Origin of the sequence: Pseudomonas sp. UBA3149 (genome assembly GCF_002364655.1) — a bacterium.
GTDB classification, from domain to species: domain Bacteria; phylum Pseudomonadota; class Gammaproteobacteria; order Pseudomonadales; family Pseudomonadaceae; genus Chryseomonas; species Chryseomonas luteola.
Genome location: NZ_DEYV01000010.1, coordinates 168,463 through 283,449, shown reverse-complemented (window position 1 = coordinate 283,449; position 114,987 = coordinate 168,463). Strand labels below are relative to the sequence as shown.

109 protein-coding genes and 1 other RNA gene (2 of these 110 cut by a window edge) are annotated in these 114,987 nt (G+C 55.9%); 44 read left to right on the top strand and 66 right to left on the bottom strand.

The genetic code is table 11. The features are described 5' to 3' along the window. On the bottom strand, positions 1-1,094 hold the 5' end (the start) of the coding sequence (locus B3729_RS07275; protein ID WP_286787502.1) for a TonB-dependent receptor. The gene continues 1,204 nt to the left of window position 1, outside the view; the window shows 1,094 of its 2,298 coding nt (coding positions 1-1,094); the start codon lies at positions 1,092-1,094; its stop codon lies beyond the left edge, outside the window. Positions 1,095-1,284: 190 nt separating this feature from the next. Between B3729_RS07275 and B3729_RS07270 the strand changes: the two genes are divergently transcribed. Both B3729_RS07270 and trmA read left to right on the top strand, forming a co-directional pair. Next, positions 1,285-2,580 carry an NCS2 family permease gene (locus B3729_RS07270; RefSeq protein ID WP_122044747.1) on the top strand — a complete coding sequence of 432 codons (1,296 nt, stop codon included), beginning with the start codon at positions 1,285-1,287 and terminating at the stop codon, positions 2,578-2,580. Positions 2,581-2,795: 215 nt separating this feature from the next. After that, positions 2,796-3,884 carry a tRNA (uridine(54)-C5)-methyltransferase TrmA gene (gene trmA / locus B3729_RS07265; protein WP_286787501.1) on the top strand — a complete coding sequence of 363 codons (1,089 nt, stop codon included), beginning with the start codon at positions 2,796-2,798 and terminating at the stop codon, positions 3,882-3,884. 34 nt (positions 3,885-3,918) lie between these two features. Here the strand turns inward: trmA and B3729_RS07260 are convergent, their stop codons facing one another. Next, a complete protein-coding gene (locus B3729_RS07260) occupies positions 3,919-4,848 on the bottom strand; it encodes a Gfo/Idh/MocA family protein (RefSeq protein ID WP_286787500.1) in 930 nt (309 codons plus the stop codon). Between the two features lie 93 nt (positions 4,849-4,941). Further along, positions 4,942-5,826 carry a putrescine utilization regulator PtrR gene (ptrR, locus tag B3729_RS07255; RefSeq protein ID WP_010795221.1) on the bottom strand — a complete coding sequence of 295 codons (885 nt, stop codon included), beginning with the start codon at positions 5,824-5,826 and terminating at the stop codon, positions 4,942-4,944. A 107-nt stretch (positions 5,827-5,933) separates the two neighbouring features. Between ptrR and B3729_RS07250 the strand changes: the two genes are divergently transcribed. After that, positions 5,934-7,079 carry a YbfB/YjiJ family MFS transporter gene (locus B3729_RS07250; RefSeq protein WP_074824637.1) on the top strand — a complete coding sequence of 382 codons (1,146 nt, stop codon included), beginning with the start codon at positions 5,934-5,936 and terminating at the stop codon, positions 7,077-7,079. A 3-nt stretch (positions 7,080-7,082) separates the two neighbouring features. Here B3729_RS07250 and B3729_RS07245 read toward each other — a convergent pair whose 3' ends face one another. Continuing rightward, positions 7,083-7,520 (bottom strand): DUF4345 family protein, encoded by a 438-nt coding sequence (locus B3729_RS07245; RefSeq protein WP_010795223.1) that lies wholly within the window; start codon positions 7,518-7,520, stop codon positions 7,083-7,085. Between the two features lie 195 nt (positions 7,521-7,715). Here B3729_RS07245 and B3729_RS07240 point away from each other — a divergent pair, with 195 nt between their 5' ends. Together B3729_RS07240 and pdxY are read left to right on the top strand one after the other, a co-directional pair. After that, complete coding sequence (locus B3729_RS07240) at positions 7,716-8,141, top strand: DUF411 domain-containing protein (RefSeq protein ID WP_150346900.1); 426 nt, start codon at positions 7,716-7,718, stop codon at positions 8,139-8,141. Between the two features lie 63 nt (positions 8,142-8,204). Further along, the gene (gene pdxY / locus B3729_RS07235) at positions 8,205-9,101 is read left to right on the top strand and encodes a pyridoxal kinase PdxY (RefSeq protein WP_286787499.1); all 897 of its coding nucleotides are present in this window, start codon (positions 8,205-8,207) and stop codon (positions 9,099-9,101) included. Positions 9,102-9,155: 54 nt separating this feature from the next. Here the strand turns inward: pdxY and B3729_RS07230 are convergent, their stop codons facing one another. After that, complete coding sequence (locus B3729_RS07230; protein WP_219652620.1) at positions 9,156-9,539, bottom strand: hypothetical protein; 384 nt, start codon at positions 9,537-9,539, stop codon at positions 9,156-9,158. A gap of 82 nt (positions 9,540-9,621) precedes the next feature. Next, positions 9,622-10,680, bottom strand: coding sequence for an SDR family oxidoreductase (locus tag B3729_RS07225; protein WP_286787701.1), 1,059 nt, complete (start codon positions 10,678-10,680; stop codon positions 9,622-9,624). 133 nt (positions 10,681-10,813) lie between these two features. Between B3729_RS07225 and B3729_RS07220 the strand changes: the two genes are divergently transcribed. Beyond that, complete coding sequence (locus B3729_RS07220) at positions 10,814-11,719, top strand: PhzF family phenazine biosynthesis protein (RefSeq protein ID WP_286787498.1); 906 nt, start codon at positions 10,814-10,816, stop codon at positions 11,717-11,719. A gap of 65 nt (positions 11,720-11,784) precedes the next feature. After that, positions 11,785-12,651 (top strand): KPN_02809 family neutral zinc metallopeptidase, encoded by an 867-nt coding sequence (locus B3729_RS07215; protein ID WP_073449416.1) that lies wholly within the window; start codon positions 11,785-11,787, stop codon positions 12,649-12,651. A 44-nt stretch (positions 12,652-12,695) separates the two neighbouring features. Here B3729_RS07215 and B3729_RS07210 read toward each other — a convergent pair whose 3' ends face one another. After that, the gene (locus B3729_RS07210) at positions 12,696-13,292 is read right to left on the bottom strand and encodes an HAD family hydrolase (protein ID WP_286787497.1); all 597 of its coding nucleotides are present in this window, start codon (positions 13,290-13,292) and stop codon (positions 12,696-12,698) included. 88 nt (positions 13,293-13,380) lie between these two features. Between B3729_RS07210 and B3729_RS07205 the strand changes: the two genes are divergently transcribed. Together B3729_RS07205 and B3729_RS07200 are read left to right on the top strand one after the other, a co-directional pair. Further along, complete coding sequence (locus B3729_RS07205; RefSeq protein ID WP_286787496.1) at positions 13,381-14,118, top strand: haloacid dehalogenase type II; 738 nt, start codon at positions 13,381-13,383, stop codon at positions 14,116-14,118. After that, positions 14,115-14,954 (top strand): NAD(P)-dependent oxidoreductase, encoded by an 840-nt coding sequence (locus tag B3729_RS07200; RefSeq protein ID WP_122041995.1) that lies wholly within the window; start codon positions 14,115-14,117, stop codon positions 14,952-14,954. The genes B3729_RS07205 and B3729_RS07200 overlap by 4 nt, the downstream gene beginning before the upstream one ends. A 31-nt stretch (positions 14,955-14,985) precedes the next feature. On the opposite strand, the gene B3729_RS07195 is transcribed toward B3729_RS07200, so the two are convergent. The 8 genes from B3729_RS07195 to B3729_RS07160 form a co-directional block, all read right to left on the bottom strand. Then, positions 14,986-15,423 carry a S24 family peptidase gene (locus B3729_RS07195; protein WP_286787495.1) on the bottom strand — a complete coding sequence of 146 codons (438 nt, stop codon included), beginning with the start codon at positions 15,421-15,423 and terminating at the stop codon, positions 14,986-14,988. Between the two features lie 68 nt (positions 15,424-15,491). Beyond that, positions 15,492-17,222, bottom strand: coding sequence for an ABC transporter ATP-binding protein (locus B3729_RS07190; protein ID WP_286787494.1), 1,731 nt, complete (start codon positions 17,220-17,222; stop codon positions 15,492-15,494). Between the two features lie 9 nt (positions 17,223-17,231). Further along, positions 17,232-18,179 (bottom strand): acetamidase/formamidase family protein, encoded by a 948-nt coding sequence (locus B3729_RS07185; RefSeq protein ID WP_286787493.1) that lies wholly within the window; start codon positions 18,177-18,179, stop codon positions 17,232-17,234. After that, entirely contained in the window at positions 18,180-19,787 is a 1,608-nt protein-coding gene (locus B3729_RS07180) for an ABC transporter substrate-binding protein (RefSeq protein ID WP_010795236.1), read from the bottom strand. A 24-nt stretch (positions 19,788-19,811) separates the two neighbouring features. Continuing rightward, on the bottom strand, positions 19,812-20,738 hold the full coding sequence (locus tag B3729_RS07175; protein WP_019366355.1) for an ABC transporter permease: 927 nt from the start codon (positions 20,736-20,738) through the stop codon (positions 19,812-19,814). Next, a complete protein-coding gene (locus tag B3729_RS07170) occupies positions 20,738-21,586 on the bottom strand; it encodes an ABC transporter permease (protein WP_286787492.1) in 849 nt (282 codons plus the stop codon). The genes B3729_RS07175 and B3729_RS07170 overlap by 1 nt, the downstream gene beginning before the upstream one ends. Further along, positions 21,583-22,179: an ANTAR domain-containing response regulator gene (locus tag B3729_RS07165; protein WP_239381272.1), complete on the bottom strand. Its 597-nt coding sequence runs from the start codon at positions 22,177-22,179 to the stop codon at positions 21,583-21,585. Before B3729_RS07165 ends, B3729_RS07170 begins: the two co-directional genes overlap by 4 nt. Continuing rightward, the gene (locus B3729_RS07160) at positions 22,176-23,318 is read right to left on the bottom strand and encodes a transporter substrate-binding protein (protein WP_286787491.1); all 1,143 of its coding nucleotides are present in this window, start codon (positions 23,316-23,318) and stop codon (positions 22,176-22,178) included. Before B3729_RS07160 ends, B3729_RS07165 begins: the two co-directional genes overlap by 4 nt. Before the next feature lie 495 nt (positions 23,319-23,813). Here B3729_RS07160 and B3729_RS07155 point away from each other — a divergent pair, with 495 nt between their 5' ends. Then, positions 23,814-24,035: a hypothetical protein gene (locus B3729_RS07155; protein WP_037029664.1), complete on the top strand. Its 222-nt coding sequence runs from the start codon at positions 23,814-23,816 to the stop codon at positions 24,033-24,035. A 219-nt stretch (positions 24,036-24,254) separates the two neighbouring features. On the opposite strand, the gene B3729_RS07150 is transcribed toward B3729_RS07155, so the two are convergent. Both B3729_RS07150 and B3729_RS07145 read right to left on the bottom strand, forming a co-directional pair. After that, positions 24,255-24,725, bottom strand: coding sequence for a copper chaperone PCu(A)C (locus B3729_RS07150; protein ID WP_122041985.1), 471 nt, complete (start codon positions 24,723-24,725; stop codon positions 24,255-24,257). An 81-nt stretch (positions 24,726-24,806) separates the two neighbouring features. Then, positions 24,807-25,202 carry a DUF2946 domain-containing protein gene (locus tag B3729_RS07145; RefSeq protein WP_286787490.1) on the bottom strand — a complete coding sequence of 132 codons (396 nt, stop codon included), beginning with the start codon at positions 25,200-25,202 and terminating at the stop codon, positions 24,807-24,809. Between the two features lie 433 nt (positions 25,203-25,635). On the opposite strand from B3729_RS07145, the gene leuA reads away from it, so the two are divergent. The 5 genes from leuA (at position 25,636) to B3729_RS07120 (ending at position 31,548) form a co-directional block, all read left to right on the top strand. Then, positions 25,636-27,294 (top strand): 2-isopropylmalate synthase, encoded by a 1,659-nt coding sequence (gene leuA / locus B3729_RS07140; RefSeq protein WP_019366361.1) that lies wholly within the window; start codon positions 25,636-25,638, stop codon positions 27,292-27,294. Between the two features lie 159 nt (positions 27,295-27,453). After that, complete coding sequence (locus B3729_RS07135; protein WP_286787489.1) at positions 27,454-28,401, top strand: aldo/keto reductase; 948 nt, start codon at positions 27,454-27,456, stop codon at positions 28,399-28,401. A gap of 282 nt (positions 28,402-28,683) precedes the next feature. Beyond that, on the top strand, positions 28,684-29,799 hold the full coding sequence (locus tag B3729_RS07130) for a glycosyltransferase family 4 protein (RefSeq protein WP_026004019.1): 1,116 nt from the start codon (positions 28,684-28,686) through the stop codon (positions 29,797-29,799). Continuing rightward, positions 29,792-30,556 (top strand): DUF2334 domain-containing protein, encoded by a 765-nt coding sequence (locus B3729_RS07125; RefSeq protein ID WP_286787488.1) that lies wholly within the window; start codon positions 29,792-29,794, stop codon positions 30,554-30,556. Before B3729_RS07130 ends, B3729_RS07125 begins: the two co-directional genes overlap by 8 nt. Continuing rightward, complete coding sequence (locus tag B3729_RS07120; protein WP_286787487.1) at positions 30,553-31,548, top strand: lysylphosphatidylglycerol synthase transmembrane domain-containing protein; 996 nt, start codon at positions 30,553-30,555, stop codon at positions 31,546-31,548. The genes B3729_RS07125 and B3729_RS07120 overlap by 4 nt, the downstream gene beginning before the upstream one ends. Here B3729_RS07120 and B3729_RS07115 read toward each other — a convergent pair. Together B3729_RS07115 and purU are read right to left on the bottom strand one after the other, a co-directional pair. Continuing rightward, positions 31,517-31,699 (bottom strand): hypothetical protein, encoded by a 183-nt coding sequence (locus tag B3729_RS07115; protein WP_074824692.1) that lies wholly within the window; start codon positions 31,697-31,699, stop codon positions 31,517-31,519. The genes B3729_RS07120 and B3729_RS07115 overlap by 32 nt on opposite strands. A gap of 16 nt (positions 31,700-31,715) precedes the next feature. Further along, entirely contained in the window at positions 31,716-32,567 is an 852-nt protein-coding gene (gene purU / locus B3729_RS07110) for a formyltetrahydrofolate deformylase (protein WP_010795250.1), read from the bottom strand. Positions 32,568-32,795: 228 nt separating this feature from the next. Between purU and mvaT the strand changes: the two genes are divergently transcribed. Further along, positions 32,796-33,182 carry a histone-like nucleoid-structuring protein MvaT gene (mvaT, locus tag B3729_RS07105; protein WP_010795251.1) on the top strand — a complete coding sequence of 129 codons (387 nt, stop codon included), beginning with the start codon at positions 32,796-32,798 and terminating at the stop codon, positions 33,180-33,182. 63 nt (positions 33,183-33,245) lie between these two features. On the opposite strand, the gene sbcB is transcribed toward mvaT, so the two are convergent. Continuing rightward, positions 33,246-34,679: an exodeoxyribonuclease I gene (sbcB, locus tag B3729_RS07100; protein ID WP_286787486.1), complete on the bottom strand. Its 1,434-nt coding sequence runs from the start codon at positions 34,677-34,679 to the stop codon at positions 33,246-33,248. A 363-nt stretch (positions 34,680-35,042) separates the two neighbouring features. On the opposite strand from sbcB, the gene B3729_RS07095 reads away from it, so the two are divergent. The 6 genes from B3729_RS07095 to B3729_RS07070 are packed head-to-tail and all read left to right on the top strand — an operon-like array spanning position 35,043 to position 41,830. Then, entirely contained in the window at positions 35,043-35,735 is a 693-nt protein-coding gene (locus B3729_RS07095) for an RDD family protein (protein WP_286787700.1), read from the top strand. Next, positions 35,732-36,718 carry a stage II sporulation protein M gene (locus tag B3729_RS07090; RefSeq protein ID WP_286787485.1) on the top strand — a complete coding sequence of 329 codons (987 nt, stop codon included), beginning with the start codon at positions 35,732-35,734 and terminating at the stop codon, positions 36,716-36,718. Before B3729_RS07095 ends, B3729_RS07090 begins: the two co-directional genes overlap by 4 nt. Next, on the top strand, positions 36,705-38,267 hold the full coding sequence (locus B3729_RS07085; protein ID WP_286787484.1) for a DUF4129 domain-containing protein: 1,563 nt from the start codon (positions 36,705-36,707) through the stop codon (positions 38,265-38,267). The genes B3729_RS07090 and B3729_RS07085 overlap by 14 nt, the downstream gene beginning before the upstream one ends. Continuing rightward, on the top strand, positions 38,264-39,442 hold the full coding sequence (locus B3729_RS07080) for a DUF4350 domain-containing protein (protein WP_286787483.1): 1,179 nt from the start codon (positions 38,264-38,266) through the stop codon (positions 39,440-39,442). The genes B3729_RS07085 and B3729_RS07080 overlap by 4 nt, the downstream gene beginning before the upstream one ends. 43 nt (positions 39,443-39,485) lie before the next feature. Then, positions 39,486-40,487, top strand: coding sequence for an AAA family ATPase (locus B3729_RS07075; protein WP_286787482.1), 1,002 nt, complete (start codon positions 39,486-39,488; stop codon positions 40,485-40,487). Between the two features lie 11 nt (positions 40,488-40,498). Beyond that, positions 40,499-41,830 (top strand): DUF58 domain-containing protein, encoded by a 1,332-nt coding sequence (locus tag B3729_RS07070; RefSeq protein WP_286787481.1) that lies wholly within the window; start codon positions 40,499-40,501, stop codon positions 41,828-41,830. Positions 41,831-41,854: 24 nt separating this feature from the next. On the opposite strand, the gene B3729_RS07065 is transcribed toward B3729_RS07070, so the two are convergent. After that, positions 41,855-42,214: a PilZ domain-containing protein gene (locus tag B3729_RS07065; RefSeq protein WP_010795259.1), complete on the bottom strand. Its 360-nt coding sequence runs from the start codon at positions 42,212-42,214 to the stop codon at positions 41,855-41,857. A gap of 92 nt (positions 42,215-42,306) precedes the next feature. Then, on the bottom strand, positions 42,307-42,696 hold the full coding sequence (locus B3729_RS07060; RefSeq protein ID WP_010795260.1) for a tetratricopeptide repeat protein: 390 nt from the start codon (positions 42,694-42,696) through the stop codon (positions 42,307-42,309). A 227-nt stretch (positions 42,697-42,923) separates the two neighbouring features. Here B3729_RS07060 and pyk point away from each other — a divergent pair, with 227 nt between their 5' ends. Next, complete coding sequence (gene pyk / locus B3729_RS07055; protein ID WP_010795261.1) at positions 42,924-44,375, top strand: pyruvate kinase; 1,452 nt, start codon at positions 42,924-42,926, stop codon at positions 44,373-44,375. A gap of 43 nt (positions 44,376-44,418) precedes the next feature. On the opposite strand, the gene B3729_RS07050 is transcribed toward pyk, so the two are convergent. Next, a complete protein-coding gene (locus tag B3729_RS07050; protein ID WP_150346876.1) occupies positions 44,419-45,357 on the bottom strand; it encodes an iron-sulfur-binding ferredoxin reductase in 939 nt (312 codons plus the stop codon). A gap of 1 nt (position 45,358) precedes the next feature. Continuing rightward, positions 45,359-46,468, bottom strand: coding sequence for a GGDEF domain-containing protein (locus B3729_RS07045; protein ID WP_286787480.1), 1,110 nt, complete (start codon positions 46,466-46,468; stop codon positions 45,359-45,361). A gap of 303 nt (positions 46,469-46,771) precedes the next feature. Between B3729_RS07045 and B3729_RS07040 the strand changes: the two genes are divergently transcribed. Then, a complete protein-coding gene (locus B3729_RS07040; protein ID WP_010795264.1) occupies positions 46,772-48,295 on the top strand; it encodes a fumarate hydratase in 1,524 nt (507 codons plus the stop codon). Positions 48,296-48,356: 61 nt separating this feature from the next. Here the strand turns inward: B3729_RS07040 and B3729_RS07035 are convergent, their stop codons facing one another. From B3729_RS07035 to B3729_RS07010, 6 genes are all read right to left on the bottom strand, one after another. Then, complete coding sequence (locus B3729_RS07035; protein WP_286787479.1) at positions 48,357-48,941, bottom strand: DJ-1/PfpI family protein; 585 nt, start codon at positions 48,939-48,941, stop codon at positions 48,357-48,359. Positions 48,942-49,037: 96 nt separating this feature from the next. After that, positions 49,038-50,315 carry an acyltransferase family protein gene (locus tag B3729_RS07030; RefSeq protein WP_286787478.1) on the bottom strand — a complete coding sequence of 426 codons (1,278 nt, stop codon included), beginning with the start codon at positions 50,313-50,315 and terminating at the stop codon, positions 49,038-49,040. A gap of 65 nt (positions 50,316-50,380) precedes the next feature. Further along, complete coding sequence (locus B3729_RS07025; protein WP_286787477.1) at positions 50,381-51,541, bottom strand: phospholipase D-like domain-containing protein; 1,161 nt, start codon at positions 51,539-51,541, stop codon at positions 50,381-50,383. 26 nt (positions 51,542-51,567) lie between these two features. Further along, entirely contained in the window at positions 51,568-52,152 is a 585-nt protein-coding gene (locus tag B3729_RS07020) for a YceI family protein (RefSeq protein ID WP_010795268.1), read from the bottom strand. Between the two features lie 199 nt (positions 52,153-52,351). Next, positions 52,352-54,517 carry a putative bifunctional diguanylate cyclase/phosphodiesterase gene (locus tag B3729_RS07015; protein ID WP_409438624.1) on the bottom strand — a complete coding sequence of 722 codons (2,166 nt, stop codon included), beginning with the start codon at positions 54,515-54,517 and terminating at the stop codon, positions 52,352-52,354. 173 nt (positions 54,518-54,690) lie between these two features. Next, positions 54,691-55,371 (bottom strand): OmpA family protein, encoded by a 681-nt coding sequence (locus B3729_RS07010; RefSeq protein ID WP_010795270.1) that lies wholly within the window; start codon positions 55,369-55,371, stop codon positions 54,691-54,693. A 361-nt stretch (positions 55,372-55,732) separates the two neighbouring features. On the opposite strand from B3729_RS07010, the gene B3729_RS07005 reads away from it, so the two are divergent. From B3729_RS07005 to B3729_RS06995, 3 genes are read left to right on the top strand one after another with little or no spacing between them, the layout of a single operon-like run. After that, complete coding sequence (locus tag B3729_RS07005; protein ID WP_286787476.1) at positions 55,733-56,029, top strand: ArsR/SmtB family transcription factor; 297 nt, start codon at positions 55,733-55,735, stop codon at positions 56,027-56,029. Positions 56,030-56,057: 28 nt separating this feature from the next. Continuing rightward, positions 56,058-57,221 carry an MFS transporter gene (locus B3729_RS07000; RefSeq protein WP_286787475.1) on the top strand — a complete coding sequence of 388 codons (1,164 nt, stop codon included), beginning with the start codon at positions 56,058-56,060 and terminating at the stop codon, positions 57,219-57,221. Positions 57,222-57,242: 21 nt separating this feature from the next. Further along, entirely contained in the window at positions 57,243-58,292 is a 1,050-nt protein-coding gene (locus B3729_RS06995; protein WP_286787474.1) for an alkene reductase, read from the top strand. Positions 58,293-58,337: 45 nt separating this feature from the next. Here the strand turns inward: B3729_RS06995 and B3729_RS06990 are convergent, their stop codons facing one another. From B3729_RS06990 to B3729_RS06980, 3 genes are all read right to left on the bottom strand, one after another. After that, complete coding sequence (locus B3729_RS06990; RefSeq protein WP_286787473.1) at positions 58,338-59,249, bottom strand: ATPase; 912 nt, start codon at positions 59,247-59,249, stop codon at positions 58,338-58,340. A 100-nt stretch (positions 59,250-59,349) separates the two neighbouring features. After that, entirely contained in the window at positions 59,350-60,303 is a 954-nt protein-coding gene (locus B3729_RS06985; RefSeq protein WP_125887701.1) for an NAD-dependent epimerase/dehydratase family protein, read from the bottom strand. Between the two features lie 12 nt (positions 60,304-60,315). Further along, the gene (locus B3729_RS06980; RefSeq protein ID WP_150346866.1) at positions 60,316-61,206 is read right to left on the bottom strand and encodes a LysR family transcriptional regulator ArgP; all 891 of its coding nucleotides are present in this window, start codon (positions 61,204-61,206) and stop codon (positions 60,316-60,318) included. A gap of 87 nt (positions 61,207-61,293) precedes the next feature. Here B3729_RS06980 and B3729_RS06975 point away from each other — a divergent pair, with 87 nt between their 5' ends. The 8 genes from B3729_RS06975 to B3729_RS06940 all read left to right on the top strand — a co-directional run bounded on the left by B3729_RS06975 (position 61,294) and on the right by B3729_RS06940 (position 70,402). After that, positions 61,294-61,692: an ACT domain-containing protein gene (locus B3729_RS06975; protein ID WP_286787472.1), complete on the top strand. Its 399-nt coding sequence runs from the start codon at positions 61,294-61,296 to the stop codon at positions 61,690-61,692. 1 nt (position 61,693) lies between these two features. Further along, positions 61,694-62,296, top strand: coding sequence for a LysE/ArgO family amino acid transporter (locus B3729_RS06970; protein ID WP_122041957.1), 603 nt, complete (start codon positions 61,694-61,696; stop codon positions 62,294-62,296). 159 nt (positions 62,297-62,455) lie between these two features. Then, positions 62,456-63,037, top strand: coding sequence for a superoxide dismutase (locus tag B3729_RS06965; RefSeq protein WP_010795280.1), 582 nt, complete (start codon positions 62,456-62,458; stop codon positions 63,035-63,037). Between the two features lie 152 nt (positions 63,038-63,189). Next, a complete protein-coding gene (locus B3729_RS06960) occupies positions 63,190-65,256 on the top strand; it encodes a putative bifunctional diguanylate cyclase/phosphodiesterase (protein WP_286787471.1) in 2,067 nt (688 codons plus the stop codon). A 104-nt stretch (positions 65,257-65,360) separates the two neighbouring features. Continuing rightward, positions 65,361-66,701: an imelysin family protein gene (locus tag B3729_RS06955; protein WP_074824748.1), complete on the top strand. Its 1,341-nt coding sequence runs from the start codon at positions 65,361-65,363 to the stop codon at positions 66,699-66,701. A gap of 102 nt (positions 66,702-66,803) precedes the next feature. Beyond that, positions 66,804-68,222, top strand: coding sequence for a di-heme oxidoredictase family protein (locus B3729_RS06950; protein ID WP_286787470.1), 1,419 nt, complete (start codon positions 66,804-66,806; stop codon positions 68,220-68,222). Between the two features lie 10 nt (positions 68,223-68,232). After that, positions 68,233-69,297 carry an imelysin family protein gene (locus B3729_RS06945; RefSeq protein ID WP_010795284.1) on the top strand — a complete coding sequence of 355 codons (1,065 nt, stop codon included), beginning with the start codon at positions 68,233-68,235 and terminating at the stop codon, positions 69,295-69,297. Positions 69,298-69,319: 22 nt separating this feature from the next. Next, positions 69,320-70,402 (top strand): DUF1513 domain-containing protein, encoded by a 1,083-nt coding sequence (locus tag B3729_RS06940; RefSeq protein WP_010795285.1) that lies wholly within the window; start codon positions 69,320-69,322, stop codon positions 70,400-70,402. Between the two features lie 30 nt (positions 70,403-70,432). On the opposite strand, the gene pncB is transcribed toward B3729_RS06940, so the two are convergent. The 5 genes from pncB to B3729_RS06915 all read right to left on the bottom strand — a co-directional run bounded on the left by pncB (position 70,433) and on the right by B3729_RS06915 (position 75,407). After that, positions 70,433-71,632 carry a nicotinate phosphoribosyltransferase gene (gene pncB / locus B3729_RS06935; protein WP_010795286.1) on the bottom strand — a complete coding sequence of 400 codons (1,200 nt, stop codon included), beginning with the start codon at positions 71,630-71,632 and terminating at the stop codon, positions 70,433-70,435. A 318-nt stretch (positions 71,633-71,950) separates the two neighbouring features. After that, positions 71,951-72,676, bottom strand: coding sequence for a lipopolysaccharide kinase InaA family protein (locus B3729_RS06930; protein ID WP_286787469.1), 726 nt, complete (start codon positions 72,674-72,676; stop codon positions 71,951-71,953). Positions 72,677-72,678: 2 nt separating this feature from the next. Further along, entirely contained in the window at positions 72,679-73,359 is a 681-nt protein-coding gene (locus tag B3729_RS06925; protein ID WP_010795289.1) for a class I SAM-dependent methyltransferase, read from the bottom strand. Positions 73,360-73,438: 79 nt separating this feature from the next. Continuing rightward, positions 73,439-74,734, bottom strand: coding sequence for a sensor histidine kinase (locus tag B3729_RS06920; protein WP_010795290.1), 1,296 nt, complete (start codon positions 74,732-74,734; stop codon positions 73,439-73,441). Continuing rightward, on the bottom strand, positions 74,724-75,407 hold the full coding sequence (locus B3729_RS06915) for a response regulator transcription factor (protein WP_010795291.1): 684 nt from the start codon (positions 75,405-75,407) through the stop codon (positions 74,724-74,726). Before B3729_RS06915 ends, B3729_RS06920 begins: the two co-directional genes overlap by 11 nt. A gap of 174 nt (positions 75,408-75,581) precedes the next feature. Between B3729_RS06915 and B3729_RS06910 the strand changes: the two genes are divergently transcribed. After that, positions 75,582-76,310 carry a phosphatase PAP2 family protein gene (locus tag B3729_RS06910; RefSeq protein WP_010795292.1) on the top strand — a complete coding sequence of 243 codons (729 nt, stop codon included), beginning with the start codon at positions 75,582-75,584 and terminating at the stop codon, positions 76,308-76,310. Positions 76,311-76,372: 62 nt separating this feature from the next. Here the strand turns inward: B3729_RS06910 and groL are convergent, their stop codons facing one another. The 4 genes from groL to B3729_RS06890 form a co-directional block, all read right to left on the bottom strand. Then, positions 76,373-78,013 carry a chaperonin GroEL gene (gene groL, locus B3729_RS06905; RefSeq protein WP_010795293.1) on the bottom strand — a complete coding sequence of 547 codons (1,641 nt, stop codon included), beginning with the start codon at positions 78,011-78,013 and terminating at the stop codon, positions 76,373-76,375. Positions 78,014-78,058: 45 nt separating this feature from the next. Beyond that, positions 78,059-78,352, bottom strand: a complete 294-nt coding sequence (locus B3729_RS06900; RefSeq protein ID WP_010795294.1) for a co-chaperone GroES — start codon at positions 78,350-78,352, stop codon at positions 78,059-78,061. A 197-nt stretch (positions 78,353-78,549) separates the two neighbouring features. Beyond that, entirely contained in the window at positions 78,550-79,029 is a 480-nt protein-coding gene (locus B3729_RS06895) for an FxsA family protein (protein ID WP_010795295.1), read from the bottom strand. A gap of 229 nt (positions 79,030-79,258) precedes the next feature. Next, on the bottom strand, positions 79,259-80,272 hold the full coding sequence (locus tag B3729_RS06890; RefSeq protein WP_286787468.1) for a DUF481 domain-containing protein: 1,014 nt from the start codon (positions 80,270-80,272) through the stop codon (positions 79,259-79,261). Positions 80,273-80,458: 186 nt separating this feature from the next. On the opposite strand from B3729_RS06890, the gene B3729_RS06885 reads away from it, so the two are divergent. Both B3729_RS06885 and B3729_RS06880 read left to right on the top strand, forming a co-directional pair. Further along, positions 80,459-80,812 (top strand): MGMT family protein, encoded by a 354-nt coding sequence (locus tag B3729_RS06885; RefSeq protein ID WP_074824768.1) that lies wholly within the window; start codon positions 80,459-80,461, stop codon positions 80,810-80,812. A 29-nt stretch (positions 80,813-80,841) separates the two neighbouring features. Next, positions 80,842-82,578, top strand: coding sequence for an AmpG family muropeptide MFS transporter (locus B3729_RS06880; protein WP_286787467.1), 1,737 nt, complete (start codon positions 80,842-80,844; stop codon positions 82,576-82,578). Between the two features lie 29 nt (positions 82,579-82,607). On the opposite strand, the gene B3729_RS06875 is transcribed toward B3729_RS06880, so the two are convergent. Beyond that, a complete protein-coding gene (locus tag B3729_RS06875; protein WP_019366761.1) occupies positions 82,608-83,453 on the bottom strand; it encodes a mechanosensitive ion channel family protein in 846 nt (281 codons plus the stop codon). Between the two features lie 120 nt (positions 83,454-83,573). Then, positions 83,574-84,053, bottom strand: coding sequence for a YajQ family cyclic di-GMP-binding protein (locus B3729_RS06870; RefSeq protein WP_010795300.1), 480 nt, complete (start codon positions 84,051-84,053; stop codon positions 83,574-83,576). A gap of 160 nt (positions 84,054-84,213) precedes the next feature. Between B3729_RS06870 and B3729_RS06865 the strand changes: the two genes are divergently transcribed. From B3729_RS06865 to B3729_RS06850, 4 genes are read left to right on the top strand one after another with little or no spacing between them, the layout of a single operon-like run. After that, on the top strand, positions 84,214-85,128 hold the full coding sequence (locus B3729_RS06865; RefSeq protein WP_286787466.1) for a putative 2-dehydropantoate 2-reductase: 915 nt from the start codon (positions 84,214-84,216) through the stop codon (positions 85,126-85,128). A 42-nt stretch (positions 85,129-85,170) separates the two neighbouring features. After that, the gene (locus B3729_RS06860) at positions 85,171-87,192 is read left to right on the top strand and encodes a sensor histidine kinase (protein ID WP_286787465.1); all 2,022 of its coding nucleotides are present in this window, start codon (positions 85,171-85,173) and stop codon (positions 87,190-87,192) included. Positions 87,193-87,209: 17 nt separating this feature from the next. Continuing rightward, the gene (locus B3729_RS06855; RefSeq protein ID WP_286787464.1) at positions 87,210-87,800 is read left to right on the top strand and encodes a cob(I)yrinic acid a,c-diamide adenosyltransferase; all 591 of its coding nucleotides are present in this window, start codon (positions 87,210-87,212) and stop codon (positions 87,798-87,800) included. Continuing rightward, the gene (locus B3729_RS06850) at positions 87,790-88,845 is read left to right on the top strand and encodes an ion transporter (protein ID WP_197870955.1); all 1,056 of its coding nucleotides are present in this window, start codon (positions 87,790-87,792) and stop codon (positions 88,843-88,845) included. The genes B3729_RS06855 and B3729_RS06850 overlap by 11 nt, the downstream gene beginning before the upstream one ends. Positions 88,846-88,884: 39 nt before the next feature. Here the strand turns inward: B3729_RS06850 and B3729_RS06845 are convergent, their stop codons facing one another. The 4 genes from B3729_RS06845 to secA all read right to left on the bottom strand — a co-directional run bounded on the left by B3729_RS06845 (position 88,885) and on the right by secA (position 94,605). Then, the gene (locus B3729_RS06845) at positions 88,885-89,829 is read right to left on the bottom strand and encodes a Nudix family hydrolase (RefSeq protein WP_286787463.1); all 945 of its coding nucleotides are present in this window, start codon (positions 89,827-89,829) and stop codon (positions 88,885-88,887) included. Next, a complete protein-coding gene (locus B3729_RS06840) occupies positions 89,826-90,464 on the bottom strand; it encodes a glutathione S-transferase family protein (protein WP_286787462.1) in 639 nt (212 codons plus the stop codon). Before B3729_RS06840 ends, B3729_RS06845 begins: the two co-directional genes overlap by 4 nt. Positions 90,465-90,555: 91 nt before the next feature. Then, a complete protein-coding gene (argJ, locus tag B3729_RS06835; RefSeq protein ID WP_286787461.1) occupies positions 90,556-91,773 on the bottom strand; it encodes a bifunctional glutamate N-acetyltransferase/amino-acid acetyltransferase ArgJ in 1,218 nt (405 codons plus the stop codon). Between the two features lie 90 nt (positions 91,774-91,863). Beyond that, complete coding sequence (secA, locus tag B3729_RS06830) at positions 91,864-94,605, bottom strand: preprotein translocase subunit SecA (protein ID WP_010795308.1); 2,742 nt, start codon at positions 94,603-94,605, stop codon at positions 91,864-91,866. A 205-nt stretch (positions 94,606-94,810) separates the two neighbouring features. On the opposite strand from secA, the gene B3729_RS06825 reads away from it, so the two are divergent. After that, a complete protein-coding gene (locus tag B3729_RS06825; protein WP_010795309.1) occupies positions 94,811-95,275 on the top strand; it encodes a DciA family protein in 465 nt (154 codons plus the stop codon). Positions 95,276-95,314: 39 nt separating this feature from the next. Here the strand turns inward: B3729_RS06825 and lpxC are convergent, their stop codons facing one another. The 18 genes from lpxC to rsmI all read right to left on the bottom strand — a co-directional run bounded on the left by lpxC (position 95,315) and on the right by rsmI (position 114,585). Further along, complete coding sequence (lpxC, locus tag B3729_RS06820) at positions 95,315-96,226, bottom strand: UDP-3-O-acyl-N-acetylglucosamine deacetylase (protein WP_010795310.1); 912 nt, start codon at positions 96,224-96,226, stop codon at positions 95,315-95,317. Positions 96,227-96,335: 109 nt separating this feature from the next. Next, positions 96,336-97,508: a cell division protein FtsZ gene (gene ftsZ, locus B3729_RS06815; protein WP_010795311.1), complete on the bottom strand. Its 1,173-nt coding sequence runs from the start codon at positions 97,506-97,508 to the stop codon at positions 96,336-96,338. Between the two features lie 53 nt (positions 97,509-97,561). Continuing rightward, positions 97,562-98,809, bottom strand: coding sequence for a cell division protein FtsA (ftsA, locus tag B3729_RS06810; protein ID WP_010795312.1), 1,248 nt, complete (start codon positions 98,807-98,809; stop codon positions 97,562-97,564). Between the two features lie 24 nt (positions 98,810-98,833). Next, entirely contained in the window at positions 98,834-99,694 is an 861-nt protein-coding gene (locus tag B3729_RS06805) for a cell division protein FtsQ/DivIB (RefSeq protein WP_010795313.1), read from the bottom strand. 1 nt (position 99,695) lies between these two features. Then, positions 99,696-100,646 carry a D-alanine--D-alanine ligase gene (locus tag B3729_RS06800; protein WP_286787460.1) on the bottom strand — a complete coding sequence of 317 codons (951 nt, stop codon included), beginning with the start codon at positions 100,644-100,646 and terminating at the stop codon, positions 99,696-99,698. Continuing rightward, a complete protein-coding gene (gene murC, locus B3729_RS06795; protein WP_010795315.1) occupies positions 100,643-102,097 on the bottom strand; it encodes a UDP-N-acetylmuramate--L-alanine ligase in 1,455 nt (484 codons plus the stop codon). The genes B3729_RS06800 and murC overlap by 4 nt, the downstream gene beginning before the upstream one ends. Further along, positions 102,090-103,160 carry an undecaprenyldiphospho-muramoylpentapeptide beta-N-acetylglucosaminyltransferase gene (gene murG / locus B3729_RS06790; RefSeq protein WP_150346852.1) on the bottom strand — a complete coding sequence of 357 codons (1,071 nt, stop codon included), beginning with the start codon at positions 103,158-103,160 and terminating at the stop codon, positions 102,090-102,092. The genes murC and murG overlap by 8 nt, the downstream gene beginning before the upstream one ends. After that, positions 103,150-104,349 carry a putative lipid II flippase FtsW gene (gene ftsW / locus B3729_RS06785; RefSeq protein ID WP_010795317.1) on the bottom strand — a complete coding sequence of 400 codons (1,200 nt, stop codon included), beginning with the start codon at positions 104,347-104,349 and terminating at the stop codon, positions 103,150-103,152. The genes murG and ftsW overlap by 11 nt, the downstream gene beginning before the upstream one ends. Further along, positions 104,349-105,695 (bottom strand): UDP-N-acetylmuramoyl-L-alanine--D-glutamate ligase, encoded by a 1,347-nt coding sequence (gene murD / locus B3729_RS06780; RefSeq protein ID WP_286787459.1) that lies wholly within the window; start codon positions 105,693-105,695, stop codon positions 104,349-104,351. Before murD ends, ftsW begins: the two co-directional genes overlap by 1 nt. Before the next feature lie 7 nt (positions 105,696-105,702). Next, complete coding sequence (mraY, locus tag B3729_RS06775) at positions 105,703-106,785, bottom strand: phospho-N-acetylmuramoyl-pentapeptide-transferase (RefSeq protein ID WP_019366777.1); 1,083 nt, start codon at positions 106,783-106,785, stop codon at positions 105,703-105,705. Next, entirely contained in the window at positions 106,785-108,152 is a 1,368-nt protein-coding gene (locus B3729_RS06770) for a UDP-N-acetylmuramoyl-tripeptide--D-alanyl-D-alanine ligase (RefSeq protein ID WP_286787458.1), read from the bottom strand. The genes mraY and B3729_RS06770 overlap by 1 nt, the downstream gene beginning before the upstream one ends. Further along, the gene (locus tag B3729_RS06765; protein ID WP_286787699.1) at positions 108,145-109,608 is read right to left on the bottom strand and encodes a UDP-N-acetylmuramoyl-L-alanyl-D-glutamate--2,6-diaminopimelate ligase; all 1,464 of its coding nucleotides are present in this window, start codon (positions 109,606-109,608) and stop codon (positions 108,145-108,147) included. The genes B3729_RS06770 and B3729_RS06765 overlap by 8 nt, the downstream gene beginning before the upstream one ends. Then, positions 109,605-111,353 carry a peptidoglycan D,D-transpeptidase FtsI family protein gene (locus B3729_RS06760; protein WP_409438616.1) on the bottom strand — a complete coding sequence of 583 codons (1,749 nt, stop codon included), beginning with the start codon at positions 111,351-111,353 and terminating at the stop codon, positions 109,605-109,607. The genes B3729_RS06765 and B3729_RS06760 overlap by 4 nt, the downstream gene beginning before the upstream one ends. After that, positions 111,350-111,643, bottom strand: coding sequence for a cell division protein FtsL (ftsL, locus tag B3729_RS06755; RefSeq protein ID WP_010795323.1), 294 nt, complete (start codon positions 111,641-111,643; stop codon positions 111,350-111,352). Before ftsL ends, B3729_RS06760 begins: the two co-directional genes overlap by 4 nt. After that, positions 111,640-112,578 carry a 16S rRNA (cytosine(1402)-N(4))-methyltransferase RsmH gene (gene rsmH / locus B3729_RS06750; protein WP_286787697.1) on the bottom strand — a complete coding sequence of 313 codons (939 nt, stop codon included), beginning with the start codon at positions 112,576-112,578 and terminating at the stop codon, positions 111,640-111,642. The genes ftsL and rsmH overlap by 4 nt, the downstream gene beginning before the upstream one ends. Positions 112,579-112,580: 2 nt before the next feature. Continuing rightward, positions 112,581-113,036 (bottom strand): division/cell wall cluster transcriptional repressor MraZ, encoded by a 456-nt coding sequence (mraZ, locus tag B3729_RS06745; protein ID WP_010795325.1) that lies wholly within the window; start codon positions 113,034-113,036, stop codon positions 112,581-112,583. Positions 113,037-113,327: 291 nt separating this feature from the next. Beyond that, positions 113,328-113,685, bottom strand: an RNA gene (rnpB, locus tag B3729_RS06740) — RNase P RNA component class A. Positions 113,686-113,736: 51 nt separating this feature from the next. Then, on the bottom strand, positions 113,737-114,585 hold the full coding sequence (gene rsmI / locus B3729_RS06735; protein WP_019366781.1) for a 16S rRNA (cytidine(1402)-2'-O)-methyltransferase: 849 nt from the start codon (positions 114,583-114,585) through the stop codon (positions 113,737-113,739). Between the two features lie 122 nt (positions 114,586-114,707). On the opposite strand from rsmI, the gene B3729_RS06730 reads away from it, so the two are divergent. After that, positions 114,708-114,987, top strand: partial view of a penicillin-binding protein activator gene (locus tag B3729_RS06730; RefSeq protein ID WP_286787457.1) — the start only. The gene runs 1,475 nt beyond the window's last position; the window shows 280 of its 1,755 coding nt (coding positions 1-280); the start codon lies at positions 114,708-114,710; the stop codon falls past the right edge of the window.

Genomic DNA, 114,987 nt, shown 5'->3' with positions numbered 1-114,987 from the left:
GGACCGCGCAAACGACGCAGGGAGCCATTTCCGCCAGCTTGAAGCGATAGGTCGCCTCCTGGAGTCGTTACCACGTAGCTACGCTGGAGCTGGTTGAACGAGAGCTGGTTAGTGAAGGAGACGTTGCTGTTGATGTCATGCTCGAACCGCCAGGTCGCGCGATCGATGCGGTTGTCTTCCTTATCCAAGTTGCGGTAGCCGAAATATCCGTCCCACTTGACGCCCGGAACCCGGCTTGGGTGGCCGCCACTCTGCCGGGGGTTCTTTCCGTCGTGCAGCGTTGGAATTCCGTAATCGTAATTACCGGTGTCTTCCAGATGTTCATACGTGAAGATATTGCGCGTGTCGGTATTGAGACCAAAAGCAAGCGAAGGTGCAATCCCCCACCGATCCCGCTCGATCCAGTCACGCCCGTTGATACCTGACTCATGCCCAACCAGATTCAACCGGAACGCAGTGCCGCTCTCCTCGTCGAGTACATGGTTGGTATCTAGGGTAAGCCGCTTGTAATCCGCTGTTCCAACACCCGCCGTTACGCGGTTGAACTCATGAAGGCTAGGGGTCTTGGTGACCATGTTGATCGCGCCCCCAATGACGCCCGCGCCCCAGGCCGAGGAGCTGGAGCCCTTGACGACTTCAACCTGCTCGGTATTGAACATTTCGGAGCGGGTGTAAAAGGCAGAGTCACGCACGCCATCCAGATAGACGTTCGACCCACCGTAGTTGCCGCTATTGAAGCCGCGGATATTGATGCTGTCCCCTACGCCACCTGCGCCTTCACCGGAGCTGAACGTAATACCAGGCACATTGGAGAGCACCTGCTCAAGCGTTTGGGCGTTCTGCTGCTCGATAACCGCCTGCGGCACGACCGTGATGCTTTGTGGGACGTCACGCAAGGGTTGCGTGTACTTGTCGGAGGACAGCGTTTGCGTCTGGTACTCCCCTTCAGCATCAGCTGTGACGGTCAGACTGTCCAGCTCCTGCGGTGCCTGCTCTGCGGTTTGTCCATGAGTCAGCCCCGATAAGGACGCCAGGGCCAAGCCAATGGACGTCTTGTAGGGAAGGCCAATTACCGAAGTATCTCTTTCTCGCATGACGAGCCCTTTTTCACGTTATTTTCACAAATGTCAAAATTTCGTGAAATGATAATAATTATCAGCCGCTCATGCCAGTGCGGCTTCGTCTGCTTATTACTTTTAGAAGATTACGAACGGAAACATCGGCTTGGGGACCTGCTATCATGCGCGCCCTTCGCTGACTTCAACTTATTCGGAGCCTTTTCCCATGCTGGAAAAACTCTTCCAACTCAAGGCCCATGGCACGAATGTGCGTACGGAATTGCTGGCAGGGGTTACGACCTTTCTAGCCATGGCCTATATCCTGTTCGTCAACCCGAGCATCCTCGGCGAGACCGGCATGGATAAAGGCGCGGTATTTGTTGCGACCTGCCTAGCAGCCGCCATTGGCTCGGCCATCATGGGCATGATTGCCAACTACCCCATTGCGCTGGCGCCAGGGATGGGCCTCAACGCCTTTTTTACCTATACCGTCGTGCTTCACATGGGGCATACCTGGCAGGCAGCACTGGGGGCGGTATTCCTGTCTGCACTGATGTTTTTCATCCTGTCGGTCTTTCGCATCCGCGAATGGATCATCAACAGCATCCCACTGGCGCTACGCTCAGGAATTGCAGCCGGTATTGGCCTGTTCCTGGCACTGATCGCCCTTCAAGGTGCGGGTATCGTTGTAGATAACCCTGCCACCCTGGTAGGCCTGGGTGATCTGACGAAACCCGGTCCGATCCTGGCGATCCTGGGCTTCTTCCTGATCGTGGCGCTGGAAGCCCGTGGGGTCACAGGTGCCGTCCTGATCGGTATTCTGGCCGTCACGCTCGTGGCTATCGGTATTGGTGCGACGCCGTTTGGCGGCGTGCTGTCCATGCCGCCCTCGCTGGCGCCAACCTTCCTACAGCTGGATATCAAGGGCGCGCTGGATATCGGTCTGGTGAGCGTGATATTCGCCTTCCTGTTCGTAGACTTGTTTGACAACTCCGGCACCTTGATCGGAGTGGCCAAGCGCGCCGGTCTAATGGGCCCGGACGGTCATCTGCCTAAGATGGGTCGCGCTCTGATCGCGGACAGCAGCGCAGCCATGTTTGGCTCGTTGCTGGGCACCTCTACGACAACCAGCTATATCGAATCGGCTGCAGGCGTCAGCGCTGGCGGTCGTACAGGTCTGACGGCGGTCGTGGTAGCCGGTCTGTTCCTGCTCGCCCTGTTCTTTGCACCGCTGGCAGGCAGCGTTCCGGCCTTTGCGACTGCACCAGCGCTGTTCTTCATCGCCGTGCTGATGGCCTCGGGGTTGGCCGAGATTGAGTGGGATGATCTGACCACTGCTGCGCCCGTTCTGATCACGGCGCTGGCCATGCCACTAACGTATTCCATTGCCAATGGCATCGCGTTCGGCTTCATCTCCTGGACAGTTATCAAGCTATTGTCGGGTCGCACACGTGACCTGAACATTGCCTTGGTCATCCTATCCATTCTCTTCGTCATCAAATTAGGCTGGTTCAACGCCTGATGTTGAGCATGAGGGTGGGCCTGGCCCACCCTTTTTTACGCTGTGAGGCAGTGGTACTGCCTGATCAGTCTGGACGATGCGTAGCGACAAGCCGTTGCCCTAGGATTTTTCCCTATGGTTTCGGCCCGAGAAAATTCTCAGACTAATGGCATTGGCTGAATAGCAGCCTTGCCTCCACCCTAGCTGAAAAGCCCACTACGTTCACTGAGCTGACCATGAATGTTCCCTCCTTCGAGCCTGCGGATTACGCAACGCAGTTAATGGCGAAAAAGAATCGCCTCATCGAGCTGCTGGCTCCATTCGATGCACCTGAACCTGAAGTATTCGACTCGCCCCTTGCGAATTACCGACTGCGCGCCGAGTTTCGTCTATGGCGTGAAGAAGGCGAACGGCACTATGCCATGTTCGAACAGGGCGACAAGCACACGCCTATCCTGATTGAAAACTTCCCTATCGCAAGCCCGCTCATCAATGAGCTTATGCCACGCCTTAAGGCTGCCTGGCAGGCGAGCGAGACGTTGTCGTTCAAGCTGTTTCAGGTGGAGTTCCTGACTACTCTGTCCGGGGAGGCGCTCATCACCCTGGCCTACCATCGGCCTCTGGATGATGCCTGGGAAACTGCTGCGGAATGCCTGGCCGCCGAGCTGAACGTCAATATCGTCGGGCGTTCCCGTGGCAAACGGATCGTGGTCGGGCGGGATTACGTCAACGAAACGCTGACTATTGCAGGTCGCGAATATCACTATCGCCAGCCAGAGGGTGCCTTTACTCAACCCAATGGGACGGTGAATCAGAAGATGCTGGGCTGGGCCTACGATGTACTTGGCGAGCGGGACGATGATCTGCTTGAGCTGTACTGTGGGAACGGTAACTTCACCCTGCCGCTGTCTACCCGCGTTCGCAAGGTACTGGCCACTGAGATCAGCAAGTCATCGGTGAATGCTGCACTGGCAAACCTGGCAGATAATGGCATCGACAACGTGACCCTGGCGCGCCTGTCTGCCGAAGAGCTGACCCAGGCCCTCAATGAGGTGCGTCCGTTCCGTCGCTTGGCGGGTATTGACCTTAAAAGCTACGCCTTTGGAAGCGTGTTTGTAGACCCGCCTCGTGCAGGGATGGACCCGGACACCTGTGAGCTAACACGTCGCTTCGACCGTATCCTCTATATCTCCTGCAATCCGGAAACGCTGGCTCAGAATATCACCCAGCTACAGGATACTCACCGTATCGTGCGTTGCGCCCTGTTCGATCAATTTCCCTGGACGCACCACATGGAAAGCGGCGTCCTGCTTGAGCGCCGCTAAGGTTTGACCGGGCGGTTATTCCGCCCGGCTACTATCACTGCTTATTTTCGTGGAACGGCTCGATGGTCTCACGTCGGCCGTACATGAATGCATCCGCCACATGCCGCAACGGCGCGACGTCCACATCGGACTGACCGCTTTTGACCAGCTCGGCAAAGCGGGCATACAGGCCGGGATACTCTTCATCCGGACCTTCTTTTTCAAGCTGATCGTCGATGTAGAGTTGGCTGCCACCCTTGGACAGGGTCAGTTTGCCTTGATCGGTCTCGACATGAATGTCCCATGTCTGCGGTCCCGTTTGCAGGAAATCCAGGTCGGCCTGAATGGCTGCACCGCGCTCATAACTGAATTCCAGCTGCGCACGAATCGGCGTCTGGCAATTCTCCGGAACCTGCAACGCTGCCTGCTTAAGAAAGAACGGCTTGGGCAGGATTTCGGTCACGATGGACAAGGCATTAATGGCCGGGTCAAAAATGCCCATACCACCCGGCTCCCAAATCCAGGTTTGCCCCGGGTGCCAGACGCGTACATCTTCTTTCCAGTTGACCTGCACGGCTTTGATGGTTTTGTCGGCCAGCCAGGCTTTGGCCGGAGCCACTCCTTGAGCATAACGGGAGTGCCAGCTGGCAAACAGGGTCTTGCCCGCGGCCTTGGCCTGCTCTGACAGTGCCTCGACCTCACTGAGGGTTGCCCCAGGCGGCTTTTCAAGAAATACATGCTTGCCATGGGCAAGGGCCAGTTGAGCCTGTGCATAGCGTACGGCTGGCGGTGCGCAGAGGGAGACGGCGTCCAAATCCGGCACGGCGTCGAGCAGCTCTTCAAGGGTCTTGTAGTGAGCTACGCCATCAAGAGAAGCATTACGGCTAGCGACAGCAACGAGCTGATAGTCAGGATTTTTTTGCAAGGCAGGCAGGTGTTGATCCTGGGCAATCTTGCCAAATCCGACGATGGCGATTTTGATCATATGATTTTCTCAATCCTTTTTTCAAAGCGCATGAGAAAGCGCGCCTTTATTCTTGTTCACGGCCTGTGCAGTTTCGCATTCGTCATACGAATTTCAAGCACCAAAAGACTTAACAGCCACATTTGACACGTCACTCTGCAAGGCAATCCACGCTTTGAGATTTGCACCCTGGCGCCCCTTGCGCCACATGAGCCATGTGGTGGCCGTGGCGAAACGGGCCTCGAGCGGATGGCACGCAACGCGGTCGCGCCCGGGCAAGCTATCCAGCATGGCCTTGGGCATCATGGCAACGCCACCGGCAATCACGCAGGCCAGCATGCTGTGATAGGACTCGATTTCCATGATAGGCCCCATGGCACCGCCTGTCGCCGCAAACCAGGCCTCCAGCCTCAACCGGTAAGAGCAACCGGTTCGGAACGTAAATACAGGACGCCCTGCCACATCGGCTGCTGAATGTACCGGAGGATGATCAGCTCCGGTCACGAGCACCATAGGCTCCTCGAACAGCGGAACGCCTTCCAGGCCGTCATGCCGGGCAGGCCCATCAACCAACGCAGCATCCAGCCGTCCTTGCAGCAATCCATCGATGAGCTCGCCACTAGGACCCGTCTGCAGTTGCAGCTCTACACTGGGATACTGCTGATGGTAGGCCGCAATCATGGCCGGAAGATGAATAGCGGCAGTACTGTACATCGACCCCAACACAAAGGCGCCCGCCGGTGCACCATCCTGCACGGCCGCTCGGGCCTCGTCCGCCAAGGCGAATAATCGCTGGCTGTACCCCAACAGCACCGTACCTGCCGGAGACAAATGCAGCCGCTGACGCTCGCGCTCAAACAAATCCACGCCCAGCTTGTCTTCAAGCTGACGCAGGCGCGTCGATAGATTGGAAGGCACCCGATTCAACAGCTCCGCTGCACGGGCAATGGATCCTGTTTCAGCCACCGCCTGAAAAATGCGCAGTTCAGCCAGTTCCATAACCATTCTCTTTAAGTGAACAACCCATTCTTATTTATTCAGTTTTAGGGAACCTTAACAAGCCCTACCCTATATACATCAATCAAGAATCTACATAGGGACTACTCATGACCGCCCTGCACCGCCTGCTTGCCTGCCTGGTCGCCCTGTCCGTTGCGATGGGCATTGGCCGCTTCGCATTGACGCCTCAGCTTCCGCACTTGATTGCGGAAGGCCAGATAGACCTGACAGCCGCAGGCCTGCTGGCTGCTGCCAATTACCTGGGTTATCTGGTAGGTGCATTGGACGCCTTCTTTGCTCGCCAGACCCGCTTTCGGCTCGTTGCCGGCCTATGGTTATGTGTAGGGCTGACCCTTCTCTCGGTGTGGGCCGAAGGGTTCTGGCCCCACGCCCTGCTCCGCTTTGGCGCGGGCCTGGCCAGTGCCTGGGTGCTGGTGATGGTTACCGGGCTCAGCCAGGGCGTAGCGGCACAGGCAAACATGCCGAAACTGGGCGCACTGGTTTTTGCTGGTCCTGGCGTAGGGATCGTACTGAGCGGCCTGCTGGCCCTGGTCACCAATCTGAACGGCCAGGGTTCGGCAACCCTGTGGCTGATCTATGCAGCGGTGGCGCTGGTGATGACCATCGCTGTACTGCCAGCCCTGCCGCGGGCGACTACTGCTCATGCAGTTACATCAACCAAGCCGATCTCGCCACGCATGGTCCGCCTGACAGCCGCCTATGCCCTGGTTGGCATGGGCTATATCGTTCCGGCTACATTTCTTTCCCAGATGGCTACGGCGCGCTTCCATGGCGAATGGGTAGCTGATCTGTTCTGGCCTGCCTTCGGTTTGGCGGCCGCGCTGGGTGTGGTGCTGGCCAGCTTTCGTCGCCAGCGGCCCGGTGCCACAAGACGTTGGCTCATCGCGACTCTGTGGCTGCAGGCCGCTGGCGTCTTGCTATGCCTGCTGCCCGGCATGAGCGCGCTGTTTCTGGGTGTGCTGCTGTGTGGAGGACCGTTCCTGGCCTCCATGCAACTGGTGATGCAGCATAGCCGTGAGCTGGCTCCAGAAACGCCTCACCGCAATGCCGGTCTGCTAACCGCTGCGTTCGCAGGCGGCCAACTATTGGGTCCTCTGCTGGCGGCTGTCAGCAGCCATTTCAGTGGTGGGCTTGGCCCGGCACTCTGGATGGCGGGTGCCGGACTGATCGTGGCCGGAGGGCTGATGCTGCAACCAGCCCCTCAGGCCGCAACGCAGCCTTCCGCCAGCTGAGTTTCAATCGTCTTCGTAATCTCCGTAGCGCTCGTCCAGCATGCGATTCCAGCGATCCAAAAGGCGCAGCGCTACAATCGCCAGGATGGCGATGACAATCTTGTAAAGCTGGCTGTACCAGTCGAAGTTGGCCTCGCCCGCATCTGCCAACAGGGCGCCAATAAGCCGAACGCTGGCAGTCGACAACTGCAAAAAGACGATTAACAGCAAGGCAGCCCGTACCAGTTGAGGGCGGAACACTGCAAAGCCGGTGAACAATGCCAGACCGAATTGCAGGCCGCCATAGAAGACCTGGGTTTCGGTAACCGAGGCGGAGTCCATGAGCAGCACTCCGCTGGCATTGGTCATTTCATAGGGCCTGAACCAATAGGCCAGCGCCAGACCCGCCCAGACCAGTGTCTGAACGATCAGAACCGCACGAGCAAAACGCGTGTAAAACATCCCCTGTTCTCCCTTGGGGTGTAGCCGCATGGGCCAAACCAGACAGATCCATTCAAAAAGCCAGAGAGCAACGAGCCTTTTGAACAGTCCTTAACAAGTGGAAGCACTTTGCACAGCGAAAGACCCAATGCCTCCTGCTCTTCGAGCGGCCGTGAGTTTATGCTGCCTGTATGCCAACCCGAAAGAGACCTTTACATGCGCCGCCTAGTTCTACTCGCCGCTTTGCTCGGCAGCACAGTTCACGCAGCCGAACCCTTGACGATTGACGTATACCGCGATCCCAACTGTGGCTGCTGTAGCCAGTGGATCAAGCATCTGGAGGCAAACGGCTTTGCCGTTCACGATCACATGGAACCCAACATGAGCGAACTCAAGGCCCGGCTGGGTGTACCGCCACGATTTTCGTCCTGCCATACTGGTGTGATCGATGGAAAGTTTGTTGAAGGACACGTACCAGCCCACGACATTCTGACTCTTCGCCAGCGCCCTGACCTGCTTGGCGTAGCCGTACCCGGCATGCCCCTGGGTTCTCCTGGTATGGAGATGGGTAATCGGAAGAACGCCTATGAAGTGCTGGGGCTCAAAACGGATGGCAAGGATGAAGTGGTGTCACGGCACTAACGGCCCATGTCCTTTTCATAAACAGTACAACGCCTCCTTTATTGGATAAGGATCTGCAACCCTATGGCTTCCGAGACGCTCGGCTCTCCTCCTCTGGTACTTTCCATCCAGTCCCATGTTGCCTATGGCCATGTGGGCAATGCGGCGGCAACCCTGCCGCTACAATTGCTCGGCATTCAACCGGTCGTCGTCAACACCGTGCAGTTTTCCAACCATACGGGGTATGGCGAGTTCAAGGGGCAGGTCTTTCCCTCTGAGCATATCCATGATGTGCTTGACGGGCTGAGAGCACGCGGCATTCTCGCGCGCTGTGATGCGGTCCTGTCGGGCTATTTGGGCGACGCAGCCATTGGTGAGGTCATCCTGTCTGTGGTACAGGAAATCCGAAAGAACAAGCCGGGCGTGCACTACCTTTGCGATCCGGTGATGGGCGACGTAGGCCGCGGCGTCTTCGTACGACCGGGGATTCCTGAGTTTTTGCGTCGACGGGCCATTGAGCAGGCCAGCCTGATTACACCCAACCACTACGAGTTCGAGCTGTTGTATGGATCTCCACTGGCGTCGACGGAAAACGCTATCCAGGCCGCCCGCGAACTACTCGGCACGTCTGAATGCCCCGGCCCGGACACCATTGTTATAACGAGTCTGCGAACGCCGGATCTTCCACTCGACAAGCTCAGCACACTGGCGGTGACCGCTCGAAGTGCATGGATGGTACAGACCCCCTACGTTGAGCTGCAGCCGCTGCCTAATGGCATGGGCGATGTGTTTTCGTCCGTACTGCTGGGGCATCTGCTGGGGGGTGTCAGTACGCCTGAAGCCGTAGCCAGTGCCGTTAGTACACTCTATGCCCTGGTGGCCCGCACTACACCGGGTAGCCGCGACCTGCCCTTGATCGCAGCACGCGATCAGATCATGTCCCCAAGCGAGCACTTTGAGGCGATACGCCTGACCACCTGAGCCCTCTCATGATAAAGCCCGCATCAGGCGGGCTTTATCGGCGCTACGCTATCATCAGGGATTTTTGCCCGTGTTGGCAGCCGGCCCCATGCCCGGTGTTGAGCCTGCACCTGTGCCGTTAGTGTTGCTGTCCATTCCCATACCCGCCCCAGTGCCGGTATGGCTACCCTGGCTACGGTGCGTGCCATGATCCATGGTGTCAGGTCCTGTCTTCGAACCGGTGCTGTTATTCATGCCATCCGGGGTTGTGGTCCTCGCGCCTTTGCCATTGTTGGGTGAACTGCCAGAGTCGGCGCCTGGCGTCACATCATTGCTGTTCACGCTAGGGCCGGGTGTTACCGGCTCGGTCGGGGATGTCGGATCGGTCGGGCCGGTTTGAGCAAAGGCAGACGTGGAAAGCAGACCTGCCAACGCCGCTATAGCGAGTTTCTTGTTCATCGGGCACCTCCTGGCTCTTGTATGTGTGTGCCTAGGGTTTGGCATCAAGAGACTCGGGAGGTGCAGGTGCAGTGACCAGCGGTCAGGGAATGATCCGCTCGGCCCGCAGGCGATTGAACAGGTCGATGAAGGATGCCCGGCTGTCGTGATATCCCAGAAAGCCCAAGTCGCGGCTCTTGGTCATGTCGTTCAGGCATTCGATTTCACGTCCCAGGTCTGCATCGCTGTGCCACCAGGAGGCCAGCTTGCCTATGTCGGATTCGACGAGTTCATAGCGACGCGCCATCTCCTCCCATACCGGTCCGATGTCCTTCATCTGCTCTTCCAGCGGTTGACGCTCGTCTGGGCAGGGCGCAGCCTCCAGCTCGAAAAAGTCCGCGATCTGTGTCCACATCCAGCGCCAGCGGAATACATCGCCATTGACGGTATTGAGCGCCTGGTTCTGCCCGCTGGGCGACAACGCTGCCCACTCCATCTGGCGCGCCAAAAGACCGGCATCGGTGATATCCGTCAGGCCATTCCATTGCACCTTCGAGCCTGGGAATACGAAGGGACGTCCGGTCTCCTTGCAGATGCTTGCATAGATAGCCAGGGTCACGCCCATGTTCATGGCATTACTGCCACGCGCCATGCCGATCATGCTGTGGGAGCGGTGCACGCTCCAGCTGAAGCCGCGGCGCTCAGCATGTTCAAAAAGGATGTCTTCCAGTGTGTAATAAAAGTTCTCGCCCGGCAGACGCGGGTGCTCCTCGCGGAACGGCGTCTCGGCGGCATTCTGACCATAGCTTTCGAATGGGCCCAGGTAGTGCTTGGTTCCTGTTACCAGCGCCATATGCTGAAGAGGCGCGTTTTCCAACGCCTTGCAGAGGTTGCGCATCATGGCACCGTTGGCCTCGACATTCTCTTTCTCGGTGTCGCGGCGGGTCCATGTACAGAAGAAGGCATGGGTAATGGGGAGATCCTTCAACGCGGCGGTCAGCGACTGCTCATCCAGCAGATCACCGGTCACGGGAATGACACCTTCCTGGCTTGAGGGCTTGCGAGCCAGGCCATACACCGTCCAGCCACTGGATATCAACACATTGGCCAGGTTGTAGCCGGAAATTCCTGTCACACCAACAATGAGCGCTGTACCTTTCAACATGAGTATTCTCCACGATGGGGATGCCGGGCATCCGCATGAAACAAAGATGAGTCGCGCCGATTACCGGCTTGGCATGAGCCGTTGCGTACACGTAGCCTTGTGGACTCACCAACCCTTGTTAGGAGCCCCCATGTCGCCATTGGTTTACTGGCATGTGGATGTTTTTGCGAATTGTCCGCTCGCGGGTAATGGGCTAGCCATCTTCCCGGATGCCTCGGGCCTGCCTGTCAGTACGCAGCAGAAACTGACCCAGGAGCTGCGCCAGTATGAGTCCATCTTTCTTGAGCCACGGGCGCAGGCAAATACCTTTGGTGCACGTATTTTCACGATGGAGGAAGAGCTGCCTTTTGCCGGCCATCCGCTGATTGGGGCCGCCGCCCTGCTCCACCATCAGCACGGGCAGGCCGAGCAGGAGACCTGGCGGATCGAGCTTTCGGAAAAAACGGTCATCCTGATGACCCACCGCGCCGCAACAGGCTATTACGCCGAGATGGACCAAGGCCTTGCCCAGTGGGGATGCCAGTTGGATCAGGCGCAGAGCCAGTGGTTTGCCCACGCCTTTTCACTACGACTGCGAGACCTTGATGCTGATTACCCGCCCATGGTTGTCAGTACCGGGCTTCCCTATCTGATCCTGCCGGTCAAAGGTAGCCAACTGGGCCGTGCGCGGATCGCAGCGCAGGATCTGGAGGCACGTTTGCACGGTATTGGCGCGGCATTCGTATATGTGCTGGATGTAGAACGTGGCGAAGGTCGCAGCTGGGATAATGCCGGCCTGGTAGAAGACATTGCGACAGGTAGCGCAGCGGGTGCAGCAGCGGCCTATCTGGTCCGCCACGGCTGCCAAGGCACTGGAAAGCCCTTCGTTATTCATCAAGGCGGTTTCACCGGGCGCCCCAGCCAGATGGATGTTTCTGTAGATGAACAAGGTGCCGTACGGGTAGGTGGACATGTTCACCTGCTGTCTCGCTCCGAGTGTGTGGTCGAACTGCGAGTTCGCCAAACGGCTGAGGGCTCGAGTCACCACGTTTCGTAACATTTTGGCGCACTCTGCCAGACGCCCGTGGTCTCACCCACAAAGCGTTCAAGCGAGGCGATGAGATGGATTGGGGTAAAGGGCGACGTAGCGACAACGTTGAACAGGCCACCGGTGGCGGTGGCCGTGGGTTGCAAATCGGTGGTGGCCTCGGAGTTGGCGGGGTTCTGCTGGTCGTGGTGTTCAGCCTGGTAACAGGCCAGGACCCACTCCAGGTACTGAGCATGGTGACAGGTTCAGGCGGCGGAGCGCAGGTAGCCCAGCAAACCCAGGCGCCGGACGCCAACTCCAAACAGGTGGATTTTGTCCGCGCCATCCTGGGCGACACCGAAGACACATGGGGCGAAATCTTTGCAGCCCATGGAGAACACTATCAACAGCCCAAGCTGATTCTTTTCAACGGTCATGTGCAATCGGCCTGCGGCTCCGCCAGTGCCGCAACCGGCCCGTTCTATTGTCCGGCTGACCAGCAGGTTTATCTGGATCTTTCCTTCTTCGACGAGATGGAGCGCCGCTTCTCGGCAGCCGGGGATTTCGCCCGCGCCTATGTCATTGCCCATGAAATCGGTCACCACGTGCAGGACTTGGTCGGCACTACGGAAAAAATGCAGGCTGCTGAGCGCCGTGGCATGCCTGCCCAAGGTGCGCAGGGGTTATCCGTTCGCCTGGAGCTGCAAGCCGACTGTTATGCTGGCGTTTGGGCAAATCATGCTCAGAAACGCCTACACTGGCTGGAGCCCGGTGATCTTGAAGAAGCCATCAACGCAGCCCATGCCATTGGTGACGACCGTCTCCAGGAGCAGGCTCAAGGGCGCGCCGTTCCCGACTCGTTTACCCACGGCACCTCCGAACAACGGGCCCGCTGGTTCAGGACCGGATTCGACAATGGTGCGGTAGAGCGCTGCGATACGTTTACAGCGTCTCGTTTATAACCTTGCAAAGGCGGGTACCCGATCGATCGGATCGGTACTCTCTCTCAAGCCCGCGCGATGCGCTGCGCCAGTGCGAAACAGTCCACGGCATGATCATCAGCCAGCTCTGGCCAGGTATTCTCCGGTGCGTTGACCAATACCGTACGCGTACCGGCTGCGCGGCCACACTCCAGATCAATTCGATGATCGCCGACCATTACCACGTCGCTCGGCTGCACCTGCCAGCGCTCGATAAAATGCTGCAGCCCACCTGGATGCGGCTTGGGTGGCGCCTCGTCTCGCCCAAGCACTTCCGCCCGATTGAAACACTCGGCAATACCAATAGCTTCCAGCGTTAAATAGGCCAACTCCTGAGCATTACGGGTCAGGATACCGATCCGGCAGTTGCGCGCGCATAACGCCCTGATCAGCTCAACCGCCCCCGGGGCAGGCTTGGAACCCATAGCTAGCTCCCGCTCATGCTCGAGCAGCCAGGCATGCTTGGCCTTGCTGTCCGCCTCGGGCAAGGCGGCCAGGTAATGGAGGATATCGGCCTCAGGTGGTATCTCCAGGGCACGCCGAATGGCTGCGAAATCATGCACGGCAACCGTCAAGGTACCGTCCATATCAAATACCCAATGGGTGTAGTCACAAAGGTTCATGGTCTTCCTACGTCAGAGATTAGGGAACTGCGCCGCACCTCTTTCCGTCAAGACAGTAGGTACTTCTTACGCAGGCGATGAGTTCGCAATGAAGACGACAGTACACGCACTTTTGTTCGATGTGTTCGGCACCGTAGTCGACTGGCGGGGTAGTTTGATCGCCTCACTTGAGTCCTTTGGGGAGAAAAACGGCCTTAAAGCCGACTGGCCTGCCCTTGTCGATGCCTGGCGAGCTGAGGCCTACGGCCCGCTGATGGATGAGATTCGCGAGCGAACGCTACCCTGGACGCCGCTTGACGATCTGCACCGTGTGGCGCTTGAGGAACTGCTGCCCCAATACGGACTGGTTGGCCTGACCAAGGCTGAAGTGGACTGGATTCATCGCCTCTGGCACCGGCTCGATCCCTGGCCGGATGCCGTCCCCGGTCTGACTCGACTCAAGCAGGGCTATAGCATCAGCGCCTTGTCCAATGGCAACGTTGCCATGCTGGTCAATATGGCACGCCACGGCGGTCTTCCCTGGGACATGGTCTTCGGCGCGGATCTGTTCAATCACTACAAGCCTGATGCCGAATGTTATCTCAGCGCCTGCACCCTGCTGGGCCTTGAACCTGAACGAGTCATGCTGTGTGCGGCTCATAACAATGACCTTCAGGCAGCCAGTGAGCTGGGTCTGCGGACGGCCTTTATTCAGCGCCCTCTGGAAAAAGGACCAAAAGGTCCGATCGAACAGCCAGCCGACAGCTGGGATCTGGTTGCCAGTGACTTGCAGGATCTGGCCGATCAGCTAGGAATGAAAACAACAACCCACGAGGATGAACCATGACGCTGACCGTTGCCCTGATCGCCCCAGGCTCCATGGGCGCTGCTGTGGGCCGCTATTTGCGCGATCACGGCCTGGATGTCTGCACCACCCTGGCTGGCCGCAGCGTGGCTACCCGCGAGCGCGCCGCAGCGGCAGGGTTGCGTGAGGTCGAACAGGAACAGCTGGGTGAAGCCGATATTCTGCTCTCCATTGTGCCGCCGTCCGAAGCCTTACCGTTGGCGCAAGAGCTGGCCCCTATATTGGGCCGCATGAAAAAGACCGTTTATGTGGACTGTAACGCCATTGCTCCAGCCACCGTCGAGCAGGTCGGTCAGACCCTTACCGATGCAGGATGCGCCTTCGTCGATGCGGCCATCTTTGGCACGCCTCCTTCGCCTGAACGAACGTGCCCCTCCTTCTATGCTTCAGGCGAGCATGCCGCTCGATTTGCCCAGCTCAACGACTATGGCCTTCCGGTGAAGGTATTGGAAGCGCCCATCGGTGCCGCGTCAGGACTCAAGATGAGTTATGCCGGTATCACCAAGGGGTTGACCGGCCTTATCGCTGCCATGGTGCAGGCTGCCGAGCGCAGTGGTTCCGGCCAGGCATTGCGCGATGAACTCAAATGCAGCCAGCCGATGCTCTACGAGTGGGCTAACGAGAAACTGCCCGACATGTACCCCAAAGCCTACCGTTGGGTAGCAGAAATGGAAGAAATCGCTGCTTTTGCGCAAAAAGACCGTCCCAGCGAGGCACTGTACCTTGCCATGGCACAGCTCTATTGGCGCCTGGCCGAAAACCGGGCCGCCGGTGCCGGAAACGATGTGGCAGAACTGGAAAAGTGGCTGGCGCGTTGAAGCAGTGGATTAACGGCAGCGCCGATGCTGATTACGTTGCCGGTTGTGCCACATAGCTAAGCACAAAGGTTACGACGCCACACGCATCCAGAGGCTCATCGCGACCGTAATTGATTGGGCGCGCCTGACGCCCACCCAACAGCAGGCGACCGCCTTGGTTGTCGTGCGTGAGTCGGCGTATTTCATACTGGCCGTTCACATCCATGATCACCAGATGCCCCGGTCGGCATTCTACTGCCCGATCGATAATTAGCCGATCTCCCGGATAGATCCCGAACTCAAGCAGGCTTTCATCATCCACCATCACCACCCAGATTGGTGACTCGCCCAACCCCACCAGCCTATCCAGCGAGATGGCGTTTTCTTCCCATTGACCCGCCGCAGACTGAAAGCCGCTGATCCGCAGAGAGTCCGCCTCGGGCAATAAATGGCGAAGCCGCTCGCTTCGCCCTAGTACGGTAATCGACATACCTTATGACCCAGATAACTGTATATGCGTACAGATACCAGAGCAGCAACCTTAGGTCAATCAAAGACTTAAACCGCAACCCAATGATCCAGATCTACCGCGCGATAACGCTGCAAGGGAGCCTGATAACCACGTGGCTTGATAGGGTCAGGCGTTTCGACGTCCTTGAGCAGGCTTTTAAAGTCCTTGCAGTGATCTACATCCGGCATGGGCACAGCAGCCAATAGCCGCCGCGTATAAGCATGTTGCGGATTTCCAAGCACCTGATCACGCTGACCGATTTCAACGATCTGACCGCAAAACATGACCGCCACACGATGACAGATACGCTCGACCACTGCCATGTCGTGGGAAATAAAGACGTAGCTCAGCTGATATTCCCTCTGCAAGCGCTCCAGCAGATCGAGCACCTGTGCTTGTACGGACACATCGAGCGCCGATACGGACTCATCCGCAATGATGACCTTGGGGTTGAGCGCCAGCGCACGGGCAATACAGATACGCTGCCGCTGTCCGCCCGAAAACATATGCGGGTAGCGCTCCATTGCCTCAGCCGGTAAGCCAACCTGATCCAGCAATTGGGCGACACGCCTCTTACGGGCCGCAAGATCGCCTTGTCCATGAATAAGCAAAGGCTCGCCTACGAGATCTAGGATTGTCTTGCGCGGATTGAGGGAGGCGTACGGATCCTGAAAGATCATCTGGATACCTTGCCGCACCGGCTTGAGCGCATTGCCGACAAGCCCATTTAACTCCCGCCCCATGAGCTTCACGCTGCCCTCGTAACTCAGCATGTTCATAAGCGCTCTGCCGGTCGTGGACTTGCCGCAGCCGCTCTCCCCTACGATTCCCAAGGTTTCGCCCTGGTGCAGATTGAAGCTTACGTTTTCCACCGCGTGAACGTTGCGAGCTTCCTCGAACCAGCCGCCCCGCAGCGGAAAGCGCACGGTGAGGTCTTGAACCTCCAGCACTACTGGCTGCGTTGCTCGCGATTCAGGTTTGGCGACTGTGCCCAGTACCGGCACGGCCGCCAGAAGCTTTTGCGTATACGCTGCCTTGGGCGTCTTAAAAAGCTCGCGTACCGGTGCCCGCTCCTCCATCACGCCCTGATTCATCACCACGACCTCATCGGCCATTTCCGCCACCACGCCCATGTCATGGGTGATCATCAACAGCGTGGTGCCAAACTCGCCCTGTAACTCGCGCATGAGTTCAAGGATCTGGGCCTGAATGGTGACGTCCAGGGCTGTGGTAGGCTCATCAGCAATCAGCACCCGCGGACGGCACAGCATCGCCATGGCGATCATTACCCGTTGCCGCATCCCGCCGGACAACTCGTGGGGATATTGCGTAAGGCGCTTTTCTACCTGGGGTACACGCACCGCGTCGAGCATTTCACGGGCACGCTGCCGCGCCTGACCACGACTCACCGCCTCGTGCCGACGTACCGTCTCCTCCAGTTGCTGGCCGACGGTCATCAATGGGTTGAGCGACGTCATGGGCTCCTGAAAGATCATGCCTATGTCCTTACCCCGGAGCGCCTGCATCTGCCGCTCGGGCAGATCCAGCAGATTCTGTCCCTCGAAAAGGATAACGCCGCTGGGCAATCGCGCCATCTTGGGCAGCAACCCCATGATAGCCAGCGAGGTGAGGGATTTACCACTGCCGGACTCTCCGGCGATACACAGGGTCTTGCCACTGTGCAGGGCAAAGCTGAGGTCATTCACGACGCGCCTGCTGCCAAACTCGATGGACAGGTGCTCGACCGACAGCAAAGGCCGGGGTGTCTCGGCAGTCATGGCATTACCTCAGTTGAAGACTACTTTGGGGAAGTAGAACGAGACCACCCAGTTCGGCATGTCCACCACTTCACTGATTCGCAGATCACCGCAGACCGAGCACAGCATGTAGGCTTGCTCGGCCGGCATGCCGTGTTCACGGCAGAGCCAGTCGATTGTGCTACTCACCGCCTGGCGAGCCGCATCCATCAGGTCAGACGCGACACCGGTAAAGGCCTCGTACCCCATGGCATCCAGGTGACGGGTTACCGGCCCTGGCGTACTGAAGCGCGGTGCGGCCAGGGGAGTGGACTTGATAAGGTCCAGCTTCACCACCACGTCCATGGCGCTCTCGATGGCCGTCCCGCAGACCTCGCCATCCCCTTGGGCCGCATGGGTATCCCCTATTGAAAACAGCGCCCCCTCCACCTCCACGGGCAGATACAGCGTAGTGCCGGCGGCCAGATCGCGGATGTCCAGGTTGCCTCCCACGCGACGGGGCGGGACGATCGAATGCGGTCCTGGTGCAGCCGGAGCGACGCCAAGGGTGCCTGCAAACGGCTTGAGCGGGACCTTGCCGAACTGCCCGAACGCGGCGGGTGCCAGACTCTCCTTATCGTAATGCCACAAGGCCAACGCCGGTTCCTTGAACTGATCGGCCAACAGGCCAAAGCCTGGAATATTCGCGGTCCAGCCAAAGCCGCAAGGCTTGAAGCTGTCGATCGTCACCTTGAGTACATCACCCGGTTGGGCACCTTCGACAAAAATCGGCCCGGTAACCGGATTGATGTTGTCGAACGGCATCGTGGACACATCGGCGGCGACCGACTGTGCGTTGAAGTAGCCGTTAGAGGAGTCATGGCACTGAAACTCCAGTTCGGTTCCGGGCGCTACCCGAGCCGTTGGCTCGAAGCTGTTGTCCCAGCCAAAATGGCTGTTGATGCTATGGATCGTTTTAACCAAGCAGTTCTGGCACATTCACTTCACCCAGATGTAGTCGTAGTTGACGGGGACATGGACAGGGTCGACATACAGCGCATCGTCACCTCCCATGCGAGCAGATCGCACGGTAAAGCGCTGCTCGTTAAAGATCGGCACCCACGGCGCATCGGCCATGACATCGGTAAAGATCTTTTTCCATAGGGCAATCCGCTCAGCCTGCTGCTCGGGTTTGGCCATCGAATCAGCCCTTTTCGCTTCGGCATCCAGCGCCTTGTTGCAGTACAAGGCCCAGTTCCAGCCACCCGCTACCGCCCCCTCGCACCCCAGGATCGGGCCGTAGAAATTCGATGGATCGGGGAAGTCGGCGATCCAGGCCATACCGCCCGACCACACCATAGGTGCCTTGTCTTTCTCGCTACCTGCCGCAATCACGTTGGCCTGCGCCAGGGACTTGATCTGTGCACGAATACCCACCTTGGCCAGGTCCTGTTGGATGGACTGGGCGATACGTGGCTGCGGGTCGGTATTCATCACATACAGCTCGGTATCGAAACCGTTGGGAAAGCCTGCATCGGCCAGGAGCTTCTTGGCGCCCTCCACATCGTAAGCATAGCCCTTGAACGCAGCGTCATATCCGGGCATGGCAGGCGGCAGTGGCTGGTTGGCTGGCTTGGCGCGACCATTGATGATGCGAACGATCCGGTCCTTGCTGATCGCCATGTTTACGGCCTTTCGAACCTCAAGTTTGTCGAACGGAGGCAGCGTGGTCTTCAGCGTGAGGTATCCCGTTTGTAACTGGTCACCGATGACCATCAGCTCCTTCTGCTGCGGGTTATTCTTGAATTGCAGAAATTGCGCGGGGGGCACACCATCCCCGGCGATGTCCACTTCACCCTTTTGCAGGCGCATCAGGGAGACCGTCGGGTCCTGGCCGATCTCGAACTTGATGCTATCCAGATACGGTACGCCAGCATGGAAGTAGTTCGGGTTCTTCTTGAAGACCAGCTGCTGGCCCAGTTTCCACTCGGCCAGCTCGAAGGCACCGGAACCTACCGGATGCTTGCCGAAGTCAGCGCCCCACTGTTCGACCGCCTCTTTCGGAACGACCGAGGCGAAGTTGATCGCCATGATGTGCAGGAAGGTAGCGTTAGGCTGATTCAGCTTTATCTTGACGGTGTATTCATCAGGCGTCGTGACCCCGCTCAGCGTCTGGCTCTTGCCAGAGGTCATGTCTTCATAGCCCTGGATGGACGAGAAAAATCCGGCGCCCGGACTCTGGGTTTTCGGGTTGACGGCCCGCTCCAGGGAATATTTCACGTCGCTGGCCTTCAACTCGCGACCATTATGGAATTTGACGCCTTTCTTCAGCGTAAAGGTGTACTCGGTGCCGTCATCAGAGACGGTGTACTGCTCGGCCAGTGACGGGATCAGCTCCGTCGTGCCGGGCTTGTAGTCGACGAGCCTGTCAAACAGGCTTTTGATCATGGACCAGTTTTGCCAGTCGTAGCCAATAGCTGGATCCAGCGTCGCCACATCGTTCTGATAGGTGATGACCGCCTCGCCGCCCGTCTTGGGTTCGGCCGCCAGCAGGTTGCCAGCGAACAGCGTAGCCGCAATGGCCAGGGATAAAGCGTTCCTTCTCATGCTCCTGCCTCTTTTTAGATGTCGTTAGTGCTTTTTCACATCGATACGCGGATCAACCAGCGGAATCACCAGATCAGCCAGCAGATTGCCCACGACAATCGCCACGGCCGAGACGGTCGTAACGCCAACAATGACGGGAATGTCCACTTGCTGAATGGCCTGCCAGGCGAGCTGACCGATGCCAGGCCAGCCGAACACGGACTCCACGACCACCAGCCCACCCATAAAAATGCCGATATCGATTCCGATCATCGGAATGATTGGAACGATGGCGTTAGGCAGCACATGGCGGAACACCACACGCAGACGACTCAGCCCCTTGGCCCGCGCCGTCCGGATAAAGTCCTGATGCAAGGCCTCGATCATGGAAGAGCGCACCATCCGCGAGTACCAGCCGCTCCCCAGGAGCCCCAGTGTCAGAGCAGGCAACAGAATATGGCGAAATTCGCCATACCCGCCCATGGGAAACCAGCCAAGCTTTACAGCAAAGAAGTACAGAAAAAGCATGGCGGCGATGAACTGGGGGGACGACACGCCTATGAAGGAAAAGGCCATGAGCAGGCGGTCGGCAAACGAATCCCGCTTGAGCGCGGCGATAATGCCCAGGCCGATCCCGATGATCAGCTCGAACAGGATGCCCATCCCCATGAGCTGCAGCGAAGGCACAAGACGTGAGCCAATCAGCTCAGAGACCTCCGAGCGCTGGATAAAGGAGCGCCCCAGGTCGCCGTGTAACAGCCCTTTCAGGTAGTTGAAGTATTGTTGGTAGAACGGTAGATCCAGCCCCAACTGATGGCGAATGTTCTCGACCACCTCGGGTGTCGCGCTGCGCCCGGCGATCTGTCGCGCCGGATCGGCCGGCAGCATGAACAGGAGCAGATAGGTAATCAGCGTAACCCCTAGCAGGATCAGCAATGCGTACGCTACTCGGCGGGTTATGAAGGTCAACATCAGCCTCTCCCCTTCAGCGTCGGATCAAGGGCATCGCGCAACGCGTCACCGACCAGATTGAACGACAGCGACAGCAGTACGATGGCCGCCCCGGGAAACAGCACCAGCCAGGGCGCTGACGTAAAGTAGGTCTGGCTTTCAAAAATGATGTTGCCCCAACTGGGTGTTGGCGGTTGAACCCCCACCCCCAGAAACGACAACGTAGCTTCCAGCAATACGGTAGTGGAGATGCCCAGCGTGGCCCAGACCAGAATCGTAGGTACCAGATGTGGCAATAGGTGGGAAAACAGAATGCGCATGGAGCTTGCACCCAGGGTACGCTCGACCTCAACGAAATCCCGCGCCGACAGCGCCACGGTTTCCGAATAGATCACCCGGGCGATCTGCACCCAGTTCACCATGGCGATGACCAGCGCCACAATCCACACGCTGGGCTGAAAGATGGCCGCCAAGGCGATGGCCAGCAGTAACGCTGGAAAGGCCATCATGAGGTCGGTAAACCGCATCAGGGTCGTTCCGAGCCAACCGCGTATGAAGCCCGCCGCAAGGCCAACCAGCGTACCGATCAATACGGCGAGTCCATTGGCCAGCACGCCGATGAATAACGAGGTTCGTGCGCCATAGAGCAGACGCGACAGCAGATCACGGCCCAGCAGATCCGTTCCCAGGTGATACGTCGCGTCCGGCGGTAATGGCGCACCTTCCAAGGTCAGCCCCTCGATGAACTGCTCGGAAGGATCATAGGGCGCCACCCAGGGCGCCAGTACAGCCAGCAACACGATTGCCACAATGAACAGCAATGCGATCACGACGGAGGGCCTACGATACAAGGTGGCTACGCCCGTCATGAGCGAGCCTCCCTTGCATCCTGCCGATGCGCCTGGGTCAGATCCAGGCAGATCTCTTCCAGGCTCCGGTTGGTTTGCATCGAAAGGTGACGGATACGCTCGTAGGCCTGCGTTTCCGTGACGTCCAGCTCGACCATCAGCCAGGCCAGCGCCTGAGCCACGAGGGGGCGGCTGTCCACCTTGTCTTGCAGACCTACGACTTTCTGCTGCTCATCACGCAGCCGGTCGCGCAGCCCGATGGCCATCATCAGCGTGGTGTAAACCGAGCCCTGCGTGATGGGCTTGTTCAACATGGCAGTTGCGCCTAACTCCAGCGCACGCTGAATTTGTGACAGCGTCTCGTGCTGGGTCAGTGCGATGATCGGCAGAGCGCGCCTATTCGCCTCGGCCAACAGCACGGGGCTGGCGAACTGATCCAGTTCCACGACCAGCGCCAATACATCATTCAGGCCGGTTTCGGCATCCTGCGCCACGACCGATGCCGCAACACCCAGACGCTGCAGGCTTTTTTGCAGACTCGCCTGGGCGCGTTCATCACAATCCACCAGCAGCAAACGGGTATTCTCGAAATCGGGACGCTTAAGCAGAGTCATTTGACGATCCTCAAATGGCGGGACGGTACGGCATGCCGCCGGGTACGAAATACGCTGAGGTCAGTCGCCGTCAGGTACGGGTCCGCCTCACACAATGCGGGCTCGACATGCCGGATCACGAAGCGCTCGTCTTCAAGCTCGGCGATGTAGCACGGCAGACTGGTGTGGTTATTGCGGGGCGATACCTGTAGGTCGCCCAACGCTGTTTTCACCGGTGCGGCATACAGGGCTTTGCATACCTCGGCTGGTGTATCGTTGCCGCCTCTCTGGCAGGCCTCCGCCAGCAGATACACTCCGGCGTAGGTACAGGCGTAATAGTGTGAATAAGGGTGCGGCCCATGCCGACGGTGTTGGCGCAAGCTGAACACCGGGTCAACCGCTTCGAAGTAAGGACCGCAGGAAAACAGCCGCAAGGCCTGCATGCGTCCGAGCTCGACCAGCTCCCCTTCGGTAAAGTTGCAGCTGAGCACCGGCAGGCGCATATCACGCTCGACGCACACCTGGTCCAGCTGCTGCAAAAAGGCATAAGAAGATTCGCCAACCAAGTTGTTCAGTACGAACGTTGGCCGACTGGTGAGTAAACTCTCGATCACCTCGCCGAACGCAGTGATGCCCAAGTGGAAATACTTCTCACCGCAAGTGACGCCACCCGCTGCCTCCATGATCTCGCGGGCAATACGGTTGCTTTCCCAGCCCCATACGTAATTGGAGCCAATCAGCATGGCTCGGTCACCAAATGCCTCGATGGCAAAACGCAGCAGGGGAATCAACGTCTGGTTAGGACAGCCCCCAAGGTATAAGACATTTTCACTGCTTTCGAACCCTTCATAAGGGCATGGAAACCAGAGCAGACTGTTGCGCTGCTCAAGATCAGGGATGATGTCCTTACGGCTGGCCGAAGTGATAGGCCCGAAAATGTGCCGAACTCCCTGTGCATGCAGCTCAGCCAGCCCTTCACTGTAGCGCTCTGGTCTACCTTCGGGGTTGAAATGATGCAGGCGAAGCTCAAAGTCCAGGTGACCGCTTCCATTAAGCTCGGCAATGGCATGCTCTGCACCCGCTAGGGCATTCCGGCCCATACGCCGGTAAGTGCCGTCGGTAGAGAATAAAGCGCCAATCGATACCACCTTACCGTGCATTTTTTCGCTCCAAAAAAAAGCCCGAACAGGTGTCGTGAAACACGTGTTCAGGCTTCGTTACCCGGGCGCATCGGGGCGCATAAAGAGTCAAGGCTTACAGGCACATCGCCATGCTTTGTGAAATAGACAAGAAAAAATAATGCCAACTCTCCATCTACCAGGGAACAAGGGCTCTAGCTCGCGCTCTAACCGCTTGCCTCCTCTGATGATGCGCACCACTTTCAGGCATGATCAGACGGGAAGGCCCTGTTTCGGAGCGTTTCCATACTTGGAAAGTGTTTCGAAAGGCCCCATTCATTAGGGCTGAAAAATAACGCAATACATTAAGAATAGGTGACAAGACCGTTTAGGCCTTATATAAATAGGGCTTAGCCTGATGGCCGTTCAGTATCTTTTCAACTTGGCCATCGACTCGTGCGGTCAGTAGCAATACACGCTCGCCCTGAGCGTGTATCAACCGCCTTGACTACAACAAATAGTGAAGATTTAAATAAAGTGACGAAAGAAGAACTTCGCGCCGAACTGGAACGCCAGGCCCAGCGCTTTCAAAACATCTATGGTGGTGAAATCACCACATACGCGGCTCAATCGACTCCTGACCGTAAACCCTGGCGGAAACGTCCCAGCGTCATGGACAAGGTCTACGAAGCGGAAGTGCAGAAGATCGCTGAACAAAAAGCTCATTCCGAGCAGGATGTTCACGAACAGGAAGCCTGACCGGCACCTGTTGTCTACCAAGACTACGAAGGCGCTCGCCGTCAGGTGATCACCTCACTTAATGATAAAGAGGCATTGTCATGCCTCTTTATCACTGCCTTCACACTAATCCCTTTGCCGACATGCCAATTGAGCTGACGGCTACTCGACCTATTTCTATTTCCTTAACCCGCCTGAATTCCCTGTCAGGGCTATCCAGGCAGACTCGAAGGAAAAGAATCAGTGCTGATGATGATGCTCATGGGCGTCAGGCGCGTCATCCTGAACAGCCACCTGTACTTCAATATTGCCTGCCTTCTCGAAATGCAGCGTCAGCGGAAAACGCTGTCCTGCAACCAGAGGCTGCTTGAGCCCGACCAGCATCAGGTGATTACCCTGAGGCTCCAGGCGCAACTCGGCACCGGACGCGATCTCGGCCCCCTGCTCCATATGGCGCATGCCCATCATCCCATCCTTGTTGATAGTGGTGTGCAGTTCAGCACTAGCCGCGACAGGCGAATCAGCGCTTAACAGTCGATCCGCCTGCTTACCGTGATTGTGCACGACAAAGTAAACCGCTCCGGTGGGCGCCCCGGGAGGCGTAGCGCGTGACCAGGGATGATCAATATGCAGCTGACCCGTTTCATACTCATGTGCCATGGCATAGGGCGTGAGAAGCAGTGCAGCAACAAGACTCAACAAAATACGCATGAAAATACCTTACAGGCGTCAGACGCCAGCGTGAACAAACAGAATTACCGTGCCGTCGAGGCACCTAAAATATCGAGTTGCTCAAACACCTGCAGGCGGCGCCCGGGTCATGGCCCCTATAAAAACGGGCAGCCGCGCAAAGCCCCGTGCAGCCAGGCCCAGGTACACCGGGCTGTCATACAGTGTGCGTGGCGGACGTATGACGAATTCAGATGAAAGCGGCGGATTATTGAACAGCAGATCGCAATAGCCGCATTTCTCCCAGACATACACCCAGTGTGGTGTCTGTGTAATCTGCAAGGTATTCGATACAGACGGCTGCTTGTCCAGAGAATGGGTCATGCCATCGTGATGATGCTCATGCCTGTGGACGTGATGGGCTGCCAGAGCCTGGGACACCACCGGTGCGACAAAGGCCATGGCCATGGCAAACAAGCCAAGCCAGGCAAAACGTCGCGGGCGCCTCTGCGGTATCACGTATCAGCTTCCAGTCTCAGTGAGTCCTTATGGTCGCATGTTTGATATTCCCAAGCGACCAGACATCCGAACCATCGCTCGGACACCCTTTACGCGCATCAAAAAATAATCCAATAAACCCCTATTTTTTAACTTTTTATTGCTTTAAAAAGCATCTGGCGATGATTTATACCAATTTTTTAAACATGCTTGCCATTCAAGACATTCCTCACTAGTGTTGAGGGTATGACTACTTCACATACCCTCATCCTGCTACGGCAACACGCCTGCCTGCGTCTGGTCAGTCCGCGACTGCGACCCTGAACTCGACACACATCGAATTCACTTGCCGCAGTGCTTTCCAGTGCCATCACCAGCAATGAAAGACCGGCAATTCAACTATGGCGCCGCTCTTACGGTCGCGGAAAGAAACAAGAACTAAAGGATTATTCTCATGGCCATGCTCAACGATCCGTCCAAGAAATACCGTGCATTTCCCACTATCGACCTGCCCAACCGCACCTGGCCGTCCAAGACCATTACCGAAGCGCCTATCTGGCTAAGTTCGGACCTGCGTGATGGAAACCAGTCTCTGATCGAGCCAATGGACAGCGAGAAGAAAATGCGTTTCTTCAAGACGCTGGTGCAGGTAGGCGTAAAGGAAATCGAGGTAGGCTTCCCATCAGCCTCGCAGACCGATTTTGATTTTGTCCGTGAGCTGATCGAAAACGGCCACATTCCGGATGACGTTACCATTCAGGTATTGACCCAGGCGCGGGAGGACTTGATCGAGCGCACCTTCGAGTCGTTGAAAGGTGCCAAGCAGGCAATCGTGCACTACTACAATGCCTGCGCGCCCAGCTTCCGTCGCATCGTCTTCAACCAGGACAAGGAAGGCGTCAAGGCGATTGCCGTCAATGCTGGTCGTGTCATCAAGCGCCTGGCTGATGCCAATCCGCAGACGCAATGGCGTTTCGAGTACTCACCTGAGGTATTCAGCTCCACGGAAACGGATTTTGCCGTCGAAGTATGCAATGCCGTGATCGACGTTTTCCAGCCGACCCCACAGAACCGCCTGATCCTCAACCTTCCCGCCACCATCGAGGCGGCCACGCCAAATGTCTATGCGGATCAGATCGAGTGGTTCTGCCGTCATGTCAATCGTCGCGACAGCGTGCTTGTCAGCCTTCATACTCATAACGACCGCGGTACTGGCGTTGCAGCCAGCGAGCTGGGCCTGATGGCAGGCGCCGATCGTGTCGAGGGCTGCCTGTTCGGCAATGGCGAGCGCACCGGCAACGTAGACCTTGTGACACTGGCTCTGAATCTTTATACCCAGGGAGTCGATCCCAAACTGGATTTCTCCGACATCGATGCCGTGCGCAAGGTGGTCGAGGAATGCAATCAGTTGCCGGTTCATCCCCGCCATCCCTACGTGGGTGATCTGGTGCACACGGCGTTTTCGGGCTCACACCAGGATGCCATCCGCAAAGGCTTCGTCCAGCAGAAGCCAGACACCCTATGGGAAGTGCCCTACCTGCCGATCGACCCCGCCGACATTGGTCGCAGCTACGAGGCGGTCATCCGGGTTAACAGCCAGTCCGGCAAGGGTGGTATCACCTATCTGCTTGAGCAGGAATATGGCATTACCTTGCCGCGTCGGATGCAGATCGAATTCAGCCAGGTCGTTCAGAAGGAAACCGATCGCCTGGGGCTGGAAATGACGGCACAGCAGATTTACGACTTGCTTGATAACGAGTATCTGAAGGCCGTTTCGCCTTACCAGCTCAAGCGTCACCGCTTGCAGGAAGAGAACGGTATCAGCGCGGTCAACGTTGAAGTCATGGCCAAGGGTGAAACCCAGCATTGGCAAGGCACCGGCAATGGCTCACTGGAGGCGCTGGTGTCAGCTCTACCGGTCCAGATCGAAGTCATGGATTATCATGAGCACGCTATTGGTGCAGGCGCCAATGCCAAGGCGGCGGCTTATATCGAGGTTCGCCTGGACGGTGGCCGCCCGTTGCATGGCATCGGCATCGACGAAAACCTGACAACCGCCAGCTTCCGCGCACTCTTCAGTGCCCTGAACCGCGCCGTCTCCCAGACACAGTAACGCCTTTGGCCCCGGTCAATGACCGGGGCCCCACCCTTTCGCTCCTCCTTCCTTACGCCCGCGTCCAGAACGATCCCTGCTCACTCTAGTCACACCTCCTTTGAGGTCTGTTCGCCGCTTGGCAGCGGACGGTCCTATCGTCGTTAAAAGGAGAACACCATGAGCACACGTCAACTCGGTCAATCCGGCCTGCACGTTTCTCCACTTGCCTTGGGTGGGAACGTATTCGGCTGGACGCTTGATGAAGCCAAGTCGTTCACTCTACTTGATGGGCTGGTCGACCACGGGCTCAACTTCATCGATACGGCTGACGTCTACGAGCGTTGGGTACCCGGCAATCAGGGCGGTGAGTCGGAAACCATCATTGGCAACTGGTTGAAGAAGAGCGGTAAACGCGACCAGATCGTTCTGGCTACCAAGGTCGGTATGGATATGGGGGACGGTAAGAAAGGTTTACGCGCCGAGTATATTCAGCGGGCCGCAGAGGACTCCCTCAAGCGCCTGCAAACCGATCATATCGACCTGTATCAAGCCCATATCGACGATTCTGATACGCCTTTGGAAGAAACCCTGCAGGCCTTGGCCAAACTGGTCGAGCAAGGCAAGGTCCGCGCTATCGGCGCATCCAACTACAGTGCCGAACGCCTACGCGAAGCGCATCAGATCGCCCAGCGTCTTGGGATTCCGGGCTATATCAGTCTTCAGCCGCACTACAACCTCTATGAGCGTGAAGACTATGAAAAGAACCTTGAGCCTGTCGTACAGGAGTTGGGGCTGGGCGTTATCAGCTATTACTCACTGGCCAGCGGCTTTCTGACCGGTAAGTACCGCACCAAGGATGATATCAAGGGTGCCCGCAGCGATTCCGTGAAGAAATACATGACCGAGCGAGGCGTTACGATTCTGTCAGCTCTGGACGAAGTGGCCGAGGAGTATGACGCGACCCCAGCTCGTGTGGCCCTTGCCTGGCTCATGGCACGTCCCAGCGTCACGGCCCCCATTGCCAGCGCCACCTCGCTTGACCAGCTCAAGGAGTTGGCAGACGCCACCCGCCTTCAGTTGAGTGCCGAAGATATCAGCACGCTGGATCACGCCAGCGCGTACTGATATTTGGCGCTTCGAAAGACGTCGCGTTCTATTTCCTGGCTCAGGTCTCCCTGCGGTAGCGCCGCAGGGAGACCCTGTCGTGTTTGTTCTTTAGCTAACGAAGCGAAAGCTTTCGCTCTAGAACAAGGTCTTAGCGAACGTCTTTTTACTGTAATGGTCCATTCATGGGCACAGGGAGAGAACATCTGAACGCATGAGCCTGCATTATCCTTTTTACCCACAATGCTCATGTCGGTGGTTTCAGACGGTTCTTATAAGAAGCCGAACGGAGGAAGCTCCATCGTGCATATTGCTGATATGACCATGTTTTATGCACCTGCCAGCGGCGGTGTGCGCACATATATTGATGCCAAACACCGCCGTCTACGTCGTTATCCTGGGGTTCAGCACAGTGTGCTTGTTCCAGGAGAAAGCTATCGACAAAACGGCGGAATCTACGAGATTCCATCGCCCCCCCTACCCTTTGGAAAGGGCTACCGCTTTCCAGTCCGACGCGGCCCGTGGCGCAACGTACTGCACGAGCTGCAACCTGATCTGATTGAAGTGGGCGACCCCTATATGACAGCCTGGGCAGCACTGGACGCAGGTCGCCGGCTGGACGTACCCGTTATCGGTTTCTATCACTCCGACCTTCCGCTTCTGGCCAGCAACCGGCTCGGCACCTGGTTCGGCAGCAACATGAGCACCTACATCGCACGCCTGTACCGCAGCTTTGATCGTGTCCTGGCACCCAGCAAGGTCATGGTCGAAAAGCTTGAGCGCATGGGCGTGAGCAATGTATATGTGCAGCCGTTAGGGGTGGATCTTGAAACGTTCCATCCATCCTTGCGAGACCCACATCTCAAGCGCGAGCTCGGATTGGATGAGTCTACTCGTCTGATGGTGTTTGCCGGTCGCGGTTCACGGGAAAAGAATCTGCCCATCCTGCTGGAAACTGCTCGTCAATTGGGCAAGCCCTATCACCTGCTGTTAGTGGGCTCGAATATGCCCAGCCACGTACCGGACAACGTTACGGTCATGAATGGCTTTCGCCCGGCATCCGAAGTTGCACGCCTGGTCGCTAGTTGCGACGTACTGCTGCACGCAGGGCATCAGGAGACTTTTGGCCTGGTGGCGCTCGAGGCCATGGCCTGTGGTATTCCGGTTGTTGCCGTCAAGGCAGGTGCCCTGGCGGAAATCGTTCCCTTCAATACCGGACGCCTTTGCCAACCCCATGATCCAGTTTCCATGGCGGCCACCGTACGCGAGCTCTTCGAGGACGACGCCCGTCTCGTGGGCCGTCAGGCCCGCCAACATGTAGAGGCCCATCATGCCTGGGATACAGTAGTCGCGGGTCTGCTCTCCCACTATCATGCCGTGCTGGGTACGTCTGAAATGCCGGTAGCTGCACATGGTTGAACGCAATGTCATGCTGGTGCTACATGATGTGGCACCAGAAACCTGGAAAGATTATCAGCCCTTTGTTGAGGCGGTAGACGCACTGGGCAATGTGCCCATGACGCTGTTGGTCGTTCCCGATTTCCATCATCGTAACCCGCTCGATCAGCATCCAGCCTTCATCAAGCTCATGGACCAGCGTCTGGCTCGCGGCGATGAACTGGCGCTTCATGGCTACTTCCACTGTGATGATGCCCCAGCGCCCACGAATCCGCGTGACTGGTTCATGCGCAGGGTTTACACCTACGAGGGTGAGTTCTACACCCTTGATGAAGCACAGGCCCGCGAGCGTCTTGAGAAAGGCATTGCGCTGTTTGAGCGCTTTGGCTGGCCTCTGTATGGGTTTGTGGCGCCAGCCTGGTTGATGAGCGAAGGAACACGTCGTGCCCTGAGCCAGACCGACTTGCGGTATACCAGCGATCCTCAGCATTTTTATCTGCTACCTGACCATCGCCAGGTAGAAGCGCCTGGGTTGGTATGGAGTGCCAGAAGCCCATGGCGAAGAGGCATGTCCTGGCTTATGAGCGAGCAAGCCGCTCGCCGTCATCGATCAGCGCCCCTGCTTCGCCTGGGGCTACACCCTGTCGATATGCGACATGAGTTTTCCAGGGACTACTGGCTGGGGCTACTTAAACGCCTGATGGCAGAAGGACGCACCCCCATCAATAAAATCGACTGGCTCAACCGGCATTATTTCAACGAGCGTCTCGCGGCATGAGCCGTGGTGTATGGCTGCTGCTCAGTGCATTGCTGGCAGCAGCACTCATTCCCCTCCTATTAGGCGGCACCGGGCTACTAGGCAAGCTACGGGACTTTCCACTTGATCTGCTGCTGCTCATGCTGGGCATGATAGTGCTGTGCTGGAACGTCAATGCGGTTCGCCTGCGCCTGCTACTCAGACGCCTGCATCGCACCACTCACCTTCGCTCCCTGGGCATTGTGATGGCAACCGAATTTGCCATTTGCGCCACGCCTGGCGGTGCAGGCGGTCCGTTTACCATGATGGCGCTTCTTGCACGCCGCGGCGTACGACCGGCACAAGCCACCGCAGTCTTTGCAGTGGACCATATCAGCGATCTGCTGTTTTTCGTCTGTGCGCTGATCGGCATCCTGATTTATGCCCTCTTCCATGCGCTGAATCCCCACGTAGGTTTGCTGCTGGGAGGCACGGCTGCCCTGATGACAGGAATTATCGTCCTGCTGTTCGGATTGGCACGCTTTCATCGCGCCGTTTTGCGCAGCAATGGACGAATCATGAAGCGCCTGGGCGTAAAACAGTCACGACGCCTGCGCTGGGGACGCAAGGTACTGCGCTTCCGCAATGCCTTGAAGGAAAGCTTGCGGATGCCTCACTCCACTCTGGCGGCGGTGTTTGGCCTGACAGCCCTGCATTGGTTGCTACGCAACAGCATCTTGTATATCACGCTGGTCGGTCTGGAAGCCGTCATTCCCTGGGCGTGGACCTTTCTGATACAGATGCTGGCCCTGACCGCTGGACAGGCAAGCCTGCTGCCCGGCGGCGCTGGAGGTGCGGAGTTGGCATCAGGTGCGCTGCTTACACCCATGGTGGGCAAGTCGACAGCAGCGGCAGCTATCCTGATCTGGCGAGCCGTGACGTATTACTTCTATCTCATAGCAGGCGCCCCGGTGTTCATTCACCTGGCGGGACGTCCCTTGCTTAATCGCTTGATTCGCTTTCGCCAGACGTAGAGCCAGCCAAGAGATTCTGCCAGAGCTCAGCGGCACCCGGAAAATCGGTGCCGCTGTCTTCGTTGAGCGCATCCGGGTCGTAGCGCTGCGTACATCCCTCCCCCAGGACGGGAGGAGGAAAAGCCACTGCACGCTCGAAAGGATCGCTCATAAGACCTCAGGACCTATCAGTTGAAGACGACCGTTTTGTTGCCATGTACCAGCACACGGTCTTCCAGGTGGTAGCGCAGACCACGCGACAGCACCATCTTTTCAACATCCTTGCCCAGACGCACCATGTCCTCGACATTGTCACGATGGGTGATACGCACCACATCCTGCTCGATGATCGGACCAGCATCCAGCTCCTCGGTCACGAAGTGACAGGTTGCCCCGATCAGTTTTACGCCCCGCTTGGCGGCCTGGTGGTAAGGCTTGGCCCCCACGAAGGACGGCAGAAAGCTGTGATGGATATTGATGACCTGATGCGCATAGCGCTGGCAAAGATCCGGCGGCAGGATCTGCATGTAACGCGCCAGCACCACAGTATCGGCCTGATGCTCATCGATCAGCCGGGAGACCTCGGCAAAGGCGGGCTGCTTGTCAGTCGGGTCGACCGGCACATGGAAATAAGGAATACCATGCCATTCGACCATGCTGCGCAATGCATCATGATTGGAAATGACACAAGGAATTTCACAATCCAGTTCGCCACTGTGCCAGCGATGAAGCAAGTCCGCCAAACAATGGGATTCGCGGCTGGCCATTAGTACTACACGCTTTTTAACTGCAGAGTCAGTAATGCGCCACTGCATGGAGAACTCTTTGGCTATTGGCGCAAACGCCTGATAAAAACCCTTTAAATCGAAGGGTAAAGAATCGGCGCGTATTTCGTGACGCATAAAGAACCAGCCACTCTCGGTATCGGAGTGGTGGCTGGCTTCACTAATCCAACCATTGTAAGTCGCCAGGAAGTTACTTACCTTGGCCACTATACCTACGCCGTCCGGGCAGGCAATCACCAGACGAAAAGTGCGCATAGAACAACCTCGAAAAAACGGAGGCCGCCATTCTAGCCTTGCGCACGGAAAACTTCAGCTTTCATCGACTTGCGGCGACGAATATCGCGCCTGAGTTTTAATGTTAGTTGAACATTATCAACCTTATTAACTTGTTTTATGCTTGCAAAAAGTTAATAGTAGGTTTACTTGTTGTTACGCCAACACTATCATTAAAAAAAGACCAGCCCTTGCATTGCAGGTAAATGTATGTCCCTTATCAATGAATACCGTGCCACTGAAGAAGCTATTAAAGAGCTGCAGGAGCGCCTGCGTAATCTTTCCCAAGACGATAAACTGAAAAAAGAACTGGAATTCGAAGAAAAGCTGCGCGCATTGATGGGCGAATACTCCAAGTCCCTGCGTGACATCATCGCCATTCTTGACACTGATGCCAAAAACACTCGTGGCACTCGCGGTAATGCCAAGAGCACTCAAGGCAGCGGCACCAAGCGTGCACGTAAAGTAAAGCAATACAAGAACCCGCATACAGGGGAAGTTATCGAAACCAAAGGCGGCAACCACAAAACTCTGAAAGAGTGGAAAGCCAAGTGGGGCGCCGATGATGTCGAGAGCTGGGCCACCCTGCTCGACTGATATCCGTCAGTTAGATAAAAAACGCCAGCATTGCTGGCGTTTTTTATGGGTAGTTAAAAGGTTTTAAACTCCGAACCGAGTTCTCAACTGCTGCGCATGTACTCGCCATGTATTGAGCAGGGCTTGCTGTGATTCGCTGGCGGTCTGCACCAGTGCATGCAAGGCTTCCTCAAAAGAAGACAGTGTATTGGGTGCGCCCAATTCACTATTGATCAAACGATCACGGCAGAATGAATGCCAACGCCCTTGCTCCTCAGCCGTCAAAGTATGAGAAAAGTTTCGGGCCCGATAACGGAAGTAAAGTTCAGGCAAACGTTCGTCTGTGAATAACCACCTTTTATCTACCAACTTAATAGGGTCACAGCTTCGAATCTCATCACATAAGCGTCTATCGCTCTCACATATAAAGCCATTGTACAGCTGCTGTTCAGGATCAAAGACTGCATTCTCAGCCTTTATTTTATAAAGCTGCGACAATTTGTCTCGCCATATTTTTGCCTTACTTTGTAAAAGAGCTGCACGTTGCTTGTACATCTGCATATTTATTTGCAGTCTTTCCTGATCCTGCTCTCTTAGAACAGCCAAAGGTGCCAACACCGGGCATCGGTTTATCTGGATAAGTTTAAGCGGTACTGGCAGTTCGTCATTGGCCAACAAGTCCTCACGCCGGGTATAGAGTTTTTGATGTAGCGTTTGAACGTCCAGCTCTAATATAGGGTTTGGGTCAAAGTGAAGATCACAGACAACTAACGCATTACGGTTATGAGGATGCCAGCAAAGCGGCAGTACAATGGAAAGAAAATTACGCTCGGCCGAAAACCGTCCCGAAACGTGGACTAGCGGTTTAAGTAACGTAATGTGCTCCAACACTGAACGTTTGTGTCTGAGCTGATACAAGAAATGATACAGCCGTGGCTGCCGGTCACGTACCAGCCGAGCGAGCTGTATCGTAGCGTGTACATCCGACAGAGCATCATGTGCCTGACCATGCTCCAGGTCGTTGGCCTGGGAAAGACGCTCAAGCTTCAAGGTCACCCGCCCCTCATCCTGAGGCCACTCGATGCCCTCCGGCCGCAAGGCATAGGCCGCACGTAGCAAATCGATCAGATCCCAGCGGGTATTGCCGCCCTGCCATTCCCGCGCATACGGATCGTAGAAATTTCGATACAGGCTATGCCGTGTCACTTCATCATCAAAGCGCAGCGTGTTGTAACCAGCCGTACATGTACCCGGCTGGCTTATATGAGCATGCAGGTGGGCCATGAAGGTGGCCTCGGGAAGCCCCTCGCGTTCGAGGCGCTCAGGCGTAATGCCGGTAATCAGGCAGGCAGCCGGATGCGGCAGGATATCGTCGCCCAAGCGGCAATACAGGTTGAGCGGCTCGCCAACAATGTTAAGGTCCTCATCCGTTCGCAAGCCGGCCACCTGTAGTGGGCGATCGCAGCGTGGATTGGTTCCTGTGGTTTCGAAGTCATACCAGAATATGGTGCGGCTCACGACAAAGCTCTCCTAGCTATCAGCGCCTCGAGTCGAGCACTCTGGATTTTTCAGTTGCCTATACGCCTGATGGGTCGCTAGGCTTATCATGTCGCAGGCTGCGACCGTATGTATGTCATTGAATTCATGATACCCATGGATTCCAAGCCGTGCGTCAGGATAGCCAAGCTGCGTTAACGTGCACAGACGCACCAGGCGTGGGTGATGACCTTATCAAAGGAGTGATAATGTGCTGAAGCGCTTGCCTGCCGACTGGTTATTTTTGTCGTTCCAGTCTGCGTAGGGGTTCTCATCCAATGACACCGTGTGAACACCGAGCAACCTCTTGTGCCGACCCACACTAGAGAAGGCTCACCTGTACCCATGCCACCTCCACTCGATACGCTGTTACGCGTCGAAACCCCGGAAGCCATCGACCTGATGTTGCGTCCTGCCAGCGTCATACCTCGCGCCCTGGCGTATGCCATCGACTTGGCTATTCGAGGCGCTATCATGGCGCTTGCCTACCTTGTGCTCGGCTTTCTGGGCCATGTCGGGGTTGGCTTGATCGCGCTGCTGACTTTTCTGATCAGCTGGTGGTACATGGTACTGTTTGAAGTGCTCAACCAGGGCCGCTCACCAGGCAAGCAGCTCATGAAACTGCGCGTTTTGAATGATGATGGCACCCCGGTGGGCTGGTCCGGCTCGCTGCTACGCAATCTGTTGCGCGTCGTGGATCTTCTCCCCTTCGGCTATGCCATGGGTATCCTGAGCAGCCTGTTACATCCCAGCTTCAAACGCTTGGGAGATCTAGCGGCAGGCACCCTGGTCGTTCACCAAGAGCAACCACACGAGCGCTTTACCTTACAGGACGTCATTCCATTGTCCCCCCCATTTGCGCTGGGGTTAATAGAACAGCAGGCCATTCTCTCGTTTGCCGAGCGTCAAAACGGGTTGTCTCTATCCCGTCGAGACGAGCTGGCCGCACTACTGGCAGAGCCTCTGGGGGTAGACCGCAGCGAAGCCACTGAGCGTCTGAACCGAATTGCACAAGCCCTGCTAGGGGCTCACGTATGAGGCAGGCGCCTTTCGAACAGCGCTACCAGGCTGAGTGGGCTCGCTTCAGTGAGCAGTTGTCTGCGCTGGAAAAACGCACCCCGACCTCAACGCTGGAACACAGCAAGGCATTTGTTGCTAGCTACCGTCGTCTGTGCCAGCACTTGGCACTTGCTCAGGCACGTGGTTACAGCCCCCAGCTGATTGAGCACCTGCATCAACTGACGCTGCGTGGCCACCAGCTCATCTATCGCCATCCGGGCAATATTCGGCAGCGATTGCTCGGCTTCCTGCTGGCAGACTTTCCTCGACTGGTCCGGGCAGAATGGCGCCTGGTCGCTGTAGCAAGCGCCCTCTTCTATGGCAGCCTTCTCATAATGGGTTTACTGGTCTATTACATACCTGATCTAGTCTACAGCCTGCTGGACCCCGCCCAGGTTGCCAACATGGAAAGTATGTACAGGCCGGATGCCGAGCGCATAGGAGCCTTGCCCGAGCGGGCCAGCAGTCAGGACTGGCAAATGTTCGGCTATTACATTCGCAACAATATAGGAATTGCCTTTCAGACATTTGCAGGCGGATTGCTGTATGGCCTGGGGACACTGTTCTTTCTGCTGTTCAATGGGCTTAACATCGGTGCGGTGGCAGGTTACCTGACGCAACTGGGCTCAGGCTCTACCTTCTGGCCCTTCGTGGTAGGGCACGGCGCATTTGAGCTGACAGCGATTACACTGGCCGGCTCGGCAGGCCTGAAGCTAGGCTGGGCGCTGGTGGCTCCGGGCCGGCTGCACCGCAGTGATGCCCTGCGACATGCCGCCAAACCCTGTGTTGGCATGATTGCCGGTGTCTTTGTACTGTTAACGTTGGCCGCCTTTGTCGAGGCCTATTGGTCCTCAAGCGCTGCACTCAGCCCTACCCTCAAGTACAGCGCAGGTGCGCTGTTGTGGCTGGCCGTTGGAGGTTATTTCGGGCTGGCAGGAAGAAATCGACATGCGCCTGAGTGAAAGCCAGGCGGTTATCCGCCCCCGTAGCCCTTGGGAAGCTCTGGATCTTGGCGTGAGACTCGCCCGTGAACACCAGCATATCTTGATGACCAGCTGGGCACTGCTCACCCTTCCTGTTCTGGCCCTGTTGAGCGCCGCCCTCTGGAATTATCCTTCCATCGTCATGCTGGTTTTCTGGTGGTTGAAGCCACTGTTCGAGCGGCTACCCCTGCATATTCTGTCCCGTGCGCTCTTTGGCGAAACGATTACGGCCAGACAAGCGCTGATGGCTTATCCACGGTTGCTGAGCGTACAGCTGCTGCCCAGCCTTCTATGGAGACGTTTTACGCCCAAGCGCAGCTTTCTATTACCCGTACAGCAGCTTGAAGGCTTGTCCGGCGCATCACGTCAGGCTCGTGTTCGGGTCCTGACGCAACAAGATACACAGGCCGCCTTCTGGTTGACCCTTACCGGTGCGCACATTGAAATGGCTCTTTATTTCGGTCTTCTGGGCCTGATTTATCTCTTCATTCCCTCGCAGATCGTCGAGCAACTCGACTGGCTCAAACTGATCGATGTCGAGGCTCATGGCCTGCTCTGGGTAGAGCACCTTACAAATTTGCTATATGCACTGGTTCTCCTCGTATGGGAGCCCGTCTATGTGGCGTGCGGCTTCAGTCTTTATCTGAACCGGCGTACAGCGCTGGAAGCCTGGGACATTGAGCTGGCCTTTCGACGCCTGCGCCAGCGCCTGACAGGTGCGATACCCATGCTGCTTGTGATCGGAGCCATGAGCGTTTTGCTTTCGCCGCCGCCCGTCCTGGCAGATGAGCCGTCAGCTATGGCGATCTGCCCACTGCCACCTCAGGAAGCAGCTGGCCCGGATGCGCCTCGCCTGCTGAACCAGCCCCTGAACAGTCAGGTTGCCCGGCAGCACATCGGCGTCATACTGGCGAGCCCGCCCTTCAGGAATGAGCGCACCCAGCTGGAATGGCACGTCGGCCAGCAAGACAAGAACAAGGCCTCGGTGACGTCATCCAATGGCCTGCACTGGCGGGACCTCGAAACACTTATTGCCCATGCGGCCCGCTTCATTGAGATCCTGTTATGGACGTTATTGATTGCAGGCCTTGGCGTGCTGCTCTGGCGTTACCGCGTCTGGCTAACCCTCTTTACCCGGCGAATCGCCACCAAACCTGCCAGACCTGTCGACACGCCTCGTCAGCTGTTTGGTCTGGAAGTCGCCCCGACCAGTTTACCTTCCGATATCCCTGGCGAAGCCGAGCGTCTCTGGCAACACGACCCTCGCAGCGCACTGGGGTTGCTTTATCGAGGCCTGCTGAGCCGTCTTTTGCATGACTTTCATCTGCCCTTGAAGGAGGCGCATACCGAAGGCGAAATCCTTGAGCTTGGCAGATCAATACCCAACGCCGATGTGGTCGGTTATCTGCACGGTGTGACGACCCAATGGCAGGCGCTTGCCTATGGCCATCGCATGCCTTCCCAGGAAACGCTTCAGGCGCTCTGTCACCAATGGCGTCATCTGTTTGGTCCGCAGGTGTCTGCATGACGCGTCGGCATTCGCTGTGGATTATTCTGATGGTGGCCGTCCTGCTGCTGACCGGGTTGTGGGCCTGGAAGTACATCACCCTGACAGAGACCCTGAAAGATGCAGGGCCCAGTCCAGAAGCCCGGAACAACCCCTATCTGGCTGCCGAGCGCTTTCTGAAGGAGCGGTCCATTACCATTCAACACAGTGACTCTTTTACGGTGCTGAATGGGCTGCCTTCGATAGGCCATACGTTGCTGCTGCTTGCAGAACGAGACCGTATGTCACCCGCCCAGAGTCAGCAGGTCCTGGACTGGGCCAGCCGAGGTGGACATGTCGTTTTTGTAGCCGAGCAGTTGTGGGATGAGCAGAGCAAAAAAAGCGGCGACTTCCTGCTTGACGCCATCGGAGTGCAGCAGTTGCTGACGCGCGACCTGGAGGATGAGGAGACGGATCAGCAGGACGCTGAACCCGCTCCTGCCGAAAAGTGGGCGCCGTTGACCAAGCTTTATCTGGAAAACGAACAGGAGCCAGCCTATATCGGTTTCGATGACGAGTTTCATCTGTACGACTCCAGGAATCTGGCCCAGTCCTGGGCCAACAGCGAAGCCGCTACGCACATGATGCAGCTGCCATGGGGCAACGGTCTGATTACCGTCATGACGGACCCCTGGATCTGGCAAAACACCCATATAGGCGAATATGACAATGCCTGGCTGCTCTGGTATATCACCCAGGACAGTGACGTCACGCTGCTATACCGCGCCGACAAGGAAAGCCTTGTTACGCTCATGGCACGCTACTTTCCTGAAACGCTGGCCGCCGCAGTCCTGCTTCTAGCGCTCTGGCTGTGGCAGTCAGCGCAGCGCCTGGGACCCCTGCTACCAAGTCCCGCCACTGGGCGCCGTCAGCTGAGTGAGCACCTGCAAGCCAGCGCCGAATTCATTCGCCGACATGCTGGGCTGGCCAGCCTGATCACGTTGCTGCAGAAAGATATTCAGCAGCACGCCCGACGCCGTCATCCCGGCTTCGAACGCCTCCCTGTTGCCGAGCAATGGCAGCTTCTAGGCCGCCTGGCTCGTTTGTCTGCGCATGAGATCAGCCAGAGCATGCGTCCGCTGACATCAGAGAAACTGTCTCCAATCGATTTCACGCGCCGCGTTGCACATCTGCAACGCATCAGGAAGGCACTATGAATCGCGGTGCACTTCCCTCGCGGCCTACTCAAGGAAATACGCCATGACCGAGCCTACTGCGACTCCCACGCCCCCTGATCATACGGCACAGCGTCAACGCGCCAGCAGCCTCGCTCAATCGCTGCGGCAAGCCCTCAACAAGGCATTGATAGGCCAGAGCACAGTAATTGATGATGCCCTGACCGCCCTGCTGGCTGGGGGACATGTCTTGATCGAAGGTGCACCCGGACTGGGCAAAACCCTGCTGGTTCGCGCGCTGGCTCGCTGTTTCGAAGGCAGTTTTGCACGTATTCAGTTCACACCGGACCTTATGCCCAGCGACATCACAGGTCATGCCATCTATGACCTGGCGACGGAGCAGTTCAAGCTGCGCAAGGGACCTGCCTTTACCAACCTTTTGCTGGCCGACGAGATCAACCGTGCGCCAGCAAAAACCCAGGCGGCATTGCTTGAAGTCATGCAGGAGCGGCAAATTACATTGGAAGGCCGAGCGCTGCCAGTTCCTCAACCCTTCATGGTATTAGCCACCCAAAACCCGATAGAGCAAGAAGGCACTTATCCGCTGCCAGAGGCGGAACTGGACCGTTTCATGTTCAAGCTCTATATCGACTATCCCGGCGAAGAAGACGAACGCGCCCTGGTCAGACAGGTCACTCGCTCTACACGTAGCGACATGCTGGATGTCACGCCTCTGCGCCCAATACTGCAAGCCAAGGAAATCATGGCCATGCAAAAGATTGCAGCGGACCTGCCGGTGGACGACCAAGTGCTGGATTATGCCGTGCGGCTGGCGCGCTCAACCCGTAACTGGCCCGGCATCATGCTGGGCGCCGGGCCTCGTGCCTCTATCGCCCTGCTCCGCGGCGCGCGTGCGCGAGCCCTGCTGCGGGGTGGCGAGTTCGTTCTGCCCGATGACGTGAAACAGTGTGCCCTGCCCGTTTTGCGCCACCGGATTAGACTGTCGGCAGAACTTGAAATCGACGGCATTACGGTTGATCAGGTGCTGCGGCAGATCATTGATCAATCCCCAGCCCCTCGCCTCTAATTCGCGCCTTTATGAAGCCCTCCAGACGTTTTCTGCTGATCCTGACCGGACTGCTTGGGACAGCACTGATCCTAGGTACGCTCGAGGCGCCGGGCCTCTCCGTGGCTGACACGCTACATACCGTCTGGTGGGGCGCTTTGCTGGCGCTTTTGCTGATGGCCGGAGGCGATGCTGTCAGTACCTATCGACGCGCCCCTCCCATCCTGAAGCGTACGCTGCCCGGGCAGTTATCATTGGGACGCTGGAGCGACGTTCAGCTTACGCTGTATCATTCCTATCCCCGCGAATGCTCCGTCACTCTGTTCGACCATATTCCCGCCTCCGTGGCCCACGAGCATCTACCGCTGGAGATGACTCTAAAGCCCGGCCAGCAGACCGAGGCGCACTACCGAATCAGGCCTCTGGAGCGAGGGCATATCCGCTTTCCGGCCTGTGATTGTATCCTGCCCAGCCCACTGGGATTCTGGCAGCGCCGTTACCGGCTGGAGCACCCTGGAGACGCACGGGTCTACCCGGACTTTGCCCGTCTTTATAGCTCATCGCCTCTGGCGGGCGAGCAATGGCTAGGTCAACTGGGTGTCAGGCAGAAACCTCGACGAGGCCTGGGGCTCGAGTTTCATCAGCTGCGAGAGTTTCGCCAGGGCGATACGTTGCGGCAGATGGACTGGAAAGCCACGGCACGCAAGAAAATGCCCATCGCCCGCGAATATCAGGAGGAACGGGACCAGCAGATCCTGCTGCTCCTGGACTGCGGCAGGCGTATGCGTAGCCAGGACGGTGAGCTGTCGCATTTCGACCAGGCTCTGGATGCGTGCCTGCTTCTGGCCCACGTTGCCCTTCGCCAGGGCGATGCCGTAGGTATCAGCACCTTTGCTCATGAGCAACCACGGCACGTGGCGCCTGCCAAAGGCCATGGGCAGCTGGGCCGACTGCTCAATGCCGTCTATGACCTCAAGCCTACACTGACCCCTGCCGATTACAGTTCAGCCGCCCAGCAGCTTCTCAGCCGCCAGCGTCGCCGTGCCCTGATCGTTCTGGTCACCAACCTGCGTGATGAAGATGACGATGATCTAAGGCTTGCCCTTGGCCATATCGGTCGCCAGCACCGCATGCTGATTGCCAGCCTGCGTGAAGATATCCTGGATACGAAGATGCAGCAGGTGATAGAAACCTACGAGGATGCGCTGGAATATTGTGGGGCCATGGATTACCGCCAGGCCAGGGAGTCGCTGCACGAGCGCCTGTCGGCCCAAGGTGTTGCGCTCATCGATACACGTCCGGCCGCCCTAGGCCCTGAACTGGTCAATCAGTATCTCACCTGGAAACGTGCCGGAACCCTCTGACTAAGCCTTGCAGCGTTCGTCTGCCTAAACGGACTGCTGCATGGGGTGAAAGCTGAAATAGTTACGCAGCGATTCCACCAGCTCGGTGAACTCATGCGGTGGCGCCGAGATCGAGAAGCCTGAATCGTAATACCCTGGCGTTACGTCTTCCCGACTCCACTGACAGTTGGCATCGAAGTCAATGAAGTGCAACTGCCCATCCTGACCCGGCACCTTCAAACGCAATTCGAATCTGGCCCCAACCAGCAGCGGTAGCTGGCTAATGAGCAACATCCCGTCCAGGGAAATATTACCCAGATAGCCCATGGGCCTGTCAGTGAAACGATTGAACACCTTCAGAAAGTACGGTAACTGATGGCGCTCGATATGACGATTCTGTTTCATGGACCCATCCCGGAAGTCACTGCAGTCTGATGCCGCTCCAGTCGGCACCCATCAGACCACAAGCATAACCAGAAGCATGCGAAAGGGCATCTTTACTTGGCCAGCACCGGCTTGAGCGGCTGTGGCTGAACGATTACCGGTCTGGAACCATCGAGCCCCAGTTGGGTGAGCGTATCGATTCTGGCCCGGGCCCGGTACGCATACTCGCTGCTGGGGTAACGCCTCTCGATGAAGCGATAGGTTTCCACCGCATCGACATACAAACGCTGCCGCTCAAGGCATTGACCACGCAGCATGGAAATCTCCGGCTGAACCCACGGGCGAGCCCGGCTCTTGCGTTCGGCCTGGGACAGCTCCAGCATGACCTGATCGCAGTCACCTTCAGTATAGGCATCGTAAGCCTTGTCCATGTGACGATTCATGGACGCACCCGTACAGCCGGCCAGCGACACGACGACGAGCGAAAATAAGATATGACGCATGATTGATCCTCCGTTGCCGGGTTATCGGCAGGCTCGTCCAGGCCTGAAGCGCAGCTCACCGGTTAATTCAAGCATTACTTTTTCAGGATTGCCGCACGGAGATGAAACCTTTCATGTGCCTGGACGCTCAGCAAGGCTACAATGCACAGTAGCCTTTGAAGCCAAACGTCAGATTCGGCCCGTTTCATTGCCGATCACGGTTGAAACCATCTGAAAGGAAAACCTGAATGATTTATCGCCGTACCAAAATCGTTGCCACCCTTGGCCCAGCCAGCAATTCGCCTGAGGTGCTCGAGCAGCTCATTATTGCCGGTATCGATGTGGCCCGCCTGAACTTTTCTCACGGAACCCCGGATGAACACCGTGCACGGGGTCAGCTGGTACGCGAACTGGCTGCCAAGCATGGCCGTCATGTGGCCTTGCTGGGCGATCTTCAGGGTCCCAAGATCCGTATCGCCAAATTCACTGACAAGCGCATTCAGCTCAAGGAAGGCGACACCTTCCGTCTGTCCACGGCCCATCCACGTGATGCCGGTACCCAGGAGGTCGTTGGTATCGACTATCCGGGCCTCGTGACCGATTGCCATGTCGGCGATGAGCTGCTGCTCGATGACGGCCGCGTGGTACTACGCGTCGAAGGCGTAACGGCCAATGAACTGCATACCGTCGTTTTGATCGGCGGCCCGCTGTCGGACCACAAGGGCATCAACCGTCGCGGCGGCGGTCTGACCGCACCGGCCCTGACCGACAAGGATCGCGAAGACATCAAGCTTGCCAGCTCCATGGAAGTGGACTATCTGGCGGTGTCCTTCCCACGTGATGCGGCAGATATGCACGAAGCCCGTCGCCTGCTGGAAGAAGCCGGTGGCAAGGCCTGGCTGGTGGCCAAGATCGAGCGCGCCGAAGCTGTAGCCAATGACGAAGCACTGGACGGTCTGATTCAGGCCAGTGACGCAGTCATGGTGGCCCGTGGTGACCTGGGCGTCGAGATCGGCGATGCCGAACTCGTAGGCATCCAGAAACGCATCATTTCCCATGCGCGCCGCTTCAACAAAGCGGTTATCACGGCTACGCAAATGATGGAGTCGATGATTACCAATCCGATGCCGACACGCGCCGAAGTGTCTGACGTTGCCAACGCCGTACTCGACAACACCGACGCCGTGATGCTGTCCGCCGAGACGGCTGCCGGTGCGTACCCGGTTGAGGCCGTCAAGGCGATGGCCCGTATCTGTATCGGTGCTGAAAAGCAGCCTACCAGCAAGCTGTCCAGCCATCGCCTGGGGCAAACCTTTACCCGTTGGGACGAAAGTATCGCGCTGGCGTCCATCTATGTGGCTAACCACTTCCCGGGCGTGAAGGCCATCATCAGCCTGACCGACAGCGGTTATACCCCGTTGATCATGTCTCGCCTACGATCCTCCGTTCCGATCTTCTCGTTTGCTTCATCCCGCATAACACAGGCGCGCACCGTACTATTCCGCAACGTCTATACCATTCCGTTCGATCCCAAGTCGATGCCGGCCGACAAAGTCAGCCAGAATGCCGTAGACGAACTACTCAAGCGCGGCATCGTGGAGCGTGGCGACTGGGTCATCCTGACCAAGGGCGATAGCTACACCAAGCGTGACGGCACCAACACCATGAAGATGTACCGTGTCGGTGATCTGCTCGTCTGATTATTGCTCACAAAAAAGCCGCCTTCGGGCGGCTTTTTTAATGCTAGAGAGCCTTGGACACAAAGGTCTCTGTCAGCAGTTGTCCCCGCGGAAGCCCTGCCATGAATAATCGACGGGACACAGCCTCAACAAATGCCGGACTGCCACAAGCCAACGCGACCGTACGCCGACTGGATAGCCGCAAAGTCTTGAGCCACGGCTCCCACCCCTTCTCATCCAGGTACTCGACATTCAGCGCGGACTGCTCGGTGGCCAACCTATCCAATGTTGGCCTTAGGTAATGTCCAGACGCCTCGCGCGCGCGGTGTACTACCGTGATCGGCCCAGCATGCTCCTGATCCAGCGCTTCACGAAGAATGCCCCAAAGCGGCGCCAATCCTGAGCCGGAGCCCAGCAGCAGCAACGGAGAATCGGGTTGTTCCGTCGGATAGTGCAGCGCACTGGGATTCAATACACCCAGGCACAATCGATCACCCGGCTTTATTACGCGTGCGGCATTGCTGAACTGGCCCGGACGGCTGCAATCGATGTGAAACTCAAGCCAAGGTGCCTCGCCAGGCAAACTGGCTATGGAGTAGGAGCGAGCAATACCGTTGAGCCAGAGCACTACGGACTGCCCCGGTCGATAACGTACGGAACGCTCCGGCTGCATACGTAAGCGAACCACATCTGCACCTAGCCAATCGACAGCCGTCAGCGTCGCAGAAATCCCATCTTCTTCAGGGTTGAAAATCGATACTCGAACATCACCTACTATGCGGCACTGGCAGGCCAGCCGCCATCCTTCGGCCCGCCGTTCAGGAGGCAGCGCTTCCGGCTGCGCGTCCGCAACATGCCCCTCAAGGCACCGAACCAGACATGCACGGCAACTGCCCGCCCGACAGCTGAAAGGCACCGCCAGGCCTACGTCGAGCAGGCTGTCGAGCAGAGTGCGATCCGACTCGACTGTCCAGACCGATGCTCCTACCTCAAGCTTAGGCACGTCAGCTCTCCCATGAAACCTCACAGCGATTACGCCCATTACGCTTGGCACGATACAACGCCTGATCAGCCAGCAGTAACGACTCTTCAAGGGTACGTCCGGTCATGATGAGGCTCATGCCGATCGAAACGGTCAGGGTGCCCAGATCAGCGTGCTCGAAAACCGTCCTTGAAAAGGCTTCACGTAAACGCTCACAGCAGACTACCAGCTGCTGCGGATCGCTAAAGGGCAGCAGGAGGACGAACTCTTCTCCGCCATAACGCGCCAGGACGTCCTGCTCTCGCAAGCAGGCCTCGCCTACCTCGGCAAACGTTTTAAGCACCAGATCGCCTATTCCGTGCCCAAACTGATCATTGATCTGCTTGAAAAAATCCATGTCGATCAATGCCAGCCCGTGCATTCGGCCATGCCCCAACCGATGAAGCGCCTCACTGGCTATTTGCAGAAAATAACGGCGATTACGCAGCCCCGTCAGCTCGTCCGTAATCACCTGAGCTTCCAACTGACGCATCACATGGCGCAGGTTGTCCTGATGCCGCTCCAGATCGTCCCGCCGAGCGTTGAGCTGGTAGCGGATACGGTGGTGGTAGCGAGCAAACAGCACCATGGAAACCAGAACAATGGCTAATATGATGCTCTGGACAATCATCATTCTGACGGTCCGGCTGTCCTGTGGCTCAAGGTTTATCCATAAGCACAACCCTACATAGGCACCGTAGGCCAGCAGCGCACAGCGTACAAACGCCCCCAGTCGTATCTGAAAAATACCCAGCATCAATACGAGTACATAAGACACCAGAAAGGTACCGCGCAAATGCACGATATGGGTCAGGGAATACGTCAGAAACAGAATCGAGACGATAATATAGGGCTCAAGCGGTAAGGCCTTCAGATGCTTGCCACCGCCCCAGACAATCACTCCCGTCATTACGGCGACCCCCGCCAGAAAGCCTAGCGTGTCGGCAAAAAACGAGGCGATGGAAGATGAATAGAAGCCCACGGCCGTAGACAGCAGCAATGGGAGCAATGCCAGCACAACCACGGCTAGAGGCAATACCTGATGACCGATGGCAGACGCATTGATGCTGCGCGTGACAGTAAGATCCCGCATGGTGACGACACCTGATCCATGGTATAGCAATTAGCCAGCAGTTTACTCTGTTTCTGTGACGTATTTCCTTATCAGCTGGTCGGCTTCGCTCAAGCGTCTCATAGCGCTATACTGCCCCGCCTTTGTCGTGTCGGCTACACCCTAGACGTGGTGTCTGGACTTCTTTTCTCAGTGTTGGAAGCCGGACCTGCGCGCCCGGACGCTGCTTTTCGTGATCAGACGACTTTCGCCTGCTTCCAAAACGACGCCACGGACGAGACACGAGAACCGCGCAGTACTGATAGCCTAATAAGGAGCGCGTACATGACCGTGATCAAGCAGGATGACCTGATCCAGAGCGTTGCTGATGCCCTGCAGTTCATCTCCTATTACCATCCCGTGGATTTCATCCAGGCCATGCACGAGGCCTACCTGCGTGAGGAATCCCCTGCCGCACGCGACTCCATGGCCCAGATCCTGATCAACTCGCGCATGTGTGCGACCGGCCACCGTCCGATCTGCCAGGACACGGGTATCGTGACCGTATTCGTCAAGGTTGGCATGGACGTGCGCTGGGACGGCGCCACAATGAGCCTGGACGACATGATCAACGAAGGCGTTCGCCGCGCCTATAACCTGCCGGAAAACGTCCTGCGTGCATCCATCCTGGCCGACCCGGCCGGTGCGCGCAAAAACACCAAGGACAACACCCCGGCTGTCATCCACTACAGCATCGTTCCTGGTGACAAGGTTGAGGTTGATGTTGCAGCCAAAGGCGGCGGCTCCGAAAACAAGTCCAAGATGGCCATGCTCAACCCGTCCGACTCTATCGTCGACTGGGTGTTGAAAACCGTTCCGACCATGGGTGCAGGCTGGTGCCCGCCCGGCATGCTGGGTATCGGCATCGGTGGTACGGCCGAAAAGGCAGCGGTTCTGGCCAAGGAATCGCTCATGGAGGAAATCGATATCCATGAGCTGAAAGCCCGCGGCCCGCAGAACCGTATCGAAGAGCTGCGCCTGGAGCTATTCGAAAAGGTTAACCAGCTGGGTATTGGCGCTCAGGGCCTGGGCGGCTTGACCACAGTCCTGGACGTCAAGATCAAGGACTATCCGACTCACGCGGCCTCGCTGCCGGTGTGCATGATTCCGAACTGTGCAGCGACACGCCATGCCCATTTCATTCTAGATGGCTCTGGCCCCGCTGCCCTGGAAGCTCCGCCGCTGGATGCCTATCCGGAAATTGTCTGGGAAGCCGGCCCTTCTGCACGTCGCGTCAACCTGGATACGGTAACCCCGGAAGAAGTATTGACCTGGAAACCAGGCGAGACCCTGTTGCTCAACGGCAAGATGCTGACCGGCCGCGATGCTGCGCATAAGCGCATGGTCGATATGTTGAACAAAGGCGAGACGCTCCCCGTAGACCTCAAGGGTCGCTTCATTTACTACGTTGGCCCGGTCGACCCGGTTGGCGACGAAGTCGTAGGTCCGGCAGGCCCCACCACGGCTACCCGCATGGACAAGTTCACCCGTCAGATTCTTGAGCAAACGGGTCTACTCGGCATGATCGGCAAATCCGAGCGCGGCCCGATCGCCATTGAAGCTATCAAGGACAACAAGGCGGTTTACCTCATGGCCGTAGGCGGTGCAGCGTATCTGGTGGCCCAGGCGATCAAGGCCTCCAAGACCCTGGCCTTCCCGGAGCTGGGCATGGAAGCGATCTATGAGTTCGAGGTCAAGGACATGCCGGTCACCGTTGCGGTCGATAGCAATGGTGAGTCCGTGCATAACACCGGCCCGCAAATCTGGCAGAAGAAAATCGCTGAAAGTCTGGCGGTTGAAGTTTCCTAAGCCTGTAGGATGGACAATAAAGCCCGGTACAGCCGGGCTTTATTGCATCTGCACCACTGACTCAAGGCTCGATACGTGTACCGAGCACCTCCAGAAACTTGCGCAACCATTCCACATGAGCGGTCCACACCGGACCGGTTACCAGCTTGCCGCTGACATGAGCACCGTCCATGGGTAATTCAATATAGGTCCCACCGCCCCCTCTGACATCAGGCGCACACGCCGGATAGGCATTGCACTCAACGCCATCCCTGAGCACGCCAGCCGCTGCCAGGATCAGGGGACCATGACACAGTGCAGCAACGGGTTTGTCAGCCTTGAAAAATCCTCTTACCAGCTCAAGCACCTGTTCGTTGACGCGCAAATACTCGGGTGCCCGCCCTCCAGGAATGACCAGAGCGTCATAGTCGTCTACACGTGCCTTGGCAAAGTCCCCATTGAGCGTAAAGCGATGGCCCGGCTTTTCACTGTAGGTCTGCTCACCTGTGAAGTCATGAATGGCGGTTTGCACAGTATCGCCGGGTGCCTTGCCTGGACAGACAGCATCCACCTGGTGTCCGGCAATCTGTAGCGCCTGGAAAGGCACCATCACTTCATAGTCTTCAATGAAGTCACCTACCAGCATGAGAATTTTCTTTGCTGCCATAGCAGTCTCCTTCCAAAGGTGGGTTCGACTGTTCTTCGAGCAGAGGGTCCACCTGCAGTTCCCTGGCAGACCCGGCGCCTGAAAATTTCCTGTGCGCTACGTAGGCAGTTGCCTGGTCTTTTCTACCTTGGGCAACAAATGCCTGATCAACCATCGCCGGGTAGGTGCCACGGCCTGTTCCTGGAAAATCACACAGATGAAAATCACAAACAGCAGGAAGAGTCCGTAAACCTCAATGGCGTTCTCTACGTGACCGGCGGCCTCGATACACGCGCTCCAGTTGCTAAAGCACAGCGGGAAGTCACCCATAATCCATTTCTCGAGCGTCATGAACAGTCCTGACAATGGCACATGCAGTGCGAACATGGACAGTGACGCGGCACCTAGCCGAGGCGACCAGTGCTTGAGCCATTCCGTCTTGGGATCCTGCGCCAATGCGCTGAGATAGACCAGTATCAGTTGAGACGGCAGTAACAGGCCGTTATGAAGCAAGAAGTACCAGAATTTGGGACCATGGGTAAACAGCGCGGTAGCCACAGCAAAACTCAATAGCAGATAGCCAGTCATCACCAGGCGGATGGCCTGCCTTGGCTGCGCGCCTCGCTCACTTTGCTGACGGAAGAGGCCATACGCCACGATGCCAGCCAGAAACTCCGGCAGGCGCAGCAGCGGGACTCGTTGTAGCAAGCCGGTATACGGCATACCGTAATCCTGGTTCCAGATCACCAGAACAGGAGGAATCAGGTAGCACAGGCCTATGATGGCAAGCACACCCCATTTGTTGCGCGCACGCATCAGGCGCGGCGCCGCATAGGGAAAGACCAGATAAAAAAAGAATAACGCCGAGATGGACCAGAGCGGCGCATTGAAGGTGAGGTAGTAGGGATTCCAGGCCTGCAGCATCGTAATCTGCAGCAGCCCATTGAATGCAAGCTCCAGATTGGTCATGTAGTGCTGGAACAGTTCCGGATTGGTTCGGGCCAGCACCTCGTTGGTGTCGTAAACCACGAACCGGACGCTGGCCTTGGCTCCATCAGGCGGTATGGCCATGAAGCCGATCCAGGTTACGACGACTATGGAAAACAGCAGCGCGAATATATGAATCGGATACAGATTGGAGAATCGCTTAACCCAGAAACTCTTGGCAGGCTCTCGCATCTGGTTATCAGTGAGATAGACGTGCGCCAGCAAGAACCCGGACAGAACAAAGAAGGTACTGGTCGCAAAAAAACCCATACTGGTCAGTTCGTCCAGCAACGGAACGGTTTTGCGTTCGGGATAAAAATGAATGGTGTGGTAGATGACCACATAAAGACCCATCAGGAAGCGAAGCCACTCAAGCCCAATGAATCGTTGTTTTTCTATTTTGAGCATTACGCTCACTCCTTACTGCAAGGCGCGTAGTGTATCGCCTTAAAAAAATGCAAGGCTTGCTTTACTCAAGACTTACGCTTGCTCAGAACGGTCAGCACCAGACGGTCCAGCGTACCCCAGAGACGCTCACGCAGGCGTTTCCACCAAGGGCGGTTGCGCCAATCCTTTAGCGTGATTTCGCGGCTTTGCTGGAAGTCCGCTAGAAAGCACTCACTGACGGCCTGACTCAGCGTCGGGTCAATGGCTTCCAGGTTGGCGTCAAGGTTGAACCGAAGATTCCAGTAATCAAAATTGCATGAGCCTACGCTGACCCAGTCATCGACCTGAACCATCTTGAGGTGGGAAAACCGCGGCTGATATTCATAGATCTTCACGCCTGCCCGGAGCAAGCGCGGATAATAGCGCTGCCCGGCAAAACGGACGGGGGGATTATCCGTATGCCGGCCCGTCAGAATCAGCCTCACGTCGACGCCTCGCTGAGCGGCCTTGCGCAAGGCTCGCCTGACCCGCCACGACGGTAGAAAATATGGCGTAGCAAACCAGATACGCTTCTTGGCAACAATCAGGGCTCGAACCAGGGACAGTACAATGTCCCGATGCTGGCGAGCATCAGCATAGGCCACCCGCCCAAGACCCGAAGTTGCCTGCGGCGGTCTTGGAACCAGAATACGACCACGGCTGGCCTCAGGCTTCCAAGCATGCCGCTGATGGCAGGCTTGCCATTGGCGCTGGAACAGGCTCATCCAGTCGGACACCAACGGCCCGCGCATGCTCACCATCACTTCATGCCACTGGCAAAGCTCCTCCCCTGGCGTCCAGAAGTCATTGGTTGCCCCGCTTCCACCCACAAAGGCCTGCGACTCGTCCACAATCAGGAGCTTGCGATGGTCACGGTACAGGTTGCGCCAGCCACTCCAGAGGCCTACCGGATTATAGATACGCACCTGACCGCCCGCTTCGCTCAACTGGGTCCGGTGCATGTCGTCCATCTTGAGCGTACCAAAACCATCGAAAAGACAACGCACCTGTATTCCCCGATGCGCCGCCTCAATCAAGGCCTCCATCAGGGCAGTTGCACACGAGCCCTTTTCTACCAGATAGAGTTCGATGTCGATGCTATACCGGGCTTTGGATATGGCTTCCAGCATGGCAGGAAAAAAACACCCGCCATCAACCAGCAGCTCATATTCATTTTGTTCGCGCCATGGATACACCGCACCTGGCATGATGACGCTCCTGAAAAGCCCGCCACTCAGGTAGGGGTAGGCACGTGGCGAAGGGTTAACAGCACAGAAACGGGCACCTCAGGTGTAATCGAGGGGACACTGGCAATTTCCTTGAGCTTGTCCAGCCCTTCCAACAGGCTGAAGTCAATCGCCTTGATCAACACCGGCTGCAAAGTACTGACCTGAACCAATGTTTCCCCGATTCGGGTAACCGAAACATCCGCTTTCAAGCGCTGCTTCTGGCCGTTGATTTCAAGCTCGAAGTCCAGCTTTTCCTGGCGAATGCTTCCTACCGGCATTTGCTCCCAGGTAGGCAGATCGATCTGACTGGTAATGACCGCTTCCGGATACTGATCTGCCTTGAACAGAGTTTCTCTCATCCGCTCGGTTTGTAGCGCCAGGGTGTTGTCCAGTGACTCGTATGGAAGCGCCAATCGAGCACTACCATGCTGATCGATCACGCCCGTTACGGTGGAAAAAAATTGAACGTCAGCCATGTTGCCGCGCTTCACGGTTACAAAGCTGACACGAGAGTAGCTTGACTCAACCTGCCAATCCGCGAAGACAAAAGGACTGAAGGCCACTGTGAGGGCTAGGATAAATGCGCGCATGAGCTCTCCTGAGAGTTTGTCCGGCTCACCAGGACCTTGCCGCACAGTATTGACATGAGCCTCTTGCGAGCGCCTTCTATCCAACAGACTGAGCAGCGATAGACCCGACCGGACCTGATCCAATCACGGTATGGCTTATACGGCACCCATCACAACGGCGAGTTCCCTGCCCACATGAGGAGTGTGAGCAAGGACACTTCTATAGCGGGTAGTCGGGACGACGACTGCTCCAGTCCACGCGATCAGGAAAATGCTGGGTCACATCGGAATTGAGCGGCTTGGAAACCAGAAAGCCCTGCATGATCTCGCAGCCGTGCTCAAGCAGCCACTCCCGCTGCTCAAGTGTTTCGACACCTTCTGCCACCACCTCAAGCCCCAGGTTACGTCCCAACTCAAGAATAGTGCTGACGATTGCAGCATCACGTGGCGAGTCGAGCATATTGGCAATGAACAACTGGTCGATCTTCAAGGTATCGAGCTCGAAGTGACGCAGGTAGGCCAGTGAAGAATACCCCGTACCAAAATCATCCACGGCTGTTCGAACACCAAGCGCGCGCAGTTGTGCCAGTTGAGCACGGGTGTAATCAATGTCATGCATCAGAGCCGTCTCGGTTACCTCAATCTCGAGCTGATCGGGTCGCAAACCATAACTGTCGATGATCTGCCGAAGGCTTTCAGCCAACTGCGGCATGCCGAACTGGACAGGACTCAAATTGATGCTCAGCAAAAGCCCGTTGCCGTAGACTTCGGACAGGCTTTGCAGCTTCATAGCGCCTTCGCGAAAGATCCAATCACCGATGCGATTGATCAGCCGAGTCTCTTCCAGCAGCGGGATAAAGACGTTCGGTGAAACCTTGCCCGCCACGTTGTGCTCCCACCGCAACAAGGCCTCAAAGCCGCGCAGCTTGCCGTTTTTCAGGTATACCTGAGGCTGATAAGCCAGCACGAAATCCTTGTTATCGATGGCATTGCGGACGCTCTCCTCCAACATGAGGCGCGAGCGTGCACGGCCATTCATCTCCGGCGAGAAGAAGCGGTATTGCTGGCGTCCACCTCGCTTGGCTTCATACATGGCGATATCGGCCGAGCGCAGCAATCCGTCGACACTATGACCACACTCGGGATAGCTCGCGATCCCAATGCTTGCGCCCAAGCTGACCTCTACACCGTCAACAGTGTGCGTTTTGGTCATCAGCTCAAGCAGCTTTTCGGCGACCCGGGCGGCATCCTCGGGATGATCCAAGGTATCAAGCAACGCGGTGAATTCGTCACCGCCCATACGCGCCAGTACATCGTAAGGACGCATACAGGTTTTGAGCTGTTCGGCAATCATGCACAACACACGGTCGCCAGCCTCATGACCAAGCGAGTCGTTCACCTTCTTGAAGCCATCCAGATCAATGTAGAGAACGGCCATGCGCTTGCCGTTACGCCCCGTACGAGCCAGTGCTGCCTCCAGGGTCTGGTTGAAGCCCCGCCGGTTGAGCAAACCGGTCAAGGCATCGGTAACCGCCTGCGATTCCAGTTGATCCTGCAGCTCGCGCATCATGGACATGTCGAGTGCAATCATCACCATGGCGCGCTGCATCCGCGGCAGAGGCGCACAGGAAAGAGTTACCGGCAATATGCCGCCTCGGGATGTGCACAGACTGGCATCATGCAGGCGATAGGTTTCACGTCTTTCATAGTGCTCCATGAACGTCGAGTCGGCCCAGCTATCCCCTAAATCAGGATTGCTCAAGTGAGCCATGAACTCGGAATTTACGAGATCGCTGATATGACGCTTGAGCATGCGGGCAATCGCCGCATTGGCAAATGTGATCAGGCCATGCTCATTAACGACCAGAATGCCTTCTGCCGCATTATCGAGCAGGGAGTCACTGAATGCCTTGGCAAGCTCCAGCTGCTGACTCAGCTGCAGGAGTTCGCGACGATTGCGCTCATGTTCGAGAAGGGAGCGCACCTTGTGCCGCAGAATGTTGGGATCGACCGGCTTGAGCAGGTAATCCACCGCACCGGTAGCATAGCCTCGTAGAACAGCCTCGTAAGAGTGAGCCTCGGCAGAGACGAATATGATTGGTGTAAAGCGGGTGCGCAGATTGCCGCGTATCATCCGAGCGACTTCGAAGCCGTCCATGATGGGCATTTGCACATCCAGCAGTACGAGATCTATAGGCTCATCGAGCAAGTATCTCAAGGCACGCTCACCCGAGTTGGCGGTCAAGACACGCCAGTCCTCTATTTCAAGCAGTGCCTGCATGGCCATGAGGTTTTCTACCCGGTCATCGACAACGAGCAGTACAGGCCCCTGATTGATACTAGGAACTGGACTTTCCGTGTCGCCTCCTTTCAGTTCGTACTGCACTGAATACAACTCCTCCCTTCGAGCACTCGGCAAGGCTCTACTGCATGCCACTAATAGAACCGAGGTTTGGCGATAAGGTTATTATCCAGAACAACAAAAATACAGCGCCATTTTCTTGACCAAACCGTGACGCTACCAGATTCCGCTAAACGGTAGCATCACGGAGGGTGCACTTACTGGGTCACTGCACCAGGCAACGGCCTTAGATTGACCTCGACACGACGGTTCTGAGCACGACCATCAGCGGTCGCATTGGTCGCGATCGGTTGGTCCGGCCCGGCACCACGCGTACTAACACGTGAAGCATCGACACCCTGAGCGACGAGGTAGTTCGCTACACTCTGGGCACGTCGATTGGACAGATCCATGTTGTGCGCACGGCTACCTGTACTATCGGTATAGCCCACAATTTCGACACTGTTCTGATCGAACTGCTTAAAGGATGTCGCCAGATCGTTCAACGGCTTGTAGAAATTGCCAGCGATATCGGCCGAATCCGTTGCAAACGTGATGTTGCCCGGCATGATCAGCTTGATGTCATCACCCTGGCGCTGTACTTCTACGCCAGTGTTCTGCATTTGACGACGCAGCTCGGCTTCCTGACGATCCGCATAGTAACCATAGCCCGCTGCCGCTGCGCCTACCGCCGCTGCGCCAATCAAAGCGCCCTTGCCGCGATGGTTATGATCAATGGCTGCGCCGGCGACAGCACCCGCCAATGCGCCCAGGCCGCCATAGGTCGCGGTACGGGATCCGCCACTACCGCCCTGGTTTTCGTAAGGATTACTGGATGCACACCCTGCAAGTAGCGCACCGGCCAGTGCCAGAATCAAAGGACGCTTCATAGACGCCATGAACTTCTCCAACTTCTAACGGACCTGTGAAAACAGCTCTTTTCACAGAAAGAATAGCCATGAGCAGTCATGCTTTCGCATGAAAGTCCTAATGAACCCATGGCGAAAGAGCGGTTTACCGGTATCAGGACGAATAATCAATTCGCTTCAGCGAAACGGCTGAACGACCGCACAAGACTAGTCGATAAACGTGCCCCTCTCTGGACGAAACCGCTAAACGGTAGTGTACGACCAGATGCCGACACACCTTCTTAAACAATCAGCGTATCTGCATCAGACATTAGGTAGCTAAACAACATTGTATATCGTTTCATTTCGATATAAGGTTCGTCTTATTCCGATAAACCGATATACGAACATTATGGATATCGATGATCTGATCAAGGCGATAGCCAACCCCGTCCGACGAGACATTCTGGCCTGGCTGCGTGAACCGGAAAAACACTTCATCCAACAGGACCACCCGTTGGAGATTGGCGTGTGCGCAGGCCTTATCGATCAGAAAACGGGACTTTCCCAATCCACAGTCTCGGCTCATCTGGCCACGCTTCAGCGTACCGGCCTCGTTACAACCCGGCGTGTTGGCCAATGGGTCTTCTACAAGCGTAACGAAGCAGTGATCAATGCCTTCGTCGAGCAGCTGGGCCGAGAGCTCTGATTTTTCCGCCTTAACATAGAGAGATGCGATGCCCGCTTCATTGTTAGTGCTGGCGCTTAGCGCCTTTGCCATCGGCACCACCGAGTTTGTGATCATGGGGCTTCTGCCCAATGTAGCCAATGACCTTCATGTCAGCATCCCGTCTGCCGGCTGGCTCGTCAGCGGGTATGCATTGGGTGTTGCAATCGGTGCGCCCTTCATGGCGATGGTGACGGCTAATTGGCCACGCAAGATGGCCCTGCTCGTTCTGATGGGCATCTTTATCATTGGCAATGTGCTCTGCGCCTTAGCCGGAGACTACAACGTCCTGATGCTGGCTCGCGTCATCACGGCACTCTGCCACGGCGCCTTCTTTGGTATCGGCTCGGTGGTAGCGGCCAGTCTGGTGCCAGCGAACCGCCGGGCCTCTGCCGTCGCTCTCATGTTCACAGGCCTTACGCTGGCGAACGTTCTTGGCGTACCGCTGGGCACAGCACTAGGACAGGCAACCGGTTGGCGTTCAACCTTTGCGGCCGTCTCCCTCATTGGTGTCCTTGCGCTGGCAGGTCTCTGGTTCGTTCTGCCCAGCAAGGCGCCACAGGAAAAAACCGACCTGCGCCGTGAAATGGCGGCGCTGAAGGGGGCCGGTTTCTGGCTGTCCCTCTCGATGACAGTGATGTTCTCTGCCTCGATGTTTGCCCTCTTCACCTACATCACACCGCTGCTTACTGATGTAACAGGTCTGTCAGAGTACGGTGTAACCAGCACGCTGCTATTGATCGGTGTAGGCCTTACCTTCGGCAACATCCTGGGTGGACGCCTTGCAGACTGGCGTCTGTCCACAACGCTCATAGGTATTTTCATCGCGATGGCCGTCGTGTCATCCCTTTTGGCCTGGACCAGTCATAGCATGGTCGCTGCCGAGATCACCCTGTTCCTATGGGCAGCCTGCGCCTTTGCAGCGGTTCCCGCACTTCAAATCAACGTGGTCACCTTTGGCAAGGACGCACCCAACCTCGTTTCTACCTTGAACATTGGCGCTTTCAACGTTGGCAACGCGCTGGGCGCCTGGGTAGGAGGAAGCGTTATCGCCCATGGACTGGGCCTGACCAGCGTTCCGCTGGCTGCCGGGGGACTGGCCCTGATTGCCTTGATTCTGACCCTACTGACCTTTAGCCATGCCCGGAAAAGCGGCTTGGCTGTCAGCCAATGATTCACCTACGGAGTCGTTACCATGCCCAACCTGTTTGATCCGATCAAAATCGGCGCACTGGAATTGCCGAACCGCTTCGTCATGGCACCGCTGACTCGTTGTCGCGCAGATGATAATCGCGTCCCTACCGACCTTATGGCCGAGTACTACGCGCAGCGTGCGTCGGCTGGTCTGATTTTAAGCGAGGCCACCTCCGTCGACCCAATGGGCGTGGGTTATCCAAATACCCCGGGCATCTGGTCCGACGAACAAGTGGAGGGCTGGAAAAAGATCACTTCAGCCGTGCACAAGTCAGGCGGGCGCATCATGCTGCAACTCTGGCACGTAGGTCGTATTTCCGCACCGCTTTACCTCCAGGGCGAAAAGCCGGTGGCTCCAAGCGCCATCGCCGCCAACGGTCATGTGAGCCTGGTCCGTCCCAAGCAGGAATACGTCGTCCCGCGCGCCCTGGAAACCGAAGAGATTGCCGGTATTGTCGAGGCTTACCGCAAGGGTGCCGAGAACGCCAGAAAAGCGGGTTTCGATGGCGTAGAAGTTCACGGGGCCAATGGTTATCTGCTGGACCAGTTCCTGCAAACCAGCACCAACCAGCGTACCGATCAATATGGTGGCTCCATTGAAAACCGGGCTCGCCTGATGCTTGAAGTGACCGATGCCTGTATCGATGTCTGGGGCGCCGATCGTGTAGGCGTTCACCTTTCGCCTCGGTGTGACCTGCATGACATGGGCGACGAAAATCCGGCCGAGACCTTCGGTTATCTGGCCCGTGAGCTGGGCAAGCGCGGCATTGCCTTTATCTGCGCCCGTGAGGCTGAAGCTGATGACAGCCTTAGTCCACAACTTAAGGACGCTTTTGGCGGCGTTTTTATCGCCAATGAACGCTTCACCCATGACAGCGCCAATGCCTGGTTGGAAAGTGGAACCGCCGACGCTGTGGCGTTTGGTGTTCCGTTTATAGCCAACCCTGACCTGCCGGAGCGCTTTGCCCGTCAGGCCATGTTGAACGAGCCTCACCCGGAAACCTTTTACGTACCTGGCCCTGTAGGTTATATCGACTACCCCCGGCTGTAATAAAAAAAGCCCCGCTCTGGCGGGGCTTTTCATGTCTGAAGAATGTCAGCGGCGAGTGTTAATCTGCTGCTGAAGGTTCTGCAGCTGGGTCTGAATCGTACTGATATTGCGCACGGTCTGGACCCTGAACGCATCGAACGAAGCGGAATCCGGTCCACTGTTGTTACTACGTGAGTCCAGCTCACTGCGCAGTACAAGAAGATCCTGCTGCAGGTTTTCGATAGCGCCAGAAGGGTCGCCCCGTTTCTTGAGCGCGGCGATATCTGCCTGCAAACTCTTGTTTTGCGCCGTGAGCGAATCGATCTGATCACTGAAGCGTTTCAAATCCCCTTGCGCCGCTTTCAGGCCAGCCTGCTCATCAGCCAACGCCGCTACGCGGCCATTCAGATCCGAGGCGTTGCCCTGCTGCGTCTTGAAGTCAGCAGCCAGCTGGTCGATTCGCTTGTCCAGGGCACTTTGCGCATCCACCGCTGCCTGTTGCTGGCGGGCCACGTCTGCCACCTTGGTCTCGATATTTTTCAGCCGCAACAACAAGGACTCTCGACTGGACGTCCCGCTTGACTCGCTGGCAACCAGCTTGCCCGAGATATCCTGAAGCCGACCGGCAGCCTCTTCACTGATTCGTGCAAAGTTCTCCTGGGTCGCGACGACCTGCTCCTGCATGAGCTGAATTTGCTGATGGCTCCACCAACCCAGCCCCGCCAACGCAATGATCATGGCCGCAATCAATGCCCATAGAGGACCTGTGCTCGGAACGCGGACCGGTTTGGCTCCACGCGAAGCCCGTAATGGCTCTTGGGGATTAGCCGCGACATGGGCCTCGACTTCCCGCCCCTGTTCCACAGACGCATGGCGATGATGCCGACCGTGGCTGGCACGCCCAAAGTCTTCGCTAAGGTCCTTGTCAGGCGTCAGGCTGGGTACATTGTCGAGTTCATCAAATGAATCGTTTCGCATGGCGGACCTTCATTGGTGAAAAAAGCATGAGCCGACAGGCACGGGGCTTGCTCTCAAAAAGCTAGTATACAAATGCCATCACAGCGCTGGCAGTCTGGCGTTATCGCCTTGCGGAGCGGTTTTCAATATATTCATCCAAAGCTTTCCAGACCGTGGTCTGGGGTTGAAAACCCAGGATATCGCGGGCCCGATTGATATCCAGTGTAAAATTGCGATCCATCAGGTGCAGAGGATCGGGTTCACGTTCTTTTCTGGCGGATTTGATTGCAGCAAGCATATCTTGCAGCAGAACCTTTGGCTGAATGCGAGCCGTGGCCTGCCCCAGAACCGGAAGCTTCAGACGGCGCATCAGATAATTCACCACGTCCCATACCGGCTGAGATTGCCCCTCGCTCAAGTTGAAAGCCTTGTTCAGCGCGTCTGGGTGCTCGGTCATAAGTGCAACACCCAAGGCTGTGCAAAGGCTGTTCATGCTAGTGAAGTCCCAGCGATTGAGACCGTTACCCAATTGACGCAAACGTTTTTGACGGTTGAGCTGAACAAGCTTTGGCGCCCAAGCGTTATCGGGCAGCCCAATAATCTGCGCAGGGCGCAACACAATGACGTCCAACCCGAACTCTGCTGCTGTAAAAACCAGGCGCTCGATCTGCAAGCGCCGCTGCGCCTCGACTGTCCGCGGCTTGGCAGGTACGGCATCCTCCTTGAGCGCCTCCCCTCCCGCTTCGTAAACATGGCTGGAAGATAGATAGACCAGGCGCGAGACCCGCATATGCAGGCAGGCCTCGATAAAGGAAAAACTGGCGTCCATGGCCTGCGCCGAAAGATCGCCTACGCCATCGGTACAATGTGCAACGGCATCGATATCATCACACAGGCGCCGCGCCTGCTCCGTGTCGGTCAGGGTCCCCGGGATATATTCAGCGCCCTGCTTTACCAAGGCATCGAGCATAGCTCCCGGCTGACCGTGAATACGCACCAAATGCTTGTCCGCCAATAGATCCAGGGCGAGGCGTGCACCAATGTAGTCACTCGCGCCCGTCACCAGAATTCGCATCAGATCTCCCCGTCAAGTCGCTACCAGCCAACAGGCTGCCTGGCTCTCCAGATGTCGAGTCAAGGCCGTCAGCAAATCACCACCGTTACGCCAGGAATGCCAGTACAGCGGCACATCGATCACCTGCCCCGGCACCAGATCAATTAATTCGCCTCGCTCGCGCTCCGCCTGGGTTTGCAGCTCGGGAAGCAACCCCCAGCCAAGCCCGTTGGCGACCATTTTCACGAAGCCCTCCGAAGAAGGACATAGATGATGATCGAAATGACCAGTAAAGCCCAGCCGTGCCAGGAAATGATGCTGAAGCTGATCATCCGGCCCATAGACGACTGCAGGCACCTGAGCGAGGCGCTCAGCCGTTACGTCCTCGGACAAGTAATGTGCATGAAAGGCGGGGCTGGCGACTGCCCGGTAACGCATGGCGCCCAGCAATACCGCCCGGGCACCGGCGACCGGACGTGCACTGGCACAGACGCAGGCGGCTACCTCCCCGGCCTGCATACGCTTGAGTCCCACCTCCTGATCCTCGACAACCAGATCCAGCAGGATCCCCTGTCTGGTACAGAAGGGGCCGATACTGGCCGCCCACCAAGTAGCCAGACTGTCGGCATTGATGGCGACCCGCAAACGCTCCACCGTCCTGGCTTCATTAAGCCCCGGCACCTGACTATGGAGGTCGCGTTCAAGCAATCGCACCTGCTGAACATGGTTTAGAAGCCTTTGCCCTACATCAGTAGAGGTGGGTGGCGATGTACGCACAATGACAGGCTGCCCAATGCGGGCTTCCAGCAGCTTGATTCGCTGTGAGACGGCAGATTGGGACAATCCCAGTACATGTGCCGCGCGCTCAAAACCGCCCTGCTCTACGACAGCGGCGAGCGCAGCCAAAAGTTTATAATCGAACATCAGTTTTCCTAATGACTGATCAGCACTATTTGTTTTTCTTATACAGGCTTTCTCTCCAGACTGGCCATCCCTTTCTGGAGAACACCGATGTCTCACGCCATTCATGATCTTTCGCTTTTGCTGAGCCAAATGCAGCCTGTGCTCAATCCAGGCCAATACGTGTTTTGTTCGTTACATGAACAGACGTTGCCTCAGGACGTAATCCCCTTGGCAACCTTCAGGGAGCAGGAAGGCCTGACCGTTCTCCTGACCAGGCAAGATGCTGACCGCCTGGCGCTCTCCTATACCTACGTAGCTGCCTGGATCACCCTGAACGTTCACTCCGCACTGGAGGCTGTTGGTTTGACTGCCGCGCTTTCGAACGCCTTGGCACAGCAGGGCATCAGCTGCAATGTAGTCGCCGGCTTTTACCATGATCACCTCTTCGTCGCAGAGGCGGACCAAGCACGCGCCATGGCTGCCCTACTCACGCTGGCGGGCCAATAAGATGTGGCAGAGCTATCTGACAGGACTCATGACCATGGGCGGTCTGATCATAGCCATCGGTGCGCAGAACACATTCATCCTTGCCCAAGGATTGCGCAGGGAACATCACCTGCCTGTGGCCGCGCTTTGTCTGTTCTTCGATATCAGCCTGGTAACCATTGGCGTGTTTGGCCTGGCCACCTTACTGGCCGGGAATGCCTGGCTGATGGGCGTCTTCAAATGGGCTGGTATTATCTTTTTGCTCTATTACAGCATCTGTGCCTACAGACGAGCACTTACGTCACAGTCACTGCATAGCGCAGCGGCGGCACCCCGCTCATTGGGTAAGACGCTAGGCATTGCACTGGCCGTTACGCTCCTGAATCCTCATGTTTATCTGGATACCGTTCTGGTTCTCGGAGCATTAGGCAACCAGCAACCGGCACCACTGGCTTTTACGGTCGGTGCAGGCTGCGCGTCTGCTCTCTGGTTCTTCACATTGGCAATCGGCTCGGCGCAGCTGGCACCCTACCTGACCCGACCGCGCGTATGGCGCATGATCGATATGGCGATTGGAACCGTCATGCTGATCACGGCCATACAGCTCATCCTTTACAAGCCATAAGACCTTCTGTCGGGTTTGTTACATGGCGAGCTAACGAAGCGAGTGCTATGATCCCCCGCCGCGGTATTGAGCCTAAGGCCTTACCGCAGGTTAGACCGGCGCCTGATCGGTCGACCATTGCCGTGCAATGCCCTGACGAAACATTATGGAGAGATAACCATGGCTTTCGAATTGCCGCCGCTGCCCTATGAGAAGAACGCCCTCGAGCCGCATATTTCCGCCGAGACGCTGGAATTCCATCACGGCAAGCACCACCAGACCTATGTCACCGCACTGAACAACCTGGTGCCCGGCACTGAGTACGAAGGCAAAAGCCTGGAAGACATCATCAAGACGTCCTCTGGCGCCATCTTCAACAACGCTGCCCAGGTATGGAACCACACGTTCTACTGGAACTGCATGACGCCTAACGGTGGCGGCCAGCCTACGGGCGCCCTGGCAGATGCCATCGCAACGGCATTTGGTTCCTTTGACAAATTCAAGGAAGAGCTGACCAAGACGGCCATCGGCACATTTGGTTCCGGCTGGGCCTGGCTGGTCAAGAAGGCGGATGGTTCCCTGGCGCTGGCCAGCACCATCGGTGCTGGCAACCCCATCACTTCGGGTGATAAGCCCTTGCTGACCATCGACGTGTGGGAACATGCCTACTACATCGATTACCGCAACCTGCGTCCAAAGTACCTCGAGTCCTTCTGGAACACGGTGAACTGGGACTTCGTAGCGAAAAACTTCGCCGCCTGATCCTGGTATCTCTCGACAAAACCCGGCTTTTCGCCGGGTTTTGTTTTTAAGTCATGCCTACTTTTGCGAAGAGACAGCTAGACTTGGTTATTACACATTTTATCCTGTAGTAGACATAGGATGGCAAAGCCATCCATGGAAAGGAGCACGGAGTGAAACTGAGCATTCGGCATAGCCTGTCGTTGAAGCTGCTGCTTGTAGCATTACCAACGGCCTTGCTCGTCGGACTGCTGTTGGGCATCGTACAGATCGCCTATGAGGCCAGACAGGTACGTGATCAGATCCAGACGGATGCACGCCAGACGCTGTCCATGTTCAGGGACCCTGCCACCCAGGCCATGTATCGCCTGGATGACACCATGGCCGAACACGTTACCCGTGGCTTGTTCAAGCATCCCTCCATTCGTGAGGCTTACATTGGCGCTCCCGGCGAGCAGCCCTTATCAGAGCACGCTCGCCCACTGCTCAGCGGCTCGACACACCTGCTTACTGATAGGCTCTTTGGCAAAGAGCAACGCTTCAGCATCCGTCTTACAGGCGAGCCACCGGTTGAGGAGTATTATGGCGACTTGCGTATCACTGTAGACACAGCCCCTTACGGGCAGAAATTTTTAAAGAACTCAGCCTTTATCCTCGTCTCGTTACTGGTTCGCGTCCTGATTCTGGTGCTGGCGCTTTATCTGGTCTATCACTGGGTTCTGACGCGCCCCCTTTCCCGACTGCTCAACCATCTGGCGGCGATCAAACCCGGTCTGCCAGGCCACAAACCTCTCCCCCTCCTCAAAGGACATGAGCAGAACGAGCTAGGCCGCTGGATAAACACTGCCAACCAGCTACTTGCCTCGATCGAGCAAAACACTGCGCTTCGTGAAGAGGCCATCAGCAACCTTCAACGGATCAGTCAGCATGACCTGCTGACCGGCCTTTCCAATCGACAAGCCTTTCATGGTCAGCTTGAGTGGACCCTTTCCGAGGCGGATCGACAAAACCTGAGCGTAGCCGTGCTATGCCTGGGCCTTGATGATTTCAAAAGCATTAACGAGCAATACGGCTATCAGGTGGGTGACAGGCTTCTGCTCAAACTGGTAACCCGACTGCGGGCGGGCTGCCCGGGAGTAGACAGTTTTGGACGGCTGGGAGGGGATCGCTTTGCGCTCATCAAGCTGATCAGGCAACCCGACGAAGCCGCTGAACTGGCCCATGCTGCTCTGGATGCACTCGATTCGCCATTCAGTGTCGAACAGTATCAAGCCCACCTGAGCGCTTCGATCGGCATCACGCTATATCCGGAGGATGGCCAGACCGCCGACCAGTTGATGCAGCGTGCCGAGCAGACGATGGCCCTGGTAAAAACCCAGGGTCATAGCGGCTACAAGTTCTACGTGGCCAGTGTGGATCAGGACATCCGCTTCAGGCGCGGTTTGGCAAAGGACCTTCGCGAAGCCCTGAGACGCCAGGAGCTTTATCTGGTCTACCAACCTCAGATTGACTATGCGAGCCAACGGATCAGTGGAGTAGAAGCCCTATTGCGCTGGAATCATCCCATACACGGCTTCATTCCACCCGATGTATTCATTCCCCTGGCCGAGCGCACTGGCAGCATCGTAGCTCTCGGAGAATGGGTGCTTGAGCAGGCCTGCAGTCAACTGCATACCTGGTACGCAAGCGGTTATACCTCCCTGCGCATGGCCATCAATCTGTCAGCTGTGCAGCTACAACAGGAAAATCTGCCTGCATTTATACAATCGCTCCTGTTACGCCACGGGATTCCGCCCAAGCGGCTGGAGCTTGAGGTTACTGAAACGGCACTGATGGAAGATGTGGACACTGCCGTGCAAACGCTGCGTCGTCTCAGGGAAGTCGGCGCGCTGATAGCACTGGATGATTTCGGCACCGGTTATAGCTCTCTGGCTTATCTGAAGCGACTGCCTCTGGACAAAATCAAGATCGACAAGAGTTTCGTGCAGGATCTGAGCGACGAAAAAGACGACGCTCCCCTGGTACGCGCCATCATCCAGCTGGGCAAAAGCCTCAACAAAGAGCTTATCGCCGAAGGTGTGGAAACCGACCTGCAGGAGGCCTACATTGTGGAGCAAGGCTGTGACGAGGGTCAGGGTTACTTCTACAGCAGGCCAATTCCCGCCGATCAGATCCCCGCGTTTATCGAGGCGCGTACTCAAGGCCTGCCCATTTCACGGGTTATGCCAGTAAAGCACTGACCCCTGGCGAAAAGGGTTTTCAAAAATGAAAATCTTTCGCATTATTATCCGGCTTTTCTCCTGACTCATGTAATGAGCACCCTATTTTAGAAAAGGATTCCGGAATGACCCGTATGCATTGGGCGAGCGTAAGCCTCCTCGCTATCGCCATTTCCCTGGCAGGCTGTGGTGACGACAAGAAAGAACAGGCACCCGCCAATCAAGCAGCAGCCCCTGCAGCCACCTCAGCGACAACGTCACAGGCGGCGAAACCGGATGAAGCCGCGGCCAAGGCCGTGATCAAGAATTACGCAGACATTGCCGAGGCTGTGTTCAGCGACGCCTTTACAGCGGGTCAGAATCTGCAGAAAGCCGTCGATGCCTTCCTGGCCTCCCCTTCCGACGCCACACTAAAGGCGGCTCGAGAGGCCTGGATGGCAGCGCGCACGCCCTATTCCCAGTCAGAAGCCTTCCGCTTTGGCAACCCTGTTGTGGATGACTGGGAAGGTCAGCTCAACGCATGGCCTCTGGATGAAGGCCTGATCGACTATGTTGCATCCGATTATCAACATGCGACCGGTAACCCGGCTGCTACTGCCAACATCATTGCCAACGAAGAGATTCAGATTGGTGAAGACAAGGTTGACGTCAAGGACATTACTGGTGAAAAGCTGGCCAGTCTGAATGAGCTGGCCGGCTCGGAAGCCAACGTGGCGACGGGTTACCATGCAATCGAATTTCTGCTGTGGGGTCAGGACCTTAACGGGACAGGCCCCGGTGCAGGCAACCGCCCCGCAACGGATTATCTTGCAGGGGATGGCTGCACGGGTGGTCACTGCGATCGCCGTCGCGCGTACCTGAAAGCGGTAACTGATCTCCTGGTTAGCGACCTTGAGTACATGGCTGGTCAGTGGAAACCGGGCGTACCTGATAACTACCGCGCGACGCTGGAGCAGGAAAGTGCAGATTCTGGAATCCGCAAGATGCTGTTCGGCATGGGCAGTCTGTCGCTGGGAGAACTGGCCGGCGAGCGTATGAAGGTATCTCTGGAAGCCAACTCGACTGAAGACGAGCATGACTGCTTCAGCGACGATACCCATCACACCCTTTATTACGATGCACTGGGCATTCGCAATGTTTATCTGGGCCAGTACAAGCGTATCGACGGTACAGAGGTGAAAGGCCCAAGCCTTTCCGAACTGGTTGCCAAGGCTGACCCGCAAGCCGATGCCACGCTCAAGGCTGATCTCGACGATACCCAGGCCAAGATGCAGGCCATTGTTGATCGTGCCGAGAAGGACGGTGTTCATTACGACCAGATGATCGCTCCGGATAACACCGCCGACCAGCAAAAGATCCGTGACGCCATTCAGGCCCTGGTCAAGCAGACCGGAGCCATCGAACAGGCCGCGGCCAAGCTGGGCATCCAAGACCTGAAGCCCGATAACGCCGATCACGAATTCTGATCCGCCCCAAGGGCACGGCGTTTTTACGAAGCCACGGCAGGCCCTACCTGCCGTGGCTTCGATACGTTCAGGTCGATCATTTAACGATACCGTTTGGCTCTGATGACACTAGCTCCCCTTCGTTTGGCCCCCCTGGCGCTTCTCGTCTCGTTCCTCAGTGCCTGTGATGACTCACCGCACTTTACCCACGCAGAACCGGGCGAGGCCTTGTCGGCGGGTACAACCAGCGTCAATGACCAGAGCGCCAATGCCTTTTCGTTTCCCTCCAACAACCTGACGCCCGCCCAGCGTCTGGATTTCAGCGTAGGTAACAGTTTTTTTCGCAATCCCTGGGTCATCGCGCCCTCCTCCACAACAGCGCGAGATGGTCTAGGTCCATTGTTCAATATCAACGCCTGTCAGAGCTGCCACCTGAGCGACGGACGTGGTCATCCCCCGGGCCCACACGCAACCAACGCCTTCACCATGTTGGTCAGACTATCCATACCCGGCGGACCGCAGGATCAGGAGACCCTGAAAAGACTGGGCGTTGTACCCGAACCCACCTATGGCGGACAGCTACAGGACAATGCCATTCCTGGCGTACCGCCAGAGGGCAAGATCAGGTTCGATTACGCGGACGTACCGGTCACATTTAAGGATGGCACCGTCATCACCCTGCGAAAGCCTACGCTGCGCATAGAAAATCTCGGGTACGGTCCGTTTCATCCACAAGCCCAGTTCTCTGCGCGTGTAGCGCCACCCATGATTGGTCTGGGCCTTCTGGAAGCCATATCGGAAAGTGACATCCTCAAGAATGCCGACCCCAATGATGACAACAGGGATGGCATTTCTGGACGAGCCAACTGGGTCTGGAGCTTTGCTGAACAGAAGAGCATGCTTGGCCGCTTCGGCTGGAAGGCAGGCCAGCCCACACTTGACCAACAGAACGCCACGGCGTTTTCCGGCGACATGGGTCTGACGACCAGCCTGATCCCCAATGACGATTGCACAGAGGCTCAGACAGCCTGCAAGCAGGCACCCAATGGGGGAGATCCGGAAGTCAGCGACAATATTCGCCGCATGGTGCTCTTTTATACGCGCAACCTTGCAGTTCCCGTCAGACGTGGAGTCGACAAACCATCCGTGCTGCAAGGCAAGACCCTGTTTTACGCATCGGGATGTCCTGCCTGTCACATACCCACCTTCCAGACGGCTGCCAACGCTACGGCCCCTGAACTGGCCAATCAGACCATTCACCCCTACAGCGATCTTTTATTGCATGACATGGGCGAAGGACTCGCCGACAATCGCTCCGAATTTCTGGCCAGTGGTCGTGAGTGGCGTACTCCCCCCTTGTGGGGAATAGGCCTGACACAAAAAGTCAGTGGTCATACGCAATTTTTACATGATGGTCGTGCTCGCAACCTGCTTGAAGCCATTCTCTGGCATGGCGGAGAAGCCGAGGCGGCCAAGCAAAACGTATTGGGGCTCAACGCCGAAGAGCGTGCTGCCCTGCTTGAGTTTCTGAATTCGCTATAAGGAGCGTTGCATGTTCCGCCCTCGGCTTTTGCTAACCGGGCTTGCCCTGGCACTCGGTGCCTGCTCGCCACAGAATCAACAGGCCCAGACCAGCGCCGCCCTGGCCGAGCAGGTCCTGCTACCGGCATACGCTCGCTGGGTGGAGACCGATCGGGCATTGGCGAGCAGCGCTGTAGCCTTCTGCTCCGGCAAGGAAGAGCTTGGCAAGGCTCGTGAAGCCTTTTTCAACGCACAAAAGGCCTGGGCCGAACTGCAACCATTGTTGATCGGCCCGCTGGCCGAAAATAATACGGCTTGGCAAGTGCAGTTCTACCCCGACAAGAAAAACCTGGTCGCCCGCCAGGTGGAACAGCTGCTCAAGAGTAATCCTCAGGTTGATAAGGCCACCTTGGACAAAGCCAGCGTTGTCGTCCAGGGACTGACAGCGTATGAATACATTCTGTTCGACAGCAATATCGAACTGGCTAATGCAGAACAGAGGGCACGCTACTGTCCGCTTCTGACAGCCATTGCCGAGCACCAGCAGGAGCTGGCACAGCGTATCCTTACCCGCTGGAAGGAAACGGATGGCATGCTGGCGCAGCTCTCCAAGTTTCCGAATCAACGCTATGCCGATGCTCAGGAAGCTATTGCCGACCTTTTGCGGGTACAGGTCACAGCGCTAGACAGCCTGAAGAAAAAGCTGGGCGTTCCGCTGGGTAGACAAAGCAAAGGTATTCCACAGCCATACCAGGCTGAAGCCTGGCGTAGCGAATCGTCGCTTCTCAGTATTGCCGCGAGCCTTGCTGGCGCTCAGGCGCTGTGGAATGGCGTAGACGGTAAAGGACTACGTGCATTGTTGCCCAAGGAACAAAAACCCTTGGCTGATAAAATCGATACCGCTTATGCCGAGAGCAGCAAACAGCTGGCAGAGCTGCAACAACAGCCGCTGAAGTCCTGGCTCAGTAACGAGGCGGGCGTCGCCAAACTGAACGCCTTTTATGACAGCCTCAATACCGTACATCGTCTGCATGAAGGCGAGCTGGCCAAGGCCCTTGGCATCCAGTTAGGGTTCAACGCCAACGATGGTGATTGAGTAACGACATTGGGTATCCGTCATGTCCACTCTGTTGAGTAGTCTGTTCCATAACCTGCAACGCCTGGGTCGCTGGACGTTTACGTCAGGGTCCCAGGAACCCTTGCTGCTTTCTGCCCGCGACGATGTAGATGGCCGCCACTTTGCCGTGGGCTATCGCCTCAACGGCAAGCCTGTTTTCGTTACCGAGGTTACGCAACGATGCCATGCCATCGTCACGCACCCCAGCGAGCCCTTTGCTGTCTTCGTGGCTCGCCGCCCAGGTACGCAGAGCTATGTAATCGACCTGCGCGATGGAAAACTTGTCCAGACGCTCGACTCGCCTGCAAATCGTCATTTCTATGGGCACGGGGTTTTCCACGCAGAAGGCACGTGGTTCTACGCTACCGAGAACGACACGACGGACCCTGGCCGTGGCCTGCTAAGTGCCTATCGCTTCAGTGATGGAGCCCTGATTCGCTCCCATGAGCTAAGCACCCATGGTCTGGGCCCCCATGAAGTAGCATGGATGCCGGATGGAGAGACGTTTGTTGTTGCCAACGGGGGAATTCGCACCGAGGCTGAAAGCCGGGTAGAAATGAACCTGGATGCCATGGAACCCAGCCTGGTCTTGATGAGCCGCTCAGGTGAGCTCCTTTCCAAGGAGACGTTGGACCTGCAGATGAACAGCGTTCGCCACTTGGCCATTGCAAAGGACGGCACCATTCTGGCCTGTCAGCAATATATGGGCGCAGCCACCGACGCAGCCGCCATGCTCGGAATCAAGCGTCCCGGAGAAGCCTTCAAAGCCTTTCCGGTGGCAGAGACGCAGCGTCAATCCATGGTCCAATACACGGCAAGCGTAGCAGTACATGACGAATTGAGACTGGTTGCCCTGACAGCCCCTCGAGGCAATCGTTTTTTTATCTGGGACCTGGACAGTGGCATGCTGCGGCTGGACGCACCTCTACCAGATTGTGCAGGCGTAGGCGCAGCGGCAAGCGGGTTTGTCGTGACTTCAGGTCAGGGCCGCTGCCGCCATTATGACTGCAGACAGACACAGATCGTGATGAAGCCACTCGAACTGCCTTCCGGCCTGTGGGATAACCATTTACTGTTGCATTGATGGGTACTGCGTACCCATCAAGCCTTTCACTCAGGAAGCAACCCGAAAAACGTGCTTCAGGTAATAAACAAAATCCTGATCTTCACTTTGGGTTTTGCCAGGCACATCAGAGATCTTGGCGACGGGCTGACCATTGCAGGATGTCATTTTGAGCACAATATTCATTGGCGCAACGCCCGGCAAATCACACGTGAAGTTGGTGCCTATACCAAAGCTCACCTTGATTCGGCCCTTCAAGGCACGGTAAAGATTCAGCGCCTTTTCTAAGTTTAACGAGTCGGAGAACACTAAGGTCTTGTTCATCGGGTCGATGCCCAGGCTTTCGTAATGCCTGATCGCTTTTTCGGCCCATGTCAGTGGATCACCAGAGTCGTGGCGCAGGCCGTCGAACAGCTTCGCAAAATACAGATCGAAATCGCGAAGGAAGGCATCCATGGTCACAGTGTCGGTCAGGGCAATACCCAAAAGCCCACGATATTCACGCACCCAGCAGTCCAGTGCAGCGATCTGACTGTCGATCAGTCTTGGCCCTAGTTGCTGGTGTGCCATGAACCACTCATGCGCCATGGTACCCAGGGGGGTTACGCCCAGGCTAAGGGCCAGATGCACGTTGCTGGTCCCTACGAAACGCCCGGGAAAATCATCTCGCAGCGCCTTGACCACCATCTCCTGAACCGGAAACGAGAAGCGTCTGCGCGTCCCGAAATCCGCCATTTTGAAATCGGCCAACTCGGCCGGACTGGCTTCCTGCTTCAGCCACTCAAATTTACGATAGAGCTGCTCACGGGCTTGCTCCAAGGTCTGCTCAGGGTAGCGATTGCGGTTGCGCACCTCGCTTATCAACGCAAGGATCGGCACTTCAAAAAGGATCAGATGCAGCCACGGGCCTCGCAGGCGCAGGCTGAACGCACCGTTCTCAACACCAATATGCACATAGCGCGGATTGAAGCGGAACAGGCGAAGAAAGCGGATAAAGTCGGGCTTGATGAAAGGGATACGCTCGAGGAACGCCAACTGCTCATCACTGATACTGATATCGGCAAGCCGTTCGATCTCGGCGCGAATCTCGGCCTCGTAGGGTCGAAGATCTTCATTGTTTCGGCATTTAAATGCCCACTCGACTTCCGCATTGGGATAGTTATGCAGGACAGCCTGCATCATAGTGAGCTTATAAAAGTCCGTATCCAGAAGGCTTTGAACGCTGCACCGGGAAAAAATACCATCAGCCATAGGTTTCGCTCGAGGTAATCAAATCAAACATCCACAGCATGCCCGAGCTCTGAATGAATAAAAACCCTTTTCCCGTACTTCGCAGCGTTAAATATCAATGAGCGCCTGCCGCGCGCTGGGTCATCCCATACAAGAACAGCATGAGGTTTTCATCGGACGGAACCGCTTTAACCATTCGTGCGTTGGCCGGAGTCTGGCAATAGGAGATTCCTTCATGCCCTTGGACTACCGTTGCACCCGGCTCGTGCCAAGCCGAAAACGCCACTGTTGTAACGCCGAGGGCACCCACTAAAAGCAAAGTTCTTGTGATTGTTAAGTTCATGGCTGCAACCCTTTGATGACCCTGCCAAATACTGCTTGGTAACCGTAGACCAAGGTCCGCCAGTCCGCATGACTGAGCGACGAATGGCGCTTAAGTTGCAGAAGATCCCGCCGAGCGGCACGACGCGCTGAGAAACGACGGCGGCATTTTTCGAGATCCAGTAATGCAACATCGAACTCAACCTCGCCTAGTGTTTCACGAACGCGCAAGAACACATGCTTGTCATACAGGCAACCATGCTGCCAGCGCGCCTTATGCAGCCGAGCCAGCATAGCGCCGAGTTGTTTCAGGAATATATCGCGGGTCGCCTGGTCATACCGCGTCTGGGCACCGCTGGCGTACCAGTCTTCCAGCGAGATATACCCATCGAGTTCGGCACTTACCAGCAGCGCACGCCAGCCTTGCTCATCCCGTCGAGCCTCGCAAAACAAGAGCTCCGGTACGCCCACGCCCAGCGCGGCGATAGAGGTCAAGGCATCTCGCTCACGCAGGGCTGTTGGCCGCCCAAACGGATGACGCAGACTCCGATAGATATGCCCTACCTGACGTTTGGCATAGGCAATGGTACCGTCATTGATCTGGATACGTTGGACGCCGCTTTCTCCACCCCGCCGCTCGTTAGGCGCCTCGACCCACTCTCCCGACATGCCCCACCAGTTTTCAAAGGAACGCTCTGTACCCTTGGACGACGTTGTACCCAGTGGGAAAGACATATCGGACATAATCAAACCTTTCTTAAAACATAAACACGCCACATTGAGTAATGCGGCAAGAAATCAAGATGCTTTTCGACTTTGAAACCAGCCTGTACGAATTCGTGCTCGACCTGCTCGGCATTTAGAACAATGCGATTTTGATAACCCGTACTTTTGTTGCGGAGCTGCCGCTTGGCTTCTAGCTGCTTGCGGCGCCATGCCTTGAAATTACCGTCCACCCATAATGACAGAATGACTGTATCGCGTGTTACACGATTGAATTCCTTGAACATTTCCAAGCGGTCTGCGCTATCAGCAATGTGGTGCACTAGGCGCATGCAGAAAATGCTGTCCACTGCGTTATCAGGAAGATCGATAGCAAAAGCGGATGTTTGCAAAGTACGCACACGCTGAACTACTTCTTTGGGCTGGGAGGCACATGCGACGGCCAACATATCCGCTGAGTTATCAGCACCAATAATGACCCGATTCTGTTTTTCCGCGAGTAGCGGCCAGAAACGACCGGCGCCGCATGGTAGATCCAGGACTAAATTGGGCTGTCCCGCCAACCTCAGGGCGCGGCGGGCAAGTTGCTCATCTCGCCAATGAGACAAGCGGCGAGCCATGCCATCCTGGTGTTTCTTGAAGTACTGCTCGGCATGCGCGCGGTCATATTTCTCGGAGAAGGGAAGCTCAATCGTGGATTTCATGGCGGCACTCCATAAGTCAGATGAAGCCACCTTATGGAGCGCACCGTTAAATCAGGGTCAAGGTCATGTGAAAATTACGTCAATCGTTTTTGCCGCTTTCTGGCAATGCCAACTCAACCCGGAAACAGCAGCCGTTTGGCTGACGATTAGTCAATGCAACCTTCCATCCCTGCAACTGGCAGATACGATGGACCAGTGAGAGGCCAAGCCCTAACCCCTCGCCACGTCTTGCACTACCTCGTACAAAGGGCTTGAAGACCTCATCATGTTGAGCTTCAGGAATGCCGCTGCCCGTGTCTTCCACCGTAAAAGCAGCCTCCTCCAACGTCAGGCGAATTTCGCCCGCATCCGTGTAATGAAGTGCGTTACGCAGCAGATTACTCATGACAGACCGCAGGAATGGGGCGTTGTAGGTCTGCTGATGTTCATAACCCCCAGGTTCATACCTCAAGGTTAGCCCCTTGGCCTCGATTGCTCCCTGCCACTGCAGCACCAGCTCATCGGCAATCGTTCTGAGCGAACTGCGAGGCGCAATGACCGCCCCGTCGCGCTGTGCCCTGGCCAACTGGAGAAAGGTTTGCACCAGATCCCGCATTTCCTCAGTAGCGCTCACCATTCGCTGTAGCTGCGCCTTACCTCTAGGACCAAGACCTGGATCCTCGGCCAGCAACTCACATGATGTGGCAATTACCATCAGTGGTGTTCGCAACTCATGGCTCACATCACTGGTGAACAACTGCTCTCGGGTAAGCGCATCACGCAACTGACCTAATGCATCGTCAAACGCCGCTGCCAATTCCCCTACTTCATCATTGGCATAATCCGGAGCCAACGGGGGAGCCATCAGCAGCATCTGGTCACGATGCCGAACCTGACGAGCCAGACGACTGACCGGAGCAATGACTCGGCGTGCCAGCAACCAGCCGAGAAGGCCTGACAACGCCACACTGAGCAAAAACCCCTTGAGCACGACCCGGTAAAGAGCCTTTTCCCGTCGCTCAAAATCACTTTGATCCTGCAAAAGGATGTAGTGCCGCCCATCCTGGAACCGAACCCAGGCATAGTAGTACCGACCGCCCTCCTTAACCTCACTGAAGCCCTGCTTGAGCCCCACCAAATCCGGCGGCAATGACTGTGGCTCATTTTCCGGCGCGTAGTAGAGCTTCATGCCTGGATCCAGTACCGGCTGACCACCGTTTCGCATGTCTCGTCGCAACATGCGATTCAGCTCGTTGCTCATGTCTTCGGAGATCAGCTGTTCTTCAACCAGGTGTACGACCTCGACAATACCAAAGGAGAACAGGCCACCCACCACTACGGTCATCAGCACAAATGCAATGATGATCCGGCGTAAAAGGCTCTGCTTATACTCCATTGCTATCGTTCGTCAGGCGGTAGCCCACACCATGTACCGTATGGAGCAAGGACGTTTCAAAGGGTTTGTCTATAACTTGGCGGAGCTGGTGAATATGACTGCGCAGACTATCGCTGTCAGGGCAGTCATCTCCCCAAAGCGTCTCTTCCAGGACTTCTCGCCGAATCACATGCGGACTTTTTTGCATGAGCGCCGCAAGCAGCTTGAGACCGATGGGATTTAGCTTGAGCGATTTACCCCCACGGCTAACTTCCAGCGTGTCGAGATCATAAACAAGATCAGCCACCTGGAGCTGCCGCCTGCCTCCTCCACGCGTCCTGCGCATCACCGCTTCGATCCGAGCAGCCAACTCCGACAAGGCGAAAGGCTTGATCAGGTAATCGTCTGCGCCAGAGCGAAACCCCTTGAGACGGTCATCCAACTGATCTCGCGCCGTTAGCATGATAACCGGAGTATCGCGCCGGGCATCCTCACGCAAGCGCTGGCATAACGTGTACCCATCGATTCCCGGCAACATGATATCGAGAATCAACAGATCATAATGCTCGGTTGCCGCCAAGTGCAGGCCTGAGAGCCCATCCTGGGCACAGTCGACTGTATATCCCTTGAGACTCAAGTAATCCATCAGATTACTCAAGATATCGCGGTTATCTTCAACCACCAGAATACGCATGAACTCACCTCATAACCTCGCGCGGTCGCAGCAGGCCTGTTTAACATTTTTTTCACTACCCATTCACTTGGGCACGACAAGGCACAGCGCACTGTACAGGAGCGCCCTGTTTCATCTGCTCAGATAGAAACTGCCTTCCCTGTAAACAATTGCCTCTCTCCTTCTAGGATACCCATGAACGCTTCTGCTTACTCTCGCCCGCTCAACTTTTTCTGGGCTCTGGGTCTGCCTTTGGCAGTAATGATTCTTTTATTGAGTGTTGAGCCCACACGCCTCGACTTTGCACTGGCCGATGCATTCTATGATCCAGGCACAGGGTTTATTGGGCGACACAGTGCCTTTCTTGAGGATGTTCTGCATGATCGGGCCAAACAGCTGGTTATCCTGATCGGTATTATTGCCATTGCAGGCTCGATCCTGAGCTTTTTCTGGACACCTCTGAAACCTTGGCGCAAGTCGTTGGGATACTTGGTGCTTGCAATGGGTACGTGTACAGCGCTTGTCATGCCACTGAAAAAGCTGACCGACGTCCCCTGCCCTTGGAGTCTGGTTCAATATGGCGGTGACCAGGTTTACTCCCCGTTATTGTCAGAGCGCCCTGCGACCAACAAGAACAATCTGTGCTGGCCCGGCGGCCATGCTTCCAGTGGTTTTACCTTGTTTGCATTCTATTTCTTTTTGCGCGATCGCCGTGCACGGCTGGCACGCGGCGCATTAGCTGCGGCCTTCGCGCTGGGCTGCATCTTTTCCATCGGAAGGATGATGCAAGGGGCTCACTTTCTTTCCCATAACATATGGACGGCACTTTTTGATTGGTTGGTGTGTCTGGCTTTTTACCGATTAATGCTTTACCGCCCGACCACTTCACCAGAAAAGACTGCTCCCGCCCCGTCTGCGCTTTAAGTATTGCCCATAAAAAAGCCCGACCATTAGGCCGGGCTTTTTCAGCTAGGTAGCTGGGTGGCTTACATCATGCCGCCCATACCGCCCATGCCGCCCATGTCAGGCATTGCCGGAGCAGCCTTGTCTTCTGGGATATCAGCAACCATGGCTTCGGTAGTTACCATCAGGCCGCCAATAGAGGCAGCAGCCTGCAGGGCGCTACGAGTCACTTTAGCGGGGTCAAGAATACCCATCTCGATCATGTCGCCGTATTCGCCGGTCGCAGCGTTGAAGCCGTAGTTGCCTTCACCGGCCTTGACCTTGTCAACCACGACGCTTGGCTCGCCACCCGCGTTGGCAACGATCTGGCGCAGAGGTGCTTCAACAGCACGACGCAGCAGAGCGATACCTACGTTCTGATCTTCGTTGTCGCCTTTCAGACCTTCGATGGCCTGCAGGGAACGAACCAGGGCTACGCCACCGCCAGGCACCACGCCTTCTTCAACGGCTGCACGAGTTGCGTGCAGGGCGTCTTCAACGCGCGCCTTCTTCTCTTTCATTTCAACTTCAGTTGCCGCACCTACCTTGATCACGGCAACACCGCCAGCCAGCTTGGCCAGACGCTCTTGCAGTTTTTCACGGTCGTAATCGGAAGAAGTCTCTTCGATCTGAGCACGGATCTGCTTGACGCGAGCTTCGATATCAACCTGAACGCCAGCACCGTCGATAACAGTGGTGTTTTCCTTGTTGATAACAACGCGCTTGGCTTGACCCAGGTGCTCCAGAGTGGTGCTTTCCAGGCTCAGGCCTACTTCTTCAGAGATCACAGTGCCGCCAGTCAGGATGGCAATATCCTGCAGCATGGCTTTGCGGCGATCACCGAAGCCAGGCGCCTTGACAGCAGCAACCTTGACGATGCCACGCATGTTGTTGACGACCAGAGTAGCCAGCGCTTCGCCTTCAACGTCTTCAGCAACGATCAGCAGCGGACGGCCAGCCTTGGCAACGGATTCCAGCACCGGCAGCATTTCGCGAATGTTGGAGATCTTCTTGTCAACCAACAGCAGCAGCGGGTTGTCCAGCTCGGCGGACATGGTGTCCGGCTTGTTGATGAAATAAGGAGACAGGTAGCCACGGTCAAACTGCATGCCTTCTACGACAGACAGTTCGTTTTCCAGGCCGGAACCTTCTTCAACAGTGATCACGCCTTCCTTGCCTACTTTTTCCATGGCTTCAGCAATGATGCTGCCGATGGATTCGTCGGAGTTGGCGGAAATGGTACCTACCTGAGCGATGGCACGGAAATCGGCGCAAGGCTTGGACAGTTCCTTAAGCTGAGCAACGATGGCGATGGTTGCCTTGTCGATGCCGCGCTTCAGATCCATTGGGTTCATGCCGGCAGCAACAGCCTTCAGGCCTTCGTTCACGATGGACTGAGCCAGAACGGTAGCAGTGGTAGTACCGTCACCAGCTGCATCGTTAGCCTTGGACGCAACGTCCTTGACCAGCTGAGCACCCATGTTTTCGAACTTGTCTTTCAGCTCGATTTCTTTGGCAACGGAAACGCCATCTTTGGTGATGGTCGGAGCGCCAAAGCTCTTGTCCAGAACAACGTTACGACCTTTCGGGCCCAGTGTTGCCTTTACAGCGTCAGCCAGAACGTTTACGCCGACCAGCATTTTCTTGCGGGCGGAGTCGCCGAATTTGACTTCTTTAGCAGCCATGTTCTTTTTCCTCTAAACGAATTCGGTGGAAACAGGGATCGGCAATCAGCCTTCCAGTACAGCCAGGATCTCGGACTCAGCCATGATCAGCAGTTCTTCGCCATCAACCTTGATGGCGTTGCTGCCGGAATAGGGACCAAATACTACTTTGTCGCCAACCTTTACAGCTGGAGCGCGAACTTCGCCGTTATCCAGAACGCGACCGGTTCCTACCGCAACGACTTCACCACGATTCGGCTTTTCGGCAGCCGAGCCCGGCAGCACGATACCGCCAGCAGTCTTGGTTTCTTCTTCGCTGCGACGGATCACGACGCGATCATGCAGAGGACGAAGCTTCATAGTCGTATCTCCTAATATGTAAGCGTTTCCAATTACCGGTGAAGACCACCGGCTGTTTTGTTTTAACCGGCTTCGCCGGGTGCACCCTGCAATGCAAGGTGCGAATTCAGCCTGCCAATGGCAAGAACCTTACGGTGTCCGCTACATGAGGTTGTAGAAAATCATTTCAAGGGGCAGAGCAAAAAAATTTTTCTAATTCAGTGATTAAACGGCTTCTTATCATCTCGCCGCTCGTACTCACCTTCGATCACGCGAGGGGCCTCGGGGCGCTGATGATTCTGATGAAAATCACCCGGTCTGTGCTGATAAGTCTGCCCGCCTCCACGCACATTGATCCGCGCCATTACAGACCCTATCAGCAACTTGCGTGTAATGGGTAACAGCACCAGCAGCGCCAGCACATCACTGATAAAGCCGGGCAAGACAAACAAGGAGCCGCTGACGGCCATCGTCAGTCCCTGCATGATCTCTTTCTCAGGCACTTCACCCATGGCAATACGTATACGAGCCCGCCAAAGCGTCGTGAAGCCGGCCACCCGAAGCATGCCAATACCAATGAGAGTACTCAGGACCAGCAGGATCAACGTCCAGCCGACTCCAATGGAACTGCCAATCTTGATCATGACTGCCAGTTCCAACAGGGGAAACAGTAAAAACAGAAACAGGAATTTGCGCATCGCAGTGTCCTTTGGGGCCTCCAAGGCCGAACCTACCAAAACTCCAAGGTGGCGTTGACCAGGGATTAATTCAACCCTTGCGTGTGGAATCACGCTATCAATAGACACTCAAGGCCAGACGACACGGGCTTCTGCGCAATAGAAAGGAGTGTTACAAGGTATGGATTGATGAGGAGTCAGCTGACTACTGGCTGGATAAGGCGCCACAAGGGCGCCCTAGCACAAGCAGTTACCACGTTACGCCAATCCCTGCGCTGTATTGGGTTTCGTTGAGACTTCCCTTGGCCCCGCTGACTAGCTGCTTTGACGCCTTCAGGTTAAGAGACGCCCAATTGGTGACCTTGTAGCGCAGCCCTAAATCCGTATCCAGGCTGAAGTCCGCGGTATTGTCCAGCGGGCGTCCTACTTCACCAGTAGTGAATAGCTGAACCGTCTGTCCGTATACGTAACGGTTGTAGTCCCACTTCATTGACACGGAGTAGAAGCTGTCCTTGTCACCATCGCGGTATTGATAGTCGGCGCGATCCAGCAGCGCTGTCAGGGAGAAGGATCCCAGCTCGTTATCCCAGAACTGATAGCCCGGGCCTGTACCAACGTTACGCTGGCGAGCGATGTCTTCAACTTTGTCCCTGTCGTAGGACAGCCGTCCCTGCCAGAAAAACTTTTCATTGAAGAAACGATCCAGCGCGTACTGAAGCGACCAGTTATCCGTGGATACCGCTCCGTCCTTCTTTTCACGGTCGTAACTGCCCTGGGCATTGTGACGCCACATACCGTGCCGAGCCTGGGTCTTGAAGTCGATGTCGTAGTCGTCTGTATCCTTGTCGGCACGCTTGTAATTCAATGCCGCATCGATGTTGCCCTTCCAGGTAAAGTCATGCAGGAGCGGCTTTGGTGGCACAATCTGGCTGATGCTCGCCAGAGGTACGGTCTGCGCGCCCTGCTCTGCCGTTTCGACAATGACCTGACCCTGGTCGGCAGGCTTGAGGCTCTTGACCTCGACATCCTCCTCGTATTCACCACGCTGCACCAGCACGGGCTGATCGCGCTGCAGCGTAGCCACCTTGTCCCAGGACAAGGGAATGGAGCCACCGTAATCGGTCTGCAACAATAGCTTCTTGCTGTCTAAAAGCTTGATCGTCCCGGTCAAGCGGTCACCATTTTTCAGCCATACCGTGTCCGCAAAAGCGGTACTGGAAAGGGCTGAAAAAGCGGCAAGGCAAAAGAGAGTTCGTGACAACATAAAAGACGCCGTTGTAGAGATATGAACCGGTTATGTTTGTCCGGCCCTTGTTAAGAAAGCAGAAATAATCGCGGGTGAGGTTGAGCAACCTTTTCACGCCAAGCGCATATGACTGATTTTCATTAGCAAATTCCACTGGCCCAGCATTTCTTTGCTTGTTTTTTGAAATACGTCGAGTTCAGTCCTATGCCTCACTCCCTTTTCCAACATTCAGACACACCCGAGACTCGCCAGGCAGCGCTTTTCGGCGTCATGGCAGAAATACCGCCTGGAAAGGTCGTCAGCTACGGTCAGTTAGCTGAACTGGCTGGCCTGGGCCGTGCGGCTCGATGGGTGGGACGGACACTTTCCCGTCTGCCGGAAGGGACCACCCTTCCCTGGCATCGAGTGATCGGGGCAGATGGTCGAATCAGCTTACCGTCCGATTCCCTTTCAGGTATCGAGCAACGACAGCGATTACGGGCTGAAGGCATCATTTTTCACAATGATCGGGTGGACATGCGTCGGCACAGGTGGAATCCACTTCAGGCTTGCGAGTAGAGTGTGTGTTTTTGTAAATACCGGTTCGCATGATCAGAAACTTCTGGCGAGAAGCCCTCGCCACGTACAAGTCCCCTGCCTGTCTGGCCTTGCTGCTGATGGGGTTTGCCGCAGGCCTTCCGACGATGCTGGTTTTCTCGACCCTGTCCGTCTGGTTGAGGGAGGCTGGCGTCTCGCGTGAAACCATCGGGTATGCCAGCTGGATCGGTCTTGCCTACGCCTTCAAATGGGTATGGTCGCCCATGCTCGATCAGTGGCGCCTGCCGGTCATTGGCAGTCTGGGCCGTCGACGCTCCTGGCTTGTGCTATCACAGGCATTGGTGGGAGTCGGACTACTGGGCATGGCCTTATGTAATCCTCAATATGACTTGAGCGCCATGATTGCATTGGCAGTAATGGTAGCGTTCGCTTCGGCTACGCAAGATATCGCTGTGGACGCCTATCGGCTGGAGATTGCCGAAGATTCGCATCAGGCTGCGCTGGCCGCCTGTTATATGACGGGTTACCGAATAGCCTCGCTCCTGGCAAGTGCTGGCGCCTTGTTCCTGGCTGAAATATTAGGCTCAAGTGTCCTGAATTATAGTCAGTCCGCCTGGGCGACTACTTATATGCTGTTTGCCTTACTGGTATTACCTGGGCTGCTTACCAGTCTCCTGATTCGAGAACCTCCGCTGGCCGCTCCCATGGGCCTCGCTGATTCTCGATTCGGCTTTAATCACCAGTTACTGTCTGTGACCCTTGTGTTGGTAATGCTGGTTTCCATTCCGGCCATGATCAACGCAATTATTGATTTTGCCTGGCCACGCGCACTGCTCTATGCCCTGTTTATTATTGGTTGCATATCTCCTTGGGGTCGTCGGATCTATGAGCCCATCAAGGATTTACTTGAAAAAGTCCGCCAACCTATGGATCTGCATCAGACCGCCTGTAATGCAGACGAAGTGCCACGCTTTGACTTTGCACACCAAGCAGTCTCGGTCATCGTATTGATCGTGTTATGTATTGCCGTAACGGGTGGCTGCAAATCCTTTTTTGGAGGCTATTGGCCTCGCGGCCTTATGTACCTTCTTATCGCAGCGCTTTGCTTATCCAGTTCGGGACGCAAGCTTATGGGACCTGTTCTGACACCGGTCAGCGAGTTCATACAGCGCTATCGATGGCAGGCCCTAATGCTGCTGGGTCTAATTTCGACCTATCGCCTATCCGATACCGTTATGGGGGTGATGGCGGGTGTATTTTATATTGATGTGGGATACAGCAAAGAGACTATTGCCACCGTCAGCAAGGTATTTGGGGTGGTCATGACCCTGCTTGGCGCAGCGGCGGGTGGCGTATTAACAGCACGGATAAGTATTCTTCCGATTCTTTTTCTGGGCGGTCTTGCTTCAGCGTTGACTAATTTACTGTTTGCCCTGATTGCTACAACAGGCGCTAACACCATGCTGCTAGTGATTGCAATCTGTTGCGATAATTTCAGTGCTGGGTTAGCGTCCTCCGCCTTTATTGCCTATCTGTCGAGCCTGACTAACCTTCGCTTCTCTGCAACTCAATATGCGCTTCTAAGCTCGCTTATGCTCTTGTTGCCACGCCTGCTAGGTGGATACTCTGGAAGCATGGTTGAGCATGTGGGGTATGTTTCATTCTTCATGATCACATCCCTATTAGGAATTCCAACACTGATTCTGATTGCAGTGCTCTGGATAAGGCAGCGAAGCCAGTCCAGTCGGCAAACAAGCACAGGCGAGCCAAGCATTTCTCCGCCGTAATAAAAAGCCCGCCAGTAGGCGGGCTTCGCTTAGGCAGCCTCTTTTTTCTCTGAAACCATATGCAGAACACGTTGGGGAAAAGGAATTCCGATACCAACTTCGCCAAGTCGATCTCGGACCTGTTCGTTCAGCATGAACATCAACGGCCAGTAATCCCCACTGTTAGTCCAGAAGCGCAGAGACAATGTAATTGCACTATCACCCAAGGCAGAAACAACCACCTCTGGTGCTGGATCACGGTGGACACGTGCATCTTCAGCTAACTTGAGCAGAACCTCCCGCCCTTTTTGCAGATCTGCCTCATAGTCCACGCCCACATCAAAAATCACCTTACGCTTGGCCTGGCGTGAGTAGTTAGTAATGATGCCATTAGAAAGTGTTCCGTTCGGGATCGTAACTGTCTTGTTGTCCCCCGTTAACAGAATCGTATGAAAGATCTGCACAGAATCAACCGTTCCCATTACACCCTGGGCCTCAATGAATTCGCCCACGCGGTAAGGGCGGAACATCAAGATCAGCACACCACCTGCAAAATTTGCCAAGCTGCCTTGCAACGCGAGCCCGACAGCCAGACCTGCAGCACCAATCACGGCCACAAAGGAGGTCGTGGCAATGCCAATCATGGAAGCCACACTGACGGCGAGCAGTACTTTGAGAACAATATTGGCCAAGCTGCCTACGAAACCGAGCAGCTCGGCATCAACGCGACGAGCCCTTAATAGGCGGGACATGTTGTCTGTTACTTTATTAATAACCCACCAGCCAATAGCTAGGGTAATCAGAGCCAGTAGCAGTTGCCCTATGTACTGCAGTATGACCGGCAGCCAGGCTTCAGAAGCAGCAAGAAGTCGGTCGAACTGCACACTTAGATCCATCGTTGGATTCTCCTTAAATCAATGGAAGATGACCGGCCTATAGCAGTTGGTCACGCTAAGTGCGACGTACCGGTACTAAGAAGGTTCCCGTCACGCGGGACGCCAAGTCATGCAGAAGGGCTAATCACGGAAATTATTGAACTGCAGCGGCATGCCCAATTCTTGGCCGCGCAACATGGCAATGGTTTCCTGAAGCTCATCGCGCTTCTTGCCAGTCACGCGGACCTGCTCGCCCTGGATTGCGGCCTGAACCTTGATCTTGCTGTCCTTGATGGTGGCAACGATTTTTTTGGCAAGCTCCTTATCGATGCCTTCACGCAGTACAACTTCCTGCTTGACACTTTTGCCAGAGGCATAGGCATCCTTAACTTCCAGACACTGCACATCGATCTTGCGCTTGGCTAAATTCATTTTCAGGATCTCCAACATCTGCTCAAGTTGAAAATCCGCTTCCGCCGTTAGCGTGACGGTAAGCTCTTTGAATTCAAAGGAGCCCTTTCCGCGTAGGTCATAGCGGCGATCCAGTTCCTTCATGGCATTTTCAACCGCATTGGTCACTTCATGTTTATCCAGTTCGGACACTACATCAAAAGAAGGCATGTCATATCTCCATGTAGGCCAGGCGCTTGACTTGATGCGACTGGCTTGACGATCAAAAAGGGGCAGCCATTATAACGACTGTGGTCGATTACCCGGAATTCCATCCTGCCCGGACGTGAAACATGGGTTCCTTCTATTTTTGCTAACGAGGTATAACGTCATGAGCTGGCACATTCTGGGAGCTGGAAGTCTGGGAGGGTTATGGGCAGCGCGCTTGTTTCGCGCAGGCATCCCGGTACGCCTGATCTTCAAAGACCGCTTGCGCCTGGCCCAATACCGGGCAGCCGGTGGGCTCTCCTTACGTGAGGGTGAGCAGGACAGCCTTTACCCATTGCCTGCCGAAACACCTCAAGAGACCTCCCCCATCCGACGCCTGCTGGTGGCCTGCAAGGCTTACGATGCGGAGGACGCCGTCGCAGCCGTGGCATCCCGCCTCATTCCTGGCGCTGAAGTGGTTCTGCTGCAGAACGGCATTGGCAGCCAGGAACGCGTAGTCGAGCGTATACCGCGGGCTCGCTGCATACTTGCAAGCAGCACGGAAGGCGCCTTCCGTGAGTCCGATTTCAGCATCGTCCAGGCTGGGAAAGGCCACACTTGGCTGGGTGATCCGGCTCATCCCGATCATGTACCGGAGTGGCTGGATGAGCTCAACGAGGCGGGCATACCGGTCCAGTGGTCAATAGAAATCATGGGGCAACTCTGGCGCAAGCTTGCCATCAACTGTGCCATCAACCCTTTAACGGTGCTCCATAAATGCCGTAATGGTGAGCTCAACGCCTACGCTAGCGAGATCAAAGCCCTCACCCTTGAACTGGGCGCGTTATTAGAGGCAGTCGGGCACGGAAACCTTGCCCCTGGCCTTCAGGAAGCGGTGCTGGCTGTAATTGATGCGACTGCCGACAACACCTCATCGATGCTTCAGGACGTTGCTCATGGACGTCGTACGGAAATCAGTTTTTTGCTTGGCCATGCGCTGCAAGAGGCTCAGCGCCATGGACTCAAGCTGGACGCCCTTGAGCAACTCCATCGCCACTTGATCGATCATCTGGAGACCCATGGATTGCCGGTAGACTAAGCGCAGGCTACCCTTTCCGATCCTATTGCAGCGATGTAAGCCATGATTCTGCGCGAGCGACTCAGAAATCTTCCGGTTGGCCAGAAGTTGTTGGCTGCGCTTCTTGTACTGTTAAGCGCTGTGTTGCTGGTAGCTAACATTACCTTCATCTCTGCAGCCTACTGGATTTCCCAGGAAAACATGACGCCCCAGGCGTTGCAAACGGTTGGCAGGCTGCTGGCAATCCCCACGCTGAGCCAGGAGGCGCTGAGCTCCAAGGAGCGGGCTGAAGCGCTTCTGCATCGACTCGACAATTACAGCCCGCTCCGCCTGGCCGCCATTTACAACCAGGACGGGCATCTACTTGCCGAAATACAAAATGGCACGTTGCTAAAGCTGCCTACGCATTACACAAGCCTTGAAAACTGGCGCTTGCGTGAGTTTCGTACGAATGTGCTGATCGAGCTTCCTCAAGAAGATGGCCGCTCCGGCCATTTGCTGCTGGTCGCCAGCAGCGAGTTACCCGGGGCCTTCTATACCGGAACGCTGACCGCCAGTATCGCCATTCTGGTGTTCAGTCTCCTGCTCTGGTTTGTTGTGGCCAGACAGATTCGTCTGTTGATCACCCGGCCGATCCTTCAGTTGGAAGAGCTGTCTCGCCAGGTTACCCGCGAGGAAAATTACTCGCTGCGCGCTGGCAAGGGTAGTGACGACGAAATAGGTCGGCTGGCAGATGCTTTCAATACGATGCTGACCCGCATCGAGGGCCGCGAGCAACAGCTCAAACGCGCCCGTGATGACGCCCAGTCCGCAGTGCTTCAGGCTCAAACCTTGGCCGAAGAAACACGTCGCTCGAACCGGAAGCTCGAACTGGAAGTTCAGGTACGGGGCAAGATTGAGAAAAAGCTCACCGGCTTTCAAAATTACCTCAACAGCATCATCGACTCGATGCCATCGGCACTGATTGCTGTCGATGAACAATTCTATGTGACGCAGTGGAACCAGGAGGCAACCAACCTCTCAGGCACCAATCTGGATGAGGCGTTAAATCAACCTATTTTTCTGGCCTTCCCCTCAATCAAGCCGTTTCTTCCCCAGCTAAGTCGCGCTGCCGAACATATGCGTGTGGAAAAAGTAGAGCGTGTCACCTGGGCGCTGATTGACGCTCCCCGACATTACACGCTGACATTTTATCCACTCATGGGCGGTGCCGGACGCGGAGTCGTCATCCGAATCGATGACATCACCCAGCGCCTGAACATGGAAGAGCTGATGGTGCAGTCCGAAAAAATGCTCTCGGTCGGTGGCTTAGCTGCGGGCATGGCGCATGAAATTAATAATCCGCTCGGTGCCATCCTGCATAACGTCCAGAATATCCGCCGCCGACTTTCGCCAGAGCTTCCCAAGAATATCGATCAGGCAGCAGAGTGCGGCGTGGGACTGGAGGATGTGAACTGCTACCTGGAGGGACGGGAAATCCCCCGCCTTCTTGATGGGATTCATCAGGCTGGAAGCCGTGCCGCCAAAATCGTCAGTCACATGCTGGCTTTCAGTCGTCGAAGCAACCGCAAGATGGTCGCCTGCGACCTGCCCTCCTTGATCGACCAGGCCATCGAAATTGCTGGCAATGATTTTGACCTGGCAGAAGGTTTCGACTTCCGCGCACTCAATATCCAGTGTGAATTTGACCCGGATCTAGGCCCCGTACCGGTTATTGCCAATGAACTTGAGCAGGTTCTCCTCAATCTGTTGAAGAACGCGGCCCAGGCCATTCATCAACGGGACGATGAAGAAGAAGGCGAAACGGGCCGTGTGGTGCTGCGTACATACCGCCGAGGAGATTGGGCAGAAATTCAGGTTGAGGACAATGGGATCGGAATTCCGGAATCAATTTGCAAGCGGATCTTCGAACCCTTCTTTACCACCAAGGAAGTGGGACAAGGGACCGGACTGGGTTTGTCCGTGTCTTATTTCATCATTACCAATAACCACAAGGGTCAAATGGAGGTCCATTCCAGACCTGGTGAAGGCACCTGCTTTACCCTGCGCTTGCCGCTCAATCAGCCGGAGGCAGGCAACGACTGATACCAAGGAGCTTGTACATGGGCTATCGCCTGTCAAAAATTTACACCCGAACCGGTGACACAGGCGAAACAGGTCTGGCAGACGGCAGCCGCGTCCGCAAGGATCATCCTCGTATCGAGGCCATTGGTGATGTGGACGAACTCAATAGCATGCTAGGCGTTCTGCTTGCAGAGCTGGAGGATCAGCAGGCTCACATCCCCGAGCTTGCCTCCGTCATTGACGTCCTGGCGCCCTGCCAGCATCGCCTGTTCGATCTGGGTGGTGAGTTGGCCATGCCAGATTATCGCGCGCTGGACTACGATGAGATCGAACGACTGGAGCAGGCGATCGATAGCTGGAATGAAGAGCTGGGGCCTCTCGAGAACTTCATCCTGCCCGGCGGTTCACGCGCCGTTGCGTTGGCTCATACCGCACGCAGCATCGCTCGGCGTGCCGAGCGGCGTTGCCAGACGTTAAACCTAAGCGAGCCGCTCGAAGGTGTAGGGATGGCTTATCTCAACCGCCTTTCGGACTTGCTGTTTGTTGTCGCACGTATCATTGGTAGGCGTCAGGGTATTGCCGAGCACTTGTGGAAGCCGGCTCAGAAAGCGGGACATCATGATGGCTGATCCCACCGCCATTCCACCGACACGTCGCCGCGAAGGACTCCATGCCGCCTGGGATGGATTCATTCTCGTATTGGTATGCGCCAATCTGGCGTTGATTCTGTTTGATAGCCTTTATTCAATTGGCCCGTTGAATCGTCTGGTTGAGCTGGCCAGCCCCACTGCACATGGCTGGTATGCTCATTATGTGCATGCACACTTCCAGACAATCGATCTCTGCTTTGTTGCATTTTTCATTCTGGATGTACTGCTGAGCTGGGCGATTGCCATTGCAGAGCGGTGTCATGGCAAGTGGTGGTACTACCCTTTTATTCACTGGTATGACGTTCTAGGTTGCATTCCGCTGAGTGGCTTCCGCCTCCTGAGAGCCTTGCGCGTCGCCTCCCTGCTTATTCGTCTGCAACGGCTGGGCCTCATCGACATTCGTCATTGGCGCCTCTACGAGTTTCTTAATCACTACTATCAGCTCTTGATGGAGGAAATCTCCGATCGCGTCATGATTAAAATCTTCGGCGAGATACAGGAAGAGCTTCGTACGCAGGACGACTTTTCCAGCCGCGTTATCGACGATGTCATTCGACCACGCAAACAGCAGTTGATAGATGCGGTCGCCTCGCGATTACAACGCATGATCAATGAAAGCTATGCTCATAACCAGGCTACGCTGCATCGCTATGTCAGCGAATTGATCAGCTCGGCAGTAGCCGAAAACGAGGACATCAAATCCCTGAAGCGACTTCCCATGGGCGATCGCCTCGCCAAGTCTCTCGACAATACGCTTGCCGATATCGTCAATCGCCTGATCCGTGAGGCGGTTGTTGGTCTGCAGTCAAGAGACTTTAAGGCGTTGGCCAGCCGTATTGCTGATCGTAGCTTCGATGAAAGTCTGCCTCGAGGACAAACGGATCTTGATGAAGTACTGGTCGAAATTCTTGAAGTATTCAAGCAAAAGGTTATTGCTCGCCGAGCTAGCGAGCTGGGTGAACTACTGCTGCCCACCCCGCTGGCTGACGCCTCTCAGCTAACGGGGCCAGACAGGCCTCGTTAGATAGATTCCGGTGACCGTATCAGCACCGGAACTCAACGTTCACTCCGCAGGCCAAAAAGCGCGGATACCCGCTACCCCCTGGGCACCCGACGCCCAGGCACGGGACAAGTCAGCCGGCCCTAGGCCGCCTAGCAGATATGCAGGATGGTTAAATGCCTTCAAAAGCGCTTCCGCGGCTTCCCATCCCAGCGTCGGCGCTCCTGGGTGAGACTCGGTAGGTTGAACAGGAGAAAGCGTTACGAAGTCCACTCCCATCTGCCTGGCAAGCTCAAGCTCCTCAGCATTATGACAAGACGCTGCCAGCCAACGGTGCTCAGGAAAAGGTCGCCCATTGTCAGCGTAACGGCGCAGCTGCTGGCTGGTTATATGCCATCCGGCAGCCGGAAAGTCACCCAACCATTCCAATGGCCCCTTGAGCATGAGCTGAGCACGGCCAGCACAGAGTCCTTGCGCATCCACTGCGAGGTCACGGTATTGAGGATCGAATGAGGCAGGCGTGCGCAGCTGAACCAGCTCGATACCTGCATCCAATGCTCTGGCAAGCCCATTAAGCAACGCCTTCGGCTCAAGATCCCCTGGCGTGATCAGATAGGTGCGTGGTAGCCGGGCAGCCTTGACGATAGGAATGTTTGCCTCAGGAAATTCATAGTCGGGCAAGTCACGTGGCCGTACCCAAGCCAACGGTTGGCCTTCGAGTCCTTTGGCCTCCCCTGCAAATGAAGTGACCTCCCATACGTCGAGTAGAACCGACTTATCCGTATAGTCATGGCAAACCTGGATCAATGGACGGCAGGTCTCTACCTGAATGCCTAACTCTTCGCTCAGCTCACGAGCCAGGGCGACCTGAACATCCTCGCCAGGCTCGACCTTTCCACCTGGAAACTCCCACAAACCACCTTGGTGCTGCTCCTTTGATCGCTTTGCTATCAGGATGTCACCTTGAGGATTGCGAATAACCGCTGCTGCGACGTGAACTCGACTCATGAAATAACCTCTTTCTCTTTCAATGCCTCCTCATACCAGCGTTGGAATGCAGGCCATGCGTAAATGGCATTTACATATCCATCAGCATCGGATGCAAGAGACACAGAATAACTTCTCAGGCGTGTAGCGACAGGGGCATAAAAAGCGTCAGCAATACTGGCACGACCAAACAGGAACGGCCCCTCTGCACCAAAACGCTCACGGCACTCTGCCCATAAGAAACAGATACGCTTGATGTCATTTTCAGCTTCGGCAGGTATCGTCGCGAGCCGTTGGCGGCGCTTCAGGTCCATGGGCAGATGATTACGCAACGCTGAAAAACCGCTGTGCATTTCAGCACACAATGAACGGGCCATTGCCCGCGCGGCAGCGTCAGACGGCCACAGTCCTGCTTGCGAGTAGTTTTCGGCCATATACTCGGCAATTGCTAGAGAATCCCAGATGACGCCTTCCGGGGTCTTCAGGACAGGTACCTTACCGGTAGGAGAGTGCTGTCTAAGCCGCGCACGGCTGTCTGGTGTGTAGAGCGGAATTTGGAGCTCGTCATAGGTAGCACCGGACAGCTCCATGACCAGCCAAGCTCTAAGCGACCAAGACGAGTAATTTTTGTTACCGATAACCAGGGTAAGAGACACGCGCCTCTCCTTATCCACAATCATGCATCTATAGGAGCACAAGAGAGGCGCGTTATGAAACGATTCCTCAATAAATCGGGAATGTTTCGCGTCAGGTGCGGTATTCCGCGTTGATCTTCACGTATTCATGGGACAGATCCGTTGTCCAGATCGTCTCACTGCAATGTCCACGACCCAATTCAATACGAATGCCAATTTCCTCTTTGCTCATGACTTCAGCGCCTTGCGCCTCGGTATAGGTCGCGGCGCGACCGCCTTTTTGAGCAATACAGACATCACCAAGGAAAACATCGATCAGGCTGACATCCAACTCCGGAACGCCTGCCCGGCCAACTGCAGCCAGAATGCGTCCCCAATTGGGGTCAGAGGCAAACAATGCTGTCTTGATCAGTGGGGAATGTGCCACAGCATAGGCTACGTCCAGGCATTCCTGATGATTCTTGCCGCCGTTGACTTCCACCGTTACAAACTTGGTTGCACCCTCGCCGTCTCGAACGATGGCTTGGGCAAGCTCCATGGACACCTCGAAAATCGCTCGTTTGAGTTGTGCGAACAGTTCGCCTTCGGCTCTATCAATCTCGGGGAGCAATGACTTGCCGGTAGCGATCAGCATGCAGCAGTCATTGGTAGAGGTATCGCCATCGATGGTGATGCGATTGAAGGATTTATTGGAAGCGTCACGCAACAAATCCTGCAGAACGGGTTGAGCCACCTTTGCATCCGTCGCAATGTAGCCCAGCATGGTAGCCATGTTGGGACGAATCATCCCGGCGCCCTTGCTGATGCCCGTCACGGTGACGGTTTGCCCGTCAAAGGTAAACTGCCGGCTCGCCCCCTTGGGCAGGGTATCAGTCGTCATGATACCGCTGGCCGCTTGGGCCCAATTGTCTGCCTTAAGATCAGCCAGCGCTGCAGGCAGGGCAGCTTCGATCTTCTCGACAGGCAACGGCTCACCAATCACGCCTGTTGAAAACGGCAGAATGGCTGAGGCTTCCACCCCGGTCAAATCGGCAAGCGCTTGACAGATACGCTCCGCAGCGGCCATTCCAGGCTCGCCGGTACCTGCATTGGCGTTACCTGTGTTGGTCAGCAGATAACGCACATCACCTGCAAATCGTTTACGCGCCAAAACAACCGGAGCGGCACAAAATGCATTGGTCGTAAAAACCCCAGCGACCCGCGCACCCTCTTCACAACGCATTACAACCACATCCTTGCGTCCAGGACGCTTGATGCCGGCAGATGCAATACCAAGCTCGAATCCTGGAACAGGATGTAACGTAGACAACGGGCCGAGACCAACAGCCATGAGGTTTCTCCTGTAGCTAACAATGAAACGCCGCGAGCGGCTGAGCCGGTCGCGGCGATAGGGTCATAACGTGCGCACGTCAGCCAGGCATTAGTCCAGCTTGCCGTGGCAATGCTTGTACTTTTTACCGGATCCGCACGGGCAAGGCTCGTTACGGCCTATTTTCTGCTCGTTGCGTGCAGGCTCAAGGGGTACGACTGTGTCTTCGCCCTCTTCCGGTACCTGTACCTCAGGCTGCGCAATGGAAGGCGCTTCGGCATGCTGGAATTGCATACGTTTGGCCAGCTCCTCGGCCTCATGACGCATGCGCGCCTCTTCTTCGGCAGCGTCTTCACGACGAACCTGAACGTGAGAGAGCACACGAATCGTGTCACGCTTGACGCTTTCCAGAAGTTCCTGGAACAGGTTGAAGGACTCGCGCTTGTACTCTTGCTTCGGGTTCTTTTGCGCATAGCCACGCAGGTGAATACCGTGACGCAGATGGTCCATTGTAGTCAGGTGATCTTTCCACAGATCGTCCATGACACGCAGCAGCATCTGCTTCTCGAAGCTGCGCAGAGCCTCGGCACCTGCCATCTCTTCCTTCTCATGATAGGCCGCCACCAGCGTTTCGAGAATTTTCTCGCGAAGTGTTTCCTCGTACAGCTTGTCGTCTTCATCCAGCCACTGCTGAATCGGTAGCTTGAGTCCGAAGTCGTTATAGATCGCTTCTTCAAGCCCTGCCACATCCCACTGCTCAGGCAAGGATTGCGGTGGAATATGGGCGCTGAATGTTTGCGCCAACGCATCACGGCGGAACTCGTTGATCGTCTCACCCACATCCTGCGATTCCAGCAGGGTGTTACGCATGTGATAGATCACCTTACGCTGTTCATTGGCGACATCATCATATTCGAGCAGCTGCTTACGAATATCGAAGTTCCGACCTTCCACTTTGCGCTGAGCTTTCTCGATGGCATTGGTTACCATGCGGTGCTCGATGGCCTCGCCTGCTTCCATGCCCAACGCCTTCATGAAATTCTTCACGCGATCAGACGCGAAGATACGCATCAGGTTATCTTCAAGGGACAGGTAGAAACGGCTGGAGCCCGGGTCACCCTGACGGCCTGCACGACCACGCAGCTGGTTATCGATACGGCGTGATTCGTGGCGTTCAGAGGCAATCACATGCAGGCCACCCGACTCGATGACCTGCTGATGACGCTTCTGCCACTCGGCCTTTATCTGAGCGATCTGTTCTTCAGTAGGATTCTCAAGGGCTGCAACTTCAGCTTCCCAGTTACCCCCCAAGAGGATATCGGTACCACGGCCAGCCATGTTGGTAGCAATCGTTACCATACCGGGACGCCCCGCCTGAGCAATGATCTCAGCCTCACGATCGTGGTATTTGGCGTTCAGTACCTTGTGCTCAATACCTTCCTTTTGCAGCAGATGAGACAGGTATTCGGAGCTTTCAATCGACGCGGTACCTACCAGTACCGGACGACCTGACTCCTGGCATTGCTTGACGTCAACGATAATCGCCGCATATTTCTCTTCCTGGGTCAGATACACCAAGTCGTTGAAATCCTTACGTGCCAGCGGTCTGTGGGTTGGAATCACAATAACGTCCAGACCATAGATCTGACGGAATTCAAACGCCTCGGTGTCCGCCGTACCGGTCATGCCAGCCAGCTTGTTATACAGCCGGAAATAGTTCTGGAAGGTAGTAGAAGCCAATGTCTGGCTTTCAGCCTGGATAGGCAGACCTTCTTTCGCTTCGATCGCCTGATGCAGGCCCTCGGACAGACGACGTCCGGGCATCGTGCGGCCGGTATGCTCATCAATGAGCAGGACCTGGTTGTCCTGAACAATATATTCCACGTTACGGTGGAACAGCTTGTGTGCACGAAGCGCTGCGTAGACGTGAGTGAGAAGAGAAAGATTATGCGCTGAGTACAGGCTTTCACCTTCAGCCAGCAGACCCGCCTGGGTAAGCAGTTCCTCAATGAACTGGTGTCCCTGCTCGGTTATTTCCACCTGACGTGTTTTTTCGTCAATGGTGTAATGGCCTTCCTTCTCCTCCTCTCCCTCCACAGCCTCAACGTGCTGCTGAAGACGAGGAATGAGCTTATTGATCTGGATGTACAGCTGTGAGCTGTCTTCCGCCTGACCAGAAATAATCAGTGGCGTACGCGCCTCGTCGATAAGAATGGAGTCTACTTCGTCGACAACGGCAAAATTCAGCTCACGCTGATATTTCTCCTCGATACTGAACGCCATGTTATCGCGCAGATAATCAAAGCCGAATTCATTGTTGGTACCGTAGGTGATATCCGCTGCGTAAGCCGCACGCTTTTCCTCCGGCGGCTGGAAAGGCATGACAATGCCTACCGTCAGCCCTAGAAATTCATACAGCGGGCGCATCCAGTTCGCGTCACGGCGAGCCAGATAGTCGTTCACGGTGACTACGTGGACGCCTTTACCAGACAAGGCATTCAAATATACCGGCAGCGTTCCTACCAATGTCTTACCTTCACCGGTACGCATCTCGGCAATCTTGCCCTCGTGAAGCGTCATACCGCCGATGAGCTGGACGTCGAAATGGCGCATACCCATTACGCGCTTGCCCGCTTCGCGAGTTACGGCAAAGGCTTCAGGCAGGATATCGTCCAGTGTCTCGCCTTTAGCCAAACGCTCTTTGAACTCGAACGTCTTGGCACGCAATTGCTCGTCAGACAACCCAATAATCTGCTGTTCCAATGCATTAACGGCCTGTACGGCCTTGCTCATGCGCTTTACTTCTCGCTCGTTTTTACTTCCAAAGAGTTTCTTTAACAAAGGCGCAAACATATCGACTTGGGTCTTCCACTCGGAGAAATGGGGGGCGGCGGATCGGTGCCATCGCCCGCGCCGTCAAAAAGACAATGGGGCATTCTACTCGGAAACGCCGACGAGAAAAGGTTGACATCACTCAAAGGTCGGATTTCTGAATAGGTTTATCCGACTCATGAGGTTCATCTGTTAACATGCCAACCCCTGTCTGGAGTGCGCACACATGGTTTTTCGTCCTATTGTTGCCGTAGCGCCTGCCACCTTGCTTCGGCAGGCCAAACCCTTGAAACCATTACTGTACCAGGCAGAGCGTCTCGAACGGCTACAACGCCTAGTCGATGCACAGCTACAACCTGCAGCACGCGAGCACTGTAAAGTCGCAACCTGGCAGGACGGGTGTCTTCTGCTCATTATTACGGATGGACATTGGGCTACACGTTTGCGTTACCAGCAGCGCCGCTTGCTTCGACAGCTTCAGCAGTCTTCAGAATTTACAGCTCTTCAAAAGATACTGTTCAAGGTCAAACCCAACCCTGATCCAAATCGAAAGCCAGGCCCACGACGCGAGCTTTCCAATGTCGCTGCAGAAAGCCTGCTATCCACGGCTGAAGGTATCTCAGACCCTTCACTGCGCGCCGCGCTTGAGCGACTGGCCAGTAGAGCGCAGCCGAAAAAGACAGAAGAATAAAAAAGCCACCTTAAAGGTGGCTTTTTTAACACGCGTTCCTTACACCGCAGCAGCTGGCCGCATGTAAGAAATAGGAGCATCGCTAGAGCCTTCGAACGTTACAACTTCCCACGCATCAGGCTGAGCAATTAATGCACGTAGCAAGCGGTTGTTCATGGCATGCCCGGACTTATAGCCCCGGTACTCGCCAATCAAGCTTTTGCCTAGCAGATAAAGATCGCCAATGGCGTCTAGTATCTTGTGCTTTACAAACTCATCCTCATAACGAAGACCGTCTTCGTTGAGTACACCATGCTCATCAACAACGATAGCGTTTTCAACGCTTCCGCCCAGAGCCAAGTTATGAGAGCGCAGGAATTCCAGATCCCGCATAAAGCCAAAGGTACGAGCCCGGCTGACTTCCTTGAGGAAGGAGGTGCTGGAAAAATCTACGGAAGCCTTCTGAGTACGACCGCTGACCACTGGATGGTCGAAATCGATCTCAAAGCTGACCTTGAACCCGTCAAACGGTACAAACGTCGCACGCTTATCACCGTCTACGACGCTGACTTCACGCTTGATACGAATGAACTGCTTTGCAGATTCCTGTTCTTCGATGCCAGCGGACTGGATCAAGAACACGAACGGACCGGCGCTTCCATCCATAATTGGAACTTCAGCGGCGGACAGTTCTACATACGCATTGTCGATGCCCAGACCTGCCAGTGCAGACAACAAATGCTCCACAGTGCCGACCTTGACACCACCCTGAATGAGATTGGTCGACATCGTGGTTTCGCCTACATACTCAGCCCAGGCGCGGATTTCCACGACCGGGTCCAAATCAATGCGGCGAAACACGATTCCGGTGTCTACGGGCGCTGGCTTCAGAGTGAGATATACCTTCTCCCCCGAATGCAGGCCAACGCCTGTAGCGCGAATAGTGTTCTTTAATGTGCGTTGTCTAATCATGACAGTTGCCGTTCATCGCTGATCGCGAATAGTTGTCAATAATGGGTCGATCATAACAGAACGACCCATTAATTCCCACCAATCACACAGATTGCATCGATTAATCTATTCAATCAGCCTGACGACGCAGGAACGCCGGAATATCAAGATAATCCAGATCATCGTTTGGATTCATCTTGGCTGCAGCAGCAGAGCTTGTATGGTTCTGGCTACGCATGACGGTCGGGCGATCCAGATCACGATAATTGACGGCAGCATGCTCCTGACGCGGCGCAACGTTAGCCTGCTGAGTAGAGTTATCGACCACCTTGACCGGCTTTTCAAGACGGGCGCCTAAACCGGTAGCAACCACAGTAACATGGAGCTCATCACGCATTTCCGGATCGATTACTGCGCCAACCTTGACGGTTGCATGCTCAGAAGCGAAGTCCTCAATGATCTCGCCCACTGCAGCGTACTCACCCAGAGATAGATCCAGACCTGCAGTGATGTTGACCAGAATACCGCGAGCCCCATGCAGGTTGACGTCTTCCAGGAGTGGATTACGGATAGCGGCCTCAGTCGCTTCACGTGCACGGTTCGGGCCGCTGGCATGACCAGTTCCCATCATGGCCATGCCCATCTCACCCATAACCGTCTTGACGTCAGCAAAGTCAACGTTCATCAAGCCAGGACGCTGCATGATGTCCGAGATACCACGAACTGCGCCAGCCAATACATCGTCAGCTTTGGCGAAAGCGGCCAGCAGACTGGCATCCTTGCCGAGAATGGTCAGCAGTTTCTCATTGGGGATGGTAATGAGAGAGTCGACGCATTCGGAAAGGGAGCGAATACCCTCATCAGCCACCTGCATGCGCTTGCGACCTTCAAAGGGGAACGGGCGAGTTACCACGGCGACGGTGAGGATACCCATCTCCTTGGCAACTTCAGCAATAATCGGGGCGGCACCCGTACCTGTACCACCACCCATACCGGTAGTGATGAAAACCATATCGGCGCCTTCCAGAACTTCCGCGATACGCTCGCGATCTTCCATGGCTGCCTGACGGCCAATCTCAGGGTTCGTACCTGCGCCCAAGCCCTTCGTTACCCCTGGGCCAAGTTGCAGCACTGTACGAGAGCTCACATTTTTTAGCGCCTGGGCATCCGTGTTGGCACAGATGAATTCGACGCCTTCCACGCCGCTCTTCACCATGTGGTTAACGGCGTTACCACCACCACCACCTACACCGATGACCTTAATGACTGCGCTCTGTGGAATATTGTCTACGAGCTCGAACATAATCCCCTCTCTTCCTCTCGGTTTTCGCCTACTGCTGCCGCGATTGAATTAGATTACAAATTGCCCTGGACCCAGCGCTTTATACGCTCCAGGACTGAATTCTTGGGTTCGTCACTGCTGTATCCGCCGGTGACAACCGGCACATTGTCGGATTGCTTCTGCAACCCATAGAGCAACAGGCCTACACCTGTTGAATAAATTGGGTTACGTACAACATCGGTCAGCCCCTTGACCGTCTGCGGTACGCCAAGACGCACCGGCATATGGAAAATCTCCTCGGCAAGCTCAACTGCCCCTTCCATCTTTGCAGTACCGCCGGTTAATACGATCCCTGCCGGAATCAAGTCTTCATATCCGCTGCGGCGCAACTCTGCCTGAACAAGCGTGAAGAGCTCATCGTAACGCGGCTCTACTACCTCAGCCAATGCCTGACGCGAAAGTTCGCGAGGCGGCCTTTCTCCCACACTGGGCACCTTGATGGTCTCCCCAGCCCCCGCCAGCTTTGCCAGAGCACAAGCATACCGAATCTTGATCTCTTCCGCATATTGTGTAGGCGTTCGCAAAGCCATGGCGATGTCATTTGTGACCTGATCGCCTGCAATGGGAATAACCGCCGTATGACGAATGGCGCCCTCTGTAAAAATGGCTATATCAGTCGTTCCGCCACCAATATCCACCAGGCATACGCCCAGCTCCTTCTCATCATCCGTCAGAACGGAATATGCAGAAGCCAGTTGCTCAAGAATGATGTCGTCGACCTCCAATCCGCAACGACGAACACATTTCTCGATATTTTGAGCAGCATTTACGGCACAGGTCACTACGTGGACTTTAGCCTCCAGACGAACACCGGACATACCAAGCGGCTCACGTACACCTTCCTGGTTGTCGATGACATAGTCTTGAGCCAAAGTGTGCAAGACCCGTTGATCAGCTGGTATCGCCACAGCTTGAGCTGCGTCAAGAACACGATCGATATCAGCAGGGCTGACCTCCCGATCACGAATAGCCACGATACCGTGGGAATTCAGGCTACGGATATGGTTGCCTGCAATGCCTACAAATGCCGAATGAATACGGCAGCCCGCCATGAGCTGGGCCTCTTCTACTGCGCGCTGAATCGACTGGACCGTGGATTCGATATTGACCACTACGCCTTTTTTCAAACCGCGGGAAGGATGCGTGCCGATGCCCACAATCTCGACCTGACCATCGGAAGACACCTCACCCACCAAGGCCACAACCTTTGAGGTTCCGATGTCCAGTCCGACGATCATCTTGCCGCTCTGCACGTTCGCCATGTTTATTGAATTCTCCTCAATTCTTTATTCGGCACGGGCTGACGCTACAGTTGTGGGAGCTACCGGCTCACGCCACGCCACCGCCAGCCCGTTTGGATAACGCAAGTCGATGCGAGCAATATTGGCCATCTGATCCTTGAGTACTTGGTCATACATCTTGACGAAGCGCCGCATCTTGTCCACGAGGTCATCACGACCAAAAATCAATTCAACGCCCTGACCCGTAGTCAGGAACCAACTCCCCCGATCATGCATTTCCAGCCGCGTAACCGTGAATCCAAGTGGACGCAGCATCTGACTGAACAATTGATACTGCTGCATTACCTGCTGCTGCGCACGTTGCGGCCCATAGAGGCGTGGCAGGTTGTCGTAATGTGCCAGATCCTTAGGTGCAAAGGCCTCGCCCTGGTTATTCAGCAGGGCTTCGTCCCCCCAGCGCGCAACAGGGAGCTGCTCCTCAAGATGGATGGCGACTTCATCCGGCCAAACACGGCGAACCTCTGCATGGGCAATCCAGGGCATCTGCTCAAGTGCCTGACGCATATTGGCCAGATCGATTGAGAAGAATGTCCCGTCAGCATAGGGCGCGATACGTTGCTGCACAGCCTCTCGGCTGATGTAGCTCAGGTCACCTTCGACATTCACCTTCGTGATTGGACGATCCGCATAAGGCAGCAGCTGTTGAGACAGCTCATATGTGCCGAAGCCAAGCCCTACCAGCAGAAGTGGCCAGGCCACACGCTTAAAGAGATTGAAGCTGGGCTTTGGCAGCCGAGCCGAGACAGGCTCCTTTTCCACCAGGCGGCTTGCACCACGCGGTGGTACCTTGCCACGAAGTGGCGTGCGACCCAATCCAGGTTGTGTATGACGAAGTGTCGTGACCATGTTAGCCCCTCGACTCCATTGTGCCTGCCAGAACCGTCAGGACAAGTTGTTGATAATCAAGGCCTGCGGCCTTGGCTGCCATGGGAACAAGGCTATGGTCCGTCATGCCGGGGACTGTATTGACTTCCAGCAGCCAGAACCGACCCTCTTTATCCTGCATGACATCAACGCGCGCCCAGCCAGCAGTCCCCACGACCTCACAGGCATGACGAGCCAATACCTTGAGTTCCAACTCACGCTCCTCATCAAGGCCACACGGAACCTGATAGCGAGTGTCGGATGCCAGGTATTTGGCGTCATAGTCATAGAAGTCGTGAGTAGTACCCAGACGAATAGGCGGCAGTACCTGATCGCCCAACAGGGCGACAGTAAACTCAGGACCGCTAATCCATTGTTCGACAAGAACTTGCGAATCGTACGTCGAGGCGGACTGCCAAGCAGTGATCAGCTCATTAACACTGTTCACCTTGGCCATACCAATGCTGGAACCTTCATGGGCGGGTTTGACGATAAGTGGAAACCCGAGTTCCTCAGCAGCCTTCCGACAATCAGACTCACAGCACAAAACGGCGTATTTAGGCGTGGACAGACCCTGGCTCAACCAGAGGTGTTTTGTTTTCAGCTTATCCATGGCCAATGCGGAAGCCAGCACTCCACTTCCTGTATAGGGTATACCCAGGCACTCCAACAGCCCTTGCATGCTACCGTCTTCCCCACCCCGTCCATGCAGGACGATAAAGGCACGGTCTACCTGTTCAGTGTTCAAACGCTGCAGCAGATCCTGACCAACATCGATACCGAACGCATCAACGTCCGCAGCCTGCAGCGCAGCCAGCACCATTTTCCCTGAATTAAGGGAAACTTCGCGCTCGGCACTCTTGCCACCATACAACACGGCAACACGACCGTAATCGGCTGGCTGGATCGACATTGGATCAAGGATGGCGCTCATAGCGACTTCCTCAGAAAGTCAGAATTGAACAAGGGGCTTTTTATCAATTGCGGAGCCAGAGTGCCGATATCACCAGCACCTTGGCAGAGGAGAATATCCCCAGCCTTCAGGAGAGGCTTGATAAGAGGAGCAAGCTCGGTACCACGCTCGATGTAGATTGGGTCTAGCTGACCACGTTGACGGATACTATGACAGAGACGGCGGCTGTCGGCACCTGGAATCGGCTCTTCACCTGCCGGATAGACTTCCATCAACAACAATACATTGGCATCAGCCAGGACCTGCACGAAATCATCGTACAAATCACGTGTACGGCTATAGCGATGGGGCTGATAAACCATGACCAGGCGGCGCTCAGGCCAACCACCACGAACGGCCTTTATTACCGCAGCCACTTCACGGGGATGATGACCATAATCATCTACCAGCATCACACTGCCATTTTCGACAGGCAGTTCGCCGTATACCTGAAAGCGACGACCTACTCCCTGGAATTCAGACAGGCCCGCTACGATGGCGTCATCGCTAAGCCCTTCATCTGTTGCAATGGCGATAGTTGCCAGCGCGTTGAGTACATTATGTACTCCTGGCATGTTCACAGACACCGCCAAGGGTTCACGACCATTGCGAAGCACGGTGAAATAGGTACGCATGCCTTTTTGGCGGATATCGACTGCGCGGACGTCTGCATCCTCGCTGGTGCCGTAAGTCACCGTGGGACGCGCAACCTGAGGAATGATCTCACGTACGACCGGATCGTCAACGCACAGTACAGCCAGTCCATAGAACGGCAAATTATGCAGAAAATCGATAAAGGTTTTCTTCAGCCGACTGAAGTCCCCTTCATACGTATCCATGTGATCGGCGTCGATATTGGTTACTACCGCCACCATAGGCTGAAGATGCAGAAAGCTCGCATCACTTTCATCAGCCTCGGCAACGAGATAACGACTGGTTCCAAGTTGAGCATTAGTCCCTGCTGCATTCAGGCGACCACCGATGACAAAGGTAGGATCGAGGCCTTCGGCCGCCAGCACGGAAGCAATCAGACTTGTAGTTGTGGTTTTCCCATGAGTACCTGCTACTGCAATTCCATGCCGGTACCGCATCAGCTCAGCCAGCATTTCAGCGCGAGGAACCACAGGAATACGGTTTTCCAGGGCAGCTGCCACTTCAGGGTTGGACTTGTTGATAGCGCTGGAAACGACTAGTACGTCCACGCGCTCAAGATTTTCGGCGCTATGACCTATATAAATCTTGGCACCAAATTGCTGCAAGCGCTCGGTAACAGGAGAAGCCCGGAGGTCGGAGCCGGATACTTCGTACCCCAGATTGAGCAGAACCTCGGCAATTCCACACATGCCTACGCCGCCGATTCCTACAAAATGAATTCGCCGAATGCTACGCATACGACGCACTTCTGCCTGGATTGCGCTCTGGGATTTAACCATTGGCCACCTCCAGGCAGGCATCTACCACGGCTCGGGTTGCATCAGGCTTAGCCAGGGCATGGCTACGAGTGGCCATGGCAGTTAATCGTTCGGGTTGCATCAAAACCTCAGTTAGCTGTGCGGCAATCGCCGTCGCATCAGTCATTTTCTGCGGGAACAAAAGGGCTGCGCCCTCGTTCACCAAAAATTCAGCATTGCGTGTCTGGTGATCATCAATGGCATGAGGCAGTGGGATCAGAAATGCCGGCAAGCCTGCGGCCGTAAGCTCACTTACCGTCAGTGCACCTGCGCGGCAGATCACAAGGTCAGCCCAGGCATAAGCCTGAGCCATATCCGAGATGAATGGCATCACCTCTGCATCAAGATTCGAGGAGCTATAGCGCTGCAGTGTTACTTCAGCATGCTGCCGCCCTGCCTGGTGTTTCACGTTAGGACGCAGGCCGGCGGATACCTGAGCAAGCGCTTCAGGCACAAGTTTATTGATAGGCTCTGCACCAAGGCTGCCACCCAAAATCAGCAGATTGACCCTACGCCCTTCAAAAGAAGGCCGCACGGTTTGCAGGAAAAGCTCCTTGCGAACGGGGTTACCTGTACTTAACCGCTTGGGAGACGCGGCGAACGTGGCAGGAAAACCTTCGCATACTTTTTTTGCGATAGGCGCAAGCAGGCGGTTTGCAGTACCGGCAACTGCATTCTGCTCGTGAATAATAAGAGGAACGCCAGACAGACGAGCCGCCATACCGCCAGGCCCCGTGACGAAGCCCCCCATACCCAGCACACAGACAGGCTTGAGAGTACGCATGATGCCGAGCGCCTGCATTAGGGCTCCGCTGAGCTGAAAGGGAGCTTTCAGCAGTGACTGCATACCCTTACCACGCAGTCCGGTAACGGTAATACGGTGTAAGGGAAGACCTGCTTGCGGGACGACATCATTTTCAATACCACGAGGCGTACCCAGCCAATGAACGGTATACCCCCGACTTTCAAACTCCCTGGCGCAGGCCAGCGCGGGAAAAACGTGTCCCCCAGTACCGCCTGCCATGATGAGGACATTACCGGACATCAGCAAAATCCTCTTCCGAAAACTCAACTTCCTCGTCGTTCATGAGTGTCCGTCTTTCCCACTCGATCCTAAGCAACAATGCCATGCTGATGCAGCAGATGATCAGCGAACTTCCGCCATAGCTTAAAAATGGCAGTGTCAGTCCCTTGGTAGGCAATAGCCCGACATTTACGCCGATATTGATCAGGAACTGGCCAATCCAGAGCATGGAAAGTCCATACGCCATATAGGCTGCAAAATACTGTTTGGCCTGCTCTGCCCAATAGCCAATGTAAAGGCCGCGTACGCATACAAAGAGAAACAACCCGACGGTGGCCAAGGCTCCGACAAGCCCCAACTCTTCTGCCAGAACGGCAAATACAAAGTCAGTGTGAGCTTCTGGCAGGTAGAACTGCTTCTGGATGCTGTTACCCAAGCCAAGCCCGAACCAGCCTCCTCGGCCAAAAGCGATTAATGCCTGAGTGAGCTGGTAGCCCGACCCAAACTGATCAGCCCAAGGGTCGGTAAAGGTGATGAGACGCTGCATACGGTACTCCTGGGTCTGAACCAGGATAAACACCGCCAGAACAGCCAGGGCCACCATTAGAATGAAACGGAACAACCCTACGCCACCCAGAAACAGCATGACAGCGGCTGCACCCATCATGACAACCGTTGCCCCGAAGTCTGGCTCACGCAGCAGAAGCATGGCCAGCGGAAGCAACACAATGAAAGGTTTGAAAAAACCGGCCCAGCTACGTCGCACTTCCTGCTCTCGCCGCACCAGATAGCCGGCCAGGTAAATCACAACGAATACCTTGGCTATTTCGGAAGGCTGAACGTTAAATAAACCGAAGCCGATCCAGCGCAGCGATCCATTTACTTCACGGCCAATTCCGGGAATCAACACCATAATCAGCAAGGCGAATGCGGCAATTAGCAGAGTTCCACCAAAACGCTGCCAGGTAGCCATTGGGATCATGAGCGTGGCTCCGCAACCCACGATACCTATAGCCAGATAGATCAGGTGTCGAATCATGTAATAGAGGGGGTTTCCAGCCTGAGCGGCTGCTACTTCCGACGATGCGGAAGTGATCATGACCAAGCCCAAACCGAGCAAGGCCAGACAGCCAGCCAGCAAAGGAAAGTCAAGATCAACACCGTTCCGGCTGATGAGCGGCGAAGGATAAGGGCGCAGCAAGGAAAACATCAATTAAGCGCCTCCACGGCCTGAGCAAACAACCGCCCACGCTCTTCAAAATTACGGAACATGTCCAGGCTTGCGCACGCTGGAGACAAGAGAACAGCATCACCAGGCTCGGCTAACGCTGCGGCTCTCTCGACGGCTTGCTCTAGTGTGGAGACATGAACGATCGTGATATCGGTATTCAAGGATTCAGCCAAGCGTTCAGCGTCCCGTCCAAGCAGAACGACTGCGCGGCAGAAAGCACTTATCGGTTTGCGGAGCGGTTCGAAATCGGCTCCTTTGCCATCGCCGCCAGCCAAAAGCACCAGTTTGCCTGCGATATCGCTTCCCAATCCTTCGATAGCAGCCAACGCAGCACCTACGTTGGTAGCTTTTGAATCATTGTAATAGTGCACACCAGCCTTCTCACCTACCCACTGGCAACGGTGAGCCAAACCTGAAAACTCGCGAAGTGCTTCCAGCATCGGCTCGAAAGGCAATCCGGCAGCATGTCCCAAGGCTAACGCAGCCAAGGCATTGGCCTGATTATGGGCGCCACGAATCTTTAGGTCCTTTACAGGCATGAGCGGATCGAACTGAAAAGCCAGCCACTTCTCACCGTCGTGCTCACGCAGGCCGAAGCCGTTGAAATCCGGCTGACCACAACCAAATGTCCAACATGGGACTTGCTCGGACACCAACGGGCGAGACAAGGGATCATCCCGATTGACGACCACCTGACGTGCGCCTCTGAAGATCCGGTGCTTGGCCAGATGGTAAGCAGCCATACCACTGTAGCGATCCATGTGATCTTCACTGACGTTCAATACCGTGGCCACCTCAGCATTCAACCGCTCACAGGTTTCCAATTGAAAACTGGACAGCTCAAGCACATAAAGGTCGACATTGTCGTCCAATAGATCCAGCGCTGGCGTTCCAAGGTTTCCGCCTACGCCGACGTGCTTGCCCGCCTTGCAGGCCATTTCACCAACAAGGGTCGTTACGGTGCTTTTAGCGTTGGACCCAGTAATCGCAACGATAGGCGCCTTGGCCAGACGGGCAAACAATTCAATGTCACCGGAAAGCCTGACGCCCTGCTCCGCCGCCTTCTGAATTGCAGGCGTCTGCAATGACAAGCCGGGGCTGACATAAAGCTCACTGGCGCGGTTCAAGAAATCGGCATCCAATTCACCACAGCGCACCTCTACCTGTGGATAGTGGGTGCGCAGTGTTTCCAGCTCAGGCGGGTTTTCCCGCGTGTCCACCACAGCGAATGGAACACCTTGGCGCGCCAAATGGCGAACCAGCGACATGCCACTCTTGCCAAGGCCTACAACAATGCGAAACTGGTCGGAAGCGATCAGGCTCATGGTTGTCTTACCTCAGCTTCAACGTAGCCAGGCCGATCAGCACCAGAATTACGGTGATGATCCAGAACCGGACGATAACGCGCGGCTCAGGCCAGCCTTTGAGTTCAAAATGGTGGTGTATCGGTGCCATGCGAAAAACACGACGGCCGGTGAGTTTGAAGGAGGCAACCTGAATCATTACTGACAGGGTCTCCATCACAAACACCCCACCCATGATGAAGAGCACGATTTCCTGTCTGACAATGACCGCAATGGTGCCCAGTGCCGCACCCAGCGCCAGTGCGCCCACATCCCCCATGAAGACCATGGCGGGATAGGTGTTGAACCATAGAAAGCCCAGTCCGGCTCCGATCAGCGCGCCACAAAAGACGATTAGCTCACCAGAGCCTTCTACGTAGGGAATCAGCAAATAATCAGCAAACTTTACGTTACCGGATAGGTAGCAAAAGATACCCAGGGCACCACCTACCATTACGGTCGGCATAATGGCCAGACCGTCCAGGCCATCAGTCAGGTTAACGGCGTTACTGGATCCGACGATCACAAAGTAGGTCAGCACAACGAAGAAAATCCCAAGCGGGATTTCGATGTTTTTCAGCAGCGGGACAATGAATGTCGTCTCGATAGGTGTCTTGGCTGTCACATAAAGGAAGATTGCTGCTCCCAAGCCGAAGACCGATTGCCAGAAATATTTCCACCGGCTGGGTAAGCCTCGAGAATTTTTTTCGATTACCTTGCGATAGTCATCCACCCAACCAATGGCACCGAACAAGAATGTAACGGCCAGCACGGTCCACACATATCGGTTGGAAAGATCAGCCCAAAGCAGCGTGCTGATACCAATCGACGTCAGGATCAGCGCGCCCCCCATCGTAGGCGTACCCGACTTCGAAAGGTGCGACTGCGGGCCATCGTTACGTACTGCCTGACCAATCTGCCGTATCTGCAAGGTACGGATCATCCACGGGCCCAAGGCAAGCGAAAGCACAAGCGCTGTCAACACGCCAAAAATGCCGCGTAGGGTCAGGTACTGAAAGACCGCGAAGCCCTTGTAAAACTGTTGCAGGAACTCCGCCAACAGCAGCAACATCAGTGTTTCTCCTCAACATCTTTATTGCACAGAGCGAAAACGACGTTATCCATCGCCGCACTACGCGAACCTTTGATCAAAAATGTGGACTCAGGAGCCGCCTCGAGAAGCAATGCCTCGATTAACGCAGCCCGATCGTCGAAATGCCGTGCATCGGTCCCGAATGCCTCAGCGGCATGCTTCATGAGAGGACCTACGGCGTAGAAAGCGGATACCTTACCTTTCGCATACTCGCCGACTTCGCGGTGAGCAGATTCAGCCCATTCGCCCAACTCACCCATATCGCCCAAGACAAGAACGGTACGGCCAGAAAACCCTGTCAGTACATCGACAGCGGCTTTCATGGAGCCGGGGTTGGCGTTATAGCTGTCATCGATAACACGTGAATCGTTGATACCCAGCTTGCTTACCGTCCGCCCCTTGACCGGCTGCAACGCCTCAAGCCCCTGGACAATATGCGCAAGCTCCACACCCAGGGCATGGGCGGCCGCGGCTGCGGCCAGTGCATTGACAACATTGTGCTCGCCCAGCAGATTTAGCTGGATATCAGCAGAACCCGCAGGGCTGAGCAGTGTGAAGGAAGGGCAGCCACGAGCATCACGAACAATATTCGCAGCCCGGAACATAGCCGTGTCATTCAGGCCAAAGCTGATAACGTTGCGCCCCTTGGCACGTTTTCTCCATATTTCGAAGGCCTGATCGTCTCGATTCAATATGGCAGTGCCGTTTGCTGCCAACCCCTCCAGGATTTCACCCTTGGCTTCGATAATCTTTTCGACGCCACCAAACTCTCCTACATGGGCTCGCCCTGCATTGGTAATGATCGAGACGTGAGGATGGGTCAGTCCTACGGTATAGGCGATCTCGCCCAAGCGTGAGGCTCCCAGTTCGATAACGGCATACTGATGACTCTGCTCCAGCCTCAATAGCGTCAGCGGAGCACCCAGGTCGTTGTTCAGATTGCCTTGAGTTGCCAGTGTCGAGCCCAGCGTATTCAAAATGGCAGCCAGCATTTCCTTGACTGTGGTCTTGCCGCTTGACCCCGTCACGGCAACCACAGGGCCAGAAAACGAAAGCCGGGTAAGCTCACCTAACTGCCCCAGGGCGACACGGGTGTCTTTGACGATCAGCTGAGGAATGTTCAGGTCAGGCTGCGCTTTTTCTACCAATGCAGCGACAGCGCCTTTCGCCGCTACGCTGGATAGATACGCGTGACCATCGAACCGAGGCCCTGTAAGTGCAACAAAGAGCTGTCCAGCCTCAAGTGTGCGACTGTCCGTAGAGACCGCTGTAAAACTTACATTTCCACCTTTCAGGGAAGCTGAAAGCGGTTCGGTCAAATCCTGGAGAAACATTGGTTTAAGCATGGCTTTCATCCCTTGCAACCAGCTCGCGAGCGGCCTGCTCCAGATCAGAGAAAGGCATCCTGACCCCGTTGACCTCCTGATAGTCCTCATGCCCTTTTCCAGCAATGAGCACTACGTCGTCACGGGAAGCCTCTCCAATGGCATACGCAATGGCTTCGTCGCGAGCGGGTATAAATGTGGCACGCGCCGGTTCATTAAAGCCGGCACGAATATCGTCGATAATTCGAGCGCTGGACTCGGTACGAGGATTGTCATCGGTAACGATAACGGCATCGGCCAGCCGCTCAGCAATGCGAGCCATCAGCGGGCGCTTGCCACTGTCTCGATCGCCACCACAGCCAAACACGCAGATCAATCGCCCCTTGGCATGAGGGCGTAAGGCAACCAGAACCTGCTCAAGCGCGTCAGGGGTATGGGCATAATCGACAACGACCAGGGGTTGCGTACCGCCTCCCAGACGCTGCATTCGCCCGACGGGTCCCTGAAGCTCAGGCATTACACGCTGGATATGGCTGAGAGTGAACCCCATACCCAGCAGAACCCCTGTCGCTGCGAGCAAATTGCTGAGATTGAAGCGACCAATCAATGGGCTGACCAGCCTGGCCTCTCCCTCTGGCGTTACAAGACTCGCCTCGATACCCGCATCGCTAAAAGCGATGTGTTTGCAATACAGCGTAGCGGCGGGATTTTCCAGGCTGAACGTAATAAGCCGAGAGGCATGCTCGACTTCAGCCAGACGACAGCCCTGCTCATCATCCAAATTGATTACACGTGCCCGTAAAGACGGCCACTGGAAAAGCTTGGCCTTTGCGGCGGCGTAAGCCTCCATCGTGCCATGATAATCAAGATGATCTCGAGACAGGTTGGTGAACACGGCCACATCAAACTGCACAGCCGCCACACGGCCCTGCTCCAGACCATGAGAAGAAACCTCCATTGCAACAGCTCGAGCACCCTGCTCCTTGAGTGCAGCCAACGCTGCCTGAACCGCAAAGGGATCCGGCGTGGTATGCCGACCGGCCTCAAGTGCTCCCCAAAACCCTGTCCCCAACGTGCCTACGATGCCGCAGCGCTGCCCTAGGCGATCACAGGCTTGGGCGATTAACTGCGTCACGCTGGTCTTACCATTGGTACCGGTAACGCCTATCAGCGTAAGAGCAGCGCTGGGCTCGCCATAAAAACGCCCTGCAATGGCTGAAAGCTCGACGCCAAGCTCTTTGACTGGCACAAGAGGTACCGAAGCGGGAGGCAAATCGGGGGCTTGATCTGCCTCATAGACGATTGCCGAGGCACCATTGGCAATCGCTTCGGCAATATGTAAACGCCCATCACGCACTCCGCCAGGTACTGCAAAAAAAACGGATCCTGGTTGGATACGTCGACTGTCCAGGCAAAGTGCTTTTACAGAAACATCACTACTGGCCTGCGGTATCAACCGGGTGAGAGACATCATCAGCCACGCCCTCCACTGGATACTTCAGTAGCGCTGGCTTGCTCCTGCTCTGGCAACGGAGCGACATTGTCGGGGGAAACATTCATGAGTCGCAAAGCACCCGCCATGACTCGGCTGAAAACAGGCGCAGAGACCACGCCGCCGTAATATCCGCCCTTGCTGGGCTCATCAATGACGACCACCATGGCAATACGCGGATTGCTGGTCGGCCCGAAGCCGGCAAAAAGGGAACGGTAGGAGTTCTGTGTATATCCTTTGGCACCCACTGCGGCCTTACGGGCGGTACCACTCTTGCCAGCCACGTGATATCCCGGCACCTGAGCACGGAACACGCCGGTAGGCGCTTCAACTACCTGCTGCAGCATTCCCTGAAGGGTTTTAGCTACCTGTTGAGGGACCACCTGGGAGCCTTGAGGGGAACGTTCGACGCGTGTCAGGGACAGCGGGATAAAACTTCCATCATTGGCTAACGTGGCGTAGGCATGCGCCAACTGGATAGCGGTGATGGAAAGACCATAGCCATATGACAATGTGGCTGTTTCTGCCGGATGCCACTTACGGTAGTTGGGTAGATTACCTACACGCTCACCGGGAAAGCCCAGACCAGTGTCCTGCCCAAGGCCGAACTGGCGCATGGTGTTGTAAATGGTTTCGCCGCCGATATCGAAAGCAATCTTGCTCATGCCCACGTTACTGGACTTGATCAGAATACCTGTCAGGTCCAGGGGGCTCTGGCTGCGAGCCACGTCCTTGATCGTGTAACGGCCGATCTGCAGATAACCAGGATAAACATTCACCGTGTCCGATGGCTTCCAGCGTCCACTTTCAAGAGCAGCGCTCATCGAAAGCGGCTTCATGGTGGATCCTGGCTCGAACACATCGATCATGGCCCGGTTGCGCATGCTGGCCGGGTTCAGATTGCGACGGTTGTTCGGATTGTAGGTAGGCTGATTAACCATGGCGAGGATCTCGCCAGTCTTGACGTCAACCATCGTCAGGCTACCGGACACTGCGCCAAACTGCGCCAGTGCGTTGCGCAATTCGCGATTTGCAAGGTACTGAAGGCGCAGGTCAATGGACAAGGCAATCGAATTGCCCGGCTTGGCGTTTTTTGCAACCTGAACGTCCTTGATGACTCGACCTCGCCGGTCTTTTAGAACCTGCCGTTTGCCTGGGACACCAGCCAGCCAGTCATTGAACGCCAGCTCAACGCCTTCACGGCCGCGATCATCAATGTCGGTAAACCCCACGACATGTGCAGCCACTTCACCCGCCGGATAAAAACGGCGAAATTCCTCGATGTCATAAACACCAGGAATCTTGTGCTGCTTGACCGTAGCCATGACGGCTTCGCCCTGCTCCGGTGTTATTCCCCGAACCAGGTAAAGAAACTCTCGATTGGAATTCTGCTCCAGACGCTTTGCCAAATCGCCGTAAGGCTGACCTACAGACTCCGCCAGAATCGACCATTTTTCCTTGGCGCCGGCCAGCTCCTTGGGGTTTATCCAGATTGTGCTGACAGGCGTACTGACAGCCAGCGGCTCACCATTACGATCCGTGATCAGGCCGCGGTGGGCAGCAATAGGAATAGTTCTGACGCTTCGGGCATCTCCCTGCCCCTTGAGGAAGGCACGATCAATGACGTGCAGGTCAACGACACGCCAGCCAATAGCGGCGACCATACCTGCCAAGCCAATGACAACCAGGCGAAATCGCCATGGATGTTGAATGCCCCCCAGCTTCATCATGGCGCCACCATCTTGATCTCTTCAGGATCAGGAATGCGCATCTTGAGTTGATCGCTGGCTAATGCTTCGATGCGGCTGTGAGCCGTCCAGGTGCTTTGCTCAAGTAACAGACGCCCCCATTCCGCCTGGGCCTTGTCTCGAACGCTCAACTCGGAATACAGGGTATTAAGCAACTGCCGGTTCCAGTGGGCGCTGTAAGCGACAGCAACAGCGGACAGCAGGACGGCTATGAATAGAACCAACATGGTCGTACTGCCCTTGGGCAGACGCTTTACAAAGAGACTACTCATCGCAGCTTCTCCGCAATACGCATGACTGCACTTCGGGACCGAGGGTTGACGGACAGTTCAGCCTCGGAGGCATATACAGGCTTGCCTACCAGCAAGGCGCGGGGCTCAAAAGCCTGCGTACGAATAGGAAGATTCCGTGGAAGCTTATCGACCTCACCCTTAGCCAGGCGACGCATGAAGAGCTTGACGATTCTGTCTTCCAGAGAGTGAAAACTGATCACTACGAGCCGGCCGCCTATGGCCAGGCTTTCAAAGGCCGCTTCCAGACCTCTTTCCAGATCGCCCAACTCGTTATTGATGAAAATCCGGATACCCTGAAACGCTCGCGTGGCAGGATGCTTGCCTTTTTCCCAAGCAGGATTCGCGTCAGTCAGTACCTGGGCCAGATCAGCCGTACGCGTAAAGGGTGTGACGTCCCTGCGCTGTACCACAGCCCTGGCCATCCGCTTGGCGAATCGCTCTTCGCCGTACTCTTTGAATACGCGAGTGATTTCATCTTCCGGTGCGGTTGCAATCCACTCAGCGGCGCTTATACCGTGAGAGGGATCCATACGCATATCCAGAGGACCATCATGCATGAAGCTGAACCCGCGCTCGGGATCATCCAGTTGAGGAGAGGACACGCCCAAATCGAGAAGCACGCCATCCGTACGTCCCATCCAGGCGCGCTGCAACAGTTCTTCGCCTATGTCGGCAAAGCTTCGCTGCACAATGACAAAGCGGCCATCTTCGGCCGCCAGTGCTTGTCCCGACTGGATCGCTTGGGGATCCTTGTCGAAACCAAGCAGGCTTCCGCTTTTAAGTCGTGCAAGAATTGCGCGGCTATGCCCTCCGCGGCCAAATGTGCCATCGACATAGAGGCCTTCGGGACGCACAGCCAGGGCTTCGACGGCTTCGTCGAGCAAGACAGTGACATGGCTGAACGTAGTGGTCATATTCACAGGATTAAATCGCGCAGTTCTTCCGGCAAACCGCCGGGTTCCTTGATTGCCTTGAGGTCGCTTTCACACAGACCATTCCAGGCATCCTCATCCCACAGCTGAAACTTGTTCAGCTGCCCTACCAGTACAGCGCGCTTATCCAGACGAGCATAATCCCTCAAGCGGGGCGGCACTAAAAAGCGCCCGTTCCCATCAAGCTCAAGGTCTACCGCATTACCGATTAGCAAACGCTGCAAACGACGTGTTTCTTCTCTTAAAGACGGAAGTTCACGGAGTTTGCTTTCGATGATTTCCCATTCGGGAAGGGGATAAACGCAAAGGCAAGTATCAATGGCATCAATCGTTACGATGAGCTGGCCGGCACAGCGCTCTAGAAGCTCATCACGATACCGGCTCGGCATCGTAAGGCGCCCCTTGGCGTCAAGGCTGATGGCATTCGCTCCACGGAACAAGTTGCTTCTTCCTTTGGCTGGCTTTCCCTACCATTAAATCCCACTTTTAACCACTTCGTACCACCGGGCACACTATATTGACGCGCTCCCCCCACCGTCAAGGCGAGGCCATTGCACAAAAAGGCTTGCAGACTAAGGAGTTACAGAAATTATGGGGCTTTTAGCGAAACGGTGACGAACATACTTTTCCGACAAACGGAAATTAACTCAACTAATTGCCTCGACTAGTTAAAGTAATTTCTCAGATAGGGTTATCAGTAAGGATGTGAAGCAAGAGAAGGGAGAGAGTGAGTGGAGAGTCGATCTGTAAGCCGGGTTCTGTCGAGAACAGTCATTCCTCTAGGACAGCCATCACTGACTGCCTCAAGCAACCTACCCGAATCCAGCGCGGGCCACGCCTATGGATTCCTATTTGGTCTTGCTCCAGGTGGGGTTTACCTAGCCACGAACTGTTGCCAGCCGTGCGGTGCGCTCTTACCGCACCTTTTCACCCTTACCGGCGCTTGCGCGCTTAGGCGGTTATTTTCTGTGGCACTTTCCGTAGGCTCACGCCTCCCAGGCGTTACCTGGCACCTTGCCCTATGGAGCCCGGACTTTCCTCCCCTCCTGCTGCTTGCGCAGCGGGAGCAGCGACTGTCCGATCGACTCTCCGGGCGCAAGGGTACCTAGATGCCAGGCGTATAACAACCTTGATCTTTTCCTAATGCTTGTTCTGTTGCTCCAAAGCAAATTGGTACAGCATGTTCTTACGCTCTCCCGTGATTTCAGCGGCCAACGCAGCCGCGCGTTTGAGAGGCATTTCAGCGAGCAATATATTTAAAATTCGCACCGCCTCAGGGGGCAGAGAATCCTTTTCAGCCGACTCATAACCCGAGATCAGTAAAACGCACTCACCCCGCTGCTGATTGGAATCGGATCGGATCCACTCGACCAGTTCACCAAGCGGTGCGTCCTTGATGGTTTCAAACGTCTTGGTCAGTTCACGGGCTAATACAGCAACGCGTTCGCCTCCCATGATTGCAGCAAGATCTTCAACACTTTCCAGCAACCGATGGGGCGCCTCGTAGAAAATCAAGGTCCGCTCTTCCTGCTTCAAGGCGTCCAGGCGGCTTCGTCGCGCCGTGGCCTTTGCAGGCAGAAAGCCCTCGAAAATGAACCGGTCAGATGGGAGCCCGGCCGCTGATAGTGCCGCTATGACAGCACTGGCTCCCGGAACTGGCACAACAGGGATTTGCGCAGCACGCGCCTGTCGCACCAGATGGAAACCCGGATCGGAAATCAGGGGTGTTCCTGCATCGGAGACCAGAGCAACACTTCCCCCTTCGAGCAAACGGTTGATGAACCGCCCACCCTGCTCGCGCTCATTATGATCATGGCAAGCGGCCAGAGGGGTATTGATCCCGAAATGCTGCAACAAGCGCGAAGAATGGCGCGTATCTTCAGCGGCAATCAACGACACTTCTTTCAGAATGCGAAGCGCCCGAGCACTGATGTCCTCCAGATTACCTATGGGGGTCGCGACGATATAAAGCGTGCCGGGAGTGCTCATAATGAAACTCTTGTATCAATAAAGGCCTCCATTGTACGCGTTTCGAGGCATCGCTATTCGCGCCGCTCACCAGCACTCGCTACAATCCAGCCAATTAATTGTTTTGCGCCAGGAATTACGCCATGACTGTTCGCCTGCGTACGCTAGTTAGCGTTCCACTTATTAGCCTACTTGCCGCCTGTGCAAGCTCGCCTTCCAACACATTGGGTGAGCTGCCTCGTATCCCCCAGGCCAACATACAGCAATTGCTTGAGCAGGCAGGTAGTGATACATCAGAGAAGGCCAACATGTTGCGCCTCTCCGCTGCCGAGATTGCCTGCAAGCAGCAAAACTTCACGCAGGCCAAGCAGATACTGGGCAGCATTCAACTGCAGCAATTGAAGCCTATACCGCAGGTATACG

What these genes read in the sequence shown, in the direction of transcription:
- B3729_RS06995 (WP_286787474.1), top strand. Translation starts at nt 57,243, where the DNA reads ATGCCCAACCTGTTTGATCCGATCAAAATCGGCGCACTGGAATTGCCG.
- B3729_RS06895 (WP_010795295.1), bottom strand. Translation starts at nt 79,029, where the DNA reads ATGCGCAAATTCCTGTTTCTGTTTTTACTGTTTCCCCTGTTGGAACTG.
- B3729_RS07260 (WP_286787500.1), bottom strand. Translation starts at nt 4,848, where the DNA reads ATGATCAAAATCGCCATCGTCGGATTTGGCAAGATTGCCCAGGATCAA.
- ptrR (WP_010795221.1), bottom strand. Translation starts at nt 5,826, where the DNA reads ATGGAACTGGCTGAACTGCGCATTTTTCAGGCGGTGGCTGAAACAGGA.
- rsmI (WP_019366781.1), bottom strand. Translation starts at nt 114,585, where the DNA reads ATGAGCACTCCCGGCACGCTTTATATCGTCGCGACCCCCATAGGTAAT.
- B3729_RS07125 (WP_286787488.1), top strand. Translation starts at nt 29,792, where the DNA reads ATGGTTGAACGCAATGTCATGCTGGTGCTACATGATGTGGCACCAGAA.
- B3729_RS06850 (WP_197870955.1), top strand. Translation starts at nt 87,790, where the DNA reads ATGATGGCTGATCCCACCGCCATTCCACCGACACGTCGCCGCGAAGGA.
- B3729_RS07000 (WP_286787475.1), top strand. Translation starts at nt 56,058, where the DNA reads ATGCCCGCTTCATTGTTAGTGCTGGCGCTTAGCGCCTTTGCCATCGGC.
- B3729_RS06825 (WP_010795309.1), top strand. Translation starts at nt 94,811, where the DNA reads ATGGTTTTTCGTCCTATTGTTGCCGTAGCGCCTGCCACCTTGCTTCGG.
- B3729_RS07045 (WP_286787480.1), bottom strand. Translation starts at nt 46,468, where the DNA reads ATGCGGGATCTTACTGTCACGCGCAGCATCAATGCGTCTGCCATCGGT.
- ftsW (WP_010795317.1), bottom strand. Translation starts at nt 104,349, where the DNA reads ATGTTTTCCTTGCTGCGCCCTTATCCTTCGCCGCTCATCAGCCGGAAC.
- B3729_RS06925 (WP_010795289.1), bottom strand. Translation starts at nt 73,359, where the DNA reads ATGAAATCCACGATTGAGCTTCCCTTCTCCGAGAAATATGACCGCGCG.
- B3729_RS06770 (WP_286787458.1), bottom strand. Translation starts at nt 108,152, where the DNA reads ATGCTTAAACCAATGTTTCTCCAGGATTTGACCGAACCGCTTTCAGCT.
- B3729_RS06965 (WP_010795280.1), top strand. Translation starts at nt 62,456, where the DNA reads ATGGCTTTCGAATTGCCGCCGCTGCCCTATGAGAAGAACGCCCTCGAG.
- B3729_RS07245 (WP_010795223.1), bottom strand. Translation starts at nt 7,520, where the DNA reads ATGTTTTACACGCGTTTTGCTCGTGCGGTTCTGATCGTTCAGACACTG.
- B3729_RS06875 (WP_019366761.1), bottom strand. Translation starts at nt 83,453, where the DNA reads ATGGATCTAAGTGTGCAGTTCGACCGACTTCTTGCTGCTTCTGAAGCC.
- B3729_RS07040 (WP_010795264.1), top strand. Translation starts at nt 46,772, where the DNA reads ATGACCGTGATCAAGCAGGATGACCTGATCCAGAGCGTTGCTGATGCC.
- B3729_RS07175 (WP_019366355.1), bottom strand. Translation starts at nt 20,738, where the DNA reads ATGTTGACCTTCATAACCCGCCGAGTAGCGTACGCATTGCTGATCCTG.
- pncB (WP_010795286.1), bottom strand. Translation starts at nt 71,632, where the DNA reads ATGGCTGATGGTATTTTTTCCCGGTGCAGCGTTCAAAGCCTTCTGGAT.
- B3729_RS06890 (WP_286787468.1), bottom strand. Translation starts at nt 80,272, where the DNA reads ATGTTGTCACGAACTCTCTTTTGCCTTGCCGCTTTTTCAGCCCTTTCC.
- mraY (WP_019366777.1), bottom strand. Translation starts at nt 106,785, where the DNA reads ATGTTGCTGCTGTTGGCGGAGTTCCTGCAACAGTTTTACAAGGGCTTC.
- B3729_RS07065 (WP_010795259.1), bottom strand. Translation starts at nt 42,214, where the DNA reads ATGAAACAGAATCGTCATATCGAGCGCCATCAGTTACCGTACTTTCTG.
- B3729_RS07095 (WP_286787700.1), top strand. Translation starts at nt 35,043, where the DNA reads ATGCCACCTCCACTCGATACGCTGTTACGCGTCGAAACCCCGGAAGCC.
- purU (WP_010795250.1), bottom strand. Translation starts at nt 32,567, where the DNA reads ATGCGCACTTTTCGTCTGGTGATTGCCTGCCCGGACGGCGTAGGTATA.
- B3729_RS06940 (WP_010795285.1), top strand. Translation starts at nt 69,320, where the DNA reads ATGTCCACTCTGTTGAGTAGTCTGTTCCATAACCTGCAACGCCTGGGT.
- murD (WP_286787459.1), bottom strand. Translation starts at nt 105,695, where the DNA reads ATGAGCCTGATCGCTTCCGACCAGTTTCGCATTGTTGTAGGCCTTGGC.
- B3729_RS06760 (WP_409438616.1), bottom strand. Translation starts at nt 111,353, where the DNA reads ATGATGAAGCTGGGGGGCATTCAACATCCATGGCGATTTCGCCTGGTT.
- B3729_RS06910 (WP_010795292.1), top strand. Translation starts at nt 75,582, where the DNA reads ATGAACGCTTCTGCTTACTCTCGCCCGCTCAACTTTTTCTGGGCTCTG.
- B3729_RS07220 (WP_286787498.1), top strand. Translation starts at nt 10,814, where the DNA reads ATGTCGCCATTGGTTTACTGGCATGTGGATGTTTTTGCGAATTGTCCG.
- B3729_RS07115 (WP_074824692.1), bottom strand. Translation starts at nt 31,699, where the DNA reads ATGAGCGATCCTTTCGAGCGTGCAGTGGCTTTTCCTCCTCCCGTCCTG.
- B3729_RS06900 (WP_010795294.1), bottom strand. Translation starts at nt 78,352, where the DNA reads ATGAAGCTTCGTCCTCTGCATGATCGCGTCGTGATCCGTCGCAGCGAA.
- B3729_RS07230 (WP_219652620.1), bottom strand. Translation starts at nt 9,539, where the DNA reads ATGAACAAGAAACTCGCTATAGCGGCGTTGGCAGGTCTGCTTTCCACG.
- B3729_RS07085 (WP_286787484.1), top strand. Translation starts at nt 36,705, where the DNA reads ATGCGCCTGAGTGAAAGCCAGGCGGTTATCCGCCCCCGTAGCCCTTGG.
- B3729_RS06980 (WP_150346866.1), bottom strand. Translation starts at nt 61,206, where the DNA reads ATGTTCGATTATAAACTTTTGGCTGCGCTCGCCGCTGTCGTAGAGCAG.
- B3729_RS07075 (WP_286787482.1), top strand. Translation starts at nt 39,486, where the DNA reads ATGACCGAGCCTACTGCGACTCCCACGCCCCCTGATCATACGGCACAG.
- B3729_RS06915 (WP_010795291.1), bottom strand. Translation starts at nt 75,407, where the DNA reads ATGCGTATTCTGGTGGTTGAAGATAACCGCGATATCTTGAGTAATCTG.
- B3729_RS07005 (WP_286787476.1), top strand. Translation starts at nt 55,733, where the DNA reads ATGGATATCGATGATCTGATCAAGGCGATAGCCAACCCCGTCCGACGA.
- B3729_RS06855 (WP_286787464.1), top strand. Translation starts at nt 87,210, where the DNA reads ATGGGCTATCGCCTGTCAAAAATTTACACCCGAACCGGTGACACAGGC.
- murC (WP_010795315.1), bottom strand. Translation starts at nt 102,097, where the DNA reads ATGGTTAAATCCCAGAGCGCAATCCAGGCAGAAGTGCGTCGTATGCGT.
- B3729_RS07200 (WP_122041995.1), top strand. Translation starts at nt 14,115, where the DNA reads ATGACGCTGACCGTTGCCCTGATCGCCCCAGGCTCCATGGGCGCTGCT.
- B3729_RS07185 (WP_286787493.1), bottom strand. Translation starts at nt 18,179, where the DNA reads ATGTGCCAGAACTGCTTGGTTAAAACGATCCATAGCATCAACAGCCAT.
- B3729_RS07195 (WP_286787495.1), bottom strand. Translation starts at nt 15,423, where the DNA reads ATGTCGATTACCGTACTAGGGCGAAGCGAGCGGCTTCGCCATTTATTG.
- B3729_RS07030 (WP_286787478.1), bottom strand. Translation starts at nt 50,315, where the DNA reads ATGCTCAAAATAGAAAAACAACGATTCATTGGGCTTGAGTGGCTTCGC.
- murG (WP_150346852.1), bottom strand. Translation starts at nt 103,160, where the DNA reads ATGTCCGGTAATGTCCTCATCATGGCAGGCGGTACTGGGGGACACGTT.
- B3729_RS06950 (WP_286787470.1), top strand. Translation starts at nt 66,804, where the DNA reads ATGACACTAGCTCCCCTTCGTTTGGCCCCCCTGGCGCTTCTCGTCTCG.
- B3729_RS06955 (WP_074824748.1), top strand. Translation starts at nt 65,361, where the DNA reads ATGACCCGTATGCATTGGGCGAGCGTAAGCCTCCTCGCTATCGCCATT.
- trmA (WP_286787501.1), top strand. Translation starts at nt 2,796, where the DNA reads ATGAATGTTCCCTCCTTCGAGCCTGCGGATTACGCAACGCAGTTAATG.
- B3729_RS07210 (WP_286787497.1), bottom strand. Translation starts at nt 13,292, where the DNA reads ATGAACCTTTGTGACTACACCCATTGGGTATTTGATATGGACGGTACC.
- B3729_RS06975 (WP_286787472.1), top strand. Translation starts at nt 61,294, where the DNA reads ATGTCTCACGCCATTCATGATCTTTCGCTTTTGCTGAGCCAAATGCAG.
- B3729_RS06845 (WP_286787463.1), bottom strand. Translation starts at nt 89,829, where the DNA reads ATGAGTCGAGTTCACGTCGCAGCAGCGGTTATTCGCAATCCTCAAGGT.
- B3729_RS07190 (WP_286787494.1), bottom strand. Translation starts at nt 17,222, where the DNA reads ATGACTGCCGAGACACCCCGGCCTTTGCTGTCGGTCGAGCACCTGTCC.
- B3729_RS07025 (WP_286787477.1), bottom strand. Translation starts at nt 51,541, where the DNA reads ATGCCAGGTGCGGTGTATCCATGGCGCGAACAAAATGAATATGAGCTG.
- mvaT (WP_010795251.1), top strand. Translation starts at nt 32,796, where the DNA reads ATGTCCCTTATCAATGAATACCGTGCCACTGAAGAAGCTATTAAAGAG.
- B3729_RS07165 (WP_239381272.1), bottom strand. Translation starts at nt 22,179, where the DNA reads ATGACTCTGCTTAAGCGTCCCGATTTCGAGAATACCCGTTTGCTGCTG.
- B3729_RS06870 (WP_010795300.1), bottom strand. Translation starts at nt 84,053, where the DNA reads ATGCCTTCTTTTGATGTAGTGTCCGAACTGGATAAACATGAAGTGACC.
- B3729_RS07250 (WP_074824637.1), top strand. Translation starts at nt 5,934, where the DNA reads ATGACCGCCCTGCACCGCCTGCTTGCCTGCCTGGTCGCCCTGTCCGTT.
- B3729_RS07240 (WP_150346900.1), top strand. Translation starts at nt 7,716, where the DNA reads ATGCGCCGCCTAGTTCTACTCGCCGCTTTGCTCGGCAGCACAGTTCAC.
- B3729_RS06930 (WP_286787469.1), bottom strand. Translation starts at nt 72,676, where the DNA reads ATGTCCGATATGTCTTTCCCACTGGGTACAACGTCGTCCAAGGGTACA.
- B3729_RS07120 (WP_286787487.1), top strand. Translation starts at nt 30,553, where the DNA reads ATGAGCCGTGGTGTATGGCTGCTGCTCAGTGCATTGCTGGCAGCAGCA.
- B3729_RS07205 (WP_286787496.1), top strand. Translation starts at nt 13,381, where the DNA reads ATGAAGACGACAGTACACGCACTTTTGTTCGATGTGTTCGGCACCGTA.
- B3729_RS06920 (WP_010795290.1), bottom strand. Translation starts at nt 74,734, where the DNA reads ATGGAGTATAAGCAGAGCCTTTTACGCCGGATCATCATTGCATTTGTG.
- B3729_RS07135 (WP_286787489.1), top strand. Translation starts at nt 27,454, where the DNA reads ATGAGCACACGTCAACTCGGTCAATCCGGCCTGCACGTTTCTCCACTT.
- B3729_RS07180 (WP_010795236.1), bottom strand. Translation starts at nt 19,787, where the DNA reads ATGAGAAGGAACGCTTTATCCCTGGCCATTGCGGCTACGCTGTTCGCT.
- B3729_RS06885 (WP_074824768.1), top strand. Translation starts at nt 80,459, where the DNA reads ATGCCTCACTCCCTTTTCCAACATTCAGACACACCCGAGACTCGCCAG.
- rsmH (WP_286787697.1), bottom strand. Translation starts at nt 112,578, where the DNA reads ATGACCACTACGTTCAGCCATGTCACTGTCTTGCTCGACGAAGCCGTC.
- ftsZ (WP_010795311.1), bottom strand. Translation starts at nt 97,508, where the DNA reads ATGTTCGAGCTCGTAGACAATATTCCACAGAGCGCAGTCATTAAGGTC.
- B3729_RS06990 (WP_286787473.1), bottom strand. Translation starts at nt 59,249, where the DNA reads ATGCGAAACGATTCATTTGATGAACTCGACAATGTACCCAGCCTGACG.
- ftsL (WP_010795323.1), bottom strand. Translation starts at nt 111,643, where the DNA reads ATGAGTAGTCTCTTTGTAAAGCGTCTGCCCAAGGGCAGTACGACCATG.
- ftsA (WP_010795312.1), bottom strand. Translation starts at nt 98,809, where the DNA reads ATGGCGAACGTGCAGAGCGGCAAGATGATCGTCGGACTGGACATCGGA.
- B3729_RS06880 (WP_286787467.1), top strand. Translation starts at nt 80,842, where the DNA reads ATGATCAGAAACTTCTGGCGAGAAGCCCTCGCCACGTACAAGTCCCCT.
- B3729_RS07060 (WP_010795260.1), bottom strand. Translation starts at nt 42,696, where the DNA reads ATGCGTCATATCTTATTTTCGCTCGTCGTCGTGTCGCTGGCCGGCTGT.
- B3729_RS06945 (WP_010795284.1), top strand. Translation starts at nt 68,233, where the DNA reads ATGTTCCGCCCTCGGCTTTTGCTAACCGGGCTTGCCCTGGCACTCGGT.
- pdxY (WP_286787499.1), top strand. Translation starts at nt 8,205, where the DNA reads ATGGCTTCCGAGACGCTCGGCTCTCCTCCTCTGGTACTTTCCATCCAG.
- secA (WP_010795308.1), bottom strand. Translation starts at nt 94,605, where the DNA reads ATGTTTGCGCCTTTGTTAAAGAAACTCTTTGGAAGTAAAAACGAGCGA.
- B3729_RS07010 (WP_010795270.1), bottom strand. Translation starts at nt 55,371, where the DNA reads ATGGCGTCTATGAAGCGTCCTTTGATTCTGGCACTGGCCGGTGCGCTA.
- B3729_RS07090 (WP_286787485.1), top strand. Translation starts at nt 35,732, where the DNA reads ATGAGGCAGGCGCCTTTCGAACAGCGCTACCAGGCTGAGTGGGCTCGC.
- leuA (WP_019366361.1), top strand. Translation starts at nt 25,636, where the DNA reads ATGGCCATGCTCAACGATCCGTCCAAGAAATACCGTGCATTTCCCACT.
- B3729_RS07215 (WP_073449416.1), top strand. Translation starts at nt 11,785, where the DNA reads ATGGATTGGGGTAAAGGGCGACGTAGCGACAACGTTGAACAGGCCACC.
- B3729_RS07070 (WP_286787481.1), top strand. Translation starts at nt 40,499, where the DNA reads ATGAAGCCCTCCAGACGTTTTCTGCTGATCCTGACCGGACTGCTTGGG.
- lpxC (WP_010795310.1), bottom strand. Translation starts at nt 96,226, where the DNA reads ATGATTAGACAACGCACATTAAAGAACACTATTCGCGCTACAGGCGTT.
- B3729_RS07270 (WP_122044747.1), top strand. Translation starts at nt 1,285, where the DNA reads ATGCTGGAAAAACTCTTCCAACTCAAGGCCCATGGCACGAATGTGCGT.
- B3729_RS07150 (WP_122041985.1), bottom strand. Translation starts at nt 24,725, where the DNA reads ATGCGTATTTTGTTGAGTCTTGTTGCTGCACTGCTTCTCACGCCCTAT.
- B3729_RS07080 (WP_286787483.1), top strand. Translation starts at nt 38,264, where the DNA reads ATGACGCGTCGGCATTCGCTGTGGATTATTCTGATGGTGGCCGTCCTG.
- B3729_RS06865 (WP_286787466.1), top strand. Translation starts at nt 84,214, where the DNA reads ATGAGCTGGCACATTCTGGGAGCTGGAAGTCTGGGAGGGTTATGGGCA.
- B3729_RS06985 (WP_125887701.1), bottom strand. Translation starts at nt 60,303, where the DNA reads ATGCGAATTCTGGTGACGGGCGCGAGTGACTACATTGGTGCACGCCTC.
- pyk (WP_010795261.1), top strand. Translation starts at nt 42,924, where the DNA reads ATGATTTATCGCCGTACCAAAATCGTTGCCACCCTTGGCCCAGCCAGC.
- B3729_RS07020 (WP_010795268.1), bottom strand. Translation starts at nt 52,152, where the DNA reads ATGCGCGCATTTATCCTAGCCCTCACAGTGGCCTTCAGTCCTTTTGTC.
- B3729_RS07035 (WP_286787479.1), bottom strand. Translation starts at nt 48,941, where the DNA reads ATGGCAGCAAAGAAAATTCTCATGCTGGTAGGTGACTTCATTGAAGAC.
- B3729_RS06970 (WP_122041957.1), top strand. Translation starts at nt 61,694, where the DNA reads ATGTGGCAGAGCTATCTGACAGGACTCATGACCATGGGCGGTCTGATC.
- B3729_RS06805 (WP_010795313.1), bottom strand. Translation starts at nt 99,694, where the DNA reads ATGGTCACGACACTTCGTCATACACAACCTGGATTGGGTCGCACGCCA.
- B3729_RS07160 (WP_286787491.1), bottom strand. Translation starts at nt 23,318, where the DNA reads ATGCACGGTAAGGTGGTATCGATTGGCGCTTTATTCTCTACCGACGGC.
- argJ (WP_286787461.1), bottom strand. Translation starts at nt 91,773, where the DNA reads ATGGCTGTTGGTCTCGGCCCGTTGTCTACGTTACATCCTGTTCCAGGA.
- B3729_RS07170 (WP_286787492.1), bottom strand. Translation starts at nt 21,586, where the DNA reads ATGACGGGCGTAGCCACCTTGTATCGTAGGCCCTCCGTCGTGATCGCA.
- groL (WP_010795293.1), bottom strand. Translation starts at nt 78,013, where the DNA reads ATGGCTGCTAAAGAAGTCAAATTCGGCGACTCCGCCCGCAAGAAAATG.
- B3729_RS06860 (WP_286787465.1), top strand. Translation starts at nt 85,171, where the DNA reads ATGATTCTGCGCGAGCGACTCAGAAATCTTCCGGTTGGCCAGAAGTTG.
- B3729_RS06800 (WP_286787460.1), bottom strand. Translation starts at nt 100,646, where the DNA reads ATGAGCGCCATCCTTGATCCAATGTCGATCCAGCCAGCCGATTACGGT.